This is a genomic window from Sphingosinicella sp. (assembly GCF_013911755.1).
In the GTDB taxonomy this organism is placed as follows: Bacteria; Pseudomonadota; Alphaproteobacteria; order Sphingomonadales; family Sphingomonadaceae; genus Sphingosinicella.
In genome coordinates, this window is sequence record NZ_JACESP010000001.1 from 221,520 (window position 1) to 332,700 (window position 111,181).

The window sequence follows — 111,181 nt, forward strand, 5'->3', positions numbered from 1 at the left end:
GGCGAACACGCGGCGCACGATCGTGAAGGAGATTCGCGTCGCGCTGATCAACGGCGCGTCGATCGCGTTCCTCGTCGGCGTGGCGGCCGGGCTTTATTTCATGAACATCCACCTCGGCCTCGTCATCGCGACTGCCATGATCGGCAACATCCTCGTCGCGGGTATCGCCGGCGTCATGGTGCCGCTGACGCTCGACCGCATGGAGGTCGATCCCGCAGTCTCGTCGCCCGTCTTCGTCACGATGACGACGGACGTGATGGGCTTCCTGTTCTTCCTCGGCCTCGCCGCGGCGACCGGCCTCGCGGGCTAGGCCCGTGACCGAGGTCATCCTCGTCGACGACGAACGACTTGTCGCCAAACTCTATGGCCGCGCGGTGGAAGCAGCGGGCTATCAGGCGACGCTGTTCGGCGATGCGGAATCAGCGTTCAAGCACATTACGCAGCAGGCGCCGTCGCTGCTTATCACCGATCTCAACATGCCCGGCCTTTCGGGCTACGCGCTTGCCGAGCGCGTTATGGAGCGGGGCCTCAAGCATTTTCCCATCATCCTGATGAGCGCGGACGACACCGCCGAACTGATCAAGGCAGGGGTGGCCGCCGGCATCGACGATTTCCTCGTGAAGGGCGTGGGCTTCGACCGGTTTCGCGCACGGCTCGATCACTGGATGAAGGGGCCGTTCCACGGGCTGCCCGCGCACGTCCGCGTTGCGGCGCGCGAGAGTCTGGCACGGAGCGGGGCGCCGGAAACGCCGATCCTGCACCTCCACGGATCGCTCGACCGCATCACGGGGCGCGCGGCGGTGACGGTGGAGGATCTGCTGGATGCCGTGGGCGGCGAATACGGCCGTTCGGCGGCCGAGGCGCTGAGGCTTCTGGGCGTCATCGACGGCGTGCTCGCGCTTCTCGCCCGTTCGAACGGCCTCGCGCAGCTACGCCGTCTTGAAGCGATGGCGGGGGTCATCGACAGGCTCGGCGACCCGTGGCAGGGGCGTCTTCGTCCCTACATCGACCGCTTCGAAAGCGTCGCGCAGGACGCCACCTTCCGGCACGCCGCACAGTCGCTCCGACTGCGTTAGCGCAGCGTCACGCGCCGCAGCTGACCTTGCCGCTGCCGAGCGTCTTCACTTCGCACTGGGGCTTTCCGAGGATCTTGATGTCGCCGGAGCCCGCGATGCTGAGCTTCGCGTGCTTGACGACATCGGCCGTGATGTCACCCGATCCCGCGATCTTGCCGGTGAGCGTCTGGCACTTGAGACCGGGGGCGTCGATGTTGCCGGAGCCCGCGATGGAGATGGTGGCCGCGCCGCACGTGCCGGTCATTGCCATGTCGCCCGACCCGGCGAGCGACACATCCATGCGGTCTGCCGTCACCACGCCGACATTGAGATCGCCCGAACCCGCGAGCGAGAGCTTGACGTCCTGACCCTTCATGCGATCGACGGCGACATCGCCCGACCCGGCGAGGCGGGCGCTATCGAGCGTATGCGTGGTGACGTAGATGGTCAGCATCTCGCCCTCCTTCCACGAAAACCACGTATCCGATTTCTTTTCGCGAATGCGCAGCGTGCCGCTTGCCACCTCGACCTCCAGACGGTCGATCGATTTCTGATCACCGACGGCGCGGACGCTCGGCGCCTTGCCGGTGGACACGATCACCTTGTGCGGCACGGAAACGGAAAGGGCTTCAAAGCCTGTGACCGTGTATTTCTGTTCGGCGGCATGGGCGGGGGCCGCAAGCGCAACGAGGGGAAGGGCAACGAGAAGAGCGCGTTTCATGGGGGACGATCTCCAAACTGTGTTGCTATAGCAATACAGCGAGTCCGCGTGTCTGTCGACCCTCAATAAAGGAACATCGGCATACCCTCGACGCTCTTCAGCCGCGCGCGGTACTGTTCGCGGTCGTAGAGTCGGTCCACATCAACATGTTTCGCGCCCTGGAGCACGCTGTTTGCCGGGACATGGCAATAGTTGCCGCTGGAGAGCGTCACCATTCGGCCGGTCTCGCGCCGTTCGATGAGTTGCACGGCGAGCGCGCCGAAGGCGAGGCCCACCATGCGGTCGAGTGCGTCGGGTTCGCCCGCGCGCATCAGGTAGGCAAGCTCCTGCAGCACGGTGCCGCCGCCGCCCGCCGTCTCTATGGCGCGCGCGATGCGGTGGCCGATGCCCACGTCATCGCGCGCCGTGGCGGAACCGGACATGTCCCGCTCCGCGCCGCCGACGAGACTTGCACCCTCGGAGACCACCAGAACCGCGTAGTTCGCCGGATTGGTCGCCTTGTCGCGGGCGAGCAACGGCAGCAGGACATCGAGATCGGCAGGCACTTCGGCGATCACAGTGCGGTCCACCTGCGCGAGAAAGCCGGCGAGGAGCGCGGTCTCGCCGGAGCGGCGGCCGAACAGTTCGACGACGGCGATGCGTTCGTGGCTTTCGGTCGTGGTGCGCAACGCGTTGATCGCCGCGACGGAGCGGGTCACGGCGGTCGAGAAACCGATGCAATAGTCGGTGCCGTTCACGTCGTTGTCCATCGTTTTGGGGATGGAGATGACCGGAACGCCGAGGCTGTCGAGATGGGCGGAAAAACGCAGCGTACCGTCCCCGCCGAGCGTGATCATCACGTCGATCCCGAGGCGTTCGAGCACGCGCATCACGTGCGGGGTGCGGTCGCCGCCCTTCGCGGTGCGGGGATCGCAGCGGGAGGTGTGGAGAATCGTGCCGCCCAGACGATCGAGCCCCCGCACGCGTTCGCGGCCGAGCGCGATGGTGTTCGCCGCGATCGAGGCGGGATCGTCGGGGTCGATGTCGAGCAGCCCCTGCCAGCCTCGCCGGAAGCCCACGACTTCCCAGCCACGATCGTCCGCCGACAAAGCGACGGCGCGGATGCAGGGGTTGAGGCCGGGAACGTCCCCGCCGCCCGTCAAAATACCGAGGCGCATCATCTTCTCCTGCTTTGCCGGAAACTATGCCGCCCGCTGGCTGAGGCGTCGAGGGTGCGGGTCGCACTGTCGCGATTTTTTACACTGCCGCATGGCGACAGCGCCCGCCATGCGAAATTCCCAGAAAATCGAATGACTTAGTGGTTAACGTCGTTTCGAGCCCGTGCCTTTTCCCCGATCGAGGCGACGATGTGTGCTGCAAGAGCGTTGGCTATTCTTACGTTTACGTGTCGCATGCCAGGGCTTTCAGCACTTTTTCTTAGAAATATTGTTTATTTTCAATAATTTGAAGAAATTTTGGGGTTCTGGCACAAGGCTTGCTGATAGGTCGGCGAACAGATTTTGTCAGGAGTAAATAGAGTGAAGTCAGCGTTTCTTACCAAGGCCCTGCCGGCCGCTGCGCTCGTCGCCGCCACCGCTTTTGCCACCTCCGCCCACGCCGCCGTGGTGAATGAATGGAGCTATGATGTCTCTGCGTCCTTCTCGTCGGCGACGCCCGATCTCGGAACGCCGGGCGGCTTCATCTCGGGTCCGCTCCAGATTTCGTGGGGCCGCCCCACCGGCACGATTGCGCCCGGCGGTGGCCGCAGCGCACTGACGATCGGCGGTACGCCGGCGCTCGGCAGCGTGTTCACGAACGGCGCCGACGCCGCAGCGAACAGCCTGACCCACTCGAACAACGTCATCAACGATCGTTCGGGCGAAAACTGGCAGCGTCTCGATGCCGCTTCGCTGAAGATCGACGTTGCCTTGACCTCGGTCGATCCGGTGCTCGGTGCGGTCGACCCGTTCTCGCTCTCGTTCGTGATCGATTTCCTCGAGACGCCGAACAACCCGGAAATGCCCGGACCCGATTACTGCGCCGATGGCGCGGTCCAAGGCTCGCAGGGCCCCGGCTGCCGCGACATCTTCGTCATCTCGGCGGGCAGCCTGACGCAGTATTTCGAGCTCGACGGCGAAACCTACAAGTTCTCGTTCTTCGACCTTGGCGGTGCGATCGGCACGCTTTCGGACAACGCGTGCGCGGCTGTCGGTCAGGGCCCGGGGTGCGTTGGGTTCCTGACCCGCGAGGAGCTGGAAAACGTCGTGAACTTCGGGTTCAACATCACCCATGTGCCGGAGCCGGCCGCGCTTGCGCTCTTCGGCCTTGGTCTTGCCGGCCTTGGCGTGGCGCGCCGCCGCCGCAAGGCCTGAACGCAAAGCCCGAACGGGAAGGCGCTGGCGGGAAACCGCCGGCGCTTTTTTCTTTTGAGTCGGGTCGCTGATTCAGATCAGCGCAGCGATGTTCGGCTCTCCCGCCGCAACGCGCAGCCGGTGACCAATCACCGGGGATTCCATCAACGGTTCGAGTCCGCTGTGCATCTGGGCGAGGAAGCGTTCGCCACTGTCGAGGCGGCCGATGACGATCGCGAACATCGGCTCGCCTTTGTCATGCACCACGGTGAAGGTCTCCAGCCGCCCTTCGCCTTCCGGCGTTTCGGTGAACGGCGGTGAGGGGATGGCGTCGATCGCGGCTTGATATGAGGCGGGGTCGGTGCGTGCCTTGTACCCCGGACGGGTCGAGTAGACGCCGAAGCTGTGCTTCGTGAGAAAGCCGCCATTGGCGAACACGAATCCCCACGCGCCGGCGTCGTCCCGGCAATGCTGGACGACCTCCGCGATCGCATGCAGCGAATAGGCGTTGCCGGGGCCGCCGAAATACGGAAGGCCGCCTGTGAGCGTCAGCTGCGCGGGGTCTTCGGTCGGCAGGCCGATCATCGCGGCGGCAATTTCCACCGCCACCGGGAAACAGCTGTAAAGGTCGATGTAGCTGAGTTCGTCGGGCGCGACATCGGCTTCGGCCAAGGCATGGGCGGCGCCGATGTGAATTGCCGGAGATGTCGCGTAGTCGACACGTTCGCTCACCAGAATCTTCTCGTGCGTATCTGCCGACCCGTGCAGGTAGACGCGGCGGTCGGCGGGGACGCCGAGCCGGTCGGCAGCCTCCGTCGACATCATCAGAACCGCCGCCGCCTGATCGACAAACATGTTTGCAACCAGATGCTTGGTGTAGGGATAGGCGATGATGCGGTTTTCCCCGGTGGGCTGCACCAGCGCCGCGGCGTCATACGCGCGGCGAATCTGCGCAAAGGGATTGTCGGCGGCGACGGCGCTGAAGGGCGCCATCAGCTTGCCGATTTCAGCGCGGTGCTGGAGCGGAGACCAGCCCATCGCCGCCCCGAACGCGTTCTCGAACAGCGGGTAGACATTCGTGGGCAAGGCGATGCCATGGCGTATCTCGTGCGCGTTCGCATAGCGCGTTTCCTCGCCGCAGGACGCCGGTTCGGACGGAGCATCCTCGTTCCAGTCGAACTTCAGGCCTGCCTTTTCCGCGCGCGCCTGTGTCCGCATGGCCTCGCCTCCGACGATCAGCGCGACATCGCTTTCCCCGGTCGCGATGCGTTCGGCGATGACGTTCACCAACATCTGCGGCGTGTTGCCGCCGACGGGCCCGTAGATGAGATCGCGAGGATCGGCACCAATCCGCCGGGCAACCGCGTGCGGCAGATTCCGGTATTTCCCGAACGGCGACGGGAAGGCGCCGCCGGAATCGGCGAACAGCCGGACGGCGACGAGCGTATCGATCGCGCTCGCGGCCTCCGCCCCGCTGTCCGCGATCGCCCCGCGCGCCGCCTCGGCGAGCATGTCCGCCGGCGACAGGCCCTTGGCCGGGTCGTCTTCCCGCCCGACGTACTGGGCGACACCGACGAGAACGGGCGTACGCGGATCTGAGGACATCAACGGATACCCGGCACTTCGGTGCTCGGCGCCTCGTTGCCCGCGCTGTTGCCCGCGTATTTCTTGTATTCCATCAGCGCGATGGTGCGGTTGTGGACCTCGTCCGGCCCATCGGCGAGGCGCAGCGTGCGGATGCCCGCGTAAGAACTCGCAAGCCCGAAATCCTGGCTGACGCCGCCGCCGCCGTGTGCCTGGATCGCGTCGTCGATGATCTTCAGCGCCATGCGCGGCGCGGCGACCTTGATCATCGCGATCTCGAGCCGAGCCGCCTTGTTGCCCACGCGGTCCATCATGTCCGCGGCCTTGAGGCAGAGAAGGCGCGTCATCTCGATATCAGTGCGCGCTTCGGCGATGCGCTGTTCCCAGATGCTGTGCTCGGAAATGCGCTTGCCGAACGCTTCGCGCGTCAAAAGCCGGCGGGCCATTCGCTCCAGCGCGCGCTCGGCGGCGCCGATCGTGCGCATACAGTGGTGGATGCGGCCCGGCCCGAGGCGGCCCTGCGCGATCTCGAAGCCCCGGCCCTCGCCGAGCAGGATGCTGTCAGCCGGCACGCGCACGTCGTCGAGCAGGACTTCGGCGTGGCCGTGCGGCGCGTCGTCGTAGCCGAAGACGTTCAGCATCCGCTCGACCTTGATGCCCGGCGCATCCATCGGCACGAGGATCTGCGACTGCTGCAGGTGCTTTGGCGCCGACGGGTCCGTCTTGCCCATCACGATCGCGACCTTGCAGCGCGGATCGCCGACGCCCGACGACCACCATTTGCGGCCGCTGACGATATAGTGGTCGCCGTCGCGGCGGATGCGTGTCTCGATGTTCGTTGCGTCGGATGAGGCCACGGCAGGCTCGGTCATCAGGAAGGCGGAGCGAATTTCGCCGTTCATCAGCGGCCGCAGCCATTTTTCCTGCTGGTCCCGCGTGCCGTAGCGCATCAGCACTTCCATGTTGCCGGTATCGGGCGCGGAGCAGTTGAACACCTCTGCTGACCAGATTGCGCGGCCCATCTCTTCGGCGAGCGGCGCGTATTCGAGGTTGGTGAGCGTCGTGCCCTCGAAGGCGAACTCGCTGACCGGCTTGCCGCCGTGGCTGGGCGGCATGAACATGTTCCACAGGCCCGCCTCGCGCGCCTTCGGTTTCAGCTCCTCGATCACGGGGAGCACCTTCCAGCGTTCGCCGGAGGCGACCTCTTCGGCATAGCGCTTCTCGTTGGGGTAAATGTGCTCGTCCATGAACGCCCGGACGCGCCCGATCATCTCCCGGGTCTTTGCGGAATATTCGAAGTTCATGGGCGCGTTCCTTTGTCTGTCATGTCCAGCCTATCCATAAGCCTGAAGCGCGCACTGTCACTTCCGAAGGATGATAGGCGAGACGTGCGTAAATGGGGATCACTCGACACACGCGACCGCCTGCACTACCTATAAGGGCGTAGTCGCGCGTGGAGGGGCCGCCCGGCAAACTGAAGACAAGGATACAATGAATCGAGTACGCCTGGGCCTAACCGGCCTTGCTTTGGTGTTTTTGCTGGTCATGGCGGCAGCGATCCTGCTGCGCCCGCCGGCTGAACCCGAGCCGAAAGCGAAAGAAGATCCGCTCGCGACGCTGGGTGTAGCGCCGGGCGCCGACAAGAACGCCGAGCCGGCGCCAGAGCCGCCGCCCGCGGTGCTTGATACGCCCCCGCTCGATACGCCGGAGCCGCTGACCGATCCTCTCATCATCGACGAGAGCAAGGATCTGACCGAAATCTGACGGCGACTCACCGCCGTATTTCACACACCGACTTATCCACAGGCCTGTGCGCACCCGCGCGCGGGCCTGCTTGCTATTGTTTCACCTCCGTAAACCCACGCGATTCAGCGAAAAACCACGCGAAAAACATCAAATCCCATAAATTCCCATTGAAACCCATGAAATACCCATGATACTCCGTTTTCCACAGGGGAGCGGGGATTCAGCCCTCGGTACTGGCCTAACGCGTTAACCTTTCGGGTTGCGCGGCCGGGGATTGCATTGCCCGCTGATTGGAAGCCGCGCGTGAAACGGGATTTGTTCAAGGGATTCGCGATCAACGCAGTCGACGCCAAAGGGCGACTGTCGATCCCTGCCGGCTACCGTTCCACGATCGAAGCGCGCTCCGCCGTGAAGGAAGTCACCCTGTCCCTGCGGTTCGAACCGAACCACATCCGCGCCTACGACGCCTACTACAATGACTTCATCTATCAGCAGATCGAGCGCCGGTTCACGCCGGAGCAGGAGGGCGAACGCGCCGCCGCCCTGCAGCGCGAATTCAGCTTCGTCGAACCGCTTCCCTACGATGCCAACGGGCGGATCGTGCTCCCCGCCGCCACCCGTGAGGCCGCCGGCATCGATCGGCTCGCCTGCTTCCTTGCGTTCGCCGACTATTTCGAGATCTGGGACCCGAAAGCGCTGCTCGCCTCCGACCGTGCCGACCCCGCCACGGTTTTTCATGTCCGCAATCTCTTGAAAGAGCGCGGAGAGACGATATGACGGCGGCCCCTCATATCCCCGTTCTTCTCGAAGCTGTGCTCGCCGGTATTTCTCCCATCTCTGGTGCAAGCGTCGTCGACGGCACATTCGGTGCCGGCGGCTACGCGAATGCGGTGCTCGCAGCGGGCGCCGGGCATGTGTATGCGTTCGACCGCGATCCAACGGCCATCGCGGCCGGTGAGGCGCTGGCGGGTGCGAACCCGGACCGGCTGACATTGATCCACGAGCGCTTCTCGCTGATGGACCGCGCGCTCGAAGCCCGCGGCGTTTCGACCGTGGACGCGATCATGCTCGATATCGGCGTGTCCTCGATGCAGATCGATCAGGCGGCGCGCGGTTTTTCGTTTCAGGCCGACGGTCCGCTCGACATGCGCATGTCGAGCGAGGGTCCGAGTGCCGCGGATCTCGTGAACACGCTGGACGAGACGGCGCTTGCCGATCTCCTTTACCAATATGGCGAGGAGCCGCGCTCGCGCCGCGTCGCGAGCCACATCGTGGCGGCGCGGCCGATTGCGCGCACCGGTGAACTCGCCGCGATTGTCCGCAAGGCGCTTGGCCACCGGCCGGGCGCACCCAAGGATCCGGCGACGCGCACGTTTCAGGCGCTGCGCATCGCGGTGAACGACGAACTCGGCGAACTCGATGCCGGCCTCCGCGCGGCTGAACGCCTGCTGCGTCCCGGCGGGCGGCTCGCCGTGGTGAGTTTCCACAGTCTTGAGGACAGGGCGGTGAAGCGCTTCCTGCGTACGCGCAGCGGGGGTGACCCGCAGGGCTCGCGCCACCTGCCCGAGGCGCGGATCGGGGGGTCCGCGCCGACATTTCAGGCGGCGAAAGCCGTTCGCCCCGATGCAGCGGAAATCGCCGCGAACCCGCGCGCCCGCTCGGCAACACTTCGTATCGGCACGCGCACCGATGCCCCCGCATGGAAGGATGACGCATGATCCGCTCGCTTGGCTCCGCAGGTCTTGCCCTCGTGACGCTGGGAGCGGGCCTCGGCCTCTATCTCGTCAGCTACAGCGTGGGTGCCGAGCGCAGTGGCATCTCGAAGCTTGAGCGGCAGATCGCCGCCGACCGCCGCGACATCCGCGCGCTGGAGGCCGAGCTCCGCGTCCGCTCCAACCTGCCGCAGCTTGAGCGCTGGAACGCGTCGGCGCTGGCGCTCGGCGCGCCGAAGTCGGGACAGATTCTGGAAAGCGAAGTGCAACTCGCCAGCCTCGTGCGTCCGCACCGGCCGGATGCGATGCCGGCGGACGTGCGCCTTGCCAGCGTTGAGCTGCCGGCGCCTGCCGAGCGTGAGATGCGCGTGGCCTCGGTGGCCCCGGTGCCCCGGGCCAAGCTCCCCGTGCTGCGCGAACGCGCCGAACCGGGCCTGTTCTCCGCGGGCTTCGTGGCCGAGATCGACGCCGCCGCGGACGATGAGCGCGCGTCGCTGACGCGCGTGTCGCTGCGGTGAGCCCGGCCGCACAGCGCCAGCTTCGAATCCAGCTTGCCGGAAAGCGGCAGGCGCAGCTTGCGCGGTCGCGGCAACGGCTCATGATCGGCATCATGCTGTTCACCGCGCTGGTGGGCATCATCGGGCTCCGCCTCGGCGAGCTTTCCCTGACCGGGTCGAGCGCGGTTGCAGCGACGCGGCAGATCGCGTTCGCGCCGCCGCGCGCGGACATCGTCGACCGCAACGGCGGCGACCTTGCCACCACGTTCGATGCCTTCGCGCTCGCCGTGCGCCCCCAGGCGCTGGTCGGCGATCCGGAGATACTGGCGCGCCGGATCGCGAACATCCTCGGGCGCCCGAGCGCGCTGCCGATCTACAAGGAACTCACCCACCACGGGAAATATCGCTATATCCAGCGGCGCATCCTTCCGGCGGAAGCGAAGGCGATCAACGCCATCGGCGAGCCGGGGCTGGTGCTGGAGCGCGAGCAGGAGCGCATTTACCCCAACCAGTTTCTTGCCGCGCACGTCATCGGCTACACCAATGTCGACGGTGTCGGGCAGGCGGGCATGGAGCGCGCCTATCAGGAGCGGCTCACCGATCCCGAGCTGCGCGACAAGCCGCTCGAACTCGCCATCGACGCGCGCGTGCAGCACGCTGTCGAAAGCGAACTGCAGACGGCAATGACCAAGCACAGCGCGATCGGCGCTTCGGGCATCGTGCTCGACGTCCACACAGGCGAGGTGCTTGCGCTCGCCTCGCTGCCGGAACTCAATCCGAACAAGGCGGGCGCCGTCAGCCCCGACGCGATCTTCAATCGCGCCACGCTCGGCGTTTATGAACTCGGGTCGACCTTCAAGGCGCTGACGATGGGCATGGCGCTCGATACCGGCGTCGTCACGTCGATGTCGCAGCAGTATGACGCGACGCATCCGCTGCAGATGGGCCGGTTTCGCATTCGCGACGACCATCCCAAGGCGCGCTGGCTGACGATCCCCGAGATCTTCATGTATTCCTCGAACATCGGCACGGCGCAGATCGCGCAAGAGATCGGCTCCGCGCGGCAGCAGAAGTTCCTGAAGGAACTCGGCTTCATGGAGCCCGCCGAGATCGAACTGAAGGAGCGTGGGCGCACGCTCTATCCGGCTCAATGGGGTGAACTTGCCACGATGACCGTGAGCTACGGCCACGGCATCGCGGTCACGCCCCTCCATCTTGCCAGTGCCTATGCGGCACTCGTCAACGGCGGCGTCTGGAGGCCCGCCACGCTTCTGAAGGTTCAAGGCGGAGGGGTCGGGAAGGGCCGCCGTGTCTTCAGCGAGGAAGCGTCGCGGACAATGCGGGCAATGCTGCGTCTCGTGGTGACGCATGGCACTGGCAAGCAGGCAGAAGCGCAGGGGTATCGCGTCGGCGGCAAGACCGGAACGGCGGAAAAGCCCGATGGCGGCCGCTATAACCGGAACGCCATGGTCACGACGTTCGCCGGGGCGTTTCCGATGGACGACCCCAAATACGTGGTCATCGCGATGCTCGACGAGCCCAAGGGCACCAAGGAAACCTATGGCTTCCGCGGCGCAGGCTGGAACGCGGCGCCCGTCGTTTCCAAGGTTATCAGCCGCATCGCGCCGGTGCTCGGGGTTGCGCCGAGCGACGTTCGCGACGTCGATCTCAACCCCCTCCTGGCCTACGTCCAGGGCAAGCAGCCGACCGGATAAGGAATGCGCCTCAAGGACCTCGTGGAAAACGGCAGCGATGCGACGATTACCGGCTTTGCGATCGATCACCGAAAGGTCGCGCCCGGAACGATCTTCGGCGCCTTCCGCGGCACGCGCTTCAACGGCGAGGATTTCATTGCAGACGCGGTGAAGGCTGGCGCGGTGGCGATCGTGGCGAGTCCGGACGCGAAGGTCGAAGGCGCGCTCCACATCGCGGATGCCGAGCCACGCCGTCGTTTCGCGGCGCTGGCGGCGAAGTTCTTCGCGCCGTTCCCGGCCACGACGGTTGCAGTGACGGGCACGAACGGAAAGACCTCTACGGCGGAACTGACGCGGCAATTGTGGCGCATGGCGGGGCACGTTTCGGCGTCGATCGGCACGCTCGGCGTCACCACCGCCGACGAACAGATTTCCACCGGCCTGACCACGCCCGATGTCGTGACATTCCTTTCGAACATGGCGGGACTGGCGCGCGAGGGCGTGACGCACGCGAGCTTCGAGGCGTCGAGCCACGGGCTTGCGCAATATCGCACCGAGGGGCTGCCGGTGCGGGCCGGAGCGTTCACCAATCTCAGCCGCGATCATCTCGATTATCACGAGACGATGGAGGCCTATCTCGAGGCCAAGCTGCGGCTGTTTACCGAGGTCACGGACAGCGACGGCACGGCCGTGATCTGGGCCGATGATCCGGTTTCGGAGCGGGTGATCGGAGTCGCGAAGGCGCGGGGCCTGAAGGTGCTTACCGTCGGGACAAAGGGCCAGGCGCTGCGACTCGTCTCGCGGACGCCGAACCAGCTTGGCCAGACGCTGATGATCGCGGCGGGCGGCACCGAGAAGAAAGTCGAGCTGCCGCTGATCGGGGCGTATCAGGCGGCGAATGCGCTGGTCGCGGCGGGGCTGGTGATCGCGACCGGGGGCGATATCGCGACGACGCTCGGGCATCTTTCGCGGCTGGTCCCTGTGCGGGGACGCCTGGAGCGCGCGGCGCTGACGCGCGCGGGCGCGCCGATCTATGTGGATTACGCGCACACGCCCGACGCGATCCGCGCGGCGATCGAGGCGCTGCGGCCGCACGCGAAAGACCGGCTGCACATCGTGCTGGGCGCGGGCGGCGACCGCGACAAGGGCAAGCGGCCCGAGATGGGCAAGGTCGCGACAGAGCTTGCCGATGTTGTTTATGTGACCGACGACAATCCGCGCTCTGAAGATCCGGCGACGATCCGCGCCGAGATCATGGCCGCGGCACCGGGCGCGACCGAGATCGGCGACAGGCGCAGCGCCATCGCGGCGGCGATCGCGGCGGCAGGCGCGGACGACATCGTGCTGATCGCGGGCAAGGGGCACGAGCAGGGGCAGATCGTGGGCGATCGCATCCTGCCGTTCGATGATGTGGCGGTCGCGCGCGAGTGCGCGGCATGAGCCTTTGGACGGCGGCCGAAATCGCGGACGCCACCGGCGGAACCCCGAGCGGCGACTTCGTTGCCGAGGGGGTGACGTTCGATTCGCGCGAAATCATCGGCGGCGAGCTGTTCATCGCGATGAAGGGCGAGGCGACGGACGGGCATCGTTTCATCGAAGGCGCGCATGAAAGGGGCGCGGCGGGTTTCCTCGTCAGCGAGGACTGCGCGTATCCGCACGTACGCGTCGCGGACAGTTTCGAGGGGCTGCAGGCGCTTGGGCGCGCGGGGCGCGAACGGGCGGGTGCGTGCGTGGTGGGCGTTACCGGCAGCGTCGGCAAGACGAGCGTGAAGGAGGCCCTTCGCCACGCGTTTCAGGAAATCGAGCCCGAACACACGCATTGGTCGGTGAAGAGTTACAACAATCACACCGGCGTGCCGCTCAGCCTTTCGCGGATGCCGAGGGACACGCGGCTTGCGGTGTTCGAAATGGGCATGAACCACGCGGGCGAGCTCGCCGTGCTCACGCGGCTCGTGCGCCCGCACGTCGCCGTGGTGACGTGGGTGACGTCCGCGCACCTTGCGTTCTTCGATGGCGAAGAAGCGATCGCCGACGCGAAGGGCGAGATCTTCGAAGGGCTGGAGCTCGGCGGAGTCGCCGTGCTGCCGTTCGACAGCCCGCACTACGCCCGCCTGCGCGCGAAGGCGGAGCAGCACGCCGCGCGCATCATCAGCTTCGGCAGCGGAGCGGGGGCCGACGTGCGCGCTGTCCAGTCCGCGAGCGATGCGGGCGGATCTACCGTGATCGCGGACGTCGAGGGCAGCCGCGTCGCGTACCGAATTCCGCTGCCCGGCGCGCATTGGATCGCAAACAGCCTCGCCGTGCTCGCCGCGGCGCACGCGGCGGGTGTCGATCTTGCCGCCGCGGCGCTCGGGCTTTCGCAGATGCAGGGCCTCGAAGGGCGCGGCGCGCAGTACCGGATCGCTGCGAAGGACGGCGAGGCGCTGCTGATCGACGAGAGCTACAACGCCAATCCCGCATCGATGGCGGCGTCGCTCGCGGTGCTCGGCGCCGCGAAGGCGACGCGCCGCATCGCCGTGCTGGGGCCGATGCGGGAACTCGGTGACGCGAGCGAGCGCCTGCATGCCGATCTCGCACCGCATGTGAGCGCGGCGAAGGTCGATGTGGCGGTGCTCGTGGGCGACGAGACGCTTCCGCTTGAGGGTGCTCTCCCTCGCGAAATCGCGGTGGTTCGCGTAAGCGACGCCGCTGGTGCCCGTGCGGCGCTTTCGGACATCATCGCCGCAGGCGACGCCATCCTGCTCAAGGCATCGAACAGTGTCGGGCTCGGTCGGGTCGCCGGCGCGCTGCGGGGGATCAACTGACATGCTTTACATTCTCGCCGAAGCGCTCGACTTCCCCGGCATCCTCAATCTGTTCCGCTACATCACGTTCCGGTCCGGCGCGGCGGTCATCACCGCGCTCGCCATCGGGCTCATCATCGGCCCGCGCATGATCGACTGGCTGCGCGTGAAACAGGGCAAGGGCCAGCCGATCCGCGAGGACGGACCTGCGAGCCACCTGCTGACCAAGCGCGGCACGCCGACGATGGGTGGGCTGATGATTCTGATTTCGCTCTCCATCTCGACCCTGCTGTGGATGAACCTTGAAAACCCCTACGTCTGGGCATGTCTGTTCGTAACTCTGGGTTTCGGCGCGATCGGCTTTTCGGACGATTATTCGAAGGTTTCGAAAGGCAGCCACAAAGGCGTTTCCGGGCGCACACGGCTGCTGCTGGAATTCATCATCGCGGGCATCGCCTGCTGGGCGATCACCGATGTGACCGACACGCGGCTGTTCTTCCCGTTCACGAACTTCGGCCTCGATCTCGGGCCGTTCTATATATTGTTCGCGGCATTCATCGTTACAGGATTCGGCAATGCGGTGAACCTGACGGATGGGCTCGACGGGCTTGCGACCATGCCGGTCATCATCGCAGCGCTGACCTTCGCACTCATCGCCTATCTGGTGGGGAACATCCGCTTTTCGGATTACCTTGGCATCCTGTTCGTGAACGGCGCGGGCGATCTCACCGTATTTCTCGGCGCGCTGATCGGCGCGTGCCTCGCCTTCCTATGGTACAACGCGCCGCCCGCCGCCGTGTTCATGGGCGACACCGGTAGTCTCGCGCTCGGCGGGGCCCTGGGGTCGGTCGCGGTCGTCACGAATCACGAAATCGTGTTGCTTCTCGTCGGCGGTCTTTTCGTGCTGGAAACCGTCTCGGTGATCGTGCAGGTGGCGAGCTTCAAGCTCACCGGCAAACGCGTTTTCAAGATGGCTCCCATCCACCACCATTTCGAACAGCTCGGCTGGCCCGAATCGACCGTGGTCATCCGCTTCTGGATCGTTTCCATCGTGCTGGCGCTCGCCGGCCTTGCGACGCTGAAACTCAGATGATTACCGCGCGCGCCTTCGCCACCCGGCACTACGCCGTCTTCGGCCTCGCCCGCACCGGGCTCAGCGTCGTCGCGGCCTTGCGGGCGGCGGGCGCGACGGTGACGGTGTGGGACGACGACGCGAAGAAACGCGCGGCGATCGAGGACGTGCAGGTGCATGTCGCCGATCTGAATTCGGCGGATCTTTCTGCCTTCGACGGCATCATCGTGTCGCCGGGCGTGCCGCTCAACACGCATCCGCTCGCCGCGCGCGCGGCGGCGGCGGGCGTGCCGGTGCTCGGCGACATCGAGCTGTTCGCGCAGGCGCGCGCCGAACTGCCGCCGCACAAGGTTGTCGGCATCACCGGCACCAACGGCAAATCGACGACGACCGCGCTCATCCATCATATTCTCGCGCACGCGGACGTTCCCGCGACGATGGGCGGCAACATCGGCCTGCCGATTCTGTCGCAGGACGCCTTGCCGGAAGGCGGGGTTTACGTGCTGGAGCTTTCATCATTCCAGATCGACCTGACGCAGGGTCTTGCCTGCGACGTGGCGATCCTGACCAACATCACGCCCGACCATCTCGACCGTTATGACGGCATGGCGGGATACGCCGCATCGAAGGAACGCCTGTTCGACATGCAGGCGGAGGACGCAGCGGCGATCTTCATGTCGGACGATGACTACACGGCCGCGATCGCCAAGGGGCGGGGCGGCGTTCCGGTCTCGTTCGATGACGTGCTGGGCGAAGGCGTGTCGCTGGTGAATGGCGCGGCATATGTTGACGGCGAACTGCTCGGCTACCAGGCGGATTGGCCCTCGCTCGCCGGACCGCACAATGCGCAGAACGCGGTTGCGGCGATCGCTGCGACGCGTGTGCTCGGCCTCGGCGCAGCGGCGATCAAGGCGGGTCTTGAAACCTATCCGGGCCTTGCGCACCGCATGGAGCGCGTCGCGGAAATCAATGGCGTGCTTTACGTCAACGACAGCAAGGCGACGAACCCGACCTCGACCGCGCCCGCGCTCGCCGCTTACCCCGCAATCCACTGGATCGTCGGCGGCAAGCGCAAGACCGATGAGCTCGATGCGTGCCTGCCGTATCTCGGCCACGTGCGCGCCGCCTATGTGATCGGCGAGGCGGAAACCGTCTACGCGCATCTGCTTGGTACGCACATTCCGGTGATCCGCGCGGGCACGGTGGAGCGTGCGACGCAGCTTGCCGCGGGCGCCGCGAAGCCGGGGGAGGTCGTGCTGCTGTCTCCCGCGTGCGCGTCTTACGATCAGTTCCGCGATTTCGAACAGCGCGGCGACGTCTTCAAGGGCGCGGTGCAGGAGCTTGGCAAGGCATGAGCACACCCCTCGGACGCGCGGACAAGACGCTTCTCGGCCGCTGGTTCTGGACCATCGATCGGCCGCTGCTCGCGCTCGTGCTTGTGCTGATCGGTATCGGGCTCATCGCTGTCGCGGCGGCGTCTCCCGCTGCGGCGCACCGCTATTCGGGCGGCAGCGTGAAGCTCGACGACATGTACTATTTCAAGCGGCAGCTGTTCTGGATCCTGCTCGGCGTGCCGCTGATGCTCGGCGTTTCGATGCTGACGGTTCCGTGGGCGAAGCGGCTTTCGCTGATCGGCACGCTGGTGTTCATCGTCGGACTGGCCGCGGTGCCGTTTTTCGGCGTCGAAGCGAACGGCGCGGTGCGCTGGCTGAGCCTCGGGGGCTTCCAGCTACAACCATCGGAATTCCTGAAGCCGCTGTTCGCGGTGACGAGCGCCTGGGTGCTGGCCTCGCGGTTCGATGACGGTGACGTCCCGGCGTTCAGCGTGTCGTGTGGGCTGCTCGTGCTCGTGGTCGCGATGCTGGTGATGCAGCCCGACATCGGACAGTCGGCATTGTTCGTCGGCGTCTGGCTTGTGCAGGCGGTGCTTGCGGGCATGAGCTTCGCAATCCTCGGGATCGTGCTTGCCGCGGGTGTCGCGGCGCTTGTCGTGGCGTATCTGTTCGTGCCGCACGTCACGAGCCGTATCGACCGCTTCCTCACCGGCGACGGCGACACCTACCAGATCGACAAGGCGCTCGACGGATTCCGCGCAGGCGGACTGTTCGGCGCGGGGCCGGGTGAGGGGCAGAACAAGTTCTCGCTGCCCGAGCCGCACACCGATTACATCTTCTCCGTGATCGGCGAGGAATTCGGCGCGATCGCGTGCACCGCCATCGCCATATTGTTTCTCGCCATGATTGTGCGCGTGCTGCTGCAGCTTCTGGAGGAGGAAGACCCGTTCGTGTTCCTGGGCGCGGCGGGGCTCATCACGCAGATCGGCGGGCAGGCGATGATCAACATCGGCGTGAACCTGAACCTCTTGCCTTCCAAAGGCATGACGCTGCCGTTCATCAGCCACGGCGGATCGTCGTTCCTGGCGCTCTCGATGGGCATGGGGCTTCTGCTCGCGCTGACGCGGCGCAACCGCTTCCTCAAGTCCTCGCCCTATGTGCCGCGGGGTCGCACGGCATGAGCGGGCGGCACTTCTACGTCGCGGCAGGCGGCACCGGCGGGCACATGATGCCCGCGCACGCGCTTGCCGAAGAACTGATCGCGCGCGGCCATACCGTGTCGCTGATCACCGACGAACGCGGCGCGCGACTGGAGGGAATTCTCACCAAGGGGCCGCGCCACGTGATCGAGGCGTCGACGCTGGGCAAGAATCCGCTGAAGTGGCTCGGCGCGTGGCTGAAGATCCGTGCGGGGCGCAAGGCGGTTTCGCGGCTGATCGCGGAAGATTCGCCCGCCGTGGTGATCGGCTTCGGCGGCTATCCCGTGCTCCCAGCGATGCTCGCCGCGCAAAAGGCGGGCGTGCCGACGATCATCCACGAACAGAATGCCGTGCTCGGCCGCGTGAACCGGCTCGTCGCGCGCAAGGCGGATGTGATCGCGACGTCATTTCCCGATACCGCGCGCGTGAAGCCGGAGCTTGCCGACAAGGTCGCGCTCGTCGGCAACCCCGTGCGCGAGGCGATCGCGGAGATCGGCAAGGCGGCGTATCCGGCGCTGGAGACGGACGGCATCTTCCATGTGCTGGTGACAGGCGGCAGCCTTGGCGCAAGCATCTTCGGCGAGGTGGTGCCGCCGGGGCTGGGGCAACTTGATGCGAGCCTGCGGCACCGGCTGCAGGTGATGCAGCAGTGCCGCGCCGAGGACATCGAGCAGGTGCGAAGCGAATACCGGCGGCTCGAAATCCCCGCCGATCTTTCCACCTTCATCGACGACATGCCCTCCGCGATGGCGTGGGCGCATCTCGTGATCGCGCGCGCGGGCGCTTCCACGGTGAGCGAACTGTGCGCGGCGGGACGCCCTGCGATCCTTGTGCCGCTGCCGATCGCGACCGACGATCACCAGGCCGCGAACACGCGCGAAGTCGTCGCGGCGGGCGGCGCGCGCATGATGCGGCAGAAGGGCTTCAAGCCCGCCGAACTCGCGCGGCAGATCGAGGCGATGGCGCTTCAACCGGGCGCGCTTGCCAACGCGGCGCGGCGTGCCCTTGCCGTCGGGCGGCCGAACGCATCGCGGGCACTCGCCGACCTTGCCCTGCGGCTGGCCGGTGTGCCATTGGCCCTCGAAACCCCTGAGATCGGAGCCAGCGCATGACGGGCATCGCCCGCGACATCGGAACGATTCACTTCGTCGGCATCGGCGGCATCGGCATGTCCGGTATCGCCGAGCTGATGCACAACCTCGGCTACAAGGTGCAAGGCAGCGACATCGCCGAATCCTATGTGATCGAAGGGCTGCGCAAGAAAGGCATCGACGTCCACATCGGGCACAAGGCGGAAAACCTTGGCGATTCGGCCGTGGTGGTGACGTCCACGGCGATTCGTCGCGGCAATCCCGAGGTCGATCTTGCGCTCGAAAAGCGAATCCCCGTGGTGCGGCGCGCGGAGATGCTTGCCGAATTGATGCGACTGAAGTCCACGGTGGCGGTGGCGGGCACGCACGGCAAGACGACGACGACCTCGATGGTCGCGGCGCTGCTCGACGCGGGCGGGCTCGACCCCACGGTCGTGAACGGCGGCATCATCAACAGCTACGGATCGAACGCGCGGCTCGGCACCAGCGACTGGATGGTCGTGGAGGCTGACGAGAGCGACGGCAGCTTCCTGCGCCTGCCGCCGACATTCGCGATCGTCACCAACATCGATCCCGAACACCTCGATCACTACGGCAGCTTCGACCAGATCAAGCAGGCGTTCGTCGATTTCGTTGAGCACGTGCCGTTTTACGGCGCGGCGATCCTGTGCATCGATCACCCCGAGGTGCAGGCGATTCTGCCGCGCGTGCGCGACCGGCGCGTCGTCTCCTACGGCTTTTCCGCACAGGCCGATGTGCGCGGCGAGAACGTGACGCCGGTGCCGGGCGGCAACCGCTTCGACGTGCTCATCACCGACCGCGACGGCAACCAGCGCCGCATCGACGGGCTCGAACTGCCGATGCCGGGGCGGCACAACGTGCAGAACGCGCTTTCCGCCGTTGCCGTGGCGCTTGAGCTTCAGATTTCGGGCGAGGACATTCGCAGTGGCTTTGCCAAGTTCGGCGGGGTGAAGCGGCGCTTCACCAAGGTCGGCGAGGTGGACGGCGCGTCGATCATCGACGACTACGGACACCATCCCGTCGAGATCAAGGCGGTGCTTGCCGCTGCGCGCGAAGGCGTGAAGGGGCGGGTGATCGCGGTTGTGCAGCCGCATCGTTTCACGCGCCTGCGCGATCTGATGCCGGAGTTCCAGACGGCGTTCAACGATGCCGACACCGTGTACGTCGCGCCTGTCTACGCGGCGGGCGAGACGCCGATCGATGGCGTGGATGCCGCGCATCTGCTTGCCGGGCTCAAGCGATCGGGACACCGCGATGCCTATACGGTGGAAGGACCCGAAGACCTCGCACAGAAGCTCGCCGCGACGATCCGCGAAGGCGACATGGTCGTGTGTCTCGGCGCGGGCGACATCACCAAATGGGCGGCAGGACTTGCGGACGCGATCCGCCGCGAACGGGGAGCGGCGTGACGGCGGCTGCGGCCGTACGCACGATCCCTGCCGCCGCGGGGCGGCTGACTCCGGACGCGCCGCTGGCGCCGCTCGTATGGTTCAAGTCGGGCGGCAATGCCGAATGGCTGTTCGAGCCAAAGGATGCGGATGACCTTGCCGCATTCCTTGCGGGACTTGAACCCGACGTGCCGGTGATGGCGCTGGGGCTTGGGTCCAACCTCATCGTGCGCGACGGCGGCGTCCCGGGTGTCGTCGTGCGGCTCGGCAAGGCGTTTGCGGCGGTGGAACGGCTCGATGAGGTGACGCTGCGCTGCGGTGGGGGGGCGTCTGGCATTCTTGTCTCCTCGACAGCACGCGACGCGGGGATCGGGGGACTCGAATTCCTGCGCTCGATTCCCGGCACCGTCGGCGGATTCGTGCGCATGAACGGCGGCGCATACGGCCGCGAGACGGCGGACATTCTCGTGGACTGCGAGGTGGTGCTGCGTTCGGGTGAGCGTAAAACCCTGAGCCGCGACGATCTCGCCTATACCTATCGGCACAGCGCGCTTCCCGAAGGCGCGGTGGTGACTGCTGCCACATTTCGCGGCATCCCGAATGACCCCGCAGCAATCAGCGCCGAGATGGACCGGATCGCGGAGGCGCGCGAGGCCTCGCAGCCGCTGCGCACCAAGACAGGTGGCTCGACATTCAAGAATCCGCCAGGCGACAAGGCGTGGCGGCTGGTCGATGCGGCGGGATGCCGAGGCCTGATGCGCGGCGGCGCACAGGTCAGCGAAAAGCACTGCAATTTCCTGATCAACACGGGCGATGCCACCAGCGGCGATATCGAAGCGCTCGGCGAGGATGTGCGCCGCCGCGTGAAGGAGACGCAGGGCGTTGAGCTTGAATGGGAAATCCAGCGCGTGGGAGTGGCGAAATGAAGGTTGCGGTGCTGATGGGCGGCTGGTCGAACGAGCGCGAGGTGTCCCTCACCAGCGGCAAGGGAATCGCCGACGCGCTAAAGCGTTTGGGCCATGATGTTTACGCTGTTGACATGGGCCGCGACGTTGCCGCAAAGCTGAGTGAAATCAAGCCTGACGTCGTGTTCAATGCCCTGCATGGAACACCCGGGGAAGACGGCACGGTTCAAGGAATGCTCGACGTGTTGGGGGTGAAATATACGCATTCGGGTCTGGCGACGTCGGTCATCGCGATCGACAAGGAACTGACGAAGCGTATTCTCGTGCCCGCCGGTATCCGCATGCCCGAAGGGGTCGTCGTTGACTCCGCCAGCGTGCACACCCGCGATCCGCTGCCGCGCCCTTATGTGTTGAAGCCGGTCAATGAAGGTTCCTCCGTGGGCGTCGCGATCGTGACCGACGAGAGCAACTACGGCACACCCATTGCCGTTGACGCGCCCGGCCCGTGGACGCAGTTCGAAAAACTGCTCGCCGAGCCATTCATCCCGGGCCGCGAACTCACCGTCGCGGTGATGGGCGACGAACCGCTCGCCGTGACCGAACTGATCCCGACGCGCGGCTTCTACGATTACGACGCCAAATACACGGACGGTCTCACCGTGCATCAATGCCCGGCGGAGATTCCCGAGGAGGTTGCCGCCGAAGCGATGGCGATGGCGCTGAAGGCGCACCGCGTACTCGGCTGCAAGGGCGTCAGCCGGTCCGATTTCCGCTACGATGAGAGCCGGGGCCTCGCCGGGCTTTATCTGCTGGAGGTGAACACCCAGCCCGGCATGACGCCGCTCAGCCTTGTGCCGGAGCAAGCGAAGTATCGCGGCATCGATTACGACACGCTCGTTGCGCGCATTCTGGAAGACGCGGAATGATGGGGCGCACGAGGCTGGCCTGCGATGAGTGAGCGCATCACCCTGAAGCGGGGGAAGCGCCCGCCGCCGCAAAGGGCCAAGTCGCCTGCGCCGCGCGCGCGGGCGGCAGGTCCGAAATCGGGTCGGCTGATGGCGCCGGCGGTGTCTCTGGGCGCTGCCGGCATCGCGCTGTTTGCGGCCTGGCTCTACCAGCTTCCTGACAAGCTCTGGATGGCGGCCGCCGTGGGCGTCGCCGACGCGGGTTTCGAGGTGAAGAACGTCGAGGTGACCGGCCTCAAGACGATGAGCCGCCTGCCGGTTTACACCGCGGCGCTCGACGGGGCTTCGGATTCGATGCTGCTCGTCGATCTCGACGACGTGCGCGACCGGCTGCTGATGTTGCCGTGGGTGAAGGATGCGAGTGTCGGCCGCCGCCTTCCCGACACGCTCGCGATCGACATCACCGAGCGGAGACCCTACGCGATCTGGCAATATCGTGGCGAGCATCGGCTTGTGGATACCGAAGGCGCGGTGCTGCCTTCCGAGAACATCGCGCGCTATGCGAAGCTGCCGATCGTGGTCGGCAAGGGCGCGAACACCGAGGCGGCGAACCTGATCGCGCTGCTCCATGATTACCCGGCGGCGGCGAAGCACGTTGCGGGCGCGGTGTGGATCGGCGAGCGGCGCTGGGACCTGAAGCTGAAATCGGGCGAGACGCTCGCGCTGCCCGACGATTATGCCGAGGCGCGCGCCGCGCTTGGAAATTTCGTGCGGATCGACCGGGATTCGGGGCTTGTCGACAAGGGCTTCAGCCGTTTCGACATGCGCCTCGCGGACCGGCTGACCGTGCGCATCTCGCAAAACGACAAGAAGCCCACGGTCGCACAGCCAGCCACGCAACCAGCAACAGGCGGAACAGAAATATGAGGGTTGGGCCGCTATGAGAGTCCGGAACACCGGCAGCCGGGGCGAACGCACGATTGCGGCGCTCGATATCGGCTCCTCGAAGGTGGCGGCGCTTATCGCCGTCAGCGACGGGGAGAGCCCGCCGCGCGTGATCGGCACCGGCCAGCGCGCCTGCACGGGTCTGCGGCAGGGCCTCGTCGCCGATCTGGAGCGCACTGAAAGCGCGATCCGCGCCGCGATGGAGCAGGCGGAACGCAATGCGGGCGTGACGGTCGAGAACGTTGTCGTCAGCGTTTCGGCGGGCGGGCTCGATAGCGAGATCGTGTCGGTCGAGGTCGATATCGGCGGCCAGCGCATCGAGCGCGGCGACATCGATCATGTGCTTTCCGAAGGCCGCGCGCAGCTCGACGCGGGCGGGCGCACGATCCTGCACGCGCAGCCCGCGCTCTACACGCTCGACGAGACGACGCGCGTGATGAACCCGCTCGGCCTCCATGCCGATCGGCTGGGCGTCGATATTCACATCATCACGGCGGACACGCCGCCTGTGCGCAACCTTGACCAGTGCGTGCGCACGGCGGACCTTGGCGTGCAGACGATCGTCGCGTCGCCGATCGCGGCGGGCCTTGCCTGCCTCGCGCCTGAAGAGCGCGAACTCGGCGTCGCGCTCGTCGAGATCGGCGCGGGCGTCACCAACGTTGCGGTTCACGTGCGCGGGATGCTCGTCGGCCTTTCGGTGATCCCGATGGGTTCCGAAGACATCACCGCCGACATCGCTTCCACCTTCTCCACCCGGCGCATCCACGCCGAGCGGCTGAAGACGCTGTATGGTTCGGCGACGACGAGCCCCCGCGACAATCACGACATGATCGAGATCCTGCCGATTTCCGAGGACGACGACGTCGAGCCGACGCGCGTGCCGCGCGCGCAGATCGTCGCGGTGATTCGCGACCGGCTCGACATGCTGTTCTCCGACGTGGGGGAACGTCTCAACGAAATGGGCTTCAAGGGACCGCGCGGACGCCAGATGGTGCTGACGGGCGGCGGCGCAGAGCTCAAGTGCATCGCGGACTTCGCGCAGGGGTTGCTCGGGCGGCACTGCCGGGTCGGCCGTCCCCGTGGTCTCGTGGGGCTTCCCGAGGCGCAGGTGGGCAGCGCTTTTTCGACGCTCGCGGGGCTCGCGCTCTACGGCGCGGAGGATCGCGAAGACCTATGGGCGGGCAGCGTCCGCGACGGCGGACAGATGCGCATGTCGCGCTCGCCGTGGGGCCGGATGATCGAAGTGCTGAGGTCCAACCTGTGATGACATACCAGATGTTGATTTTTTTTCGTCTTGGGGATTCACGCGGAATCGATCCTGTCGTAGTGTTTAACAAATGCGCTCTTGTGGGGGGCGCCGGCGCCAAAGGAGAGCATCATGAGTCTTGAGTTGCAACGCCCCGAGCTTACCGAACTGAAGCCGCGGATCACGGTAATCGGCGTCGGCGGCGCGGGCGGCAACGCAGTCGCGAACATGATCTCCTCGGGCCTCGAAGGCGTCGATTTCGTGGTGGCGAACACCGATGCGCAGGCGCTTTCGGCGGCAACGGCGGAAACCCGGCTCCAGCTCGGGCTCAAGATCACGCAGGGCCTCGGCGCCGGTTCGCGTCCCGAAATCGGCCGCGCGGCCGCTGAGGAAACGCTCTCCGAGATCGAAGGCGCGCTGGACGGTTCCCACATGTGCTTCATTACCGCCGGCATGGGCGGCGGCACCGGCACCGGCGCGGCGCCTGTCGTCGCCAAGGCGGCACGTGAGCGCGGCATCCTCACAGTGGGCGTCGTCACCAAGCCGTTCGCTTTCGAAGGCGCGCGCCGGATGCGTTCGGCCGAAGAGGGTATCGCCGAGCTTCAGAAGCACGTCGACACGCTGATCATCATTCCCAACCAGAACCTGTTCCTGATCGCCAACGCGAACACGACGTTCAAGGACGCGTTCGCGATGGCCGACCAGGTGCTGCACCAGGGCGTGCGCGGCATCACCGATCTGATGATCATGCCCGGCCTCATCAACCTCGACTTCGCCGACATCCGCACGGTGATGAGCGAGATGGGCAAGGCGATGATGGGCACCGGCGAGGCCGAGGGTGAGAACCGCGCCATCGAAGCGGCGGAAAAGGCGATCGCCAATCCACTGCTCGACGAAGTTTCGATGCGCGGCGCCAAGGGCGTCATCATCAACATCACCGGCGGCGAAGACCTCCGCCTGATGGAAGTCGATGAAGCCGCGAACCACATCCGCGAGATGGTGGACCCCGACGCCAACATCATCGTCGGCTCGGCGTTCAACGCGAACCTTGAGGGCCGGATGCGCGTGTCGGTTGTTGCGACCGGTATCGACGCCACCGCCAAGGTCGCCGAACCCGCGCGGCCTTCGACGACTGTCAGCGGTTTCGGTTCGGTCGCGGGCAGCTTCGCCCCGGCGGCGCCGATCCGCCCCGCTGCGGCCGCTGCACCGGCGCCCGAAGAGCGGCAGATCACGCTAGAACCGCCGGTGGTGGCCGAGGAACCGAGCCTCGTCGCCGAGGCCGAGCCGGTTCAGGAGGCCCAGCCGGGCTTTTCGGACAATGTGATGCCGCTGCGTATGCCCGAGCCCGTGCGCGAAGCCGCGCCCGAGCCGGTGGCCGCCGAGGCACCGCCCGCGCCGATCAACGAGCCGGTGGAGCGTCCCTATGTGGCGCCCCGCGCCGCGCGCGAGGAACCGCGCCCGGGTCCGACGCTGTTCGAGCGCATGATGAACCTCAGCCGGGGTGCTGACAAGGCGCGCGCCGAAGAGCCGCAGCCCGTTGCCGAGGAACCGGCCGGGCAGGATCCGCTGGAAATCCCGCGGTTCTTCCGCCGTCAGGTCAACGACTGATCCCAGGATCAGATGGAACATGGAGGGCCGGGCGACAGACCCGGCCCTCTCTGTTTCATGACCTTGCGGACGCGCGGCGCTTGACCGCAACGACGCTGCGTCGCAAATCGATGGCAAGAAGGGGAGAGGGATGGCGGGACCGCTTTCGGGCGTGCGTATCATCGAAATGGCGGGCCTCGGACCGGGGCCTTTCGCGGGCATGATGCTTGCCGATCACGGCGCGGAGGTGATCCGTATCGATCGGCCGGGCGGAATGCCGGAAACCGTGCTTGGCCGCTCGCGCCGCTCGATCGTCGTCGACCTGAAATCGCCCGAGGGCATCGCGGTGATGCGCAAGCTGGTGAAGACCGCCGACGGGTTGATCGAGGGGCTGCGCCCGGGCGTGATGGAGCGGCTGGGGCTTGGCCCCGACGTGCTGCTTGGCGACAACCCGCGGCTTGTCTACGGCCGCATGACGGGTTGGGGACAAACAGGTCCGCTCGCCCATGCCGCAGGCCACGACATCAACTATATCGCGCTTTCGGGCGCGCTGCACGCCTATGGCCGCGCAGGCGAGAAGCCGACGCCGCCGATCAACATGGTCGGCGATTTCGGCGGCGGCGGCATGATGCTCGCATTCGGTATGGCCGCTGCGCTGCTTTCGGTGCAGAAAACGGGAAAGGGCCAAGTGCTCGACGTGGCGATGACCGATGGCTCCGCCGTGCTGATGGGCATGATCTGGGGCTTCTTCGGGCAGGGCGCGTGGAAGGACGAACGCGGCGTCAACATGCTCGATACGGGAACGCACTTCTACGACACCTACGAATGCAAGGATGGCGGCCATATTTCGATCGGTTCGATCGAGCCGCAGTTCTACGCCGCGCTGCGCCGCATCGCGGGGCTTGAGAACGACGCCGAATTCGACGCGCAGATGGACCCGTCGCGCTGGGGACCGCTCAAGGCCAGGCTGACGGCGCTGTTCCTCACGAAGACGCGCGCGGAATGGTGCGCGCTGATGGAAGGCACGGACGTGTGTTTCGCGCCGGTGCTGTCACTCACCGAGGCGCCGTCGCACCCGCACAATGCGGCGCGCGGCACGTTCATCGAGGTGGGCGGGATGACGCAGCCTGCGCCCGCGCCGCGCTATTCGGAGACGGTGACGGATAGGCCGACCCCGACGCCGCGCACGGGGGCGGATACGGCGGCGATCCTAGGCGAACTCGGCTACTCGGATGCAGAGATCGTGGCGCTGGCGGGCGCGCGGGCCCTCGCGACATGATGCGCGCAGCCACCGCCCTGCTGCTGCTCGCGGCGACGGCCGACCCATCGCTCGCGCAGACGCGCAAGGAGAAGGACGACGGAGCGGTCGCGGCGCTGAGCAATCCGGCGCGGCTTGTCACCATCGGCGATCATGGCCGCAATTCCGGCGATTTCATGCTCGCGCTGAGCTTCTACGAACGTGCTCTCGGGATCGATCCCGGCTTCGTCCCCGCGCTCCGGGCCTCGACCGAAGTCGCGCTCGCGATGCGGATGCCGCAGGCGCTGTCGTATGCGGAGCGCTGGGTGCGGGCGACGCCGAAGGACGGGCTTGCGCACCTCGCGGTGGGCGCGGCGCTCGTGCAGCAGAACCGGCCCACGGAAGCGCAGAAGTCGTTCGCGCTCGCCGAGGCGGCGGGAGGTCCACCCGCGGCGATCGCCATGCAGCGCGGCCTTGCCTTCGATCTGCTCGGGCAGAGTCGTAACGCGCAGATCGCCTATGCGGATGCGATGCAGCGCGTGCCGGGCGACCGATCGATCGTCGAGCATCTGGCGCTCAGCCTCGCGATCGGCGGCGACAATGAAGCGGCGATGCAGCTCTTGCAGCCGGAGGCGGAAAAAGCATCCGGCCAGCCGAGTTTCGAACGCACGCTGGTGCTCGTCCACGCGCTCGGCGGGCGGCGCGATCTCGCGCGGCGCATCGCGACGGCCAACCTCAGCCCGCAGGCGGCCGCCGGGGCCGGGGACGTGCTCGAACGGATCGCCAGCCTGCCGACCCCGGCCGCGAAAGCGGCTGCCGTGCATCTCGGCATCCTGCCCGATGCAGGGCGACCCGCGCAGGCGCCGGCAGTCGTAGCACAGGCGCCAACATCTCCGCCGCCCGCGCCCGAACCCGAGCCCGAGCCGGCGGCGCCGGTGATCGAAAGTCCGCCGCCGCGCGCGCCGGAGATCGCGGCCGAAAAACCTGCGCCTGCCAAGCCTGCCGCAGCCAAACCCGCGCCGAAGCCGGAACCGCTGCCCGCCGGGTTGCCGAAGCTTTCAGCGTCGCAGCTCAAGGCGGCGCATGTGTGGCTGCAGCTTTCGAGCAGCCCGGACCGCGCGCTGATGACGTTCGACTTCGCACGCTTCAAGCGCAAGGCGAGCGTGATCGGCAACTATAACGCCTATGTGCAGAATGCCGACGGCACGCACCGCCTGCTGATCGGGCCGTTCCGATCCGCCGGAGATGCGCAGAAAGTCTCGCGCCGGTTGAAAGCGGCGGGGGTCGACTCCTACATCAACCGCGCGCCGGCCGGCTCCGCCATCGCGCCGCTCTGATGCTGGCGCCGTACGCTTCGAACCCCGCCGCGTCGCGGGGGCGGCTTCATTCCGAAAGCCCGAGCGCGCGCCGCGACGCGTTTCAGCGGGACCGCGACCGCATCATCCATTCGACCGCCTTCCGCCGCCTGAAGCACAAGACGCAGGTGTTCGTATCGCCGGACGGCGACCATTTCCGCACGCGGCTGACGCACAGCCTCGAAGTCGCGCAGATCGGCCGCGCCATCGCGCGCACGCTGCAGTTCAATGAAGACCTGACCGAAGCGCTCTGCCTTGCGCACGACCTCGGGCATCCGCCGTTCGGCCATGTCGGCGAGGACGTGCTCGCCGCGCGCATGGCGCCGTGGGGCGGCTTCGACCACAACGGCCACACGATCCGGATGCTGACCACGCTCGAGGTCCGCTACGCCGATTTCGACGGGCTCAACCTTTCGTGGGAAACGCTGGAGGGCCTCGCCAAGCACAACGGGCCGGTGACGGCGTCGGGCTGGGCGCTCGGCGACTACAACGCGCGCCACGATCTCGATCTCGCGACGCACGCGGGGCCGGAGGCGCAGCTCGCCGCGCTCGCGGATGACATCGCCTACGACAACCACGATCTCGACGATGGCCTCCGCGCCGGGCTGTTCACGCTCGGCGAGGTCGCGGCGGCGGTGCCGCTCGTCAGCGAGTGTCTGGACGCCGTGCGCGCGCGTCATCCGGGCGCGCCCGACGACCGGCTGGCGGCCGAACTCGTGCGGTTCCAGATCGGGCGCATGGCCGATGATCTGATCGAGGAAACCGCCCGGCGTCTTGCCGCGCTTGCGCCCGCCGATGTGGAGGCCATCCGCCGGGCCGGGGCGCCCGTTGTTCGCTTTTCGGAAGCGATGCAGGCGGCCGAGCGCGACCTCAAGCGCTTTCTCTACGCGAACATGTATTTCCACGCGCGCAACCTCGCGATGCGCGAACCCGCCGCCGCGGTGACGGGCGAACTGTTCGACATGCTCCACGACGATCCTTCGAAGCTGCCCGCCGATTGGCGCGAGCGCCTGCCCGAAACCGAACCGGCGCGCGCGCGCCACATCGCGGATTTCATCGCGGGCATGACTGATCGCTATGCCCTGAAGACCTTCGAAGCGCTGGGCGGGCAAATCGCCTTCCCACCGGGCGCGATCATCTGATCAGCCGGTGACCGCCTGCGCGCTGCGGTCGCTTCCCCGAAAGATTACCTGGTTCCGACCATTTGCCTTCGCCTTGTAGAGCTCCTGATCGGCCCAGCCGTAGAGGCGCTGGAAGCTGAGCGCGCGGTCTGCCGAGGCGACTCCGATGCTGACCGTGACGGCATGGCCGGTGCGCAGTTCGGGATGATGCAGATCGGCGATGCCGCGTCGCACGCTTTCGGCGAACTGGCGGAGGCCGATGGGGGTGAGCCCGGTGACGGCGAGCACGAATTCTTCCCCGCCGATGCGCCCCGCGACGCATAGCGGCCCTTCCCAGCGTTCGAGTCGGCGCGCGATCCGGCACAGCACGGCGTCGCCGGCCTCGTGGCCATAGGTGTCGTTGACACGCTTGAAATGGTCGACATCGATCAGCAGCAGGCCGAAGGGCTCGCCCGGCGCGGCGCGGCCCTCGATCATGAACTCGGCGCGATCCACGAAGCCCCGCCGATTGAGCAGGCCTGTGAGTGCATCGCGGCTGGCAAGCTCGCTCATGCGTGCCTCCGCCGCGCGCGCCTTGTCGCGCTCGTCGCGGAGGTGCGCGATCCGCAGCGTAACGGCGATCGAGAGCCAGATGGTCTGCAATGCCGCCGCGACGAGCATCACGACCTGCGAGCCGCCGCCATAGACCCAGTCATTCACGTCGATAACCTGTACCAGCGCAAGCGTCGCCATCGGCAGCCCCCACGCCCACGCGAGCGCCTTCGCATCCGCGTTTCCTGCGCGGCAGGCGTTGACGAGGCTGAGCGTGACAAGCGCGAGGACGGACAGGGTGAGCGCGCCGAGAACGGCAACCTGCCAACCGAGCGCCGGCCCCGTTTCCAGCGAGACGAGAATGCCGAAAGGCATGATGAAAAGACCGAGCGCGAGCGTGCCGATGCGGAGCGCGCGCGGTCCCATGTCTTTCCCCAGCGCCATAACGCCACTGATGGTTGCCAGCGTGACGGCGAGGCAGGCAAGAAAGGTGCAGATCTGCGATGACCAGCCGGCGATGCCGGGCGCGACGATGAGTGCGAGCTGAGACCAGAGCAGACCCCACGCGACCATCGTGACTGCCCAGAGCCCGTGCCACAGCAGGTAGATGCGGCGCAGCGCCATGCCCACCAACAGCGTGTAAAGCGCGCCGAGCGCGAGCAGCGTGATCGCGCTGCCGACGACCACAGGCAGCACGGCGGCCTGGGCATTGGCTTCATCGGCGTCGGGCAGACGGATTCTGAGCAGTTCGTGGCTCGCGAGTCCGTCGAAACGCAGAAGAACGGTCTTGACCGGCGCGGCGAGCATCGGGGGTTCGAACGCGATCTGCCCGCCGATCCGCCAGTGCGCGCCATAATTGCCCCGGCGCACGGTTTGCGAGGCGGTTCGGCCGTCCGCGTAAAGGAAAACCGCCGTCAGTCGCTCGAAGCGCGTTTGATGAACATAGACGATCCGCGAATCGGCGGGCGCATCGATCTTCAGCCACAGGCTGCGCTGCCGATAGTCGGCGGGCTCCCCCGAACACTCGAACGCGTCCGGTTCGGCTGCCGAAAGGTCCGTCACCGCATGGCAGAAGCGGGCTTCCGCGCGCGCCTCATCGCCCGCTGCAGCGGCGATAAGCGATAGAAATGCAAAGGCAATTACGCGGTACATAGGAACGGCGCACGCATACTCGTCGAAGGGGGCTCTTGTCAGCCCACCTTGCGCGAAGGGCTATAAGAAACCGTTACGGATGTTTTTCGAATTGGAAACGAGCACGCGACGCGCTCTGCCGTGCGGACGGTGACGGATGCTTGGCGCCCACGGGGAAAGCGGTGTAAGGCCCCGGGCAAATCTCATTTTTGCAGATAGCAGGCCTGGTCGTGAGCACTGTTTTTGAAACCTATACGGCGGCGGTCCACGCCGCGCTCGACGCGCTGGAGGCGGCGGGGGCGATTCCGGCCGGGCTCGACCGCAAGGCCGTGGCGCTCGAACCGCCGCGCGATCCCTCGCACGGCGACCTTGCCACCAACGCCGCGATGGTGCTGGCGAAGCCCGCAGGCAAGCCGCCGCGCGCGATCGCCGAGCCGCTTGCCGTTGAGCTTGCCAAGGCGTCGGGCGTCGCATCCGTGGAGGTGGCGGGGCCGGGCTTCATCAACATCCGCCTCGATCCTGCCGTCTGGATCAGCGAGCTGAACGCCATTCTCGCGGCGGGCAGCGATTATGGGCGCACGGGCATGGGCACGGGCGTGCACGTCAATGTCGAATATGTCTCGGCGAACCCGACGGGGCCGATGCACATGGGCCACTGCCGGGGTGCCGTCGTTGGCGATGCGCTCGCCGCGCTGCTCGAATTCGCGGGCTACGAGGTGACGCGCGAATATTATGTGAACGACGCGGGCGGACAGGTGGACGTGCTCGCACGCTCTGCGCACCTGCGCTATCGCGAGGCGCTGGGCGAGGATATCGGCGAGATTCCCGAAGGGCTCTATCCGGGCGATTATCTGAAGCCGGTGGGTGAAGCGCTGGCGGCGGAGTTCGGCGATGCCCATGTGGGCAAGCCGGAGAGCGAATGGCTGGCGCTGTTCCGCACGCGCGCCGTCGATGCGATGCTCGCGCTCATCAAGGCCGATCTCGCGCTGCTCGGCATCCACCACGACCTGTTTTCATCCGAAGCCGAGGTTCAGGCGGCAGGCGAGGCTGACCGCGCCGAGGCTGAACTGCGCGCGAAGGGTTATGTCTACGAAGGCGTGCTCGAACCGCCGAAGGGCGAACTGCCCGATGACTGGGAGCCGGTGGAACTGACGCTGTTCCGATCGACCGCATTCGGCGACGACGTCGACCGGCCGCTCAAAAAGTCGGACGGGTCATGGACGTATTTCGGCGCCGACATGGCGTATCACAAGCGCAAGGCCGAGCGCGCCGACCAGCTGATCGACATCTGGGGCGCCGACCATGCCGGCACGGTGAAACGGATTCAGGCGGCGGTCGCGGCGCTGACGGACGGCAAGCCGTTCGACGTGAAGCTCGTGCAGATGGTGCGCCTGTTCCGCGCCGGTGAGCCGGTGAAGATGTCGAAGCGATCGGGTTCGTTCGTGACGCTGGCGGACGTGGTGCGCGAGGTCGGCAAGGACGTCGTGCGCTTCATGATGCTGACGCGGCGGGCCGATGCACCGCTCGATTTCGACTTCGCCAAGGTCGTCGAGCAGTCGAAGGACAACCCGGTCTTCTATGTGCAGTACGCGCACGCGCGGATTTACTCGCTGGCGCGCCGCGCGGCTGAGGCGGGCTTCACCGTCGCCGCGCCCTCGGCGGCTGATCTTGCCCGGCTCGACGAGACCGAACTCGATCTCGTGCGGTTTGCCGCGCAGTGGCCGCGCATCGTCGAGGCGGCGGCGAACGCGCACGAGCCGCACCGCATCGCCTTCTACCTCGGCGATCTCGCCGCGGCGTTCCACGCCAACTGGAACCGGGGCAACGACGATCCTTCGAAGCGCTACCTGATCGCGGACGATCCCGGCATCACCAACGCGAGGCTGGCGCTGGCGCGTGGGCTGGGGCAGGTTATCGCGAACGGCCTTCATGTGATGGGTGTGACCCCGGTCGAGGAGATGCACTGAGATGGCGCGTGGCTACCGGGACGACGAGGACGACGATGCCCTGCCGTGGCTTGAACCCGCGGAGCCGGAGGATGAGGACGAGGCGCGGGCTTTTCCGTATCGCGGCCTCATTATCGCGGGCGCCATCATCGTGGCGACCGTCGCGGTGCTGTGGTTTGTGGTCGAGTGGATTGGCGGAGGCCGCGGCACAGATACGGTCGCGGCAACGGACGAGGTGCCGCTCATCCAGGCGCCGGAGGGGGCTTACAAGGTCCGCCCCGACGACCCCGGCGGACTCGATGTCGACGCCGACAGCCTGACGCACTCGGTCGCCGAGGGGCAGGATCCCGGGGGCGAGCTTGCGCTCGACGTGATCCCCGAAGAGCCCGTGCCCGTCATTCCGGCAGCGCCCGTTCAGAATGCGCCTGTGCCCGAACCCGGCACGGCGGCGCGCGCGACCGTGCCGCCGCCCGCACAGAAGGCGCTTCCCCCCGAGAAAGCCTTGCCGAAGCCAGTGGAAAAGTCTGTCGCGAAGCCGCCGGTCAAGGAAACGACGAAGCCGGCGCAGAAGGTTGAGACGCCAAAGTCGGCACCGAAGCCGGAGCCTGCGAAGCCTGCGCCGGCGAAGGTTGCAGCCGCGAAACCCGAGCCTGCAAAGGCGACGGGCAGCGTTACCGTACAACTCGGCGCCTTCAACAGCACGGCGAGCGCCGATCAGGTGTGGTCGAAGCTTTCGGGGCGCGTCGGCGCGCTCGGCGGACTGCGCAAATCGGTGCAGCCGGTCGAAAGCGGCGGCAAGACGCTTTATCGCCTGCGCGCGGGCGGCATCGCCTCCGAAGCACAGGCGACGAGTGTCTGCTCTGCCGTGCAGGCGGCGGGCGAGCAGTGCGTGATCGTGCGCTGAGCCGCGCGTGACGCCGCTGCTGCTCGGCCTTTCAGGGCTTGCAATCACCCACGATGAACGCGCGCTGTTCAAGGCGGCGGACCCGGCGGGCTACATTCTCTTCGCGCGCAATATCGACACGCCGGATCAGGTGCGTGCGCTGACCGCCGATCTGCGCGCGCTTTCGGGGCGTGATGATCTGCCGATCCTGATCGATCAGGAAGGCGGGCGCGTCGCGCGGCTCGGGCCGCCGCACTGGCCGCTGTTTCCGCCTGCGCGGCGTTTCGGCGAAGTGTTCGGCATAGCGCCGGTCACGGCCATCGAGGCGGCGCGGCTGAATGCCAAGGCGATCGCGCTGACGCTCGCGGACCTAGGTATCAGCGTCGATTGCCTGCCGGTGCTCGACGTGCCGGTGCCGGGCGCGCACGACATCATCGGCGACCGCGCTTATGCGCTGGAGCCCGGCGCGGTCGCCTCGCTCGGCGACGCGACGCTGCGCGGGCTGCGTGCGGGCGGTGTCGTCGGGGTCATCAAGCATATTCCGGGGCACGGGCGCGCCGCGGCGGACAGCCACCTCGAACTGCCTGTGGTAACGGCGGATCGCGCCGCGCTCGAAGCCGATTTCGCGCCGTTTCGCGCGCTCGCCGCCGCGCCGATGGCGATGACCGCGCATGTGCTCTATCAGGCGCTCGACCCGGATGCCTGCGCCTCACAATCGAAGATCGTGATCGAACAGACGATTCGCGGCACCATCGGCTTCGACGGCCTGCTGATGGCGGACGACCTCGGCATGAGCGCGCTTGGTGGCACGCTTCCCGAGCGGCTCGCAGGCGTGCTTGCGGCGGGCTGCGACCTCGCGCTCCACTGCAGCGGCGACTTTGCCGAGAATGCGATGCTTTGCGAAACGGCGCCCGCGTTGACGGCGGAGGCGCTCGACCGGCTGGTGCGCGCGATGGCTTGGCGCCGCGCCGAGGGCGAAACCGATGTCGCGGCGCTTGTCGCGAGGCGGGACGCGCTGTTAGTCTCCGCCGCATGACCGAGATCGTTTCGATCGACTTCAACGGCAACGAAAGCGAACGCCTGAACCTCGATATCGAGGGTTGGGAAGGGCCGCTTGACGTGCTCTTGCACCTCGCGCGGGCGCAGAAGGTCGATCTGGCGCGAATCTCGATCCTCGAACTCGTCGAGCAGTATCTCGTCTTCATCGCGGACGCGAAGACGCTGCGGCTGGAATTGGCCGCCGACTATCTGGTGATGGCGGCGTGGCTCGCGTACCTCAAGTCCTGCCTGCTGCTGCCGAAGGAGGAGCAGGAGGAGCCGAGCGCCGAGGAACTGGCGCTCCGCCTGCAACTTCGGCTGCAACGCCTCGACGCTATGCGTGAAGCGGGCGCGCGGCTGATGGCGCGCGACCAGATCGGGCGGGACGCCTTCATGCGCGGCGCGCCCGAAGGCGTCCGTGTGGTGAAGACCGCGACGTGGGACTGTGAGCTTTACGACCTCCTGAAGGCCTATGGCGCGATCAAGAGCCGGCACGGCCCCCGCGAGTATGCGGTGCGCCGCCGCCCGGTGTTCTCGCTCGAAGAGGCGCTGGACCGGCTGGAATCGATGCTCGGCACCGCGCTCGACTGGACCGTGCTGTCGAGCTTCTTGCCGGACGGCATCACCGATGAGGACTTCCGCCGGTCAAGCGTCGCGAGCAGCTTCGTCGCCGCGCTTGAACTGACGCGGCTCGGCAAGACCGAGCTGTCGCAGGCGGACAGCTTCGCCCCCCTCTTTCTCAGAAAGCGCCAATGAGCGACGCGATTGACGACGATCTCCGGTTCCAGCGCATCATCGAGGCGACGCTGTTCGCTGCCGACAAGCCGCTGACGCGCGAGCAGATCGCCGAGTTTCTGCCAGAAGGCACGCCGGTGCAGCCGCTGCTCGATGCGCTTGCGGAAAGCTATGCGCCGCGCGGCATCAACCTCGTGCAGCGCGGCGGCAAGTGGCATTTCCAGACGGCGGGAGACCTCGGCGATATCCTGCGGCGCGACGAGGATCAGACGCGCAAGCTTTCGCGCGCAGCGCTCGAAACGCTGGCGATCATCGCTTATCACGAGCCGGTGACGCGCGCGCAGATCGAGGAAATCCGCGGCGTTTCCATCTCGAAGGGCACGATCGACGTGCTGATGGAGGCGGGATGGGTGCGTCCGGCGGGCCGCCGCGAGGTGCCGGGGCGCCCGCTGCTGTATGCGACGACGCAGGGCTTCCTTGTTCACTTCGGCCTCTCCACGCGCCGTGACCTGCCGGGCCTTGCCGAACTGAAGGCCGCGGGCCTGCTGGAGCCTATCGATGCCGCGATGAACCAGCTCCAGTTCGAAAAGCCGCCCGAAACTCCGGATGTCGACGAGACCGACGCGGAGGAAGAAATGGACGACGAGGCGCTCTAGGATTCGCATTTTTACATGCGGGGGACTAGACAGGGGCGAAGGCGCTGCCGATATCGCGGGCGGCGGAAACGGAGTACGGACCATGGGTGGTTTCAGCATCTGGCATTGGCTGATTGTCGGCATCGTCGTCATCCTGCTGTTCGGCAAAGGCCGAATTTCGGACGTGATGGGAGACCTCGCCAAGGGCATCAAGAGCTTCAAGAAGGGGCTTTCCGAGGACGAAACGCCAGCCCCGCCCCGCCAGATCGGCCCGGCTTCACCCGATCAGACGATCCGCAGCGAAACGCCGCAGGAAACGCCGCGTAGCTGATAATCCTCCATCCGGACGGATAAATGTTCGACGTCGGCGCGCCCGAACTCCTGCTCATCGCGATCGTCGCGCTCCTCGTCGTGGGGCCGAAGGATTTGCCGCGCCTGCTGCGCACCGTCGGCAACTGGATCGGCAAGGCGCGCGCGACCGCGCGGCACTTTCGCACGGGTGTCGACGCCATGATCCGCGAGGCGGAGATGGAAGATATGCAGAAGCAGTGGGAAGCGCAGAACGCCGCGATCATGAAAGCGCATCCCGCGACACCCGAACCCCAGACACCGGCTCCGGACGGCCCCGTCGAAGGCGTGCCGCCCGCTGAAACGGCGCCCGATACCGGCAAGCCGCAGGCATGAGGGACATCGACGACAGCAAGGCACCGCTCCTCGATCACCTGATCGAGCTGCGCCAGCGCCTGCTTTATTGTGTCATCGCCCTCATCGTCGCGTTCGGCATCTGCTTCGCGTTCGCGAGCGATATTTTCGCCTTTCTCGTGCAGCCGCTGGTGAAGGCGAAGGCGTCGCAGCTGATCTACACGAAGCTCTACGAAGCCTTTTTCGTGGAGATCAAGGTGGCGCTGTTCGCGGCATTCCTGATCGCGTTTCCGATCATCGCGAACCAGCTCTGGCTGTTCATCGCGCCGGGCCTCTACCGATCCGAGAAGCGGGCGTTTCTGCCGTTCCTGATCGCGACGCCGGTGTTGTTCACCATGGGCGCGGCGCTTGCCTATTACGTGGTGATGCCGACGGTCTTCACCTTCCTGCTCGGCTTCCAGACGACGGACGCAGGCATTCCGCAGCAGGCGCTGCCGGCAATGGATGATTATCTGTCGTTCGTGATGGGGCTGATCTTCGCGTTCGGCTTCTGTTTTTTGCTGCCGGTGCTGCTGATGCTGCTGGCACGTGCGGGGATCGTTGACGTCGCGCAACTGCGCGCGTTCCGCCGCTATGCGATCGTCGGGGCCTTCGTGGTCGCGGCCGTGCTGACACCGCCGGACGTCATCTCCCAGCTGCTGCTCGCGATCCCGCTGATGGTTCTCTATGAGGCGGGCATTATCGGAATCGTTCTCACCGATCGCCGCGCGGCGCGTATGAAATCTGCCGAGGAAGCGGGGGACGCCGCCGAGTAGCCGCGTCCCCGTTTTCCCGATTCTTACGCTTAATTGGCCGTGTCTTCGACCGCTTCGCCGGCCGACTGGACGTCCTTGCCGACACCTTCGACCGTGTTGCAGGCCGCAGCGGCCAGCAGCGCAATGATAACAGCGAACTTTGCACCCATTTTATTGCGCATGTTCATTCTCCCATAAACTGCCCGGAGAAAACGGTTGTCGCCTCAATAGGTTTCATCGGACCGTTCCGGCGGCAGCACAAAAAGAAAAGAGCCCGATGCCGGCGGGGGGAGCAGGCAACCGGGCTCTGGTGGGACAGCGAGAGCGGGGGGCAAAGTTCGCTGTCCGTGCGGCATCAACGGCGAATCACCGGCATGGTTCCCTCGCGGGCGATAATTTTATTCCGCCATTTTCAGGGGGAATTCGACAATGTAGCAGGGCACGCCGGCGTCGAAGGTCAGGCGACCGCGAAGCTGGCGAACCATGCCGCTGACGATGCGTGCCGCAGCGCGGGTTTCCGTGGGTGCCAGCGGATCATCCTCCCCAAACGCATCAGAACAAATGGTCAATTTCCCGCCGCCTTCGGTGCGGCGGACATGGATATCGATCACCAGCTTGGCCCGCCCTTCCGCTGCCGCGAGGCGCGCCGCGAAAGCAATGACCTCGGTGATCAGGAAGGCGAGCGGCACGGCTGAGTCCTGGCTGATGTGCAGGCGCTCCAGATGCGTATTGATGCGGGGCTCGACAAGTTTCGCCGTGGGAATGATCTGCTGAAGGCTGGCGCAGAGATCGTGGGTGAGCGCCGTGAAGTCCACGCCTTGCGTGTCGCTTTCCTCATACAGCCAGCGGTGAACGATAGACAGAGCGCCGACACGCATCTGGATGCTCGCGTATGCGCGCCCCACGGAGCCGCCCTCGGCTTCGCGGGCCTGGATGCTGATAAGACTGGCAATGATCTGCAGATTGTTCTTCACGCGGTGGTGGACCTCGCGCGTCAGGCGGCGCTGTTCGGTGAGTGCGGCATCCACCTCGTGCCGCGCCTCCGCCATGTTCCTCGCCATCGCATCGAACGTCTCGGCGAATGCCTGCATCTCATCGGTCCGCCCGGCGCGCCCGGACAGGCGCACCCGGTCGTCGCCAGCGCCATAGGCGCGAACGCCTGTCGCCATGTTCTGCAGCGGGCGCACGACAAAGCGCCGCACGACCATCCAGCCGATGAGCAGCGCTGCGATCCACATCAGCGCCGGGGCAGCGATCGCAAGCACTTCGGATGTGGCAAGGCGCTCTGCGGGCACAACGGTGGTGAGTGCGAACGGCGCAATCGAGAGCGGGCCTGCCGCAACCACCTGATCGCGTCCGCCTGCTTCCGTGATACGGCGCACCGTCAGCAGGCCGCCTGGGGCCTTAATATCGGGCGGGGGAACACCGACGATCGGCCTTTCTCCCAGCCAGACCATCACGGCACCCTCCATCGCTGCGACCTCGCGCAGCCGGGTCTTCAGGCGGGAAACAGATGCCGTCGCGACAATGAGACCGGGTCCTTCCGCATCCGACGTCTCGCGAACCGCGAAAAATACGTGGTCTCCGCCCGGCCAGATCAGGTTTTCACGCTCTCCTTCTGCCGCAAGGCGCGTAAGCTCCGCAGCCGACGGCTTCGTTCCGCCGCGGCTTTGGCAGATCGGGCGGCCGAGCTTGTCCGTCCAGATGATGGCGTCAAATGTTTCCGCGTCGTCGAGCGCGTTTGCGGCTCCCGTGTTGCATGTCTGGCCGTCGTGGAGGCCGCTTCCGTTACGAAGTAGGGCGCGTAGAACCAGAAAATCGACGTTCAGCAGGTCGTCGACGATACGTGCGGTCGCGCGGAACTGGTTCTCGGCACGGATCAGCTCGGCTTCGCGCGTGCCGCGGATTCCATCCGCAGCAAGCACCGCGGCGAGAATACCGATCGGCAGCAATGCCAGCGTGAGCGCGACGGCAAGCTGGAAAGACAGCGAACGTCTTGGCCCCGAACCCTTGGTTTCTGTCTTTTCCGGCATCTTCCCAAACGAACTTAAGTATGGGGCGAAACAAAAGAAAGCCTCGACCGTTCCACCGCTGGGCGTCACTTTCAAAGGGGACCGGTCACCGTTCGGGCGTGATCCGGGTTTCAAGGAGGCAGAAGACAACATGACATTGGCTGCGAAACTCGCGCCGCATCTCCCGCTGCTCCGTCGCTATGCGCGGGCGCTCACGGGAACGCAGCGGGACGGGGACACGTATGTACGTGCGGCGCTGGAGGCGATCGTCAGCGCGCCGCAGGATTTTCCGCGCGATGTGGATGAGCGACTGGCGCTCTACCGCACGTTCCACGTCATCTGGTCGTCGTCGAACATCGATGTCGATTCCGACGAGCCGGCAGCATCCGATTTCGAGCGTGCCGCCCACCAGCGTCTCGCCGCGATCACGCCGCTGTCGCGCCAGGCGCTGTTGCTCACCGCGATGGAGGGTTTTTCGCACGAGGATGTCGGCTACCTCATCGATCTTGATCCGGACAGCGTCTCGGGCCTCGTGAAGGAGGCCATGGATGAAATCAGCCGGCAAACGCGTACGCGCGTGCTCATCATCGAAGATGAACCGATTATCGGCATGGACCTCGACAGCATCGTCCGCGACCTAGGCCACGACGTGACCGGCATCGCGGTCACCCGTGACGAAGCCGTGGCACTGGCGATCGAAACCGAACCCGGGCTCGTGCTTGCGGATATCCAGCTGGCCGACGACAGCTCCGGGATCGACGCGGTGAAGGACATTCTCGGGCGATTCTCGGTCCCGGTTATATTCATCACGGCCTTTCCCGAGCGTCTGCTCACCGGGGAGCGCCCGGAGCCGACGTTTCTCATCACCAAACCGTTCCAGCGCTCGACCGTTTCGGCGGCGATTGCCCAGGCGCTTTTCTTCAACAGCACGGCGGCGATGCGATGACGGTCCTTCCCGCGGCCTTGTGGGCATGCGGGAAGGGGCATAGCCTTCACACAACAGGAGCCAATGGCCATGGAACAGGACCACGAAACGGTGAGGACGAACGAGGCGAGGGCGGGAGAAACGCCGCATATCACTCGGTATATCCTTATGTTCTCGGTTGTGCTGGTGGTCGCGATCTTCGCGGCGATGCTGTTCTTCTGGTCACGCTGAAGCTTGGATCTAGGGGCATAGAATGATCGAACAGACGACCGCGCAGCGCGCCGGTGCCAGCCCGTTGGGCGCAGACGAGATCGGCGGGTTCCTGCGCTCTGCCTATGCGGAGGCGGCGACGCAGCCGCTCCCGCAGGTGTTCCTCGACCTGTTGGCGCGGCTGGAGACGAGCCCCGACGACACGAAGCAGGGGCAGCTTTCCGACAAGGCGTTCAAGGACGAGCTTTCGGCCGTGATCCCGCAGCTCCGTGCCTTCGGACGATCGCTTTCGGGCAATCGCGACATGGCGGACGATCTCGTGCAGGAAACGCTGCTGAAGGCGTGGGCGGCGCGGGATCGCTTCCAGGCCGGGACGAACATCCGTGCTTGGACCTTCATCATCCTCCGGAACCTGTTCCTCAGCCAGATGCGCCGGTCGCGCTTCAAGGGCGAGTGGGACGAGCTTGTCGCCGACCGGCTGCTTTCCGCACCGGCTGGACAGGACAAGCAGATCGAACTCGCCGATCTTCAGCGCGCGCTCCTCGAACTGCCGTCTGCGCAGCGCGAGGCACTGATCCTCGTCGGTGCTGGCGGCTTTGCCTATGAAGAGGCGGCGACGATCTGCGATTGCGCGGTCGGTACCATCAAGAGCCGAGTCGCACGTGGCCGCGCAGCGCTCGAGCTGGTGATCGCCGAGGGCAGGCTCCCGTCGCGGCGGGGTTCGAGCGCATCGGGCACGACGGCGCTTGACGAGATCATGGGACAGGTGGATCAGCTGGCGCGCGAATAACGAAAGGGCTCTCCTTGGCGGAGACAACGCCAGCGCTACCGGCCGAACTTGTACGTTTCCTTGCTGATGCGGATATCAATGCCGCACCGGAGGATCTGGACGCCTGCGCCCGCGCGTGGGCGCATTCACCGTATCTGCGCGCGCTCATGCGTCGCGAGGATGAAGTCCTCGTGCGCTACCTCGCGGAGGGACCCGAGTCGCTGATGGAATCGGCGCTCGCCCTGCTCGCTACCCCGGATGCGGACGGCGGCATGATGCGCGAAGCAAAGCGGATCGCGGCCATCGCCATCGCGCTTGCCGACATTTCCGGCCGCTGGCCGCTTGAGAAAGTGACGGCCGCGCTTTCGGACCTTGCAGACCGCGCCATCGACCGTGCGATCCGCATCGCGGTTGACGAGCGCATTCCTGGCGCCGGGCCGGACGGCTTCACCGCCATCGCGCTCGGCAAGCTCGGCAGCCGCGAACTCAATTATTCGAGCGATGTCGACCTGATCCTGCTCTACGACCGCGACCGGCTCGCCGTGCGCGAAGGTGACGATCCGGACAACACCGCTGTCCGTATTGCCCGCCGCATGGTCGAGTTGATGCAGACGCGCGATGCGGGCGGCTACGTGTTCCGTGTCGATCTGCGCCTGCGTCCCGCGTCGGAAGTAACACCGATCGCGATGCCGATCCGGGGCGCGGAGACCTATTACCAGTCCGAAGCGCTGGCGTGGGAGCGCGCGGCGTTCATCCGCGCGCGCGCGGTGGGCGGCGACGTGAAGATGGGCGTGGATTTCCTTGCCGCGATCGAGCCGTTCGTCTGGCGCCGCTCGCTCGACTACACGGCGGTGCGCGACATTCAGGACATGTCGCTGATGATCCGCGACCACTACGACGAACGGCAGGAGGTCGGCCCCGGCTACTGCCTGAAGCGCGGGCGCGGCGGTATTCGCGAGGTCGAGTTTTTCGCGCAGATCCACCAGCTGATCTTCGGCGGCCGCGACTGGACGCTCCGCCAACCCGCGACGCTTGATGCGCTCGCGGCGCTGGTCGCCGCCGAGCGCATCAAGCCCGATGAGGCGGAAACGCTAGCCGCCGCCTACCGCGTGCTGCGCACCGCCGAGCATCGCCTACAGATGCTGGAGGACGCGCAGACGCACCAGATCCCGACCCGCGCGCCGGAACGCAAGGGCCTCGCGCTGCTTTCGGGTTACCGCGACTGGGCGGCGATGGAGCGTGAGATCAAGCGCCATGCGACCGCCGTTGGCCGCATTTACGACGCGCTGATCGCAGAGGCCGAAGTGGACCGGTTGCCGCGCCAGCCGGCGCAGCTCAAGGCGGCGCTCAAGAAGGCCGGGATCGGCCCGCACGCCGACCTTGCCGACCTCATCGTCCGCTGGCGCGACCGCAGCTACCGCGCGCTGCGCAGCGATGCGGCGCAGCGTGAACTCGAAAGCGCGCTCCCCGGGCTCGTGAAGGCTTTTGCGGCAGCAGGCACCGGCCGCGAGGCGCTGCTGCGCTTCGACGATTTTCTCGGCGCGCTGCCCTCCTCGATTCAGTTCTTCGCGCTCATCGAGGCGAACCCGCGCGTCGCTCTGCTCCTCGCGCGCGTTCTGGAGCTGGCGCCGGTGCTCGCGGGCAAGCTCGCGCGGCGGCCGGAAATCGTCGACATCATGCTGTCGAATGAGGCGTTCGCGCCGCTGCCCTGCACCGACGACCTCACCGACATGCTGCGCGCGCGCCTGCGCCGCCACGATGCGCTCGAACTGAAGCTCGACGAGGTGCGGCGCTTTGTGGCGGAGCGGCGCTTCCAACTCGGCGTGCAGATCATCGAGGGCGCGGCGGACCCGATCCGCGTCGGCCGGGATCACGCCAAGCTTGCAGACGCCGCGATCACCGTGCTTGCGGACGCGGTGCAGGCGGAGTTTGCCGAAACGCACGGGCGCGTGCCTGGAGGGCGGCTGCTGGTGCTGGGCTTCGGGCGCTACGGCGGCGCGATCCTCACCGAGAAGTCCGATCTCGATCTCGTGTTTCTGTTCAGCGGCCACCACGAAGCGATGTCGGACGGGACGAAGCCGCTGCCCGCAACGACGTGGTTCAACCGGCTCGGCCAGCGGCTGACGGGCGCTCTCACCGTCAGCACGGCGGCGGGGCCGCTGTTCGAGGTGGACACGCGCCTGCGCCCTTCGGGTCAACAGGGGCTGCTTGCGGTCAATATCGATACGTTCGCGCGCTATCAGCAGGAGGACGCCTGGAGCTGGGAGCACCTGGCGCTCACCCGCGCGCGCGTCGTCTACGGCGCGGAGGAAGACCGCGCGGCGGTCTCGGCGGGAATCGCCGCAGCGCTAACAAAGCCCCGCGACACCGAGCGCTTCAAGGCCGAGGTGCTGGAAATGCGCGGCGACATGGTGAAGGCCCGCCGCGATGGCGGCCTGTGGGACGTGAAGCACGCGCCGGGCGGGCTCATCGATCTCGAATTCATCGTGCACTTCCTCCAGCTTTCGCGTCGTGAGGGCTTCGATCCCGATCTCGGCGCGGCGACGGCGCACTTCGTGAAGACGGGCGTGCTGCCTGAAGACGTGCTCGGCGCCCATGACCTGATGACGCGGCTGCTCGTGGTGTTGCGGCTCATTGAGGGCGATGAACCCTCCAAACAGCCTGCGGCCGCGAAGGCGATGATGGCGGCTGCAACCGGCATGGCGGATTTCGATGCATTGAAAGCCGCGCTGGAGGACGCCAAAAGGGCCGTCCTCGCCGCCTGGGAGGCGGTGTTCGCGGTCAAACGAAAGGCACGATGATGACGAAGCCCGGTTCGAAGGCCCCCGCCTTCACGCTCGACAGCGAAGACGGCCCGCTGTCCCTGAAGGATTTCGCGGGCAAGAAGCTCGTGCTCTATTTCTATCCCAAGGACGACACGACCGGCTGCACGCGCGAAGCGATCGACTTCACGGGGCTTCTGCCGCAATTCGATAAGGCGGATACCGCCGTGCTCGGCGTTTCGAAGGACACGGTCGCGAAACACGGGAAGTTCCGCGCGAAGCATAATCTTGGCGTCAAACTCGGCTCCGATCCCGACGCGAAGACCATCGAGGCCTACGGTGTCTGGGTCGAAAAGACGCTCTATGGCCGCAAATACATGGGCATCGAACGCGCCACGTTCCTGATCGGCCGCGACGGCAAGATCGCCGAGGTGTGGCACAATGTGAAGGTACCGGGCCACGCCGAAGCCGTGCTGAAGGCGGTGCAGACGCTTGGCTGACACAATCGGCGCGGCGGCCGCCGAGGTTCTGCTGACGGCCGATCCGGTGGAGAAGTCGGGGCTTTCACGGCACCACGCCGCGCGCTGGCGCGCGGGTGAACTTGGAGCCCTCTATGACGTGCCGATGCCGGACCGGCCCGCCCGGCCTCCGCGCCCCGAATTGCTGCCGCCGTCACGGATGCCGAAGCGGGGCAGGGCAGGATCCGAGCGCAGCCGGATCGCGCTGCTCCACGCGCTCGCACACATCGAGTTCAACGCCATCGACCTCGCGTGGGATGCGGCGGGGCGTTTCGGCGGTGCCATGCCGCAGGCGTTCACCGACGACTGGGTGGCTGTGGCCGATGACGAGGCGCGGCACTTCATGCTGCTTGCCGATCGCCTTGCAGAACTGGGCGCGGCCTACGGTGATCTCCCCGCGCACGACGGTCTGTGGGAAGCCGCGATGTCGACTGCCGATGACCTGCTCGCTCGGCTCGCCGTGGTTCCGCAGGTGCTCGAAGCGCGCGGGCTCGATGTCACTCCCGCGACCGAATCACGGCTTCGCGCGGCTGGCGATAAGCTCAGCGCCGATGTTCTGAACACAATCTACCGCGATGAAATCGTTCATGTTTCGATAGGGAATCGCTGGTTTCGACACCTTTGCGACGAACTGCGAATCGAAGCCGCCCCAACGTTCCAGCGCCTTGTCGGTTCCCGATTCAAAGGTGCGTTGAAACGCCCCTTCAACGACTCGGCGCGAATCGAGGCCGGTCTGACGCCGGCATTTTATGATTCACTTGCAAGCCCTTAGGCGGCTTGTCACCTAACGCTCCGGGCTCGGAGGGCATGGGGTCCAAACACGAGTTAGACGAATCTATTGCGCCAACATCGCGTTTGCGCAGTGCGGGGGTCTTATTTGGTGCTGGATATAATGAAGGTCGCATCCGGGTTTCGGGACAAGGTCGCAAAGCGGCTGCCCGAGCGGGAATTTCTCCATTACAAGCGCGATGTCGGCATGCAGGTGTACCGCCTGACGACGCGTGCGCAGGTCATCGGCCTCACCGGCCTTGCCGCGCTGCTCACCTACACGGCGGTGGCGACGGGCGCGATGATCGGCAGCAGCACGGTCGAAGCATCTGCGGAAAACGAAGTTACTGCCATGCGCGCCGAACTGGCAGCGCTGCGCCAGGGCGTCGCAAAAACCACGGCGCGCGTCGAGCAGCGCCAGCAATTCCTCGCCCAGCTCGTTTCGGGCAAGGCAGACCCGGCGCAGCTTGCTGCGTTGATGCCCGCGCTTGCGCCTGCCGCAGGCGTCGGCGGTTCGGCTGTCCTGAAACCGCTCGCCGAGCTCGACCGCGCGCAGCTTGCGCTCGCTGATCACGCCCGCACGGCTGCCGAGGCCCGCTTCGAGACATCGAGCGCGCTCATTCGCCGTCTGGGTCTTCAGCCGGCGCGCTTTCTAAAACAGTCGACTTTCGGCATGGGCGGCCCGGAAGAGACGGCGGATTCGCCGCTGGCGGGCGCAGAGCCGCAGTTCAAGGCGCTGTTCGTCAGCTGGCAGAAGCTTGACCTGCTCGAAAAGGGCATGAGCGCCATTCCGTCGCTGAAGCCGGTGAAGGCCTACACCTACACCTCGGGTTACGGCGTCCGCTATGATCCGTTCACGGGCGACACCGCGATGCACAAGGGCGTCGACCTTGCCGGCCCGGTCGGCGAACCGATCCACGCGGCTGCGGACGGCGTTGTCGTCGATGCGCGCTATCATCCGGGCGGTTACGGCAAATATGTCGAGATCGACCACGGCGCCGGCATCGTCACGCGCTATGGCCACATGTCGCGTCTCGACGTGAAAAAGGGCGACCGCATCGCTCGCGGCGAACTGATCGGCGGCATGGGCTCGACGGGCCGTTCCACGGGCAGCCACCTTCACTACGAGGTGCTGATCGATGGGCGCCAGGTCAACCCGATGCCGTTCCTCGAAGCCGGCGACCGGGTGCTCGCCGCGCAGCAGAGCGCGGGAGCCATCGCGGTCGGCGGTCCGGCCGAGCCGACCGGGAACTGAACACCTAACCGACGTCGGTATCCACACCCGTCATTGAACTGCTCACAGCAAACCCCTATCTCTGCGGCATGAGCGCACCTCATCTCACCGAAGCAGCCGCGGCGCGCGTTGCCGCCATCGCCACCCGGCAGGGCGGCGTGCCCGCGATCCTGCGGCTCTCCGTGGAAGGTGGCGGCTGTGCGGGATTCCAGTATCGCTTCGGCCTCGAAACCGAGATCGCGTCCGACGACCTCACCACCGAAACCGCGGGCGTGAAGCTCGTCGTCGATCCGGTAAGCCTCGATCTTCTGGAAGGTTCCGAGGTGGATTTCGTCGAAAGCCTCGGCGGCGCGTCCTTTCAGGTGCGCAACCCGAACGCCGCATCAGGATGCGGCTGCGGTACGTCCTTCTCGGTTTGACCGGGCGCCTGCGGGACGTTAGCCCTGCGCCATGCGTATCGCCACCTTCAACGTCAACGGAATCGCCGCGCGCCTGCCGCGCCTTCTTGAATGGCTGGAAAGCCGAAAGCCGGACGTCGCCTGCCTGCAGGAAGTTAAGTGCATCGACGAGCGCTTCCCGGCGGCGGATATAGAGGCGCTCGGCTATCACGTTCTCGTGCACGGTCAGAAGAGCTTCAACGGCGTTGCGATCCTCAGCCGCGAGCCTGCGACCGAAGTGCAGCGTGGGCTTCCGGGTGACGATACCGATGAGCAGGCGCGCTACCTCGAAGCCGATGTAAACGGTGTTCGCATCGCTTCGATCTACCTGCCCAACGGCAATCCGCAGCCGGGGCCGAAGTTCGATTACAAGCTCGGCTGGATGAAGCGACTGGAAGCGCGCGCCGCGCTGCTGCTTGCCTCCGAAACGCCCGCGGTGCTTGCCGGCGACTACAATGTCGCGCCGGAAGATCGCGACGTGTTCAGTATGCAGGTGATGGCGAACGATGCGCTCGTGCAGCCCGAATCCCGCGCCGCGCTGCGCCGGATCATCCATCAGGGCTGGACGGAGGCGCTGCGTGCCGTGCATCCGGCGGACGATCATCTCTATACGTTTTGGGACTATCAGGCGGGCTGCTGGCCGCGGAATGCGGGCCTGCGCATCGACCACTTCCTGCTTTGCCCGCGCGTTGCGGACCGGCTGACGAATGCGACCGTGGACCGCGAGGCGCGGGGGGCGGAGAAGGCCTCCGACCACGCACCGGTCTGGATCGATATCGTCTAGAGCGCCTTTTCGTAGACCCGGTAGGTTTTCGTGATCTTTGATTCGATGATTTCGGCGATCGACTTCATCGGGCCGTTGTCATCGAGCACCCAGCCAAGTTCGCCCTGCGTCGCGCCGTAAACGCCGACGGCCGCGCGGCGGATATGCTCGACCATCATCAGCGCCATGAAGCTGGCGAGGCGGCTGCCCTGCATCGATTTGCGCACCCCCATCAGCGGCACGCGCATACGGCGGACCTTCGGCGCGCGCAGCCGCCAGAGCAGCTTCGCCCAGCCGAATGGCAGCAGCTTGCCGTCGAGGTCGGCGGTCATCTCGTTGACGTCGGGCAGCGTAATCATGAACGCGACCGGCTCGCCGTCCACCTCGCAGATGCGGATCAGGTCTTCAAAGACGATCGGCTTCAGCTTCTTGCCGACATACGCCACTTCCGAAGGCGTAAGCGGGATGAATCCCCAGTTATCGGACCACGCGTCGTTCAGAATATCGAGGATCAGCGCGGCTTCGGAATCGAAACGCGACTTGTCGACATTGCGCATATGGATGCGGCTGGATTTCTCGGCGGCTGCAACGATCCGGTTGAACGCAGGCGGGAAACCGGTCGCGATCGGCAGTTCGTAGGTGTGCAGATCCTTGATGCCGGCATAGCCGCGCCCTTCGATCAGCGCTTCGTAATAGGGCAGATGGTGGCCCATCATCACGGTGGGCGGCAGTTCGAAGCCGCTGACGAGAAGGCCGGGCTCGTCCCAGATCGAAAGGCTGAACGGTCCGAGCGACCGTGTCATACCCTTGGCCTTCAGCCAGGCCTCTGCTGTGTCCAGAAGCGCCATGGCAACCGCCGGATCGTCGACGCATTCGAACATGCCGAATTGGCCCGTGCCCGCGCCCATGTGCTGAAGCACCAGCTGGTCGACCTGCGCGGAGATGCGCCCGACGGGCTTTCCGTCCCGCCATGCCAGCCAGAAGGCGGCCTCGGCGTGTTCGAACCAGGGGTTGCTCTTCGCGCCGCCGATCAGCCCGGCGACTTCCGATTTCAGCGGCGGCACCCAAGCCGGATCGCGCGCGTAGAGCGCCCACGGCAGGTCGATGAACGTTTTGCGGTCGGCCGCGCCCGCGACCGGCCGGATCTCGATGCCGCCCCCCATGCCGAGAATCAGGCCGCTTTTTTCATGCGCTGGCGGGGATGGCCTTCAGCGACGCCGCCGGACATCGAGGCTACCCACGGCCATTTCTCTGCGGCCTCTGGCGTGTAGCCGAGGTTGAACACCGTCTCGCTCTTCTCCGGGCGTTCGGCGCGCTGGTAGTAAGTGCCAAGCAGCTTGTCCCACATGAAGCTGGTGATGCCGAAATTGCCATCCTCGTCATGGAAGTGGTGTTCCATGTGACGCGTCTTCATCTCGACCAGCCACGGCGACTTCGGCTTGTAGGAGAGATGCTGGATGCAGTGGCAGAATTCGTAGAAGCAGGTGGTGAGCAGGCCCGCGCCGAAGCCCCAGGCCGCGCCGCCGATGCCGCCGATCGCGTAGCCGACCGGGATGGTGACGATCGCGATGGTCGGCAGCGTCGTGTAGAGCGCGCCGAACAGCACCTCGAGGTGGTTCGGGTCCTGGTGGTGATCGTAATGAATGCGCTTCCACGTCCGCGCCGTCAGCGGTGACTTGAACATCCAGCGGCTGTGGAGGACGTAGCGGTGCAGCAGGAACCACGCCAGCGGATAGGCCGCGACGGCGATGGCGACGGAGGCCGCGCCGCGCAGCAGCGTCGTGGGATAGGCATAAGCGACATAGGCGCAAGCCACCGTCAGCAGCAGATACGCCTGAATGGCGTAATACTGGAAATAGGCGACGACGAGCTCGCGGAACGTCATCTTCGACAGGTTGTGGCTCTTGCTCCACATGCCGAGCCGATAGCCCTTGAGCATCTGCATGGTACGGACCTCTGAGATTCGGGCGGCATTGCCGCAAACTACGGGGATCTTAATCCCGCCCCAATGCGGCAACTTTACGACGACGGCGTGGCGGGAGCCAGACCGATGCGCGCGCCGAGGCTGCCGAGCGCGCCGCGATCGGAGCGGGCGAGCCCGAAACGCAGGCCGAGCCAGATGACGCCCAGCATCAGCGCGAACATCGCGGGCAGCTCGATATAGAAGCGTGCGTGGGCGAGCCCGAGATCGGCGACCATGAGGATCGCCGCGCCCGCAAGCCCGAGGCCGACGCAGAGCAGGAAACGCCAGCCGAACGGCCGGAAACCGTGCGCGATGGTAAGCTCGGCGAGCGGCAGAAAGGCGTTGGAAACGCTTGCCGCCGCGACCGCCCACGCCATGCCGACGGCGCCGTCGATGGGTACGCGCCACCACGTAACTGCGGCCCACACGCCGATGGTAAGCACGCCGTTCAGCGTCGGCAGCAGGCGGTGGCCGATCATCTCGATCACCGGACGGGCCGGGCCGATCGCGGTTTCGATGGCGCGCCCCAGAACGAGCACGACAAGCACCGGCAGCGCGGCGACAGCGTCCGGCGTGAACAGCCACAGGATGCGGTCGCCGATCAGGCACAGGAACGCGGCCATCGGCAGCACGACCACGGTCGAAAGCCGCGTCGCGAAGGCGTAGAGCGGCTCGATGGCGAGGCGGTTGACGGCGGCCTGCGCGGCGGTAAGCGGCGCCAGCACATACTGGAACACCTGCTGGAGCAGCTGCGGGATCGTCGCCACCTTGCGCGCGATGCCGTAAAGGCCCGAGGCGACGGCGCCCGCGTTGCCCGGAATGAGCGCGTTGATGACGAGCGGCGGCAGGTCGATCAGCACGCGGTAGACGACGTTGATCGGCAGCAAGCTGATGCCGGTGACGAAGACATGCCGCGAAATTCGCCTGTCGAACGGTGTGTGCCACATGGCGCGGACATCGTAGTAGCGGGCGAGCAGGCGCACGGCGAGGATCGCAGTGACGAACAGCGACGCTGTGTGCGCGGTGACGAGCGCGAGCGTGTCCCACCCCGCGAGGAACAGGCCGAAGGCGAGCACGAGGCGCACGCACTGCTCCCAGAATAGCCGCAGCCGCACCTCGGGGCCGAACGCGCGCCGCGCGCGGGCCGCTGCCGTCACCAGCTCGATGAACGACCACAAAGGCAAGCCGGGCGCGAAGATCAGGATGGCAAGGCGCATGTCCGCCGCTTCGCGCGGGCCGGCGTTGACGAGGGCCGCCAGATCGCCCGCGAAGACCATCACGAGCGCGGCGACGATGATGCTCGGCACGACGCCGAGCAGAAGTGCCGCCTTCAGCGCGGCGAGCACGTCGCGCTCGCTCCGCGACTGCGGGATCACGCGCTGCAGCGCGCGCGTGATGGCAAGGTCTGCGACGTTGGAAACGGTGTTCACCGCCGCCCAGAGCACGGTGTAGACACCGTACACCGCGATGCCGAACATCCAGACGTAGGCGGGCTGCGACACCACCTCGACAAGCGCGCCGAGACGCGACAACGCTACGACGCCCGCGCCCTTGGCGACGTCAGACTTTCCAACGGCGGTGTTCATTCCTCGGTCCGGAACAGCACCGCTTCGCCGACGAGGAAGAACAGCAGGAACGGCGCCCAGCCCGCTGCCAAGGGCGGAACGGAGCCGAACTCGCCCATCGCCACCATGAAGTTGTCGGCCACGAAATAGGCAAAGCCCAGCACCATGCCGACGACCGCGCGTGCGAACAGCCTCCCTGAGCGGGCGAGTCCGAAGGCGGTCACCGCGCCGAGCAACGGCATCAGCACGGCGGAAAGCGGCAGCGAGACCTTGTGGTAGAGCGCGACGCGCAGCGAATCCGTACTGCGCCCGACGGATTCGAGCAGGCGCGTCTGTTTCCAGAGGTCGACGATATTCGTTCGGTCGGGGTCGGGCGCACGCATCGTGAAGCGGTCGGGCTCGATACCCGCCCCGAGCCGCATCTGCGGCGCGTGCGAAAGCGCGCCCGTGCGCACGGTGAAGATACGGACGTTCTCGAGCTGCCAGGCGTTGCGGTCCGGGCGGGCGCTTGCGGCGTTGATGATCTGGCGCAGGCGGCTACCGTCGCGGCGGTCGACGCGCACGCCATGAAGCACGGTCGACGCGCCGCTTCCGGTCACGCTGTCGGCATGGATGATCTCGCGCCCCTCGCGCACCCACACGTCGGTGAGCGGATTGGTGTCGATTTTTGCGTCGCGCCGGTATTCGGCCTTTTCCCACGCGATGAGTTCCGCATTCGTGCGCACCAGCACCATCTCGTTGAACGCGAAGTGAAACAGCGAGACGCTGAGCGCCGCCGCCATCATCGGGTAGAGGATTTGATGCGCGGAAAGTCCTGCCGCGCGGAAGATCGTCACCTCGCTGTTCTGGCTTAGCGTCGCCATCGTCACGAGCGCGCCGAGCAGCACGGAGAAGGGCAGGAACTGCGAGATGAGCTGCGGAACGCGAAGCTGCACGTAGCGCAGCAGCTCGGCGTTGCCGTTGCCGTCGATGGCAAGGATCTTGTTCGATTCCGTCAGCAGGTCGAGCGTCTGCAATATGGCGACGAGGCCGATCGCGAAGGCGAGCGTTCGCAGCATGAACATGCGCGCCGTGTAAGTCGCGATGGTGCGAGAGGGCCAGAATGTCAGCGCGCTGCTCATGCTGTGCGCACCCTTCCCAAGCGGCGCCGCAGCAGGCGCCACAGGCTGACGATCCACTTGGTGACGATGCCCGCGCCGCGCTCGATCATCGCGATCGGCTGGCCTCCCGGTACGTTCGCCAGCACGTGGAAGAACCACGCGCAGAGCAGGCTGAACGCGATGAAGCTGCCCCACTGGCTGAGCACGATGTCGGCCTTGCCCGCAGCGCCGGAGCGCTCGGCGGCTTCTGAAATCTCGTTATAGACGATGAGGATGGTGAGCGCGGCGAACACGCCAACCGCCGAGGTCGAGCGCTTCGGCGGCACCGCGAGCGCCACGGCGAGCAGCGGAATCACCATCACGGCGAACACCTGCACGAGCCGCCGATGCAGGTTCGCGCGCACGGCGTGCCGGTTTTCCTCGGTGGTGGTGCCCTGACCGAGATAGCCGACGCGGTAGAGTTCGGGGAGGGTCAGTTCATTGTCGTCAGCTTCGGCGCCCCGAATGCGGAACAGCTCGATCTGCGGCAGATCGATCGGCAGGTCGTGCATCCGGAAGCTCAGGACGCGCGGTTGCCTGTAGCCAGGCGCGTCGTGCACGAGCGTACCATCGGTGAGCCGCAGCAGGATCACGTCGGGATCGTCGGTGGCAAGAAAGGTGCCTCGCGCGGCGGTGACAGAGACGGTCTTGCCGTCCGCGCTCTGGCCGCTGACGAAGATGCCGCGCAGGTCGCGGCCATGATTGCGGCTTTCCTCGACGCGGAGCGTGGTGTTGCGCGCCACCTGCACGAACTCGCCCACGTCGATCGTCGCGCCGAGCGCGCCCGAACGCAGCTCGAATTCCAAGCCCTCATACGCATAGCGGCTGATCGGCTGGATGAAACCGACGATGAGCAGCGTGAGAAGCCCGAGGAGCAGCGCATACATGTAGGGGACGCGCAGCATCCGCATGTAGCTGATGCCGACGGCGCGCATCGCATCGAGTTCGCTCGAAAGCGCCAGATTCCGGAAAGCGAGCAATATGCCAAGGAGAAGGCCAACGGGAATTCCCAGGCCCAGATACTGCGGAATGAGGTTGCCGAGCATACGCCAGACGACTGAGGCCGGTCCGCCTTCGTTCACCACGAAGTCGAACAATTTCAGCATCTTCTCCAGCAATAGCAGCATGGCCGCGATCATCAGTGTCGCGAACAACGGCACCGCGATCAGCCGCGCCATGTACCTGTCGAACCGGGCCAGCATCTCTTGGTTTTGTCGATCCTTGGTCAAATTTTGGCCGCAAGCGGACCCGATACCACGGTGAGACAGGGATGCATCAACAATTTGGTGATTCGCGAAGGGGGAAGGTCGAGGAGGTTCATGGTGCTGAAGCGTTCAAATGCGGTTATCCGGGGGCTGGTCCGTTCGCTTGTCGCGTCAACGGTGGTTCTTGGTGCATTTTCAACGCCCGCCGTGGCTCAGACGATCATCGGCCCCGATGCCGCCGCCTGTGCGCCGGGCGCGCGCGGTCCGGCCGCGCTCGTGCGCGTGTATGGCTTCAAGGACCGCGAAGGGAACCTCCGTGTTCAGGTCTACAGCGACAAGCCCGACGAGTTTCTGGAAAAGGGCAAGTATCTGAAGCGCATCCAGCTGCCCATGACAGCGTCCGGCGACATGAACGTCTGCATGGCCCTGCCGCGTTTCGGCGAATTCTCGATGGTCGTGCTTCACGACCGCGACGTGAACGGCAAGCTCTCCGTCTCGAAGGACGGCGTCGGCTTTTCGGGCAATCCGAAACTTGGCCTGTCCAAGCCCGATTATGACGACGCGATGTTCGTCGCGCGCGACGGGGTGACGGTCGTCGATGTGATCCTGAATTACCGGCAGGGGCTGTTTTCCGTGAAGCCCCTTGTGGCAAGGCGCGACTGAATGGCCTGCGTCGCGCTCCTCTCCAATCCGCGCTCGACCGGCAACAAGGCCGCGTTGCCGCGCATCCGGGAGTTCGTGGCGCAGCACCCGAACATCTTCCACTACGAAGTGGGCGATATCTCCGAAGTGCCCGACGCGCTCGCCATGATCGCGCGCGTGAAGCCGGCTGTGCTCGTCATCAACGGCGGTGACGGCACGGTGCAGGCCGCGCTCACCGAGATTTACAACGGCCACCACTTCAAGGGCGCGGTGCCGCCGCTCGCGGTGCTGCCGAACGGCAAGACCAACCTTATCGCGCTCGATCTCGGCGCCGGTGCCAATCCGGTCGAGGCGCTTGGTAACATCCTCAAGATCGTGGAGACGGGTGTTGATCCGCACGTCGTCGCGCGGCAACTGATTGCGCTCAGCGACGGCATCGCGGCACGCCCGGTGTTCGGCATGTTCCTTGGCGGCGCTGGTCTTGCAGAGGCGATCCTGTTCTGCCGCAACAAGATTTACCCGCTCGGCTTGCCGAACTGGGTGAGCCATCTCATGGCGATCTTCGTGGTGCTCGCAAGCGTGCTCGTCGGCGTGGGTGCGCGCTGGAATCCCGTCAAGCCGAGCCCGATGCGCGTCTCGCTGCACCGTGGCGGCAAGCCTGTCGAGGGAAGCTTCTTCGTGCTGATGGTGACGACGCTCGAACGGTTGCTGCTGAATTTCGCGACGCCGTTCAACGATCACGGCGGATCGCTGAAGCTGATGGCGATCGAGCAGCGCCGGGGCACGATCTTCAAGGCGCTGCTTTCGGCGCTCGCCGGGCGGCTCGGCAGCGCGCGCTTCAACGGCCTTCACCTGCGCCGCGGCGACGAGATCCGCATTGAGGGCAAGCGCGCCAGCGTCATCCTCGACGGTGAGCTTTACGAAGCGGGCGAAGGGCATTCGATCGTGCTGACGCCCACCGCGCCGGTGTCCTTCCTCAGCCTCGCGGCATGACGGCGCTCGTGCCGCTCGTTGCGGCCGAGCTGGAAACGCCTGCCGCGCCCGAAGTCGCCGATTTCGCCAAGGCGATCGCCGGTCGTTGCGGTGGCGCCGCGCAGGCGGTGCTGTTCTACGGCTCGTGCCTTAGAAGCGAAGACCTCGGCGATTCGCTTCTCGATTTCTATCTGCTCGTCGATTCCTACAACCGCGCCTACACGCGCCGCTGGATGGCGACGGCGAACCGGCTGATCCCGCCCAACGTCTTTTACGCGGAGCATGAAGGCCTGCGCGCCAAGTTCGCGGTGATGTCCCTCGAAGATTTCGCGCATGCGTGCTCCCCGGATTGCGACAACGTTTCGGTCTGGGCGCGGTTCGCGCAGCCCTCGCGGCTCGTCTGGGTGCGCGGCGATGCGGCGCGTGCGCGCGTCATCCGTGCGGTTGCGACGGCCGCGCCGACATTGCTCAAGACCGCGCGGCCGATGCTGGACGATGATCTCAGCATCGAAGCGCTGTGGACCGGCGCCTTCGCGCTCACCTACGCTTCCGAACTCAGGTCCGAACGTGCCGGGCGTGGCCAGTCGATCTTCGAAACCGATCCCGCGCGCTATACCGCGTTTACCGCGCCCGCCATCGCGGACAGCGATCTCGCGGCGGAGGTGCGCGGCGGCATTGTGCATTTCCGCGCGCATACCGATCGCAAAGCCGGCGAACGCGCGTGGGCGAGACTCCGCCGCCGGGGCAAGCTGCTTTCGGTGCTGCGGCTCGCGAAGGCGAGTTTCACCTTCAAGGGCGGCGTGGATTACATCGCGTGGAAGGTGAACCGCCACGCGGGCGCGGGCATCATCGTGAAGCCCTGGCACCGCCGCTTCCCGATCCTCGCCGGGCTCGTGTTGTTGCCGAGGCTCATTCGCAAGGGGGCGGTGCGGTAGCGGCGATCGAAAATCGCGCGGCTGGAAACCGAAACTCGACTTCTGTGACGGCTTGGTCAAAAAGACGGAAACATCCGTTCGGGTGACCTTTCGAGGGGGAGGACCGTATCCAAACGCGAACCACCGAGATTGCTCCGGGCATCCACCGCGTGTCGACACATGTCGCTGATATTGCGCCGCCCGCGGGTTTCACATTCAATCAGTTCCTGATCGTTGCGGATGAACCCTTGCTCTTTCATTGCGGACCCCGCTCGCTCTTCGCATCGGTCTCGTCAGCCGTCGCAGCCATCCTGCCGCTTGATCGCCTCCGCTGGATCAGTTTCGGGCATATCGAGGCCGATGAATGCGGTGCGATGAACCTGTGGCTTGAAGCCGCGCCCCAAGCGCAGGTCGTCTACAGCCCGCTTGGATGCAATATCTCGGTCAATGATCTCGCGGACCGTGCGCCTCGGGCTCTGGGCGAAGACGAGGTGATGGATCTTGGCGGCAAGAGCGTTCGGCTTGTTCCCACGCCGCATGTCCCGCACGGCTGGGAAGCGCAGATGCTTTACGAGGAAACGACCGCCACACTCTTTTGCGGGGATGTGTTTACGCAGGTCGGGGACGGCGAGGCTGTAACGGCAAGCGACATTGTTCCGGCAGCCATGGCCGCAGAAGACATGTTCCAGGCAACCAGTCTCACGCCCGATACCGCACCAACGCTGCGCCGATTGGCGGATTTGGCGCCCAGCCTGCTCGCCGTCATGCACGGCTCATCCTTCCGGGGAGACGGGGCGGAGGCGCTTCGCAGGCTGGCCGACGAATACGAGCGACGCCTGAACGTCGCGGCTACGCGTTGAGCGAAATCCCCGCGATCTCCGCCGCCTGCACGAAGCGATCGATGATGATGTCCACCTGTTCGGCGCGATGCTCCGCGCAGAGCGAGCAGCGCAGCAGGAACATGCCAGCGGGCGTCGCGGGCGGACGCGCCATGTTGACGTAGACGCCAAGCTCGATGAGCGCGCTCCACATGCGCGCGCACGCTTCCTGGCCCGGCATCAGCACAGCGATGATGGCGCTTTCTGCGGTCTCGGTGGCGATCGTGAAGCCCTTGGCCTTGAGCCCCGAATGCAGCTTGCGACTGTTTTCCCACAGATGCTGGCGCTTGTTATGCGCGTGCTTCAGCTTGCGGATGGATGTCGCTGCCGTGGCGACGACGCTCGGCGGCAGCGAGGCAGTGAACACGTAAGGCCGGCAGACGAGGCGCAGCACCTCGAACTTCGGGTGGTTGGAAACGACGAAGCCGCCGACGGTGCCCACCGATTTCGAGAAGGTGCCAACGACGAAATCGACGTCCGCCTCGACGCCTGCGGCCTCATAAACGCCGCGTCCGTTCGGGCCGAAGAAGCCCATGCCGTGCGCTTCGTCGACGACGACCATGGCGCCGTATTTCTTGGCGACCGCGACCATTTCTTTGAGTGGCGCGATGTCGCCCAGCATCGAATAGACGCCTTCGAGGACGACGAGCTTGCCTGCCTCCGCCGGAAGGCGACCGAGACGCTTGTCGAGGTCTTCCACGCTGTTGTGACGGAAGCGCACGATGTCGGCGTTGCCCATCGCGCAGCCGTCGTAGATGGAGGCGTGGCTGTCGGCGTCGAGGATGATGTATTCGCCCCGTGCCGCCATCGTTGCCATCAGGCCGAGGTTCGCCTGGTAGCCGGTGGAGAAGACCATGGCGTGGCTGGTGCCGTAGAAATCCTTCAGCGCTTCCTCGACCTCGCGGTGGCCCTGATAGGTGCCGTTCAGCACGCGGCTGCCGGTGGTCCCTGCGCCGAATTCGTCGAGCGCCTGCTTGCCCGCCGCGATCACGTCGGGGTCGAAGGTCATGCCCATGTAATTATAGGTGCCGACGAGAATGGTCTCGCGCCCGTTCACCGTCGCTTCGGTCGGTGAATGGACCTTCTCCATCACGAGGTTGAACGGGTCGTTGACACCCGTCGCCAGCAGCGCGGCCTTTTCGGCGATGATCGGGTCGAATTTATCGAAAAGATCGCCCATCGTCTCGCCTCAGCCGTTCACGATCTTGGCGACGGCATCGGCAAGCTGGCCGATCGTCTCCAGCTCGGGGAGCAGGTTCATCGGCAGGATGATGTCGTATTCGTCCTCGATGTTGGCGACGAGGTCCATCACGGTGAGCGAGTCCAGCTCAAGATCGCTCGCGAAGCTGGTGTCCTCGGAGAGCGCGATCCCCTTGCGGTTCAGCGGCTCGATCAGTTCCAGCAGCTTTGGGAGGATGGTGTCGCGTGTGTGCGCCATGCGTATGTCCTGAAATGTCGTTGGGGCTCGATGCCAACAGATTGTGGCAGGGGATAGGCAGACAGGCGGTCTAAATCCAGCCTGCGTTCCGGTACCATGCCGCCGTTCGTGCGATGCCCTCTGCCGCGGGAACCTCAGGCGTCCAGATGCCGAGCGCGCGCAGGGGCGCGCTGTCCGCCACCCAGTCCGGATGCGCGAGATAGCGCGCACGGTCGAAGCTGAGCGCGGGCAAGCGCCCGGCGAGCTTCGCGCCGAGCGTGTCGATCGCGGCGCCGAGCCTCAGCGCCGCTGGGGGCAACGGAATGTAGGTCGGCGTCTTGTCGAGCGCTGCGGCGATATGCGCGGCCATCTCGCGGTGGCTGAGCCCGCCGGGCGTTCCATCGTCGATCTCGAAGGTGCCGCTTGGCGCCGGGTTTTCCGTGAGTGCGAGCAGCGCCCGCGCAAGGTCGGACACCTCGACGATCGAAAAGCGTCCACCACCCGGCAGCAGCGCCCAGCCGCGCGCGACGAGCTTGTAGACGTTCGCCGTCTCACGGTCGCCGGGTCCGTAGACAGCAGGCGGACGCACGATCGCTGCATCGGGGCGGGCGGTTTCGACGAGCGCGTCGGCGGCCGCCTTGGTGTTGCCGTAGATGGAAAGCGCCGGCTCGCGCGCTGCGAGCGAGGAGACGTGAACGAAACGCGGAACGTCCCGGCTCGCCTCCAGCATCGCGCGCGTGCCCTCCACATTGCCAGCAGCAAATTCCAGCGGCGTGCGGGCGTTGATGATGCCCGCGACATGGATCACCGCGTCCGCGCCCTCTGTCAGACGGGCGAGTGCATCGCGATTGCCGAGATCCCCCGCGATCCATTCGACGCCATGCCGTTCCGGTTGCGTGCGGCGCGCAAGCGCGCGAACAGCTTGGCCCTTTTCAAGCGCAAGATCGATCAGCTTCGACCCGACGAAGCCGGTTCCGCCGGTGATGGCGAGTGTCGTCATGCGCCGGGCGGCGTCAGGCCGCGATGTCGAGCGGCTGGATCTGGCCGGAGAGGTAGAGCGCGCGGGCCTTGGAGCGGCTGAGCTTGCCCGAGCTGGTGCGCGGCAGCGTGCGCGGCGGGACCAGTTCTACGATACAGTTCATGCCGGTGATGGCGCGCACCTTGGTCTTGATCGTTTCGCGCAGGTCGGCGCGTTCGGCGGCATCGCTGGTGCGGCACTGGACGAGCACGGCGGGCGCTTCCTCGCCGCCTTCCGTGGTGATCGAGAACGCGGCGATGTCGCCCGCCTTGAAGCCCGGAAGCTGCTCGATTGCCCACTCGATGTCCTGCGGCCAGTGGTTCTTGCCGTTGATGATGATCATGTCCTTGGCGCGGCCGACGATGTAGAGCGCGCCGTCCAGCATGTAGCCCATGTCACCGGTATCGAGCCAGCGGCCCTGCAGCGCTGCGCGGGTAGAGATTTCGTCGCGGAAATAGCCGGTCATGATGCTGGGGCCCGCCACGAACACTTTGCCGATCTGGCGGTCGCCAAGGCGGCGTCCGGCCTCGTCGCGGATTTCGATTTCCATGCCCGGCAGGGCGACACCGCAGTTCACGATCGCGCGCATCCGGCCCGTACCGGCACCAGTATCCTCGCGCTCGCCCGAAAGCAGACGCTCATCGACGAGATCGGTGACGATGCCCGTGCCCACCGGAGAAATGGTAACGGCAAGCGTCGCTTCTGCGAGGCCGTAGCTCGGCAGGAACGCACCGCCCGAAAATCCTGCGGGCGCGAACGCTTCCACGAAGGCGTTCATGACGTCCGGGCGGATCATGTCGGCGCCGTTGCCTGCCACGCGCCAGCGCGACAGGTCGAACCGCTCGGCGATATCGGTCTGGCTGGAAACGCGGCGCGCGCAGATGTCGTAGCCGAAGGTCGGCGAGTAAGAGAGGCTGTGGCCCTCATTGCGCGTGATGAGCGCGAGCCATGAGAGGGGACGGCGCGCGAAATCCTCAGTGGCGAGGTAATCGGCGGAAACCTGGTTCGCGATCGGCGCCATCAGGCAGCCGACGAGGCCCATGTCGTGATAATAAGGCAGCCAGGAGATGACGCGGTCGTCGCGGCGAAGCTGCACGCCGACGGCATGGCCGTTGAGGTTCGCGAGCAGCGCCTCGTGCGTGATTTCCACACCGTGCGGGAAGCGCGTCGAGCCGCTCGAATACTGGAGGTAGGCAATGTCGGCCTTGCGCGCCGACGGCAGCGCAGCGGGCTTCGCGTCGCGCGCCATGAAGTTCAGCCAGTCATGCGCGGTGCGGCAGCGCAGGCCGTGTGCGGCTTCCGCCACGATCGCAGCAAGGCCGGACGGCGCAAACACGATCTCGGGGTCGCAGGAGGTGAGCTGGCTGCGGATCTGCTCCACATAACCTTCGCGTCCGCCGAACGAGGTCGGCAGCGGCAGCGGCACGGGCAGCGCACCGGCGTATATGGCGCCGAAGAACAGGCTTACGAAATCCGCGCTCGTCTCGGCGATCAGTGCCACGCGGTCACCCGGCTTGATGCCGGCGGCGATCAGCCGGTAGGCGTTGGCGGTCGCATCGACCTTGAGGTCCGAAAACGTCAGGACGCGCGCGAGCCGCGCCCGCGCATCGAAGAAGTTGAGGCCGCGCTTGCCCTGCGCCGCATAATCCAATGCTTCGCCAAGCGTGTTGAAGTCCGCCAGACGGCGCGGCAAATCGTCGAGCGTCGGCGTTGGCGCCAGCGCCGTTTCATCGGCGCCGGACAGCGCAAGCGCGCTCGAATCCGAAGTGCGATTCAGCAAGTCCCCGAACCTCCTCAGCTCTTCTCGGCGCAGCGGCGGCTTTTCCTGCCGCTCATAAACCTCGCCAAATACACGACTCCTTGGCCACTTGCAAAACAGGCCAGCGTCAGCCTTTGCCGGAATGTGACGTTCAAAATTGGGTCCGACTATGGCAGGAACATGGCGTGCGTACCGAAAAAAGCCGAAAACCGCCCCCGCCGCTCGATGAGGAAGCCCTTCGCGCGCTCGCGCTTCGGTATGTGGAACGCTACGCGACCTCTGAAGGCAAGCTGGCATCCTACCTTACCCGGAAGCTGCGCGAGCGCGGCTGGGCCGGGGAACGCCCCGCCGACGTGGCGGCTATCGTCGTGCGTTTCGCGGAGTTGCGTTATGTCGATGATCGCACGTTTGGGGAGGCGCGGGCGCGGGGACTCGAGCGGCGCGGCTACGGCGCGCGGCGAATCGGGCAGGACCTGCGTGCGGCGGGCCTGGCCGAAGACCTGCGCGGAGAGATCACGGGCGCGGTCGACGCACGCGGGGCTGCAATAGCCTACGCGCGCCGCAAGCGCTTCGGACCGTTCGCGCGGGAAGCGCCCGATCGCGCAGCGCGGCAGAAGCAGTTCGCCGCGATGCTGCGTGCGGGCCACGATGTGCGCATGGCCGCCGAGATTCTCGACATGCGGGACGTGGACCCCGATTACGAGTAGCGCGCCCTCGCCGCCGCGAGGGCTTCGGGCGTATCGACATCCATGAAGATCGCGTCGCTCTCCACCGGCACTTCGACAATATCGTCTGCGAACTCGGCGAGCAGCGCCTTTCCGCCCACGTCGCCTTCAAGACCGCGCAGCCGCGCGAAATAGCGCCGGCCCCAGGCCACCGGATTCCCGCGCTTGCCCTTGTGCGCGGGCACCGCGATGCGGTTCGCGTCCGCAGCAGCAGCGAGGCTTGCGATATGCCCGGCGCTTACCTCCGGCATGTCGCCCAGCAGCACCAGGGCTGCCGACCAGTCTTCGGGCACGGCGGCTATGCCCGTTGCGAGCGATTGGCTCAGCCCCTCCGCGTAGCGCGCAGCGTGGACGCTCGGAAAACCGTAGTGCCCCGCCAAGGCCGCGATTTCCGCTTCGGCGTTGCCCGTGACGACGATCGCGGAAAGTCCGGCTTCTTTCACTGCGTCGAGCACGTGCGCGAGCACCGGCCTGCCGCCGAGGTCGGCGAGCAGCTTGTTCGCACCCATGCGCACCGAGCGTCCGGCCGCGAGCACTACAGCGCCAATGCTGCCGCCCACCGCCGGTTTCGGGCGGGGTTCGGGGCGGGGGACGTCGGCGAGAAGCCCGCCAGCGCCCATACGCGCGATGTCGCCGCCGCTGACGTCGAGCCCCGCCCAAAGGCGTTCGAGGACCCAGTCAAAGCCGTTACGGCGCGGGCTCCGCGCACAGCCGGGTAGTCCGATCACGGGGCGCGTGCCGATGCGGGCGAGGCACAGGAGATTGCCGGGGTCGACCGGCATTCCGAGCCGCAGCACCTCGCCGCCGGCCTGTTCGATCGCGGCGGGAATGACGTCGCGCCGGTCGCTGATCGCTGAGGCGCCGCTCACAAGGACGATGTCGGCATCTGCGGTCTCGGCGAGCACGGCGGCGAGTGCCTCTTCCGTGTGCGCGCAACGCATTTCGCGCCATGCGGCGAGGCCTAGCGCGGCGCAGCGCGCCTGCGTCACCTCGGCGGTTTTCGCGAGCAGCTTCGCCGATGTGCCGGGAAGTGTCGTCTGGATGAAGGCGACGCGGAGCGTCCCGAACGGCGCCAGTCGCAGGACGCCTTTCGCGCTGGCTGACGCGCTTCGAACCAAGGCTTCGGGCGCGGCGAAGGGAATGATCTTCACGGTCGCGACGATTTCGCTCTTGGCGGCGGGCGCGAACGGGGCGAGCGTGCCGAGCGTCACGGCCTCATCGTGGGCGTTCACGATGTCGACTGCGGCCGTTTCCACGAGCAGCAACCCGGCGGCATCGGCCACGATGTTGGCGCGGCCGTGCACGGGCGGATGGGCGGAGAGGCCGGGCCCGGCAGCAGCGGACGCCAGCAGGGCGGCAGCGGCGTCTTCGTGCAGATCACCGCTTTCAAGGGTGGCCACGACGAGTTCGTCGAGCCCTGCCGCGCGGGCGTCAGCGATGTCCGCCGCATCGAGGCGTTTTCCCTTGGCGATTCGCCGCCCGCCGACATGCGCGGCGTGGGCGAGATACGCACCTTCCGCAAGGTCCAGAGGGACACGTCCGAACTTCACGCGCCGCGCCGTACCGCGATCATCTGGGCGGCGATCGAAAGCGCGATCTCGGCGGGGTTCGCCGCGCCGATGGCGAGGCCCGCGGGGCCATGAACGCGCGCCAGCGCAGCCTCGTCGAAGCCCGCAGCGGCGAGCCGTTCGCGGCGGAGCGCCTGATTCTTCCGCGACCCAAGCGCGGCAATATAAAACGCAGGCGAGCGCAGCGCCGCGATAAGCGCAGGGTCGTCGAGCTTGGGATCGTGCGTCAGCGCGACGATCGCGCTCGCGCTGTCGGGCTTCCAGTCAGCGAGCGCCTCATCGGGCCAGCGCGGATCGACCGCGATGTGCTGGAAGCGCTCGGCGGCGGCGAAGCTCCCGCGCGGATCGACGACGAGCGGCACGTAGCCGAGCAGTTCCGCCATCGGCACGAGCGCCTGCGCGATGTGAACCGCACCGACGATCATCAGACGCCCTGCGGGCTCGTAAAGGCGCGCGAAACCTTCGCCTTCGCCTTCATGGGAAACACCATCGGCATCGGTGGTGACGCGAATGCTCTCACCGTTCGCGAACGCTTTGCCAAGGCGTTCGGCGAGGTCAGGGGCGAAGCCCGCATCGGACACCGGCTGCACCAGAACCGCGATGCGCCCGCCGCAGGCAAGGCCCACCTCCCACGCGCGGGCATCGGCAACGCCGTATTCGAGGCGTCTCGGCGCGTTGTCGGCGATCACGTCCGCCGCTACCGCGATCACGTCACCCTCCACGCAGCCGCCGCTCACCGAGCCTTCGAAGAGCCCATCGTCGCGAATGATAAGGTGCGCGCCCGCGCGGCGTGGCGCGGAACCCCATGTTTCAATCACCGTGGCGATCGCGGCCTTGTGCCCGGCGGCGATCCAGCCGCGGAGCGTCGCGATCAGCGCGGCGGTGTCGTCTCCGTTCACAGCACCAGCCAGAGCACCAGCGCGGCGACGAGCGCGATCACGATGCTGCCCCACACGGTTGGGGAAAGCCCGGGCATCTCCTCAGCGCCCTCGGAGAGATCGGTTTCGGGAAGCACCACGGGTGCAGGCTCTGGCGCGCCCTCACTTTCCACGCGCGCTTTGAAGGCTGCGAAGAAGGATTCGGCATAAGCCTTTGCGGTGCCTTCGATCAGCCGTGCGCCAAGCTGCGCGAGCTTGCCGCCGACGGTGGAACTCGCCTGCCAGGCGAGTCGCGTGCCGCCCGGGGCGTCTTCGAGCTTCACCGAAGCCTTGCCCTTCGCAAACCCCGCGACGCCGCCTTTGCCCTCACCGGAAATCACATAGGCGTTCGGCGCATCGATTTCGGAGAGCTCGACGGCGCCGGTAAACTTCGCGCGTACCGGCCCGACCTTGGCGTTCATCGTGCCCTCGAAGCGGTTTTCCCCTGCACGCTCAAGCCGTTCCACGCCATCGATGCACGCGGCCAAAACTTCGGGGTCGTTGAGCGCCGCCCAGACCCTTTCGCGCGGTGCCGCGATCAGGGTCTCACCGTTCAGTTCCATCGGCGCAAATCCTTTGTCTTGTCGCTTTGAAAATTAACTATATAGTTCGTTGTTACGGGGTTTTGTGGTAGCGTTCTTTCTCGGAAAATTAAATGTGCGTCGGAGGGGGTAATGGCCGAGCACGCGTTGCTGCCAGAGGGTGAGCACGTGTCCGACCTTGCCGAAGTCGCCGAAGAATGCCGCGTCGATGGCACGGTAAAGTGGTTCGATGCGGTACGGGGATATGGCTTCATCGTTCCCAGTGATGGGAGCGGCGATGTGTTGGTACACTTTTCCACGTTGCGCGAGGTTGGTCGCCGCACGCTGCCTGAAGGCGCGACAGTCGTCTGCATGGCGGTTGCGCGGGAACGCGGTCGGCAGGCGCGGCGTATCATTGAACTCGATTTGACGACGGCGATCGGGCCTGATCCCGAACTCGTCGTGCAGCGGGCTGCTGCGCGCGTCGATCCGATGCAGCTCATCGACGATGCGGGCGATTACGAGCGGCTTGAAGTCAAGTGGTTCAACCGCCTGAAAGGCTATGGTTTTCTCACGCGCGGGGAAGGTTCGCATGACATTTTCGTGCACATGGAAACCGTGCGTCGTGCCGGGCTTATCGAACTGATACCGGGCCAGTACGTGATGGCGCGCATCGCGGAGGGCGACAAGGGCCCGCTCGCCGTTGCCATCGCGGTCGGAGAGGCATAGAGCCCTTTTCATGAATTCCGTTCGTCATCGGCCGCTTCTTGCGGCCTTCCTGCTCGCGGCCATCGTGTCGGGCTGTGGCAGCAAGCCGTCCGCCGCCACGCAGGAACCTGCGGCCGAAACCGCTGGAGAGCCTGCGGTCCGGCGGCTTCGCACCGTCCCGCTCACCATCGTCACCAACGACGGCAAGCGGCATGTTTACACGGTCGAAGTCGCGCGCACGGCGGACGAGCAGGCGCAGGGGCTGATGTATCGCCGCGCGATGCCGAAGGATGCGGGCATGATCTTCCCGTTCCCGGCACCGCGCCCCGCGACGTTCTGGATGCGCAACACATATATCCCGCTCGATATGGTGTTCCTGCTTGCTGACGGGCGCATCGAGAGCATCCTTGCCGACGTTCCGCCGCTGAATGATGCGCAGCGCAGCTCGCTCGGCCCCGTCGCCGCCGTGCTCGAACTGAGTGCCGGAGAGGCCGCGCGGATCGGTGCGACGCCCGGCGATCTCGTCGAATACGACCTTCGGGACTTGCAAGGCGGCACGGAATAAGGCTCTAAGGCGCCAACTGAAGTCAGCGGAGCCGGCAATGGGTCTGTTCAAGTCGATTTTCACCTGGTGGGACGGTCCGACGTGGGGCACGCGCTACATGACGCGTTTCCACGGCGAGGAAGTCGGCCAGGACGCGGAAGGCAACCGCTATTTCCGCAAGCCCGGCAAGCGCGAGCGCCGCTGGGTAATCTATAACGGCTTCAACGAGGCGAGCCGTGTGCCCCCCGAGTGGCACGGCTGGCTGCACAAATCCACCGACGTGCTGCCGAGCGACTCGAAGCTGCCGCGCAAGGTGTGGGAAAAGCCGCATCACGCGAACCTCACCGGCACTGCCGCGGCATGGCAGCGTCCCGGCACGCTCGCGAGCGAGGCGCCGCGCGCCCGCGCGACCGGCGACTATGAAGCGTGGAGCCCCGAAGAGGCATGACCGCACTGTTCCGGCAGAACCTGATCGAGGCGATCGTCGGCGCGCTTGTCGTGGGCATCGCGGTCGTGTTCGTGCTGTTCTCGTATCAGCGGACGTCAGGCAATGTTGGCGCGGATCGCTACCGCGTCTCGGCGCTGTTCCCGAACGCCACGGGTGTCGCTGTCGGTACCGATGTGCGCGTCTCGGGCATCAAGGTGGGGTCGGTCGTCGATCAGTCGCTCGACCCGGATACGTTCCAGGCTCGGCTCGGCCTTTCGATCGACCAGCGAATCAAGCTGCCGCTCGACAGCAGTGCGGCGATCACCTCCGAAGGGATTCTCGGCGGCAGCTACATCTCGCTGACGCCGGGCGGCGACCCCGAGACGATGCGCGAGGGCGACGAGATCATCGATACGCAAGGTTCGGTCGATCTGATGACGCTGATCGGGGGCTTCATCAACCAGAGCGGCAAGTCTGAAAACAAGGCCGGCGAGCCTGCGCCAGCGGAGCCCGCCGCACCGTGATCCGTACGGCGGCCCGCGCCGCGTTTGGCATGGTGCTGCTCGCCGCGCCGGCGGTCGCGCAGCCCGCGCCTGCTGCCGAACCGGTGCCGGCTCCAACGCCTGCGGCGCCCAAAGCTGCGCCCGTGAAGCTCCCCACACCGAACGCGGAGCGCGTGCTCGTGATCGGCGTGCTCGACAAGGTGAGCAGCGAAACGCGTAACCTCACGTTGAAGCCGGGCGAGACCGTGCGCTTCGGCAAGCTGCGCATCGCGGCGCGCACCTGCGAGGCTTCGCCGCCGTGGCAGCGTCCGCACACAGGCGCCTTTCTTCAGATCGACGGGCCGGTGCGCGACAACACGATGAAGCGCCTGTTTTCCGGCTGGCTCTTCGCCGAAAGTCCTTCGCTCAACAGCTTCGATAATGAGCGCTACGATGTCTGGGTCAGAAGCTGCGCGATGCGCTTCCCGGACACGGGGCCGCGCACGATCGTGGTCGGCAAATCGTCAGGCAGCGCATCGAGCGCGCCGAAATCCGCATCCGAAACCCCGGTCGCGCCGCCGAGCAACTGAAGATAGGCTTCGCGCTTGATCTCCACTGCGCCGAGGCTGGCGAGGTGACCGGTCATGAATTGGCAATCGAGGAGCCGGAAGCCGCCGACGCGCAGACGCGCAACGAGATGCGCGAGCGCAGTCTTCGACGCGTCCGTGCGGCGGCTGAACATGCTTTCGCCGAAGAACGCGCCGCCGATCCTGACCCCGTAGAGACCTCCCACGAGCGCATCGCCTTCCCAGCACTCGACGCTGTGCGCGTGGCCGATGCGGTGCAGGAATGTGTAGGCCTCGCGGATCTGCCGGTTGATCCATGTGTCGGCGCGATCCGGTGCCGGCTCGGCGCAGGCGTCGATCACCGCGTCGAAGGCGCGGTCCACACTGTGCGCGAAGCGCTCCTGCTTCAGCGTTTTGGCGAGGCTGCGCGAGAGGTGGAAACCTTCGAGTGGCAGGATGGCGCGCTCCCGCGGCTCTACCCAGAACACGTCCTCGGCATCGCGGCTTTCCGCCATCGGGAAGATGCCGATCGAATAAGCGCGGAGCAGCAGCTCCGGGTCGAGCGCCGCGCCGCGCTGCTGCCGCGAGCTCATGCGAGCGCGACGCGCGCGCCCGCGTGACGCACCAGCCGCCCGGCAAGTTCGAGTTCGAGAAGCACGGTCTGCACCACCGCTGGCGGTTCGCCCGACAGGCGCACGAGTTCATCGATGGCAACGGGCGTGAGGCTGAGCAGCGCTGTCACGGCGTCGCGGGCGCTGTCGTCGGCGTCTGTGAGGGGAGGGGCTGAGAAGCGACTGCCGCCCGCGGCGAGTCGCGCGGCCCCGAAAGGCGCGATCGTCTCGGCGATGTCGGCGGCGGACTGCACGAGCGTCGCGCCGTCGCGAATCAGCTGGTTGCAGCCCTGCGCGCGCGGATCGAGCGGGAAGCCCGGCACCGCCATCACCTCGCGGCCCTGCTCGCCGGCGAACCGCGCGGTGATGAGCGAGCCCGAACGCGGCGCGGCCTCGACGACGACAATGCCTGCGGAAAGCCCGGAGATCAGCCGGTTGCGGCGCGGAAAGTGGCGCGCCTGCGGCTCGGTGCCGAAGGGCTGCTCGGCGATCACGAGGCCGCGTTCGTAAAGCGCAGCATAAAGCTCGGCGTTTTCGGGCGGGTAGATATTGTCGATACCGCCCGCGATCACGCCGATCGTGCCGCCCGAAAGCGCGCCTGCGTGCGCCGCAGCGTCGATGCCGCGCGCGAGTCCCGAGACGACGACGATGTCTGCGGCAGCAAGATCGGTCGCAAGCCCGCGCGCGAACCGGATTGCCGCTGCCGACGCGTTGCGCGCGCCGACGATCCCGATGGTGCGGCGGTGCGCGAGCGCGGGATCGCCGCGCATGGCAAGCGCGGGCGGCGCGTCCTCGATCTCGGCGAGCAGCGGCGGATAATTGGCCTCGCCAAGAAAGACGAAGCGGGCGCCGGCTGCCTCCACCGCTTCCATCTCGCGCTGGACTGCCACGAGGTTCGCAATCCGGAAGTTGCGGCGTCCGCCACGCTCTGCCAGCTCGGGAAGCGCTTCAAGCGCCGCCGATGCACTGCCATAGCGCGCGGTGAGATGCCGGTAGCTTACCGGCCCAACGTTTTCACTGCGAAGCAGCCGCAGCTTTGCGATGCGTTCGACGTCGCTGCCCGGACGGTCAGCCATTCGGATCGGGCGTGCCCCTGCGCCCGCCGATCTTGCCTTCGGTGCCCGCGCGCAGCCGCGCGATATTCTCGTCGTGCTTCGCGATCACGAGCACGGCCATCCCTGCGAACAGCAGCGCGGCATCCCAGCGTCCGGCGAGCGCGGGCGCCAGCGGAGTGAGAGTCACCGCCATCAGCCCGGCAAGCGAGGAATAGCGTGTAACCCCGGCCACCAGCAGCCAGACCGCCGCGAAGACGAGGCCCGCTGGCGGATGGATGGCGAGCGCGATGCCAAGCATCGTGGCGACGCCCTTGCCGCCGCGGAACAGCAGCCAAACCGGGAAAAGGTGGCCGATGAACGCGCCCATGCCGCCGAGGATGTCACCACCGTGAGCGAAGGTCTGCCCCAGCCAGACGGCAAGCGCGCCCTTGCCCGCATCGAGCAGCAGGGTAAGCGCGGCAAGGCTCTTTCCGCCGGTGCGCAGCACGTTGGTCGTGCCGATATTCCCCGATCCCAGGCGGCGGATATCGCCCATCCCGGCGAGGCGGGTGACGATCAGGCCGAAGGGAATCGCGCCCAGCAGATAGCCCACGACGAACCAGGTCCATGGATTGGCCAGAAGGGGTGTGTCGTCGAACATCGGCGCGGAACCTAAACGGAAGCCGTCGCGTTCGAAAGCCCCCTTTGCAAGACCGCGCGAAGGCATCGCCAAAGCCGTTTCGACAGCCTAGAAGACCCGCCATGACTGACCGTCTCCTGATCGCTTTCGCGCAGCTCAACCAGACCATGGGCGATCTTCGCGGCAACGCCGACGCCATGCTCACGGCGCGCGCGAAACAGCCGCAAGCGGACCTCATCGTCACCTGCGAACTCTCGCTCATCGGTTATCCGCCCGAAGATCTCGTGCTGAAACCTTCGCTCGTGCGCGCTGCGGAGGCTGAGCTTGAACGCATGGCACAGGCCACGGCGGACGGCGGCCCGGCCATTCTCGTCGGCAGCGTGCTCCTTGAAGACGGCAAGCTCTACAATGCGATGGCGCTGCTCGACGGCGGCGAGATCGCGGCGTGGACACGCAAGCACGAACTGCCGAACTACGGCGTCTTCGATGAGAAGCGTGTGTTCGCGGCCGGCCCGTTGCCGGGTCCGCTTCCCTTCCGCGGCGTCCGTCTCGGCGTGCCGATCTGCGAGGACATCTGGTTCCCGAACGTCTGCGAATGCCTCGCCGAAACCGGCGCCGAGATCCTGATCGTGCCGAACGGCAGCCCGTATGAGCTCGACAAGGACGACAAGCGACTATCACTCGCCGCGATGCGCGTCGCCGAAACCGGCCTGCCGCTTGCGTACCTCAACCGCGTCGGCGGGCAGGACGAAATCGTCTTCGACGGGGCGAGCTTCGTGATGAACGCGGACCGCCGCATCGCCGTGCAGTTCCCGGATTGGGAAGAGCGGACCACGCTCACCACCTGGTTCCGCTCGTCGAAGGGCTGGATCTGCGAGGAAGGCCACAAGCACCGCCTCGATCCGTACCCGGAGGATATCTATCACGCGATGCAGATCGGCCTTGCCGATTATGTGAACCGCAACCGCTTCCCCGGCGTCGTGCTCGGCCTGTCGGGCGGCATCGATTCGGCGCTGTCGGCAGCGGTGGCGGTCGATGCGCTCGGCGCCGACCGGGTCTGGTGCGTGATGATGCCGTCACGCTTCACGTCGCAGGATAGTCTCGACGATGCGGCAGAATGCGCGGCGATGCTCGGTTGCCGGCTCGACACCATCCCGATCACGCCTGCCATGGAGGCCTTCGACGCGATGCTCGCGCACGCGTTCGAGGGCAAGGCGCGCGACATCACCGAAGAGAACATCCAGTCGCGCATTCGCGGGATGACCTTGATGGCGCTTTCGAACAAGTTCGGTCACATGCTGCTCACCACCGGCAACAAGTCCGAGATGTCAGTCGGGTACGCCACGATCTACGGCGACATGGCGGGCGGCTATTCGGTGCTGAAGGACGCCTACAAGACCACCGTGTTCGCGCTCTCGCGCTGGCGGAATGCGAACCGACCGAAGCTCGCGCTTGGCCCTGGTGGGCCGGTAATGCCCGAGCGCGTCATCACCAAACCGCCCACGGCGGAGCTGCGCGAAAACCAGAAGGACCAGGATTCGCTGCCGCCCTACGACATCCTCGATCCCATCCTGCACGGCCTTGTCGAAGAGGAGCTTTCGGTCGCCGATATCGTCGCGCGCGGCTTCGAACGCGATACCGTGGCCCGCATTGAGCGCCTGCTCTACGTCGCCGAATACAAGCGCCGACAGTCGCCGCCGGGCGTCAAGATCGGCGTCCGCAACTTCGGGCGCGACCGCCGCTACCCGATCACCAACGCCTTCCGGACATCATGACCGTAACCACCCGCTTCGCCCCGTCGCCGACGGGATATCTGCACGTCGGCAATGTCCGCACCGCGCTTCACAACTGGCTGTTCGCGAAGAAGCACGGCGGCCGCTTTCTGCTGCGCCTCGACGACACCGACGTTGAACGCTCCCGCGCGGAGTATGCGGACGCCATTCGCGACGATCTCGCATGGCTCGGCCTCGTACCTGACGCCGAATATCGTCAGTCGGACCGGCTCGCCCGCTACGACGAGCAGTTCGAAACGCTGGTCGCGGCCGGGCGGATTTACGCCTGCTTCGAAACCGCGGAGGAACTGGACGTCCGCCGCAAGATCCAGCTCGCGCGCGGCCTGCCGCCCGTCTACGACCGCGCCGCGCTGAAGCTCACACCGCAAGAGATCGCTGCGAAGCAGGCAACGGGCGAACGGCCGCACTGGCGTTTCCGCCTCGATACGAGCGCGCATGTTCACTGGGAGGATTTGATCCGCGGCGATTCCCATATCGATCCCGCCTCGCTCAGCGATCCGGTCGTGCGCCGTGCCGACGGCTCCTACCTCTACATGCTGCCTTCGGTGATCGACGACATCGACATGGCCGTTACCCACGTCATCCGGGGCGAAGACCACGTCACCAACTCGGGCGTCCAGATCCAGATGTTCGAAGCGCTGGGCGCCAAACCGCCCGCCTTCGCGCACGAGGCACTGATCACGGGCACCGAAGGCGCGCTCTCGAAGCGGCTCGGCTCGGCAGGCATGGCGCATTTTCGGGAAGTGGGCATTGAGCCGATTGCCATCGCCGCGCTGCTCGCACGTCTCGGCACGTCCGATTCGGTGGAGCCGGTCACGCGCCTCGACCCGCTCGTTGATCATTTCGATTTTGCACACTTCGGCCGCTCGGCCGCGCGCTTCGACGAGGCGGAGCTGCGCCAGCTCAATGCGCGAATCCTGCATCAGCTCGATTACGATGCCGTCGCGGAGCGTCTGCCGCCGGGCATGGATGAAGAGGCGTGGACGGTGCTGCGCCCGAACATCGAAACCCTCGCGGATGCCGCGGACTGGTGGCGGGTCGTCGAAGGTCCGGTCGTTTCGACTGCCGACGATGCTGATTATCTGGCTCTTGCCGCCCACACGCTCGAATCGCTGCCGTGGGAATCCGGCATCTGGTCATCGCTCATCGGCGCGCTCAAGGCGGCGACCGGGCGCAAGGGCAAGGATCTTTTCCTCCCGCTCCGCCGCGCGCTCACGGGACGCGATCACGGGCCGGAAATGGCGGGGCTGCTGCTGCTGATCGGTCGAGACCGCGCCCTGGAACGGTTACGCCGCCGTACCAACTGAGCGTGGCGCGAATGATCTGCTCGGCAGAGGTGAGGGTGTTATAGTATAACACACGGGCCGGCATGTTGCCGGCGGTGGAGCGGCGCTGCCGTTCGGCAACGCATGGGGCGCCCCTCCCTTGGGATGGAGTCGTTCGATGAAGTCAGCGTTCCCGACCCCCCGTGCCCTGCGAGACAGCAGCGGCATTCTCATCACTGCAGCCGTTCATCTCGTCCTCGGCTATGTGGCGCTCACTGCCACGGGTATCGTCAAGGTTCCGAACATCATCCGTCCGCAGGCGCCGGTCTGGATCGAGGAAGTCGAGCCAGCCCGGCCCGAAACGCCGCCGCTGCCAGCCATGAAAGACGACGTGGACATAACGGTCGTCGAGCCCGTCCTCGTCGTCGACACGCCGCAGCAGGCACCGATCGTCCGCGATGAACAGACGCCGATTCTGCCGCGTGTTCCGGATGTCACCGGGCCGGTTGGGCCAGCACAGGTCGCGGAGCCTGTCTTCGTCGCGCCAAGCCTCGATCCGCGCTATCGTGATCGCTTCCAGCCCGCCTATCCGCCGGCATCGCGCCGTGCGGGCGAGGCGGGGAGCGTCGTGGTCAGCGTGCTCGTGGATGTGGACGGGCGCGTCGCCGATGCCGGAGTGGCGCGGTCCAGCGGCTATGAACGGCTCGATAGCGCGGCGATCCGGCAGGCCCTTTCCGCCTGGCGCTTCCGGCCCGCCACGCGCGACGGCGTCGCGGTACAGAGCCGTCACCAGATTACGGTGACATTCGTGCTGAACCCGTAAAGGCGTAACGCAGGCACTGGCGCGGGTGCGTTCGAAACCCTATCTGTGGCCCCACATGAGCACCGCCACAATTTTCGGGCGCATCCGCGCGCGCATCGCCGCTGTCGAACGACGTCAGTGGGTCATCGGCAGCCTTTCGGTGCTGATGACCTTCATCATCATGTTCACGTTCCTGATCGAGAACCGCTTCGGCTACCTCCCGCCCGATCCGATCATCGCCTACTTCAAGAACTGGGAAGACGGCCGCTCGCGCGCTGATGCGCTCGCCGAGCAGGAGGAAGAGGAGCGGCTGATGCAGGAACAGGCGGACGCGATCGCCGCGCAGCTCGATATCAACGCGGAGAAGGCGGCGCCCGAGCCTGCCGCCCCCCCCGAAACCAAAGAGCCCGCAAGCGAATGAACGAGGCGGCGCGGCTGATGGATGCCGCTATCCGCTTGTCGCTCCGCGGTCTCGGCCGGACCGCACCCAATCCCAATGTCGGCTGCCTCGTCGTGAAGAACGGCGTGGTGATCGCGCGCGGCTGGACGCAGCCGGGCGGGCGCCCCCATGCCGAAGCCGTGGCGCTGGAGGCCGCGGGTGCGGGGGCCGAGGGCGCCGAACTTTATGTCAGCCTCGAACCTTGCGCGCATGTCAGCGTGCGGGGCCCGGCCTGTGCCGATCTCGTTGCCGCGTCAGGTGTTGCCAGCGTTCACGTCGCCGTGCTCGATCCCGATCCGCGCACGGCCGGGCAGGGGGTCGCGCGTCTCCAGGCCGCGGGAATTTCCGTCACGGTCGGCACCGGCGAGGCGGCGGCGCGCGCGGCGATGGCGGGATTTTTCTCCCGGATGGAGCGTGGCCGTCCCCGGATCACGCTCAAACTCGCCATGTCGATCGACGGGCGCGTGTCGATGCCCGGCGGCGAGAGCCAGTGGATCACGGGCCCCGAGGCGCGCGCCCATGTTCATCTCGAGCGCGCGCTTGCGGACGTGATCGTCGTCGGGCGCGGTACGCTCGAAGCCGACGATCCTTCGCTCGATGTGCGCTTGCCGCGGCTGGAGGATCGCAGCCCGCGCCCCGCGGTGCTCAGTGCGACGCTCGATGCCATTCCGGCATCGGCAAGGCTCGCAGCGCGTGATGCGCTGCTGCTGGCGTCGACCGACGATCTTTGCGGGCTCGCCGTCAACGACGTGTTCGTGGAGGGCGGCCCAGCAACCGCGAGCACGCTGCTCGCCGCCGATCTCGTCGACCGGATGCTCGTCTACCGCGCCCCCATCGTGATCGGCGACGGCGCGCCCGGCGCAGGGCGAATCGCGCTCGAACGGCTGGCCGATGCGCACGGCCGTTGGCGGCTCACCGAAACGCGCACGTTCGGCAACGACCGACTCGAAGTCTACGCGCGGACGCGCTAAAGGGGCGCCATGTTCACCGGGATCATCACCGACATCGGCACCGTCACCCGCGTTGAAGCGCGCGGCGACACGCGGCTTACGATTGCTTGCGGCTACGACATGGCGGGCGTCGATATGGGCGCCTCCATCGCCTGTGCGGGCGTCTGCCTTACCGTGGTGGACAAGGGGGCAGACTGGTTCGCGGTCGACGTGTCTGCTGAAACCCTGTCGAAAACCGCCGCGTCGCGCTGGCAACAGGGCGCCAGGCTCAACCTTGAGCGTGCGCTGAAGGTTGGCGACGAGCTCGGCGGCCATATCGTCACCGGCCATGTCGATGCGGTCGGCCGCGTCGAATCGGTGGAAGCGGTGGGCGACAGCCACGCGTTCCGCATCTCTGCGCCCAAAAGTGTCGCCCCGTTCATCGCGCCGAAGGGCTCGGTGGCGCTCGATGGCGTCTCGCTCACCGTGAACACGGTGGAAGACAGGGCCGGCGGGGTCATCCTGTCGTTCAACCTCATCCCGCACAGCGCGGCGCACACCACGTTCGGCGATGCCGGCGCGGGAGACGCGGTGAACATCGAGATTGATGTGCTCGCGCGCTATATCGGCCGGATGCGCGACGTCGCGGCCTGACACGACCCTGTGACAAATATGGATTGCGATCACATCGTAGTGTGATACGCTGCCATCCTATGAGCCAGATCCTGATCGAAACGATTCGCGGCCTCGTCTCCAAGGGTGACGTGTCCCGCTCCGGCCTCGCCCGCGCGGCGGGGCTTCACGCCAACACGCTCCGCGACATCGATTCGCCCGAGTGGAATCCGACGGCTGAAACGCTCCGCAAGCTGGAGCTGTACATGGCCTCGAACAGCGACCGCCCTGCGCTTGTTCCGATCGAGGAGATCATCGAGGAGGCGCGCAACGGCCGCATGTTCATCCTCGTCGACGACGAGGACCGCGAGAATGAGGGCGACCTCATCATCCCCGCGCAGATGGCGACGCCCGACGCGATCAACTTCATGGCGACGCACGGCCGCGGCCTGATCTGCCTTGCGATGACGAAAGCGCGCGTCGATCAGCTCGGCCTCGGCCTGATGAGCCGCCAGAACGGCACGCGGCACGAAACCGCCTTCACCGTATCGATCGAGGCGCGGCAGGGCGTCACCACCGGGATTTCCGCTGCGGATCGCGCGAGAACGGTCGCGGTCGCCATCGATTCCGCGCGCGGTTCCGACGATATCGTGACGCCGGGCCACGTCTTCCCGCTCGTTGCGCGCGACGGCGGCGTGCTCGTGCGCACCGGCCATACCGAAGCGGCCGTGGATGTCGCCCGCCTCGCCGGGCTCAATCCCTCGGGCGTGATCTGCGAGATCATGAAAGACGATGGCACAATGGCGCGCATGGACGATCTCGTCCCGTTCGCGCGCCTGCACGGCCTCAAGATGGGGACGATCCGCGATCTCATCGCCTATCGCCGCCGCCACGATCATCTCGTCGAGTGCGTCGCGCAGGCGCCGTTCACGTCGGATTACGGCGGGGATTGGCGGGTGCTGTCCTATCGAAACAAGATCGACGGATCGGTCAATGTCGTGCTCCAGAAGGGCAAGGTCAGCGCCGACGAGGCGACCCTCGTGCGTATGCACGGGCTTTCCATCTTTTCGGACGTGCTCGGTCAGCCCGGTCCGCGCAAGCGGATCCTGCAGCGCTCGATGGAGGAGATCGGACGTCTCGGCTCAGGGGTCATCGTGTTGCTCACGGGCTCGGGTACGGACGGTCTGACGCGCGAAATTGCGGGTGAACGCGGCGAGGACATGGATTTGCGTTCCTACGGCATCGGCGCGCAGATTCTCGCCGATCTCGGGATTCACGACATGATCCTGCTCACCAATTCGCATCGCAACATCGTTGCGATCGAGGGTTACGGCATCAATGTCGTCGGCGAACGGCCCATTCCCACCAACTGAGATTACGGAAAGGCCGTTCATGGCACGCGTCCTCATCGTCGAAGCCCGTTTCTATGCGCACCTCAACGACATGCTGCTCGCCGGCGCACGCGCCGCGCTTGAGGATGCGGGGCACAGCCACGAGACGATCACCGTCCCCGGCGCGCTCGAAATCCCGGGCGCCATCGCGCTTGCGGCGGAATCCGGCCGCTATGACGCGTTCGTCGGCATCGGCGTCGTCATTCGCGGCGAGACCTATCATTTCGAGATCGTGGCGGGCGAAAGCGCGCGCGGGCTGATGGCGCTGACGATGGATGGCCTTGCTGTCGGCAACGGCATCCTCACGGTGGAAGATGAAGCGCAGGCGCTTGTGCGCGCCGATCCGAAACAAAAAGACAAGGGGGGCGAAGCGGCGAAGGCGGCACTTGCTCTCCTCGATCTCAAGAGCCGTTTCGCCTGACGCGTCTTTGGCGCTTGGGTTTCGAGGGCGGCGGCTCTACATAGCCGCCATGTCCTCCAAGACCTCATCCCCCAAGACGAAAACACAACGACCATCGCGCGCGACTGCGCGTCTCGCCGCCGTTCAGGCGCTCTATCAGCGCGAGATGTCGGGCGATCCGATCCCGAAGCTGCTGCGCGAATTCCATGAACACCGCCTCGGCCGCACCCTCGAGGATACAGCCTTCGCGCCTGCGGACGCGGACTTCTTCGACGATCTCGTTTCCGGCGTGGCCGCGCGCGAGGCGGAGATCGACGAACGCATTGCCGGCGCACTCGCCGAAGGCTGGACGCTTGATCGCCTCGACCGGCCGATGCGACAGATTCTGCGCTGCGGCGTCTATGAACTCGTCGCCCGTCTCGACGTGCCGCGGGCGGCGGCAATCAGCGAATATGTCGATGTCGCGAAAGCGTTTTACGAAGCGCGCGAGGCGGGTTTCGTTAACGGCCTGCTCGATCGTATCGCGAAGGACGTGCGCGAGTAGAGAGTTTGTGCGTCCCTCGACTTCGCTTGGGATGAAAAACCTTTCTACTCCACGATCATCATCCCGAGCGAAGTCGAGGGACGCACAAGAAGCTGGAGCAGTGATGCGCGAAGGCGAGATCATCGAGCGGCTGCTGCGTCCGATTGCGACGCACTCCGCAGCACGCGGCCTTGCGGACGACGCGGCGGTGTGGTCGCCCCCGATGGGCCGCGAACTCGTGCTCACGCACGACGTGATCGCCGAAGGCGTCCACTATCTCGGCACCGACGACCCTTCCGACATTGCGTGGAAGCTCGTCGCGGTGAATCTTTCCGATCTCGCCGCGAAAGGTGCGGAGCCCGCAGGCGTGCTCATCGGCCTTGGCCTTGCGCAGCCTGACGATGCCTGGCTCGAACGCTTCGCATCGGGCCTCGCCCGTGTGCTTGCCGAACACAGAACCGCGCTCTTCGGAGGCGACACGACGACCGGCGCCGCATCCGCCGTTCTCGGCTGCACAGCGATCGGACATGTGCCGCGCGGGCAATCGCTGTCGCGAACGGGCGCGCGGCCGGGCGACGACCTTTATGTCACCGGCACGATTGGCGACGCCGGACTCGGTCTTGCCATCGCGCGCGGCGAAGCGGCACCCGATCCTGCGTTACTCCGTCGCTACCGCTTGCCCGCCCCACGTCTTGCGATGGGGCAGGGCCTCGCGGCCGCGGGCGCGCACGCGGCGATGGATGTGTCGGACGGTCTCCTCATCGATGCCTCGCGTATGGCGAAGGCGTCGGGCGTGCGTGTCGAGATCACGCTTACCGACGTCCCCCTCTCGGAAGCCGCCGCCGCGCGCCTTGCTCCGGGCGATACGGGACGCCTCGCTGCGGCGACCGCAGGCGACGATTACGAACTCCTGATCGCCGCGCCGCCGGAAAGTCGCGCCGCGCTCTTAACGCTTTCAGAAGCCGCACGGCTTAGGCTCACGCGCGTCGGCCGCGTTTCGGCCGGCGAGGGGTTTTCGGTGATCGGCGAGGGCGGCGCGCCCGTGCCGGTTCCGCGTTTGGGGTACGAGCATGGGGCATGAAGCGCGGCAGGGAAGGCGGACGCTGCATGCGGGTCTCGCCGGCGTACTGCTCGGCGTGCTCGTCACCGCGAGCGTGCTTAGCGGTGAGACCTTTCGCCGGCAAACGGCGGACGCCTCCGATATCGCCTATGTCCCCGTCGAACGCATGACTCTGCCGGTTATGGGCGCATCCGGCCCGCAGAGCTACGTCGTTGTCGCCTTCACGCTGGAGGTGCCGCGCACCCGCCGCGCGTGGGTTCGCAAGCGGGTGCCTGCGGTGCGCCACGCGGTGAATGAGGCGGCGTGGCAGTCCAGTCTCGTCGCCGAAAGTGCCGACCGGCTCGACATTGAAGCGATGCGCGCGGCGCTGCTCGTGGCGGCCCGCTCAGCGCTCGGCCCGTCCAATGTCCGACAGGTCCGCATTCTGACGGCGGTTCCTGTCTGAAATCCGTAGCTTGCCTGTTGCCATTCCATTTGCAATGCTCCGCCCCGACATAAAGTCAAACTTGGGGAAACGCGCCTGCCTGCCCGGCAAGGGCGGGTAAGGCGAGCAGCAGGGGTTCGTTCATGGACGTTGTTGTTGTCGCCATATTGTGCGGCCTCGCGGCCGTGCTCTACGGCATTGTCACCACGAAGAGCGTAACAAGCGCCTCACCGGGCAATGCCAAGATGCAGGAAATCGCGGGCGCCATTCAGGAAGGCGCGGCCGCCTATCTCGGCCGCCAGTATCGCACCATCGCCGTCGTCGGCGTCGTCGTTGCGGCGCTCGTCGGTTATTTCCTGGGAGTCACGTCGGCCATCGGCTTCGTGCTCGGCGCCGTGCTTTCGGGGCTCACCGGGTTCATCGGCATGAACATCTCCGTCCGCGCCAACGTGCGCACGGCGGAGGCTGCGCGCGCCGGGCTCCAGCAGGGTCTCACGATGGCGTTCCGCGCCGGTGCGGTGACGGGTCTGCTCGTGGCGGGCCTCGCGCTCCTCGCGATCGCCGGCTTCTTCTACTATCTCGTCAACATGGCGGGGAATGCGCCCGATAGCCGCCTCGTCATCGATGCGCTCGTCGCGCTCGCATTCGGCGCCTCGCTGATCTCGATCTTCGCGCGTCTCGGCGGCGGCATCTTCACCAAGGCTGCCGACGTCGGCGCCGACCTCGTCGGCAAGGTCGAAGCGGGCATCCCCGAGGACGACCCCCGCAACCCCGCGGTCATCGCGGACAACGTCGGTGACAACGTCGGCGATTGCGCCGGCATGGCGGCCGACCTTTTCGAAACCTATGTCGTCACTGTCGGCGCCACGATGGTGCTGACTGCGCTTCTGGTCGGAACGGCTGCTGGCGATGCGCTCTACGGCCTCATGGGTCTGCCGCTCATCATCGGCGGCGTGTGCATCATCACCTCGATCATCGGCACGTTCTTCGTTCGCCTCGGTAAATCGCAGAACATCATGGGTGCGATGTACAAAGGCTTCGCGGTGTCGGCGATTCTTGCGATCCCGGCGCTCTGGTACGTCACCGGCATGGCGCTCGGCGGCATGGAGACGGAGATCGGCGGCCTCACCGGCCGTGCGCTCTTCTACTGCATGTTGATCGGCCTTGCCGTCACCGGCCTCATCGTCTGGATCACCGAGTATTATACGGGCACGAACTACCGCCCGGTGCGCTCGATCGCGAAGGCGTCGGAAACCGGTCACGGCACGAACGTCATCCAGGGTCTCGCCATCAGCCTTGAAGCGACCGCGCTGCCCACGCTCGTCATCTGCGCGGGTATGCTCGGCAGCTTCGCGCTCGCTGGTTACATCGGCATCGCCTTTGCGGCGACGGCGATGCTGGCGCTCGCGGGTATGGTTGTGGCGCTCGACGCTTACGGTCCTGTCACGGACAATGCGGGCGGCATCGCCGAAATGGCCGGCCTCGACAAGGACGTGCGCCAGCGCACGGACGCGCTCGACGCCGTCGGCAACACCACCAAGGCAGTCACCAAGGGCTACGCGATCGGTTCGGCAGGCCTTGCCGCGTTGGTGCTGTTCGGTGCCTACACGGCCGACCTCAACACCTTCTTCGGGGACGTTCAGGTCGATTTCGCTCTGTCCAACCCTTATGTTGTGGTCGGCCTCCTGCTCGGCGCGCTGCTCCCGTATCTCTTCGGTGCGATGGGCATGACCGCCGTGGGCCGCGCGGCGGGCGACGTGGTGAAGGACGTGCGCGACCAGTTCGCCACCAACAAGGGCATTATGGAGGGCACCAGCCGTCCGGATTATGCCCGCACGGTGGACCTGGTCACCAAGGCGGCGATCAAGGAGATGATCATCCCCTCGCTGCTGCCGGTGCTGGCGCCGATCGTCGTGTATTTCGTGATTACCGCCATCGCGGGTCAGGCGCAGGGCTTCGCCGCCCTCGGCGCGTTGCTCCTCGGCGTCATCGTCTCGGGTCTCTTCGTGGCGCTCTCAATGACTTCCGGCGGCGGCGCGTGGGATAACGCCAAGAAGTATATTGAAGACGGCAATCACGGCGGCAAGGGCTCCGAGGCTCACAAGGCCGCGGTCACCGGCGACACTGTGGGCGACCCGTACAAGGATACGGCGGGCCCGGCGGTGAACCCGATGATCAAGATCACCAACATCGTGGCGCTGCTCCTCCTCGCGAGCCTCGCCGCGCACTGATCTGCGCATCTGCGCGAAAAAAGCCCCGCCGGAGCGATCCGGCGGGGCTCTTTTTTTGCCCCTGGACGGGAAGGGTGGTTTATTGATCCCGGCTCGGGCCGGGGGCTACGGCGCCGACGGCACCGATGTTGCCGAAGATGTCCTCGAAGAAACCCGAGTCGCGGCCGTAAACCGGCGTCTTGTCGCCCGACGGTATCACTTGAACGATCTGGTCGAGCGTCTGGTCGCGGCTGACGCCGGTCACATTGCCCGCGCTGTCGAAGGTGATCTTCAGCATGTCCTGCGACGTCGGCTTCGACGGGAGGAAGGCCAGCTGGCTCGTCGTGCGGGCGAGATAGTACCAGCTGTTCTCGTCCCACTTGGAAACGAAGGTCGGCCGGCCCAGTGTCTTTTCAACAGAGGCGCGGTTGTCCACGCCCGGCGAGATCGCGGCGATCAGCTCCTGATCGGCAAGGAAGCCCTGCCGGTCGGTGATCCGCGTGCACGCGCCCAGCGCGACGACGATCGCAAGCGTTCCGACAACCCGTTTCACCGACATGGACACTCCTGACCCTGGCCTGATCCTGGCGCGCTCCGCGCATTGACCTCGCGGCCTCGCCACTCAATATGCATGTTGCCGCGGCCCCGCAAGCTGGAGCCGTGCCTCTTCGTTAGCGCTTACAGGATGAAACGGGACTGAACCATGTTGAAATGGCTGCAAAGGCGGAGTGCCGGGGCGGACGGAGAGGTGCGCGCGGCGGAGCTTTACGACGAGATCGTCGCCGTTGCGCGCCGACCGGACTGGTATGTATCGGGCGGCGTGCCCGACACCGTCGACGGCCGTTTCGACATGGTCGTGCTGGCGCTGTCGTTGCTGCTCGTCCGGCTCGAACGCGATGCGGACGATGCGCGCGCGCGTGCGCTTTCCAGCCTGCTCATCGAGCGTTTCGTGGCGGATATGGACGGCAGCTTCCGTGAGATCGGCATCGGCGACATGGTGATCGGCAAGCACATGGGCCGCGCCATGCAGGCGCTCGGCGGCCGGCTCGGCAGCTACCGCGATGCCCTTGCCGCGGATGCGGATTCCGCGCTGCTGCGCACGGCGCTCACCCGCAACGTGCTGCGCGGCGAGGATGTCGCAGCCGACCGGCTGGACTGGCTGGAGCTGAATGTGCGCGAGGAATGGGCGCGCTTCTCCGCGCGGCCGCTTTCGGAGTTTCTGGGATGAGCGAATTCGTGCGCATACTGGCGCTGGACGAGATCGGCGCGGGTGTCGAACGCCGTATCACGGCAAATCCGCAGGAGCGTGCCGCGCTTGCCGCGCGCTTCGATCTGCGGTCGCTGGACCGGCTGGATGCCGTGCTGACAGCCACGCCTGCGCCCGGCGGCGTCCGCCTGACCGGTCGTATCGAGGCCGAAGCGGTGCAGGCCTGCGTTACTTCCGGCGAGGATGTTCCGGCGCACATAGACGAACCTGTGGCACTGCTGTTCCTGCACGATCTCGGGCCGGCCGGCGATGAGGTCGAGCTTCACGAGGCGGACTGCGACGTGCTGCCCATCGAAGGGCGGAGCATCGACCTCGGAGAAGCTGCCGCGCAGACCTTTGGTCTTGCGCTCGACCCCTATCCGCGCGCGTCTGCCGAGGTGCTCGCTGCGGCGCGCAAGCGGCTTTTGAGCGAGGAAGAGGCAGCGGCGCGCGAGGCTGCCGAAAAGGCAAACGCAAGCCCGTTCGCGGTCTTGAAGCGCAACAGCTGAAAAGGAGTGCAAGACCGGGAAGCGTGGCTCCCCGGTCTTGCGTGAGATCAGAGACATGGGACTCTGGTATGGGCGAGAGCCGTTGCCCACGCGGCATCCTCTGCAAGCCCTGTGCCAGCGGCGAATGCAGAGACCGTCTCTGAACGCGGCCAACCCCTTGAATGGTTAATAAAAAGGGCGCCCGAACGGACGCCCCTTCAAACTGTAAATCGTGCCGACAGACTCAGAACGGCACGTCGTCGTCGAGATCGTCGTCGAAGCTCGGCCGGCTGCCCTGGCGCGATCCGCCGCCGCTTGCGCCGCCGAAGCCGCCGCCCGATCCGCCACTCGGCCCACCGCCGCCGTAGTTGCCGCCGCCACCGCCTTCACCGCGGCCATCGAGCAGGGTCAGCTCGCCGCGGAAACGCTGCAGTACTACCTCTGTGGTGTAGCGGTCCTGACCGGACTGGTCCTGCCACTTGCGGGTCTGCAACTGGCCCTCGACATAGACCTTGCTGCCCTTCTTCAGGTACTGCTCGGCAACGCGCGCTAGGTTCTCGTTGAAGATCACGACGTTGTGCCACTCGGTCTTCTCGCGGCGTTCGCCGCTCGCCTTGTCGGTCCAGTTTTCGGATGTGGCGATGCGCATGTTCACGACCTTGCCGCCGCTGCCCATCGTGCGCACTTCCGGGTCCGCGCCGAGATTGCCGATCAATATGACCTTGTTGACGCTGCCCGCCATGCCTTGTCCTTGTTCGCTTGGGGATCAGCCGATGAGTGCCCGGCTGATCCAGTACGTGAGTCCGGCCATGACATAGGCAAGAGCGAACAGGTACGCAAACATGAACAGCGGCCACTTCCACCCGTTGGTCTCGCGCTTCACCACGGCGAGCGTCGAGATGCACTGCGGGGCGAACACAACCCACGCGAGGAAGGCAAGCGCGGTGGGCAGGGGCCACGCCGTGCGCAGCCGTTCGACAAGGCCTTGCTGCAAGGCTTCGTCGTCGTCGGCCTGCAGGCTGTAGATCGTGCCGAGCGCCGCCACGGAGACTTCGCGCGCGGCGAGCGTGGGCAGCATGGTCATGCTGATCTCGTGATTGAAGCCGATGGGAGAGAACACCACTTCGAGCGCGCTGCCGATGCGCCCCGCGATCGAATATTCGATCGGGGATTCGTCGGAGCCTTCGGGGGGCACCGGATAGCTTGCGAACGCCCACAGCAGGATCGTCGAGGCGAGGATGATGCCGCCGGCGCGCTTCATGAAGACGACGCCGCGCTGCCAAAGGCCAATGATAAGGTCGCGAAGGACCGGCCACTGGTATTTCGGCATCTCCATCATGAAGCCGCTGCCGGCGCCGCGCGTTACCGTGCGTCGCAGCACCAGCGCCGCCACCATCGCGCCAACGATGCCGAAGAGATAGAGGCCGAACAGTACGAGGCCCTGCAGGTTCGCGAAGCCCACCTGCCGATCGGGGATGAACGCGGCGATCATTACGGCGTAGACCGGAAGCCGCGCCGAGCACGTCATCAGCGGCGCGATCAGAATGGTGGTCAACCGGTCCTTCGGGTCGTCGATGCTGCGCGTCGCCATGATGCCGGGAATCGCGCAGGCGAAGGAGGAGAGGAGGGGGATGAACGCGCGCCCGTTGAGGCCCACATAGGCCATCAGCCGGTCCATCAGGAACGCCGCGCGCGTCATGTAGCCCGATTGTTCGAGCACGAGGATGAACGCGAACAGGATCAGGATCTGCGGCAGGAACACCACCACGCCGCCGACGCCGGCGAGCACGCCGTCCACGATCATCGATTCCACCCAGCCTTCGGGGATCACGCTGGCCGCGATGGCCTGAAGCGCGGCGATTCCGTCCTCGATCCACGCCATCGGCGCTTCGGCCCAGGCGAACACCGCCTGGAACATGATGAACAGCAGCACGGCTAGGATCACGGGTCCAAACACGGGATGGAGAGCGACATTGTCGATGCGGCGTGTCGCGGCTCCCGCGCCGCCGGAAAGCGTGGTCACCGCGTCGGCGATGCGCTGCGCCTCGTGCTGCAGCGCGCGAATGTCAGCGCCCGGTCCCGCGGGCACGGCCTCGCGCATCAGCATCGTCGCCGTTTCCTGCCCCAGATCGGCAAGACCACGCCGTCGCACGGCAACGGTCGGCACCACGGGAAGCCCGAGAAGCTGGGAGAGCCTCGCCGTGTCGACCTTCGTGCCGTCGCGGTCGGCAAGGTCGATCATGTTGAGCGCGACAACCATCGGCCGCCCGAGCCGCGCGAGTTCGAGCACGAATCGCAGGTGGTTGCGCAGGTTGGTGGCATCCACCACGCAGATGATGGCGTCCGGCGCCCGCTCGATGCCGTGCTCGCCCATCAGAACGTCGCGCGTCACCTGCTCGTCGGGGGAATGCGGGCTGAGGCTGTAGGTGCCGGGCAAGTCGACGATCTCGACGTTCGAACCGTCGGGCAGCTGCATGGCACCGACCTTGCGCTCCACGGTGACGCCCGGATAGTTGCCGACCTTCTGCCGCGCGCCGGTCAGTGCGTTGAACAAGGATGTCTTGCCGGCATTGGGGTTGCCGACCAACGCCACCATCGGCACGGTGGTCACGGCATTCATTCGGCGGCCTCGGCCTGTACCCCGGCAGGTATAACGTTGACCTCGATCAGCCGCGATGCGGCCTTGCGCAATGCGATGACATTGCTGCCCACGCGCAACGCGATCGGGCAACCGCCGATAAGGCCGCGGTGCAGCAGCTCGATCTCGATGCCCTCGTCGAATCCCATTTCACGCAGACGCAGCGCCTCGGCGGCGTGCGTACCGGTTTCCCTGATCTTCACGATGCTGGCGGTTTGCCCGACCTTGAGATCCTCGATCTGCATGAACACTCTGATCTGCCCGTACTGTTGCGAGCGATTATCATGTTCAATGAGGCTTGACTAGGGCAGGCGCGACCTACGCGGCAGGATAACGCAGGCGGCCGAGGAAGCGGGAGAGGCGCGGGCGGTTGCCCGCCTGTTCGCGGAACCGCATCTTGGCCTTTTCCACCTGCATGATCGTGTCGATGCGGCGGCCGAGGAACGCGAACGTTTCCGCGTCGTCCTCGCTTTCGTCCTGCAGCCAATAGAGCAGTGTCGCGGCGTAGACGCCGCCAAGCGACAGGCGCTTGGTATAATGGTTGAAGTCGGTCGCCGTGTCGCCCGCGGCGCGCCACATGGCGTCGGCGCTGCGCCACAGCGTGCGTGCCGAAAGCGCGGCGTTCTGGGGCTGTGCGAGCACGGCGAACGCGCGGCGCACGGCTTCCTTGTGCGGCCGCGCCTGTTCGATGCGGATTCGGATCGCTGTGGTGATACGTTCGCGAATCTTCATGGCGGCGGTTCCGCGCCTCTCCATCTCGGCGGCCATGTCGCGGTCTGTCTTCAGAATCCAGGCATCGATCATCTCGGCCGCGCCGCTGGGGAACACCAGCCGCGCCCGATCCGCCGGTATGCCGACGGCCGCTGCGGCCGCATCGAGCGCCGCCGCGCTCCAGCCGTCGAACGCCACATTGGGTAACAGCGCTTCGATCAAGATCGGACGAAGCTCGTCGAGCGTCATGTCTGCGGGCGTGATGGCGTCGGTCATGGTCATGTGATACACGAGGCGCGTCGGCGCGTCAGCCCTTGCTGCACGCACGCGAATCTGCTAGATCGCGCCCTCTTTCCGCCGAGGCTTGCCTCCGGCGGCTCATTTTATTGTGCCGGGCAAACGGCAAAACTGGATTGGAGTAGACGGCCGCAATGCAAATCATCGTTCGCGACAACAACGTCGATCAGGCCCTTCGTGCGCTCAAGAAGAAGCTGCAGCGTGAAGGCGTCTACCGCGAGATGAAGCTGCGCCGTCACTACGAAAAGCCCTCTGAAAAGCGTGCTCGCGAGAAGGCCGCCGCCGTTCGCCGCGCCCGCAAGCTGGAACGCAAGCGCGCCGAGCGCGACGGCGTTCGTTAAGCCGGTTTCCGGCTCGAAAGGGGCCGGGTCTCGTTCAGGTTTCAGGTCTGGAGTGTGCGCTGATGGCGACTGTTGCGACGCGCGGTAGCGGCCTTGGCCGTTGGGTTCTGCTCATCGCGGTTCTTCTCGTCGGCATGGGCGCACTCGCATGGGCCGGAACACAGAAATTTGCGGTACCCAGCAATATGCAGACGACAGCCTCAGGCTTGATGTACGAAGTGGTCCGCGAAGCCGCCGGCCAGAAGCCGACCGCCGAGGACGTGGTGCTGGTCCACTATGAAGGTCGCCTGCTCGACGGTACCAAGTTCGATTCGAGCTACGATCGCGGCCAGCCCGCTGCCTTCCCGGTGAACGCCGTGATTCCCGGCTGGCAGGAAGGCATCCAGCTGATGTCGAAGGGCTCCAAATACCGCTTCCGCATCCCGCCGCAGCTCGCCTATGGCGCGGAAGGCGCAGGCGGCGTCATCCCGCCGAACGCGACGCTGGAGTTTGATGTCGAGCTCCTCGAAATCGCACCGCGCGAGGCTCTCGAACAGGGTGTGCTGGGTCAGTAAGACGGCTAGTCGCAGTCGGTGAGGGTGGCTGCAGCGCCGATCGTTTCCATCACCCCATCCAGATTTTCCACGATCTCCGCGTTCCAGAACCGCAGCACGCGATAGCCTTCGCCCTCCAGAAACCGGGTTCGCACCGCATCCGCTTCGATCTGGAACGCATGTCCGTCGCCATCGAGTTCGACAATCAGCCGCGCCCGATGACTCGCAAAATCGGCGATGTAAGGTCCGAACGGCACCTGCCTGCGAAACCTCAATCCCGGCAGCCGTTCACGAAGCGCGGACCAAAGTATCCGTTCGAACACGGTCGCGTCTCGCCGTAGTCGCCGTGCGCGGGGGATTGCTCCCGTCATTGGATAGCTTTTCATCCGGCCACCCTCACCCTCCCACCGCTTCGCGGCGGGCCCCTCCCTCTCCCATCAAGGGAGAGGGGATACAGACCAACCTCTCCCTTGATGGGAGAGGTTACGAAGCCTTGGCCGCAGGCCATAGGCGAAGTTGGTGAGGGTGGCTGTGCCGCCGTTACTCTTCCCCGTCCCGCAGCGAAATCCACGCCCGGTCCCCGCGCAGCGCGGTGAACCAGCTCACCGGGTTCCAGAATCGCTGGCTGCCGTCGAGCGAGAAGGTCGTGAACTCGGCGCGGCCGATCACATTCTCGATCGGCAGCAGGCCGAGCCCGCCCTCTTCGGGTGAGAAGCGGCTGTCGGCGGAACGGTCGCGGTTGTCGCCCATCAGGAACACATGGCCCTGCGGCACGAGCACGGGCGGTGTATCGTCGGCGTAGCTGAACAGCAGGTCGAGTACGGCATAGCTGCGCCCGCCGGGCAGCGTTTCGATGAAGCGCGGATAGCGGCAGAAGCGTGTTCCATCGGCCTCGGTCACGCGGAACTCCGGCCGCGCGCAGGGCATGTTCTCGGTTTCCAGAATCATCGTCGGCGATGCCGCCCGCTTCGGCACGGCGGTGTTGTTGAGGAAGAGCACGCCGCCCTGCATCTGTACGGTGTCGCCGGGCAGGCCGATCACGCGCTTGATCCAGTCCTTGTGGTCGCTCGGCGACTTCACGACCACGATGTCGCCGCGTTCTGGGAGCTTGCCGAACGCGCGGCCCTCCATCTTCGGCAGCACGGGCAGGAAGGGCGAGAGGTAGGAAAAGCCGTAGGGATATTTGCTGACGACGAGACGGTCGCCCACCAGAAGCGTCGGCACCATCGATTCCGAAGGGATGAAGAAGGGCTTGGCGACGAAGGACCAGATGCCCATCACCGCGATGCCGAGGAGCGCCGCGTAGCGCAGCTCCTTCTTCCAGTCGATGCCCGGTTTCCTGCCGCTCACAGTGCCCGCGCCGTGATGAGCACCATCGCCTGCGCCCACGGGTGGTCGTCGGTCAGTGTCAGGTGGATGTCGAGCGTGTGTCCCTCGGGCGTGATCTCAGCAAGCCGTAGCGCCGCGCCGCCGGTCAGTGCCAGCGTCGGCTGGCCCGAGGGGAGGTTGATGACGCCCATGTCGCGCAGGAACACGCCGCGCCGGAAGCCGGTGCCGAGCGCCTTCGAGCAGGCCTCCTTCGCCGCGAAGCGCTTGGCGTAGGAGGCGGCGCGCGTCAGCACGCGGCGTTCTGAGCGGGCGATCTCGATCTCGGTGAACACGCGGTTGATGAAGCGCACGCCGAACCGGTCGAGGCTCGACTGGATTCGCTCGATGTTGCAGAGGTCAGAGCCGAGGCCGACGACGTGTGGCAGGATCAGGCTCCCGGGGCGGTGGATGCGGCGCGGGCTTCGTCCATCAGCCGCCGCATTTCGCGGATCGCGGCGTCGAGACCGATGAACACAGCCTCCCCGACAAGGAAATGCCCGATATTGAGCTCGACGACTTCGGGAATCGCCGCGATCGGGGCCACGTTGTCGAAGCGCAGGCCGTGCCCGGCGTGCACCTCGAGGCCGCGCTTCGCCGCCAGCGTGGCGCCTGCGATCAGGCGCTCCAGCTCTTCGTCGCGTGACATACCTTCGGTCAGCGCATAGCGGCCGGTGTGCAGCTCGACGACCGCGGCACCCATTGCGGCGGATGCCTCGATCTGCTCGGGGTCGGGCTCGATGAACAGGCTCACGCGGCAGCCGCGCCCGGAGAGGCGTTCTACGAAGGTTCGCAGATTGGGCTGGTTGCCGACAACGTCGAGACCGCCCTCGGTCGTGCGCTCCTCGCGTCGCTCGGGCACGATGCAGACAGCATGCGGCGCATGGCGGAGCGCGATGTCCAGCATCTCCTCGGTCGCCGCCATTTCGAGGTTGAGCGGCAGGTCGATCTCGGCGGCGAGGCGGGCGATGTCGTCGTCGCTGATGTGCCGCCGGTCTTCGCGCAGGTGCGCGGTGATGCCGTCCGCACCCGCTGCCGCCGCGATCAGCGCTGCTTTCACGGGATCGGGATGCACGCCCCCGCGCGCGTTGCGGATCGTGGCGACGTGATCGATGTTGACGCCGAGGCGCAGCGGGCTCACGCGGCCGCCCTCGACCCGGGCTTCACTGCGGGCAGTGCGGCGAGGTCCTGCGGCAGCCGGTCGGCGGCGTATGTCGGGACATCAAGACGGATCAGCGAATAGAGCGGCACGCCGATGTCGGCGGCGCCGTTCGAGCGATCGACGAGGCAGCCGCCCGCGATCACCTTGCCGCCCGCCGCTTCGATGGCCGCGATGGCCTCGCGCGAGGAGAGCCCGGTCGTCACCACGTCTTCCATCATCAGTACCTTCGTGCCCGGTTCCAGCCGGAAACCGCGCCTCAGCTCGAATGTTCCCTGGGGCCGCTCGACGAACATCGAATCGACGCCGAGCGCGCGCGCCACTTCGTAACCGATGATGAGCCCGCCCATCGCGGGCGCCACCACCGCTTCGATCTGCCCGCGCAGGTCCGCCGGAATTTTCGCTGCGAGCGCCTTTGCCAGCCGTTCGGCGCGCGCCGGGTCCATCAGCACGCGCGCGCACTGCAGGTACTTCGGCGAGCGCAGGCCGGAGGACAGAATGAAATGCCCCTCAAGCAGCGCTTCGGCGGCGCGGAATTCCCCAAGAACCTCTTCGTCTGTCATGCCTTCATGCGCTCCACGGATGTCACGGCGTCGGTCGCCCTTAACGCACCGATGATATTCGTGAGATGCGCCAGATTGTCCACCTCGACATCGACCACGAAGGTGTGGAAATCGCGGTCGCGGTGGTGCGTGCGCATGTTCACGATGTTGGCGCCCTGCTTTGCAAGCACGCCCGTCATCGTGGCGAGGCTGCCTGTTTCGTTGCGAAGCACCGCGGAAAGCCGCACGACCGCGCCGTCATTGTCGTCGCCCCAACCAAGATCGAGCCATTCGCGCCCGTCCGCGTCGGCGAGCGTTGAGCAGTCGATCGTGTGCACGTCGATGCTGCCGCTCTGGCGCCGGATGCCGATGATGCGGTCGCCGGGGATCGGGCTGCAGCACTGAGCGAGATGCACTGAAACGCCGGGCGTGAGACCCTTGATCGAAAGCTTCGCCTTGGGGTTGCGCTTCGCCCGCCGCTTGGCGCGCGCGTTTAGGATGCGCCCCGGCAGCAGCGCGTCGATCACGGCGTCGTCCTCGATCCGGTGCGCGGCAAGCCCCATTACAAGGTCGTCGCGATCCTGCAGGCCGAGGCGGCCGAGCGCATCCGTGATCGCGGTGTCGTTCAGCTTCACGTCGAGCCGCTTGATGATATCGGCAAGCAGGCGTTCGCCGAGAGCGGCCTGTTCCTCGTGCTCCTTGTGGCGAATGAAGCGGCGGATCGCGGCGCGCGCCTTTGCCGTCACCACGAAGCTCTCCCACGTCGCGTCGGGCTGCTGGCGGGCGGAGCGCAGGATTTCCACCTGGTCGCCGTTCGCAAGCGTCGTGCGCAGCGGCACGACGCGCCCGTTCACCTTGGCGCCCACGGTTGTTTCGCCGATCTTCGAATGCACTGCATAGGCGAAATCCACCGGCGTCGCGCCGCGGGGCAACTGGATCAGTTCGCCCTTGGGGGTGAAGCAGAACACCTGGTCCTGATAGAGGCCGAGCTTGGCGTTCTCCATCAGCTCTTCGGGGCTTCCCGCCTGATCCAGGATTTCGAGAAGGTCGGAAAGCCAAGGGTAACGCTCGGAAGCGCGCGCGTTTTCGTCCTGCTTGTAGGCCCAGTGGGCGGCAAGGCCCATTTCGGCCTGTTCGTGCATCCCGCGCGTGCGGATCTGGATTTCCACGCGCATCTGTTCGCCGTGGATGATCGTGGTGTGCAGCGAGCGGTAACCATTGCGCTTGGGCGTCGAGATGAAATCCTTGAACCGCCCCGGTACCATCGGCCAGCGCTGGTGGATGACACCGAGCGCACGGTAGCAGTCGTCCGGCCGGTTCACGATCACGCGGAACGCAATCACGTCCGAAAGCTGCTCGAACGGGATGTGCCGTTCCTGCATCTTGCGCCAGATCGAAAACGGCCGCTTCTCGCGTCCTGCCACATCGGCATCGACACCGTGGCTGCCGAGCACGTCCTTGATCTCCGTGCTGATCCGCGTCAGCTGGTCGCCACCCGCGGCGCGCAGGCGTTCGAGCCGGGTGGTGATGGACTGGTAGGCTTCCGGTTCCAGCTCCCGGAACGAGACCTGCTTCATCTCGTCCATGAACTCGTACATGCCGATCCGCTCGGCGAGCGGCGCGTAAATGTCCATGGTTTCGCGGGCGATGCGTTTGCGCTTCTCCGGGTCCTTGATGAAGTGCAGCGTGCGCATGTTGTGCAGCCGGTCGGCGAGCTTCACCAGCAGCACGCGAATGTCGTCGGACATCGCGAGCAGGAACTTGCGGAAATTCTCGGCGGCGCGCTCGCTTTCGGTCTGCGCCTCGATGCGGGAGAGCTTGGTCACGCCGTCCACGAGCCGCGCGACGTTTTTGCCAAAGAGCGCCTCGACCTCTTCCGGTGTCGCGACCGTATCTTCCAGCGTGTCGTGCAGAATGGCGGTGGCGATCGTCTCGTCGTCGAGCTTCAGGTCGGTCAGGATGCCCGCCACCTCGATGGGGTGCGAGAAATAGGGGTCGCCACTCGCGCGAAGCTGGCTGCCGTGCGCCTTCACGGAAAACACATAGGCGCGGTTCAGCAAATCCTCGTCCGCGCTGGGATCGTAGGCCTTTACCTTCTCGACAAGTTCGAACTGCCTGAGCACACGCGCCTTTCTTTCATCCTCCCGTCACTATTTGGGGGCATGGGGCGGTGCGGGGCAAGGGGAGAGTTGATCGTTTTATGCGGCAGACGCTTTCATCGGCAAGTGCGTGTTGCGCAGGACGTTTCTGACTTTCAGCTCTTGAGTTCGCAGCGTCCTCTGTCGTTTTGTGTGAAACAGTGTTGTTCGGGGGAAAACAGAGAAATGCAATTTCATTTCTCAAAAGTAACGCTGGCGATTTTCCTGTCTTTACTCGCGGCACGGTTCGCCGTCGCGGCTCCGCCACCCGTCGAGATCTATGGGCAATTGCCCGGCTTCGAGATGGCTGCGATTTCCGGTTCCGGTGAACGCATCGCAGTTGTCGGCGTTGCCGCCGACGCGCGCAGGCTGATGGTTGTCGACAGGAACAACCAGCTCCTGCTCGCGGTGCCCCTGGGCGATAACAAGCTGCGCGATGTGTACTGGGCCGGGGAAGACCGGCTCCTGCTCGAAACGAGCCACACGGTTGATCTGGGGCCGAATTTTACGGCGGCACAGGCCGAACTCTCCTCAATCACCGTCGTGCCGCTGAATGGCGGCGCGGTCTGGAACATTTTCGACAAAACCAGGGAGATCACCGGCGGCGTTCGCGGATATTACGGGGCGATCGAAAAGCAGGGGCGCTGGTACGGCTATTTCGGCGGTATAACGCTCGCCGGCAATTCGCGGGATGGGCTTCACCTCGGAAACACATCGCCCGAGCTCTACGAAGTCGATCTGGAGACTGGCAGGCCCAGCCGGGTTGCGCGCCGTACCAACGGCCCGGAAACGTACCGGCGCTGGCTGCTCGATGAAAACGGCGCGGTGGCGGCGACGCTGGATTTCTCATCGCGGCAAGGCGACTGGCAGATCAAAACACCCGACAATCGCACGATCGTTTCTGGCAGGGCGCCTTTCGGAGATGTCGGCCTCGTGGGTCTCGGCAGTACGGCCGGCACGCTGGTTTACCGGATCGTCGACGAGGAAACAGGCGATCCGCGCTGGATCGAGCAGCCCTTGGCGGGCGGGCAGGGCAAGGAAATCACGTTTGGCGAGCAGGCGCGATGGCGGCTCACCGACAGGCGTACGCGCAGGATTATCGGGCATGTCGTCGAAGGCGACGTGCCGGTGGTGCGCTTCCACGACGCCCAGCGCGAAAAGGCGATGGAAGCGACGCGGAAGGCCTTTTCCGGCAAGCGCGTCGATCTCATCGACTGGAACGACGCCTTCGACCGCCTGATCGTGCGCACCGAGGCAACGGGCGAACCGCCGACATGGTGGATCGTCGACATCAAGGGCCGCTCAGCGAAGGTGCTCGGCGTTTCCTACACGGTCAAACCCGCGGATGTCGGACCCGTGCGAATGGTGTCCTACAAGGCGGGAGACGGGCTCGAGATGGCGGGTGTTCTCACGCTGCCGCCGCACCGCGAGGCGAAGGCCCTGCCGGTGGTCGTGCTCCCACATGGCGGCCCCGCCTCACGCGACTACCCGGTGTTCGACTGGTGGGCGCAGGCGTTCGCTTCACGCGGATACGCCGTGTTCCAACCGAATTTCCGCGGCTCGACCGGCCTTGGAACGGACTTTGAGCGGGCAGGGTACGGCGAATGGGGCCGCAAGATGCAGACCGACATTTCGGATGGGCTAGCCGAACTCGTGCGGCAGGGGCTCGTCGATCCGAAACGCGCGTGCATCATGGGCGCAAGTTACGGCGGCTATGCGGCGCTCGCGGGTGTCACGCTCCAGCAGGGGCTCTATCGCTGTGCCGTCTCCGTCGCAGGCGTCAGCGACGTGAAGCGCCTGTATACGACCGAGGCGCGGGAAAGCGGGTTCAACAAGACCCTGATCCGCTCGCTTAAGGCAGAGATCGGCTTTGGGCGGGATCTCGATGTCGTTTCGCCGCTTCGCCTTGCGGAGCAAGCGGACGCGCCGGTCCTGCTCGTGCACGGCAAGGACGACACGGTGGTTCTCCACGAGCAGAGTGCGGCGATGCACCGCGCGCTGCAGAGAGCCAAAAGGCCCGTAGAGTTCGTCACGCTGAAAGGCGAGGATCACTGGCTTTCCAAAAGCGAAACGCGGCTTGCCATGCTGAAGGCTGCGCTTGCTTTCGTCGAGAAACACAACCCTCCGACGCCCTGAAATGGGCTGCTGCGCTTGAAGGACGTTAGGAGAAACGAAAGCCAGAGATCGCGGTTTCGAGAACCTGCTCCCGATAATCGCTCCGGCCCGGCCTATCCGATGCGCCGGCCGCGACCATAAGCGGGATCAGGTGCTCCTCGCGCGGGTGGCTGGCGCGGGCCGCGGGGGCGTCTTCCCAGCGGGTAAGCTCTGCGGCGCGGATATCTGCATCCGCTTCCACGGCCCTGGTCAGCCAGGCGTCGAATGCATCCGAAGGCGCGGTGAAGCGCGGGTCGCCGTAGCCGCGCATATTGTGGAAGCTCATGCCCGAGCCAATGATGAGCACGCCCTCATCGCGCAAAGGGGCGAGCGCGGGGCCCGCTGCGAGGTGAAGCGCGGGATCGAGGCCGCGATCGATCGACATTTCGACGACCGGTATCGCTGCGTCCGGGAAGGCCACCTTCAGCGGAATGAAGACGCCGTGATCGAGCCCGCGCGCTGCATCGATGCTCGCCGGCAGACGGGCGTCGCGAAACAGCGCCGTAGCGCGCGCCGCGAGCGTGGGGTCGCCCGGCGCGTCGTAGCGTAGTTCATAGGTGTGCGGCGGGAAGTTGTAATAGTCGTACACCAGCGCCGGATGTTCAGCCCCCGTGAAGGCGAATCCTTCTGTCTCCCAATGGCCGGAAACGACGAGAATGGCACGGGGCCTTGCGGGCAGGGTTGCCGCGATGCCCCGGAGATACGCCTCCATACCGCGCCAGATGCCGCGCGGGTCGTCCATGAAGAAGCACGGGCCGCCGCCGTGCGGAATGAACAATGCGGGCTGTTTACTGTCGTGCATGAACGCGATGTGGGGCGCGGGCACGGCTTTGCAAAGCGCCGATTTCGCAAACCGGGGTTGCGCGGCCGGTAACGCTGCGCCTGAAACGAAAACGGCGGGGAAGACCCCCGCCGTTTCAGTTCATTGTTTGCGCCCGATCAGTCGTAGTCGGGAACGATCGGCGTCGGCTTGGGCGGCGCGGCGGCGGTGAGGCGGAGCGCTTCGGCGCTCTCGGCGAGGCTGCCGATCTCGTCCACCGTGTCTTCGTCGTCCATGATTACGCGCTGCATGCCCGAAACCAGCGCTTCGTTCAGCTGCACCGGCTTCACGGTTTCCTCGGCGATCTCGCGCAGCGCGACGACCGGATTCTTGTCGCGGTCGCGATCGATGGTCAGTTCCGCGCCGCTCGAAATCTGGCGCGCGCGCTGGCCTGCGAGCAGCACGAGTTCGAAACGGTTGGGAACCTTGTCTACGCAATCTTCGACGGTGACGCGCGCCATCGGGCAAACTCCAGCAAAAATCGGGAAATTCGTAAGGGCCGCGATGTAGGCGCGCGCGCAACAGGAGTCAAGGAAAAGCCCCGATCCCGATGTTTCGGTACATTGCACGGCCCGCCCCGGATGCTATGCGAAAGGCGGATGTCGACCCTCGAAATCATCGCTGCCCTGCTCGGCCTTGCCAATGTCGCGCTCGTCGTCCGGCGCAGCGTGTGGAACTATCCGTTCGGCATTGCGATGGTCAGCCTCTATGCGGTCGTGTTCTACGAGGCGCAGCTCTACAGCGACGCGCTGCTGCAGATTTTCTTCCTTGTTCTCAATGTCTACGGCTGGGTCAGCTGGCGGCGCGTGCAGCAGCGCGATACCGTTCCTGTGCGCTGGATGGGGTTTCGCGGCAACGCCGTGGTGATTGCCGTCACGGCGGTGCTCTGGTTCCTGTGGTCGAGCGTGATGCACCGTTTCACGGATGCCGCAGCGCCCTATGTCGACGGCGCCGTCGCTTGTCTCAGCGTGGCCGGACAGATCCTCATGGTGCGGCGCTTCGTCGAGAACTGGATTTACTGGATCGTGGTCAACATGCTCGCGATCGGGCTGTTCTGGTGGCGCGATCTTCCAGTCACGTCGGCGCTTTACACCGTGTTCCTGGGCCTCGCCTTCGCCGGGCTTTTCCAGTGGCGCCGCGCCGCGGCGGTGGCGGCATGAAGCGGCCCGCGAACGTCGTTCTGCACGGCCCCGAAAGCACGGGGAAGTCCACGCTCGGTGCCCGGCTCGCGGCGCACTACGACACGCGGCTGGTGCCCGAATACGGGCGGCTTTACTGCGAGGTGCGTGGCAGCGAAACCGATGCCGACGATCTCGTTTCCATCATGCACGGCCACGTCGCGCTCACGGAGGCGGCGCGGGAGCAGGCGGCGGAGCGCGGCGCGCGCCTCATCATCTCCGATACCGATCCGCTGATGACGGCGGCGTGGGCCCTGATGGGGCTTGGGCAGCGGCTTCCCGCGCTCGATGACTTCACTGATGTCGGCGATCTTTACCTGCTGATGGCGGACGATATCTCGTGGGTCGATGATGGCATCCGCCTGCACCGCACGCCGGAGGCACGCGCGCATTTCATGGCGCTGTCGCGGGCGGAACTGGAGCGCCGCGCGGTGCCGTGGGTGCTCGTTTCCGGTGATGCCGAGCAGCGGTTCGCCGCGGCGGTCGCGGCGATCGCGTCCGCCGGGATCGCATGACGGCGCTGCCCGTCCTCCACATCGATGCGCACATGCTGGTGATCGACAAGCCGGCCGGGCTTGCCGTGCATCCGGGGCCGAAGACGCCCCGCAGTCTGGAGGAACGCCTCGGCGAACTCACCTTCGGGTTTCATCGCCTGCCGCAGCCCGCGCACCGGCTCGACCGCGACACCTCGGGTTGCCTCGTGCTCGCGCGGCACCCCAAGGCCGCGAAGCGCCTTGGTCAATTGTTCGCGGACGGGCGGATCGCCAAGACCTATCTCGCGCTTCTCGAAGGTGTGCCGGAGGGCGAAGGCCGCATCGACGCGCCGCTCGCCAAGGTTTCGAGCGCGGAGGCGGGTTGGCGCATGGTTGTCGATCCGGCCGGCAAGCCTGCCGCCACACGCTGGCGCCTGCTCACCGCGCACGAAGGGCAGGCGCTTGTCGCTTTCTTCCCCGAAACCGGCCGCACGCACCAGATCCGCGTCCACGCTGCCCACGCGCTCGCGCCGATCGCGGGTGATCCGGTCTATGGCGATGGCGATGGCCCGATGCGGTTGCATTCGGCGGGCCTCGTCATTCCCTACCGCGACGAAGCACCCGTCTCCGTCAGCGCGCCGCTTCCCGAAGACTGGCCGTTCTGGGCGCGCGAGGCCGCAAATGAGAAGGGGCCGCCCTTTCGGGCGACCCCTTCCGCGTGACGAGACTGTAAGTCTTAGGCCTTGCGGCGACGACGGGCTGCCCCCAGCCCGAGGACACCGAGACCGAACAGCGCCAGCGCAGCCGGTTCCGGCACTTCGTCGATCGGCGGCAGGCCGAGACCGGCGAAGCCGTAGCCATACACGGTCTGGCGATCGCTCGCCGTCGTGTAGGAATAGGCTTCGACATCAACGTCGCCGAACGCTGCCAGCAGCGTGCGAACAGAGAACGCAGCGCCGATGTACGTGGTGAATTCAGCCGATTCACCAACTTCGAGATCGCCGAAGCCGAAGATGAAGTAGCTGCCCTTGTCACCGATCGAGTCGGAGATGTTGGTGTTGGCCTCCTGCGAACGCGTCACCATCGGGTTCGGCACGTCGAACGGGTTCGACGACGTGTGCAGGATATTTCCTTCCGGCGCGACGCCCGGAACGTAGATCGACGTGTAGTTGCTGCCGAAATAGCCCGGAGCAACGTCCCAATCGAGCGTGCGGGCATAACGCACGTCGGTTGCCGCGGCTGCGCCCGTGTTGGTGATCACCACATCGATCTTGAACAGCGTACCGCCATCCACAGCGGAATAGTTGTGAACGATGGTGAGGCCGTTGGACGTCACGACCGTGGACTTGGCGCTGCTCGCCGTCACGTCCGACATTGCCGCCGACGTGAAACCGGTCGAGCTGCCACCATAAACGTAATGGTTGCCATCGCCGTTGGCAGCCGCACCCCAGCCTTCGCAGAGGCAGCCGCGGTAAATCGCGTCGCCGCCGGTGTCGCCCGCACCAGCGAGGCGGAAGCCAACGCCGCCCGAACCGAGGCCGCCGTTGTCGAACAGGCCCATGCTGAGGTCGCCGTTGGTGATGGTGGTCGCCTGGGCGGTGCCCGCAATCGCGAGCGAGGCGCAGGCCGCCAGAATTGAGGTTGTGTAACGCATGATCTTATCCCCTCTGTGTTTGTACGCACGTCGGCGGAACGCTGCCAAACGGACACAATCGTCAAAACATGGGGAAAGCATAACGCGTGCCAAATCGGCGCGTGCGCGTACAAGTCACGGATTTGGGCCCCGTTTTTCCATTTCGAAAGCGGGGCGATCCTTTTGCGTACCTCAGCTGTGTAAAAAACGTCGACAGTGCGCGGCCCCGCGCTTGCCGAAAACCGCGCGCGCCCGTAATTGGCCTCTCCCATGACCGATCTCGCGCACATCCGTAATTTCTCGATCATCGCCCACATCGACCACGGCAAGTCGACGCTGGCCGATCGCCTTATCCAGCGGACGGGCGGGCTCACCGACCGCGAGATGTCGGAGCAGGTGCTCGACAACATGGATATCGAGCGCGAGCGCGGCATCACCATCAAGGCGCAGACCGTCCGGCTCGAATACATGGCGAAGAACGGCGAGACATACACGCTGAACCTCATGGATACGCCGGGCCATGTCGATTTCGCCTACGAAGTCTCGCGCAGTCTCGCCGCGTGCGAAGGCGCGCTGCTCGTGGTCGATGCCGCGCAGGGCGTCGAGGCGCAGACGCTCGCGAACGTCTACCAGTCGATCGAGCACGATCACGAGATCGTCCCCGTCATCAACAAGATCGATCTGCCCGCCGCCGACCCGGAGAAGGTGAAGGCGGAGATCGAGGACATCATCGGCCTCGATGCGTCGGAAGCCGTGCTCGCCAGCGCCAAGTCCGGCATCGGTATCGATGATGTGCTCGAAGCCGTGGTGAACAAGATCCCGCCGCCCAAGGGCGACCGCGACGCCCCGCTCGAAGCGATGCTGGTGGACAGCTGGTACGATCCCTACCTCGGCGTCGTCATCCTCGTGCGCGTCGTCAACGGCGTGATCCGCAAGGGGCTCAACATCAAGTTCATGGCCGGCGGCACCGAGCACCTGATCGACCGCGTCGGCTGCATGCGTCCGAAGATCGAAACGCTCGACGAGATCGCGGCGGGCGAGATCGGCTTCATCACCGCGCAGATCAAGGACATTTCCGAAACCCGCGTCGGCGACACCATCACCACCGTGAAGAATCCCGCGAAGGTGCCGCTGCCCGGCTTCAAGGAAGTGCAGCCCGTCGTGTTCTGCGGCCTGTTCCCAGTGGACGCGGCGGATTTCGAAAAGCTGCGCGACAGCATTTCGAAGCTGCGTCTCAACGACGCCTCGTTCAGCTTCGAGATGGAAACGTCCGCTGCGCTCGGCTTCGGCTTCCGCTGCGGCTTCCTCGGTCTTCTCCATCTGGAGATCATTCAGGAGCGGCTGACACGCGAGTATGATCTCGATCTCATCACCACCGCGCCCTCGGTCGTCTACCGGATGCACATGACGGATGGGACCGTGCAGGAACTCCACAATCCCGCCGATTACCCCGACGTCGTGAAGATCGATTTCGTCGAGGAGCCGTGGATCGAGGCGGTGATCTACGTGCCGGACGAATATTTGGGCTCGCTCCTGAAGCTCTGTCAGGATCGGCGCGGCATTCAGAAGAACCTCACCTATGTGGGCGGCCGCGCGCAGATCACCTACGAGCTGCCCTTGAACGAGGTGGTGTTCGATTTCTACGACCGGCTGAAGTCGATCAGCCGCGGTTACGCGAGCTTCGATTATCACCAGATCGGCTACCGCGAGGGCGACCTCGTCAAGATGTCGATCCTCGTCAACAACGAGCCAGTCGATGCGCTCAGCATGATCGTCCACCGCGTCGCCGCCGAGGCGCGCGGCCGCCATATGTGCGAGCGGCTGAAGGACCTCATCCCCCGCCACCTCTTCAAGATCCCGATCCAGGCGGCGATCGGCGGCAAGGTGATCGCGCGCGAGACGATCGCGGCGCTCCGCAAGGACGTCACCGCCAAGTGCTACGGCGGCGACATCAGCCGCAAGCGCAAGCTCCTCGACAAGCAGAAGGAAGGCAAGAAGCGGATGCGCGAGTACGGCTCGGTCAGCATCCCGCAGGAAGCCTTCATCGCCGCGCTCCGCATGGGCGACGAGGGGTAGAGGTTCAATTTAGGACGGTTGACAAGTATCTCCTCCGGGGCAGAGTATCCTTCTCTCTGGAGGTCGACCCGTGATGTGGAGAAACCGTTCGCGTCTTCTGGCGCTCGCATTCGCGGCGCTCTCGTCCTCCGTCTCCGCGATGCCGCATCAATCGCAGCAGACGCTCACCCCCCAAACCTACCGCCAGCGCTGCCTGTTCTGCCACAAGAGTGCCGCCCCCGAAGGCGTCGCTCCCGAGATCCTCATCGGCCTCAATCCCCCGCCAGGCGTAAGGCCTGCCGACGTAATGCCTAACATCAAATGCTGGCGCCGCTGCGAGAAGTGCTGGCCGCAACGGAAATAGCGTCCCGTTCCGGGACAGGGCGTTCAGCCCAGCAGCAGCGCTGACAGCACCAGCACCACCCCCGCCAGCGAGGCGAGCCACACCAACGTCCGCAGCTTCGGGACGCCCGCAGCATAGAGCGGCAGGTAAATGAGCCGCGCCCAGAAATAGAGGTGCGCGCCAAGCTCCGTCTTCCAGCCGAGCCGGTCCGCCGCGACCGCTGCCAGCAACACCGCTGCGAACAGCGGGAAGGTCTCGAAGAAGTTCGCCTGCGCCCGCGCCAGCCGTCCGGCGAGCGGCTTCAAGGGCGGCATCTCGCCGTCGCGCGCGCCCATGTTCCATTCGATGCCGTACTGCGCGGTCTTCACGTTCACGGCCCACAGGATGTGGACAAGGCCCAGCACCACGGCAGCGCCCAGCAGATAGAGTTCGATCGGCATGGTCATCTCTCCCCCTCGGAAGGGGCAGACGATCCCCTATTCCGCGCGGCTTCGCAAGCGGGGAGCAGGAACTTAGGCGGCGGCCTGATTGCGGGCGGCGTGATCGACCTCGGTCTTGATGCACTCGGCGAGCAGGAATGCGAGTTCGAGGCTCTGTCCGGCGTTGAGGCGCGGATCGCAGTGCGTGTGATAGCGGTCGGCGAGCGCCTCGTCGGTGATCGCCATCGCGCCGCCGGTGCATTCGGTGACGTTCTGGCCGGTCATCTCGGCGTGGATGCCGCCCGCGTGCGTGCCTTCGGCGCGGTGCACCGCGAAGAAGCCGCGCACCTCGGCGAGAATGCGGTCGAATGGCCGGGTCTTGTAGCCGCTGCCCGACTTGATGGTGTTGCCGTGCATCGGGTCGCACGACCAGACGACGTGGCGCCCCTCCTGCTTCACCGCGCGAACGAGCGGCGGCAGGCCGGCTTCTACCTTGTCGTGGCCGAAGCGGCTGATGATGGTTATGCGGCCGGGCACGTTTTCCGGGTTCAGCGTGTCGATCAGGCGGATGAGCGTGTCCGGCTGCAGGCTGGGGCCGGCCTTCAGGCCGAGCGGGTTGCCGACGCCGCGCAGGAACTCGATGTGCGCCGAGCCTTCGAAGCGCGTGCGGTCGCCCACCCACAGCATGTGCGCGCTGGTGTCGTACCAGCGGCCGGTCAGCGAATCCTGCCGCGTCATCGCCTGCTCGTAGCCGAGCAGCAGCGCCTCGTGGCTCGTGTAGAAGTCGGTGCCCTTCAGCTGTGGAACCGTCTCCGGGCTGATACCGCAGGCTTCCATGAAGGCGAGCGCGTCGCCGATCCGGTCCGCGACGTCCTTGTACTTCTCGGCCCACGGCGAGCGGCCCACGAAGTCGAGGTTCCACTTGTGGACCTGATGCAGGTTCGCAAAGCCGCCCTGCGCGAAGGCGCGCAGCAGGTTGAGCGTCGCGGCGGACTGCATGTACGCGCGCAGCATACGCTGCGGGTTCGGTTCGCGTGCGGCGCTCTCGAAATTGATGTCGTTGACGATATCGCCGCGATAGCTCGGCAGCGAGACACCGTTCAGCTCTTCCATGTCCGCCGAGCGGGGCTTGGCGAACTGGCCGGCGAGGCGGCCCACCTTTACCACCGGCATCCGGCTGGCGAAGGTCAGCACCACCGCCATCTGCAGGAGCACGCGGAACGTGTCGCGGATATGGTTCGGGTGGAACTCGGCGAAGCTTTCCGCGCAGTCGCCGCCCTGGAGCAGGAAAGCCTTGCCCGCAGCAACATCGGCAAGCTGGGCTTCAAGCGCGCGTGCCTCACCCGCGAAGACGAGCGGTGGATAGCTCGAAAGCTCGCTTTCCACGGCCGCAAGGGCAGCCGTGTCCGGATAAGTGGGAAGCTGCCGCGCTTCGGAATTGCGCCAGCTGGCCGGGGCCCAGGATCGCTCGGACGTCTTCATCGGGCGCCTTTTGGCGTGTCACTTGCACGAGCGCAAGCAATGCTTTTTTGGGCCACGGGGCGCTCCAAAGACGTGTTTTTTGCGACGTGGTTAATGCTCTTGTAACACTTCGTCGCAAAAAGAAGGGCTAAGGCAATGAATGCACTTGATATTAACTATTGATGCGTACATTGTTCACATGTTCCGGGGAGGCGAGGGGGAACTCCGATGCTGAAACAGTCGCCGGTTTTTGAACGCAAGGCACCAAGCAGCTACCATCACGGCAACCTTCAGGAGGCCCTTCTGAACGCCGGTCTGGAGCTTCTGGAACGGCGCGGCTGTGCAGAGCTTGCGCTCCGCGAAGTCGCTCGAGAGGTGGGGGTGAGCCCCGCAGCCGTCTATCGCCATTATGTTTCTAAAGAAGCGCTCCTTACCGCGATGGCCATCGAGGGGTTCAAACGCCTCACCGCCGTTCAGATCGAGCCGGTCTCGAACGCCGTGGTAACGCCGGTGCGTTTCGCAGAGATGGGCCGTGCCTATGTGCGCTTCGCGGTCCGCAATCCCGCGCTTTTCCGGCTGATGTTCAGCGACCAGATCGATTCCAGCCGCGATGCCGCGCTGATGTTCGCGATCGAACCGCTGACCGGCAACATCGAGGATGCCGTCGCCCGTCTCGCGGGTCCGCGCTTCTCGTCCGCGATGCGGCGCAAGGCGGCACTCCGCGCCTGGTCACTGGTGCACGGCCTGTCGATGCTGCTCATCGACGGCCAGCTGCGCATCGCGCACAGCGAGGTCGATCGCATGATCGAGGCCGTCGTCGACCCCAATCACGCGCTCGCCATTTAGACAGGCTCTAACGCATCAAGACAAGTTCTTCCGCCATCGTCGGGTGAATGGCGACGGTTTCATCGAGCTGTGCCTTGGTCAGCCCTGCCTTCACGGCAATCGCGAGCGGTTGCATGATCTCGGCCGCCTCAGGCCCGATCATGTGCGCGCCAAGGATGCGGCCCGACGCTTCATCGACGACCAGTTTGTAAAGCGACCGCTCGCTCCGGCCCGCCAGCACGTTCTTCATCGGCCGGAAGTCCGAGGCGTAGACCCGCACCGAACCATAGGCGTTGCGCGCCTGCGATTCAGTGAGGCCGACGGCGGCGATCGGCGGATGGCTGAACACGGCGGACGGGATGCAGCTATGATCGACACGCCACGGCTTACCGCCAAACACGGTGTCGGCGAACGCGTGGCCCTCGCGGATCGCGACCGGGGTCAGCTGGACACGGTCGGTCACGTCGCCCACGGCATAAATGTTCTCGACAGTGGAGCGGCTGTCCGCATCGACCTTGATCGCACCGTTTTCGGCCAGTTCGACGCCAATCGCCTCAAGACCCAGCCCGGCGCTGTTGGGCGGCCGGCCGATTGCGTAGACGAGGAGATCGGTCTCGATCGGTGTATCCTTCCCGGCATGGACGAGAAGGCTTCCGTCAGCCTGCTTCTCGACCTTGCGGAACGGTGCGTTGAAGCGGAAGTCGATGCCCTTCGCGGTGCTGATCGCCTGCAGGCGCTCGGCGAGCTGCTGGTCGTATTCGCGCAGCAGCCGGTCGCCGCGTAGCAGCAGCGTCACCTTCACGCCCAAAGCATTGAAGATGCCCGCGAATTCGTTGGCGATATAGCCGCCGCCAGCGATCACGACGCGTTTCGGCAGTGCTTCCAGATGGAACACCTCGTTGGAGGTGATGCCGTGCTCAGCGCCCTCGCAGTCGGGCAGGCCTGGGCGCGCGCCAGTAGCGATCAGGATCTTGTCGGCGGTGACGGTCTTGTCACCGATCCGCACCGTGTGCGCGTCCTCCAGCACGGCGCGGCCGAGAAGAATCTTCACCTTCTGGCTTTCGAGCGTTGAGATATAGGCCTTGTTGAGCCGATCGACCTCCGACAGCACGTTGTCGCGCAATGTTACCCAGTCGAAGCGCTTCGCTTCCACCGTCCAGCCGAAGTTGCGCGCATCTTCAAGGTCTTCGGCGAAGTGCGCGCCGTAAACGAGCAGCTTCTTCGGTACGCAGCCGCGAATCACGCACGTGCCGCCGACACGATACTCCTCGGCAATGGCCACGCGCGCGCCGTGGCCCGCGGAAATCCGCGCCGCGCGTACGCCGCCCGACCCGGCGCCGATGACGAAAAGATCGTAGTCGTGTGCGTTCATATTTGCGGTCCGGCCCTTTGTGGCAGTAGATTACGGCTGTGTAGCGTTCGGCTGACATGGCGGCCGACGCGGAGAAGGTAAGGTGAGATGACAACGGTCGCAACGGCGCCCCAGGACATATCTGCCCGGCGCAAGGTTCTACTGGTGGAAGATTCACCGCTTGTCGCCATGTCGCTCGAAACACTGTTCGAGGATATGGACTGGGACATGGAAGGCCCGGCCACCCGGCTTGCGGAGGCACTCGCACTTGCCGAAACGACGGATGCGGATATCGCGCTCCTTGATGTAAACCTCGACGGCGAGATGAGCTGGGCGGTCGCGGATGTGCTCAAGAGCCGCGGCGTGCCGTTCGTGTTCGCCACGGGATACGACGGTGCGTCGATGCTGCCGGAAACGCACGGCGATGCGCGGCTCGTAAGCAAGCCGTTCCAGATCACGGAGCTTGAAGTCCTGCTTCGCGAGATCGTCGGCGAAGCGCTTTAGCCGAGACGTTCCCGGGCGGCTTCCCAGTTACGGCCGTCGAAGGCCTCGATGGCGAAGCTCAGCGATGCATAATCATCAAGGCAGCGCGCGTTGACGCTGTACCCGTCTGGGTGCGAGCGCGGCACGTAGAAGCTCTTGATGCCGCAGGTCTTGCAGAAGAGGTGGCGGGCGATCCCTTCACCAAAACGGTACTCGCCGAGATTGTCGCTGCCCGACAGCAGACGGAATGCGTTCTGCGTGGCGATCAGATGCAGAAAACCCGTCGCCGAGCACATCGAGCAGTTGCAGTCGAGCAGCGGGATGACGCCTTCGTATACGTCCACCTCGAAACGCACCGCCTTGCAATGGCAGCCGCCTGAGAGCGTCTTCATTCGACGGTGACGGACTTGGCAAGGTTGCGCGGCTGGTCGACGTCCGTGCCTTTCGCGACTGCGACGTGGTAGGCGAGGAGCTGCACGGGCACGGCGTAGACGAGCGGCTGGATGAGGGGATGGCAGTCCGGCATCTCGATCGTCGCGATTGCGCCGTCCCCGGCCTTGGCGATGCCCGCCGCGTCCGAGATCAGCACGATGCGGCCGCCGCGCGCGGCAACCTCCTGCATGTTGCTCACGGTCTTCTCAAAGAGCGGTCCCGAGGGCGCGATGACGATGACGGGAACGCTGTCGTCGATGAGCGCAATGGGGCCATGCTTCATCTCGCCTGCCGCATAACCTTCGGCATGGATGTAGCTGATTTCCTTGAGTTTCAGTGCGCCTTCGAGCGCCATCGGATAGTCCGGGCCGCGGCCTAGGTAGAGCACGTCGCGCGCTGCCGCGACGAGGGGCGCCATCTTCTCGATCTCCTCGTCATGCGCGAGCGCGGCGTTGAGCGCGGCGGGCGCTTCGGCGAGGTGCTTCACGATCTCGCGCTCCTCCTCGGCGGTCATCTTGCCCTTGGCGCGCGCGAGGTTGGCGGCAAACGCCGCGAGCACGGCAAGCTGGCATGTGAACGCCTTCGTCGAGGCGACGCCGATCTCCGGGCCTGCATTGGTCGGCAGCAGCAGGTCTGCCTCGCGTGCCATCGAGCTGGTCGGCACGTTGACGACGACCGCGATCTTCTGGCCTTCCGCGCGGCAGTGGCGGAGCGCGGCGAGCGTATCCGCCGTCTCGCCTGATTGGCTGATGAAGAGCGCGAGCCCGCCCGGGTCCAGCACCGGTTCGCGGTAGCGGAATTCGGATGCGACATCGATGTCCACGGGCACGCGCGCGAACTTTTCGAACCAGTATTTGGCAACGAGGCCGGCGTAGTAGCTGGTGCCGCAGGCGACGATCGTCACGCGCTTCACTTCGGCGAGGTCGAACTCGGGGATGGGGAGGGCCACCTTGCCGTCGAGCGGCTTCAGGTAGGCCTGCAGTGTTTGCGCCACGACGACCGGCTGCTCGAAGATCTCCTTCTGCATGAAGTGGCGGTGGTTGCCCTTGTCGATCATCGCCCCGGAAACGCCCGAAAGCGTCACTTCACGCGTCACGGGAGTATTGTCGCGATCGAAGATCTCGATCTTCTCACGGCTGAGCACGGCCCAGTCGCCCTCTTCGAGATAGGCGATCTTCTGCGTCATCGGCGCGAGCGCGAGCGCGTCGGATCCCAGGTAGTTCTCGCCCTCCCCGATCCCGACGACGAGCGGCGCGCCAAGGCGGGCACCGACGAGCAGGTTGTCCCGGCCCTTGAACATCATCGCAAGCGCGAAGGCGCCGTGGAGGCGCGGCAGCACAGCCTGCACCGCCTCGATCGGCGTCTTGCCATGCTCAAGTTCGCGCGCGACGAGGTGGGCGACGACCTCGGTGTCGGTCTGACTGGCGAAGGTGCGGCCCTCGGCGGAGAGTTCGTCGCGCAGTTCCTTGAAGTTCTCGATGATCCCGTTGTGGACGAGCGTTACGTCGCCGACGATGTGCGGGTGCGCGTTGTCCTCCGTCGGCGCGCCGTGCGTCGCCCAGCGCGTGTGCGCGATGCCGATGTGGCCGGGCAGGGGGTCGAGCGCGAGCTTCTTCGCGAGGTTGTCGAGCTTGCCTTCGGCACGGCGGCGCTCGAAGTGGCCATCCACGATCGTGCAGACGCCCGCCGAATCATAGCCGCGATATTCGAGCCGCCGGAGGCCCGCGACCAGCTGGTCGGTGACGTCGCCTTTACCGAGAATGCCGATGATGCCGCACATTACTTCGCCGCTTTCTTTTTGGCCGTCATCGCCTCGCGGAATCGCGCGGCCCAGCCGGGTTTGCTGTCCTGAACACCGCGCGCCACTGCGAGCGCGTCGGCTTCCACATCCTTCGTCATCACCGAGCCCGCGCCGACGATGGCGCCGTCACCGATCTTCACCGGCGCGACGAGCGCGCTGTTGGAGCCGATGAAGGCACCCGCGCCGATCTCCGTCTTGTACTTGAAGAAACCGTCATAGTTGCAGGTGATCGTGCCTGCGCCGATGTTCGCCTTTGCGCCTACCGTGGCATCGCCGACGTAGGAGAGGTGGTTCGCCTTCGCGCCCTCGGCGAAGACAGCCTTCTTCGTCTCGACGAAGTTGCCGATCTTGACGCCCATCGCGAGGTCGGTGCCCGGGCGGAGGCGGGCATAGGGTCCGATTTCCGCCTTTTCGCCGATCTTCGCGCCTTCGATATGCGAAAAGGCATGGATACGCGTGCCTGCGCCCACGGAAACGCCGGGGCCGAAGACAACGCTCGGCGCGATGCTCACGTCGGCCGCGATTTTGGTGTCGAAGGCAAAGAACACGCTGCCCGGATCGGTGAGCGTGACGCCTTCCTTCATGAAATGGGCTCGGCGCTCACTTTGAAAGCGTGCCTCGGCGACCGCGAGTTCGGCGCGGCTGTTGATGCCCATCACTTCAGCCTCTGCGGTTTCGACGACGCGCGATACGCGCCCGTCCGCCTTCGCAAGCATGATGATGTCGGGCAGGTAGTATTCGCCTGCCGCATTGTCGTTGCCGACACGTTCGAGGAGGGGCCAGAGGTCGGCGGAACGAACGGCGAGAAGCCCCGAATTGCATAGGTCGATGGCACGCTCTGCAGCTGAGGCGTCCTTGAACTCCACCATCTTGCGGATCACGCCGTTGTCTGCATCGATGCGGCCGTAGGCGCCGGGATCGGCGGCGCGGAAGCCGAGAACGACGGCGGCAGGCGTATCCTTCTCATTGTTCAGCTTCGAAAGCATTAGCCGCATGGTGGCGCTCTCGATGAAGGGCACATCGCCGTAGAGCACGAGCACATCGCCGTCGAAGCCCGCGAGCGCCTCTTTTGCCTGAAGGACGGCATGGGCAGTGCCGAGCTGCGGTTCCTGCGTCACGACCACCGCGGCCGTATGCGCGACGGCCGCTTCCACCTGCTCGCGCCGCGCGCCGACCACAACGACCGTGCGCTCCGGCACGATCTCGTCGACGCTCGCCATCAAATGCAGCAGCATTGGCCGTCCCCCGATGGGGTGCAGCACCTTGTGCGTTTCGGATTTCATCCGCGTGCCCATTCCGGCGGCGAGGATGATGGCGGCGACAGGCCGGCGGCTCATAAAACTCTCACAGACTCAATCGATTCCCTGGGGCGATTCCTCGCGCCGCTGTGCCATATCGGGATTGCCATTTCCATAACGCCGGGCAAAAGGCTTGCATGAATCCGACACCTCCCTCCATCGTTTTCGACCTCGACGGCACGCTCGTCGATACTGCCCCGGACCTTGCGGCGGCGATGAACCACGTTCTGGCGCATTTCGGACGCCCGGCGGTGGATCCAGAAGCCGTGCGTCACATGGTCGGTCACGGCGCGCGCCGCACGATCGAGCGCGGTCTCGCACTCACCGGGGGCGGTGATGAGGCGATGCTGGATGTGGGCGTGCCGGTATTCCTTGAATATTATGGCGCCAATGTCTGCGTCGGCTCGCGGCCGTGGGAGGGTGTCGCGGCTTCGCTTGCTGCGCTTTCCGATGCCGGTGGCCGCCTCGCGATCTGCACCAACAAACCCGAACGGCTTGCTATCGACCTCATCAACGCGCTCGGCTGGGGCGATCTGTTCGATGCGATCCTCGGCGGCGACAGCCTGCCGGTCCGGAAACCCCACCCGGCGCACGTCCTCGAAACGCTGACGCGGATGGGCGGCGATCCGGCGCGTGCCGCGTTCGTGGGCGATTCGCGGCCCGACGTAGAAGC

Annotated in this window: 116 protein-coding genes and 1 pseudogene (2 of these 117 only partly in view); 75 read left to right on the forward strand and 42 right to left on the reverse strand. The window is 65.9% G+C overall.

The annotated features are described in order from the left end of the window. Positions 1–310, forward strand: the final stretch of a protein-coding gene (mgtE, locus tag H2052_RS01175) for a magnesium transporter (RefSeq protein WP_293776923.1). Its footprint begins 1,097 nt before the window's first position; the window shows 310 of its 1,407 coding nt (coding positions 1,098–1,407); its start codon lies beyond the left edge, outside the window; it ends in the stop codon at positions 308–310. A gap of 4 nt (positions 311–314) precedes the next feature. Then, complete coding sequence (locus H2052_RS01180; protein ID WP_293776925.1) at positions 315–1,076, forward strand: response regulator; 762 nt, start codon at positions 315–317, stop codon at positions 1,074–1,076. Between the two features lie 7 nt (positions 1,077–1,083). On the opposite strand, the gene H2052_RS01185 is transcribed toward H2052_RS01180, so the two are convergent. Together H2052_RS01185 and H2052_RS01190 are read right to left on the reverse strand one after the other, a co-directional pair. Further along, complete coding sequence (locus H2052_RS01185; protein ID WP_293776927.1) at positions 1,084–1,776, reverse strand: head GIN domain-containing protein; 693 nt, start codon at positions 1,774–1,776, stop codon at positions 1,084–1,086. Positions 1,777–1,838: 62 nt separating this feature from the next. Next, positions 1,839–2,933: an ATP-dependent 6-phosphofructokinase gene (locus H2052_RS01190; RefSeq protein WP_293776929.1), complete on the reverse strand. Its 1,095-nt coding sequence runs from the start codon at positions 2,931–2,933 to the stop codon at positions 1,839–1,841. 360 nt (positions 2,934–3,293) lie between these two features. Here H2052_RS01190 and H2052_RS01195 point away from each other — a divergent pair, with 360 nt between their 5' ends. Then, positions 3,294–4,127 carry a THxN family PEP-CTERM protein gene (locus tag H2052_RS01195; RefSeq protein WP_293776931.1) on the forward strand — a complete coding sequence of 278 codons (834 nt, stop codon included), beginning with the start codon at positions 3,294–3,296 and terminating at the stop codon, positions 4,125–4,127. 72 nt (positions 4,128–4,199) lie between these two features. On the opposite strand, the gene H2052_RS01200 is transcribed toward H2052_RS01195, so the two are convergent. Then, positions 4,200–5,711 carry an acetyl-CoA acetyltransferase gene (locus H2052_RS01200; RefSeq protein WP_293776933.1) on the reverse strand — a complete coding sequence of 504 codons (1,512 nt, stop codon included), beginning with the start codon at positions 5,709–5,711 and terminating at the stop codon, positions 4,200–4,202. After that, a complete protein-coding gene (locus H2052_RS01205) occupies positions 5,711–6,994 on the reverse strand; it encodes an acyl-CoA dehydrogenase family protein (protein WP_293776935.1) in 1,284 nt (427 codons plus the stop codon). The genes H2052_RS01200 and H2052_RS01205 overlap by 1 nt, the downstream gene beginning before the upstream one ends. Before the next feature lie 187 nt (positions 6,995–7,181). Here H2052_RS01205 and H2052_RS01210 point away from each other — a divergent pair, with 187 nt between their 5' ends. From H2052_RS01210 to H2052_RS01305, 20 genes are all read left to right on the forward strand, one after another. Then, complete coding sequence (locus H2052_RS01210; RefSeq protein ID WP_293776937.1) at positions 7,182–7,454, forward strand: hypothetical protein; 273 nt, start codon at positions 7,182–7,184, stop codon at positions 7,452–7,454. A gap of 285 nt (positions 7,455–7,739) precedes the next feature. Further along, positions 7,740–8,213 carry a hypothetical protein gene (locus tag H2052_RS01215; protein ID WP_293776939.1) on the forward strand — a complete coding sequence of 158 codons (474 nt, stop codon included), beginning with the start codon at positions 7,740–7,742 and terminating at the stop codon, positions 8,211–8,213. Continuing rightward, positions 8,210–9,154 carry a 16S rRNA (cytosine(1402)-N(4))-methyltransferase RsmH gene (gene rsmH, locus H2052_RS01220; RefSeq protein WP_293776941.1) on the forward strand — a complete coding sequence of 315 codons (945 nt, stop codon included), beginning with the start codon at positions 8,210–8,212 and terminating at the stop codon, positions 9,152–9,154. The genes H2052_RS01215 and rsmH overlap by 4 nt, the downstream gene beginning before the upstream one ends. Next, positions 9,151–9,666 (forward strand): hypothetical protein, encoded by a 516-nt coding sequence (locus tag H2052_RS01225; RefSeq protein ID WP_293776943.1) that lies wholly within the window; start codon positions 9,151–9,153, stop codon positions 9,664–9,666. The genes rsmH and H2052_RS01225 overlap by 4 nt, the downstream gene beginning before the upstream one ends. A gap of 80 nt (positions 9,667–9,746) precedes the next feature. Continuing rightward, on the forward strand, positions 9,747–11,360 hold the full coding sequence (locus tag H2052_RS01230; protein WP_293777223.1) for a penicillin-binding protein 2: 1,614 nt from the start codon (positions 9,747–9,749) through the stop codon (positions 11,358–11,360). Between the two features lie 3 nt (positions 11,361–11,363). Then, positions 11,364–12,779 carry a UDP-N-acetylmuramoyl-L-alanyl-D-glutamate--2,6-diaminopimelate ligase gene (locus tag H2052_RS01235; protein WP_293776946.1) on the forward strand — a complete coding sequence of 472 codons (1,416 nt, stop codon included), beginning with the start codon at positions 11,364–11,366 and terminating at the stop codon, positions 12,777–12,779. Next, positions 12,776–14,143 (forward strand): UDP-N-acetylmuramoyl-tripeptide--D-alanyl-D-alanine ligase, encoded by a 1,368-nt coding sequence (gene murF / locus H2052_RS01240; protein ID WP_293776948.1) that lies wholly within the window; start codon positions 12,776–12,778, stop codon positions 14,141–14,143. Before H2052_RS01235 ends, murF begins: the two co-directional genes overlap by 4 nt. A 1-nt stretch (position 14,144) precedes the next feature. After that, positions 14,145–15,215: a phospho-N-acetylmuramoyl-pentapeptide-transferase gene (mraY, locus tag H2052_RS01245; protein WP_293776950.1), complete on the forward strand. Its 1,071-nt coding sequence runs from the start codon at positions 14,145–14,147 to the stop codon at positions 15,213–15,215. After that, positions 15,212–16,549 carry a UDP-N-acetylmuramoyl-L-alanine--D-glutamate ligase gene (murD, locus tag H2052_RS01250; RefSeq protein ID WP_293776952.1) on the forward strand — a complete coding sequence of 446 codons (1,338 nt, stop codon included), beginning with the start codon at positions 15,212–15,214 and terminating at the stop codon, positions 16,547–16,549. The genes mraY and murD overlap by 4 nt, the downstream gene beginning before the upstream one ends. Beyond that, complete coding sequence (locus H2052_RS01255; protein ID WP_293776954.1) at positions 16,546–17,709, forward strand: putative peptidoglycan glycosyltransferase FtsW; 1,164 nt, start codon at positions 16,546–16,548, stop codon at positions 17,707–17,709. Before murD ends, H2052_RS01255 begins: the two co-directional genes overlap by 4 nt. Then, entirely contained in the window at positions 17,706–18,839 is a 1,134-nt protein-coding gene (gene murG / locus H2052_RS01260; RefSeq protein WP_293776956.1) for an undecaprenyldiphospho-muramoylpentapeptide beta-N-acetylglucosaminyltransferase, read from the forward strand. Before H2052_RS01255 ends, murG begins: the two co-directional genes overlap by 4 nt. Next, entirely contained in the window at positions 18,836–20,248 is a 1,413-nt protein-coding gene (gene murC, locus H2052_RS01265; RefSeq protein ID WP_293776958.1) for a UDP-N-acetylmuramate--L-alanine ligase, read from the forward strand. Before murG ends, murC begins: the two co-directional genes overlap by 4 nt. Next, positions 20,197–21,153, forward strand: a complete 957-nt coding sequence (murB, locus tag H2052_RS01270) for a UDP-N-acetylmuramate dehydrogenase (protein ID WP_293776960.1) — start codon at positions 20,197–20,199, stop codon at positions 21,151–21,153. The genes murC and murB overlap by 52 nt, the downstream gene beginning before the upstream one ends. Then, positions 21,150–22,058, forward strand: coding sequence for a D-alanine--D-alanine ligase (locus tag H2052_RS01275; protein ID WP_293776962.1), 909 nt, complete (start codon positions 21,150–21,152; stop codon positions 22,056–22,058). Before murB ends, H2052_RS01275 begins: the two co-directional genes overlap by 4 nt. A gap of 24 nt (positions 22,059–22,082) precedes the next feature. After that, entirely contained in the window at positions 22,083–22,964 is an 882-nt protein-coding gene (locus H2052_RS01280) for an FtsQ-type POTRA domain-containing protein (RefSeq protein WP_293776965.1), read from the forward strand. Positions 22,965–22,977: 13 nt separating this feature from the next. Then, positions 22,978–24,246, forward strand: a complete 1,269-nt coding sequence (ftsA, locus tag H2052_RS01285) for a cell division protein FtsA (RefSeq protein ID WP_293776968.1) — start codon at positions 22,978–22,980, stop codon at positions 24,244–24,246. 114 nt (positions 24,247–24,360) lie between these two features. Next, positions 24,361–25,836 (forward strand): cell division protein FtsZ, encoded by a 1,476-nt coding sequence (gene ftsZ / locus H2052_RS01290; RefSeq protein ID WP_293776969.1) that lies wholly within the window; start codon positions 24,361–24,363, stop codon positions 25,834–25,836. A 130-nt stretch (positions 25,837–25,966) separates the two neighbouring features. Further along, the gene (locus H2052_RS01295; RefSeq protein ID WP_293776970.1) at positions 25,967–27,094 is read left to right on the forward strand and encodes a CaiB/BaiF CoA-transferase family protein; all 1,128 of its coding nucleotides are present in this window, start codon (positions 25,967–25,969) and stop codon (positions 27,092–27,094) included. After that, positions 27,091–28,389 (forward strand): SPOR domain-containing protein, encoded by a 1,299-nt coding sequence (locus tag H2052_RS01300; RefSeq protein WP_293776972.1) that lies wholly within the window; start codon positions 27,091–27,093, stop codon positions 28,387–28,389. The genes H2052_RS01295 and H2052_RS01300 overlap by 4 nt, the downstream gene beginning before the upstream one ends. Beyond that, complete coding sequence (locus H2052_RS01305; RefSeq protein ID WP_293776973.1) at positions 28,389–29,549, forward strand: deoxyguanosinetriphosphate triphosphohydrolase; 1,161 nt, start codon at positions 28,389–28,391, stop codon at positions 29,547–29,549. Before H2052_RS01300 ends, H2052_RS01305 begins: the two co-directional genes overlap by 1 nt. On the opposite strand, the gene H2052_RS01310 is transcribed toward H2052_RS01305, so the two are convergent. Next, positions 29,550–31,211 (reverse strand): diguanylate cyclase, encoded by a 1,662-nt coding sequence (locus tag H2052_RS01310; protein WP_293776974.1) that lies wholly within the window; start codon positions 31,209–31,211, stop codon positions 29,550–29,552. 209 nt (positions 31,212–31,420) lie between these two features. Here H2052_RS01310 and argS point away from each other — a divergent pair, with 209 nt between their 5' ends. The 8 genes from argS to tatC all read left to right on the forward strand — a co-directional run bounded on the left by argS (position 31,421) and on the right by tatC (position 37,884). Continuing rightward, on the forward strand, positions 31,421–33,157 hold the full coding sequence (argS, locus tag H2052_RS01315; protein ID WP_293776976.1) for an arginine--tRNA ligase: 1,737 nt from the start codon (positions 31,421–31,423) through the stop codon (positions 33,155–33,157). 1 nt (position 33,158) lies between these two features. Next, the gene (locus H2052_RS01320; RefSeq protein WP_293776977.1) at positions 33,159–34,040 is read left to right on the forward strand and encodes an SPOR domain-containing protein; all 882 of its coding nucleotides are present in this window, start codon (positions 33,159–33,161) and stop codon (positions 34,038–34,040) included. Positions 34,041–34,047: 7 nt separating this feature from the next. Continuing rightward, entirely contained in the window at positions 34,048–35,055 is a 1,008-nt protein-coding gene (gene nagZ / locus H2052_RS01325; RefSeq protein WP_293776979.1) for a beta-N-acetylhexosaminidase, read from the forward strand. Beyond that, on the forward strand, positions 35,052–35,813 hold the full coding sequence (locus H2052_RS01330) for a ScpA family protein (RefSeq protein WP_293776980.1): 762 nt from the start codon (positions 35,052–35,054) through the stop codon (positions 35,811–35,813). The genes nagZ and H2052_RS01330 overlap by 4 nt, the downstream gene beginning before the upstream one ends. Then, positions 35,810–36,448: an SMC-Scp complex subunit ScpB gene (gene scpB, locus H2052_RS01335; RefSeq protein ID WP_293776982.1), complete on the forward strand. Its 639-nt coding sequence runs from the start codon at positions 35,810–35,812 to the stop codon at positions 36,446–36,448. The genes H2052_RS01330 and scpB overlap by 4 nt, the downstream gene beginning before the upstream one ends. A gap of 82 nt (positions 36,449–36,530) precedes the next feature. Beyond that, positions 36,531–36,758: a twin-arginine translocase TatA/TatE family subunit gene (locus tag H2052_RS01340; RefSeq protein WP_293776983.1), complete on the forward strand. Its 228-nt coding sequence runs from the start codon at positions 36,531–36,533 to the stop codon at positions 36,756–36,758. Positions 36,759–36,781: 23 nt separating this feature from the next. Continuing rightward, the gene (tatB, locus tag H2052_RS01345) at positions 36,782–37,111 is read left to right on the forward strand and encodes a Sec-independent protein translocase protein TatB (RefSeq protein WP_293776984.1); all 330 of its coding nucleotides are present in this window, start codon (positions 36,782–36,784) and stop codon (positions 37,109–37,111) included. Next, entirely contained in the window at positions 37,108–37,884 is a 777-nt protein-coding gene (tatC, locus tag H2052_RS01350; RefSeq protein WP_293776986.1) for a twin-arginine translocase subunit TatC, read from the forward strand. The genes tatB and tatC overlap by 4 nt, the downstream gene beginning before the upstream one ends. A gap of 29 nt (positions 37,885–37,913) precedes the next feature. Here tatC and H2052_RS01355 read toward each other — a convergent pair whose 3' ends face one another. Together H2052_RS01355 and H2052_RS01360 are read right to left on the reverse strand one after the other, a co-directional pair. Then, the gene (locus H2052_RS01355) at positions 37,914–38,045 is read right to left on the reverse strand and encodes an entericidin A/B family lipoprotein (protein ID WP_293776988.1); all 132 of its coding nucleotides are present in this window, start codon (positions 38,043–38,045) and stop codon (positions 37,914–37,916) included. Positions 38,046–38,261: 216 nt separating this feature from the next. Beyond that, positions 38,262–39,896, reverse strand: a complete 1,635-nt coding sequence (locus tag H2052_RS01360) for a histidine kinase dimerization/phosphoacceptor domain -containing protein (RefSeq protein WP_293776989.1) — start codon at positions 39,894–39,896, stop codon at positions 38,262–38,264. Positions 39,897–40,026: 130 nt separating this feature from the next. Here H2052_RS01360 and H2052_RS01365 point away from each other — a divergent pair, with 130 nt between their 5' ends. The 9 genes from H2052_RS01365 to xth all read left to right on the forward strand — a co-directional run bounded on the left by H2052_RS01365 (position 40,027) and on the right by xth (position 48,282). After that, positions 40,027–40,821 carry a response regulator gene (locus tag H2052_RS01365; protein WP_293776991.1) on the forward strand — a complete coding sequence of 265 codons (795 nt, stop codon included), beginning with the start codon at positions 40,027–40,029 and terminating at the stop codon, positions 40,819–40,821. Between the two features lie 69 nt (positions 40,822–40,890). Then, complete coding sequence (locus H2052_RS01370) at positions 40,891–41,031, forward strand: hypothetical protein (protein ID WP_293776992.1); 141 nt, start codon at positions 40,891–40,893, stop codon at positions 41,029–41,031. Between the two features lie 22 nt (positions 41,032–41,053). Then, complete coding sequence (locus H2052_RS01375; protein ID WP_293776994.1) at positions 41,054–41,800, forward strand: NepR family anti-sigma factor; 747 nt, start codon at positions 41,054–41,056, stop codon at positions 41,798–41,800. A gap of 14 nt (positions 41,801–41,814) precedes the next feature. After that, a complete protein-coding gene (locus H2052_RS01380; protein ID WP_293776995.1) occupies positions 41,815–44,580 on the forward strand; it encodes a bifunctional [glutamine synthetase] adenylyltransferase/[glutamine synthetase]-adenylyl-L-tyrosine phosphorylase in 2,766 nt (921 codons plus the stop codon). After that, positions 44,580–45,041 (forward strand): peroxiredoxin, encoded by a 462-nt coding sequence (locus H2052_RS01385; protein WP_293777226.1) that lies wholly within the window; start codon positions 44,580–44,582, stop codon positions 45,039–45,041. The genes H2052_RS01380 and H2052_RS01385 overlap by 1 nt, the downstream gene beginning before the upstream one ends. Continuing rightward, entirely contained in the window at positions 45,034–45,831 is a 798-nt protein-coding gene (locus tag H2052_RS01390) for a ferritin-like domain-containing protein (protein WP_293776996.1), read from the forward strand. Before H2052_RS01385 ends, H2052_RS01390 begins: the two co-directional genes overlap by 8 nt. A gap of 108 nt (positions 45,832–45,939) precedes the next feature. After that, entirely contained in the window at positions 45,940–47,082 is a 1,143-nt protein-coding gene (locus tag H2052_RS01395) for a M23 family metallopeptidase (protein WP_293776997.1), read from the forward strand. A gap of 68 nt (positions 47,083–47,150) precedes the next feature. Further along, a complete protein-coding gene (gene erpA / locus H2052_RS01400) occupies positions 47,151–47,480 on the forward strand; it encodes an iron-sulfur cluster insertion protein ErpA (RefSeq protein WP_293776998.1) in 330 nt (109 codons plus the stop codon). A 31-nt stretch (positions 47,481–47,511) separates the two neighbouring features. Continuing rightward, positions 47,512–48,282 carry an exodeoxyribonuclease III gene (gene xth / locus H2052_RS01405; protein WP_293776999.1) on the forward strand — a complete coding sequence of 257 codons (771 nt, stop codon included), beginning with the start codon at positions 47,512–47,514 and terminating at the stop codon, positions 48,280–48,282. On the opposite strand, the gene H2052_RS01410 is transcribed toward xth, so the two are convergent. The 5 genes from H2052_RS01410 to H2052_RS01430 form a co-directional block, all read right to left on the reverse strand. Further along, positions 48,279–49,424 (reverse strand): N-acetyltransferase, encoded by a 1,146-nt coding sequence (locus tag H2052_RS01410; RefSeq protein WP_293777002.1) that lies wholly within the window; start codon positions 49,422–49,424, stop codon positions 48,279–48,281. The two genes, xth and H2052_RS01410, sit on opposite strands and share 4 nt — an antisense overlap. An 8-nt stretch (positions 49,425–49,432) precedes the next feature. Beyond that, entirely contained in the window at positions 49,433–50,206 is a 774-nt protein-coding gene (locus H2052_RS01415) for a sterol desaturase family protein (protein WP_293777005.1), read from the reverse strand. 74 nt (positions 50,207–50,280) lie between these two features. Further along, positions 50,281–51,810 carry a polysaccharide biosynthesis protein gene (locus H2052_RS01420; protein ID WP_293777008.1) on the reverse strand — a complete coding sequence of 510 codons (1,530 nt, stop codon included), beginning with the start codon at positions 51,808–51,810 and terminating at the stop codon, positions 50,281–50,283. Then, entirely contained in the window at positions 51,807–52,910 is a 1,104-nt protein-coding gene (lptG, locus tag H2052_RS01425; RefSeq protein WP_293777010.1) for an LPS export ABC transporter permease LptG, read from the reverse strand. Before lptG ends, H2052_RS01420 begins: the two co-directional genes overlap by 4 nt. Further along, positions 52,907–54,130 (reverse strand): LptF/LptG family permease, encoded by a 1,224-nt coding sequence (locus H2052_RS01430; RefSeq protein WP_293777013.1) that lies wholly within the window; start codon positions 54,128–54,130, stop codon positions 52,907–52,909. The genes lptG and H2052_RS01430 overlap by 4 nt, the downstream gene beginning before the upstream one ends. Before the next feature lie 120 nt (positions 54,131–54,250). Between H2052_RS01430 and H2052_RS01435 the strand changes: the two genes are divergently transcribed. The 4 genes from H2052_RS01435 (at position 54,251) to H2052_RS01450 (ending at position 57,521) form a co-directional block, all read left to right on the forward strand. Then, positions 54,251–54,796 carry a DUF2141 domain-containing protein gene (locus H2052_RS01435; protein ID WP_293777015.1) on the forward strand — a complete coding sequence of 182 codons (546 nt, stop codon included), beginning with the start codon at positions 54,251–54,253 and terminating at the stop codon, positions 54,794–54,796. Further along, complete coding sequence (locus H2052_RS01440) at positions 54,797–55,768, forward strand: diacylglycerol kinase family protein (protein WP_293777017.1); 972 nt, start codon at positions 54,797–54,799, stop codon at positions 55,766–55,768. After that, a complete protein-coding gene (locus H2052_RS01445) occupies positions 55,765–56,682 on the forward strand; it encodes a hypothetical protein (protein ID WP_293777019.1) in 918 nt (305 codons plus the stop codon). The genes H2052_RS01440 and H2052_RS01445 overlap by 4 nt, the downstream gene beginning before the upstream one ends. Before the next feature lie 149 nt (positions 56,683–56,831). Next, positions 56,832–57,521, forward strand: a complete 690-nt coding sequence (locus H2052_RS01450) for an MBL fold metallo-hydrolase (protein WP_293777021.1) — start codon at positions 56,832–56,834, stop codon at positions 57,519–57,521. On the opposite strand, the gene H2052_RS01455 is transcribed toward H2052_RS01450, so the two are convergent. From H2052_RS01455 to H2052_RS01470, 4 genes are all read right to left on the reverse strand, one after another. Next, on the reverse strand, positions 57,511–58,719 hold the full coding sequence (locus tag H2052_RS01455) for an aminotransferase class I/II-fold pyridoxal phosphate-dependent enzyme (protein WP_293777023.1): 1,209 nt from the start codon (positions 58,717–58,719) through the stop codon (positions 57,511–57,513). The two genes, H2052_RS01450 and H2052_RS01455, sit on opposite strands and share 11 nt — an antisense overlap. A 9-nt stretch (positions 58,720–58,728) precedes the next feature. Further along, on the reverse strand, positions 58,729–58,977 hold the full coding sequence (locus H2052_RS01460; RefSeq protein WP_293777025.1) for an acyl carrier protein: 249 nt from the start codon (positions 58,975–58,977) through the stop codon (positions 58,729–58,731). 70 nt (positions 58,978–59,047) lie between these two features. After that, entirely contained in the window at positions 59,048–59,956 is a 909-nt protein-coding gene (locus H2052_RS01465; RefSeq protein ID WP_293777028.1) for an NAD-dependent epimerase/dehydratase family protein, read from the reverse strand. Between the two features lie 13 nt (positions 59,957–59,969). Then, positions 59,970–61,754, reverse strand: a complete 1,785-nt coding sequence (locus H2052_RS01470) for a fatty acyl-AMP ligase (RefSeq protein ID WP_293777030.1) — start codon at positions 61,752–61,754, stop codon at positions 59,970–59,972. Positions 61,755–61,918: 164 nt separating this feature from the next. On the opposite strand from H2052_RS01470, the gene H2052_RS01475 reads away from it, so the two are divergent. Continuing rightward, on the forward strand, positions 61,919–62,440 hold the full coding sequence (locus H2052_RS01475; protein ID WP_293777033.1) for a RecX family transcriptional regulator: 522 nt from the start codon (positions 61,919–61,921) through the stop codon (positions 62,438–62,440). Here the strand turns inward: H2052_RS01475 and H2052_RS01480 are convergent. From H2052_RS01480 to H2052_RS01490, 3 genes are read right to left on the reverse strand one after another with little or no spacing between them, the layout of a single operon-like run. After that, the gene (locus tag H2052_RS01480) at positions 62,431–64,008 is read right to left on the reverse strand and encodes a molybdopterin-binding/glycosyltransferase family 2 protein (protein ID WP_293777036.1); all 1,578 of its coding nucleotides are present in this window, start codon (positions 64,006–64,008) and stop codon (positions 62,431–62,433) included. The genes H2052_RS01475 and H2052_RS01480 overlap by 10 nt on opposite strands. Further along, positions 64,005–64,925 carry an XdhC family protein gene (locus tag H2052_RS01485; protein ID WP_293777039.1) on the reverse strand — a complete coding sequence of 307 codons (921 nt, stop codon included), beginning with the start codon at positions 64,923–64,925 and terminating at the stop codon, positions 64,005–64,007. The genes H2052_RS01480 and H2052_RS01485 overlap by 4 nt, the downstream gene beginning before the upstream one ends. Then, positions 64,922–65,506 (reverse strand): carbon monoxide dehydrogenase subunit G, encoded by a 585-nt coding sequence (locus H2052_RS01490; protein WP_293777042.1) that lies wholly within the window; start codon positions 65,504–65,506, stop codon positions 64,922–64,924. Before H2052_RS01490 ends, H2052_RS01485 begins: the two co-directional genes overlap by 4 nt. 111 nt (positions 65,507–65,617) lie before the next feature. On the opposite strand from H2052_RS01490, the gene H2052_RS01495 reads away from it, so the two are divergent. The 5 genes and pseudogenes from H2052_RS01495 to H2052_RS01515 form a co-directional block, all read left to right on the forward strand. Further along, positions 65,618–66,193, forward strand: a complete 576-nt coding sequence (locus H2052_RS01495) for a cold-shock protein (protein WP_293777045.1) — start codon at positions 65,618–65,620, stop codon at positions 66,191–66,193. Positions 66,194–66,203: 10 nt separating this feature from the next. Then, positions 66,204–66,737, forward strand: a complete 534-nt coding sequence (locus tag H2052_RS01500; RefSeq protein WP_293777048.1) for a DUF192 domain-containing protein — start codon at positions 66,204–66,206, stop codon at positions 66,735–66,737. A 37-nt stretch (positions 66,738–66,774) separates the two neighbouring features. Continuing rightward, positions 66,775–67,164 (forward strand): NADH:ubiquinone oxidoreductase subunit NDUFA12, encoded by a 390-nt coding sequence (locus H2052_RS01505; RefSeq protein WP_293777050.1) that lies wholly within the window; start codon positions 66,775–66,777, stop codon positions 67,162–67,164. Further along, positions 67,161–67,667, forward strand: a complete 507-nt coding sequence (mlaD, locus tag H2052_RS01510) for an outer membrane lipid asymmetry maintenance protein MlaD (protein WP_293777052.1) — start codon at positions 67,161–67,163, stop codon at positions 67,665–67,667. Before H2052_RS01505 ends, mlaD begins: the two co-directional genes overlap by 4 nt. 29 nt (positions 67,668–67,696) lie before the next feature. Then, positions 67,697–68,038 (forward strand): annotated as a pseudogene (locus H2052_RS01515) (DUF2155 domain-containing protein); the annotation flags it as partial. Between the two features lie 35 nt (positions 68,039–68,073). Here H2052_RS01515 and aat read toward each other — a convergent pair. Genes aat through plsY form a run of 3 tightly spaced genes read right to left on the reverse strand, consistent with a single transcriptional unit; the run spans position 68,074 to position 70,497 of the window. Then, a complete protein-coding gene (gene aat / locus H2052_RS01520; RefSeq protein ID WP_293777054.1) occupies positions 68,074–68,784 on the reverse strand; it encodes a leucyl/phenylalanyl-tRNA--protein transferase in 711 nt (236 codons plus the stop codon). Further along, on the reverse strand, positions 68,781–69,878 hold the full coding sequence (gene dprA / locus H2052_RS01525) for a DNA-processing protein DprA (RefSeq protein WP_293777056.1): 1,098 nt from the start codon (positions 69,876–69,878) through the stop codon (positions 68,781–68,783). The genes aat and dprA overlap by 4 nt, the downstream gene beginning before the upstream one ends. Then, a complete protein-coding gene (plsY, locus tag H2052_RS01530) occupies positions 69,871–70,497 on the reverse strand; it encodes a glycerol-3-phosphate 1-O-acyltransferase PlsY (RefSeq protein WP_293777058.1) in 627 nt (208 codons plus the stop codon). Before plsY ends, dprA begins: the two co-directional genes overlap by 8 nt. Before the next feature lie 101 nt (positions 70,498–70,598). On the opposite strand from plsY, the gene H2052_RS01535 reads away from it, so the two are divergent. The 12 genes from H2052_RS01535 (at position 70,599) to H2052_RS01590 (ending at position 82,345) form a co-directional block, all read left to right on the forward strand. Next, complete coding sequence (locus tag H2052_RS01535; RefSeq protein ID WP_293777061.1) at positions 70,599–72,251, forward strand: NAD+ synthase; 1,653 nt, start codon at positions 70,599–70,601, stop codon at positions 72,249–72,251. Next, positions 72,248–73,576 carry a glutamate--tRNA ligase gene (gltX, locus tag H2052_RS01540; RefSeq protein WP_293777064.1) on the forward strand — a complete coding sequence of 443 codons (1,329 nt, stop codon included), beginning with the start codon at positions 72,248–72,250 and terminating at the stop codon, positions 73,574–73,576. The genes H2052_RS01535 and gltX overlap by 4 nt, the downstream gene beginning before the upstream one ends. 136 nt (positions 73,577–73,712) lie before the next feature. Further along, a complete protein-coding gene (locus H2052_RS01545; protein WP_293777066.1) occupies positions 73,713–74,357 on the forward strand; it encodes an energy transducer TonB in 645 nt (214 codons plus the stop codon). Positions 74,358–74,412: 55 nt separating this feature from the next. Beyond that, entirely contained in the window at positions 74,413–74,757 is a 345-nt protein-coding gene (locus tag H2052_RS01550) for a hypothetical protein (RefSeq protein ID WP_293777067.1), read from the forward strand. After that, positions 74,754–75,746, forward strand: coding sequence for a bifunctional diaminohydroxyphosphoribosylaminopyrimidine deaminase/5-amino-6-(5-phosphoribosylamino)uracil reductase RibD (gene ribD, locus H2052_RS01555; protein ID WP_293777069.1), 993 nt, complete (start codon positions 74,754–74,756; stop codon positions 75,744–75,746). Before H2052_RS01550 ends, ribD begins: the two co-directional genes overlap by 4 nt. Before the next feature lie 9 nt (positions 75,747–75,755). Beyond that, complete coding sequence (locus tag H2052_RS01560; RefSeq protein ID WP_293777071.1) at positions 75,756–76,358, forward strand: riboflavin synthase; 603 nt, start codon at positions 75,756–75,758, stop codon at positions 76,356–76,358. Between the two features lie 59 nt (positions 76,359–76,417). Beyond that, positions 76,418–77,689 carry a 3,4-dihydroxy-2-butanone-4-phosphate synthase gene (gene ribB / locus H2052_RS01565; RefSeq protein WP_293777074.1) on the forward strand — a complete coding sequence of 424 codons (1,272 nt, stop codon included), beginning with the start codon at positions 76,418–76,420 and terminating at the stop codon, positions 77,687–77,689. Positions 77,690–77,708: 19 nt separating this feature from the next. Next, positions 77,709–78,128, forward strand: coding sequence for a 6,7-dimethyl-8-ribityllumazine synthase (gene ribH / locus H2052_RS01570; RefSeq protein WP_293777076.1), 420 nt, complete (start codon positions 77,709–77,711; stop codon positions 78,126–78,128). A gap of 49 nt (positions 78,129–78,177) precedes the next feature. Continuing rightward, a complete protein-coding gene (nusB, locus tag H2052_RS01575) occupies positions 78,178–78,651 on the forward strand; it encodes a transcription antitermination factor NusB (RefSeq protein WP_293777079.1) in 474 nt (157 codons plus the stop codon). Positions 78,652–78,754: 103 nt separating this feature from the next. Next, positions 78,755–79,711, forward strand: a complete 957-nt coding sequence (thiL, locus tag H2052_RS01580; protein WP_293777229.1) for a thiamine-phosphate kinase — start codon at positions 78,755–78,757, stop codon at positions 79,709–79,711. Beyond that, positions 79,701–80,135: a hypothetical protein gene (locus tag H2052_RS01585; protein WP_293777082.1), complete on the forward strand. Its 435-nt coding sequence runs from the start codon at positions 79,701–79,703 to the stop codon at positions 80,133–80,135. Before thiL ends, H2052_RS01585 begins: the two co-directional genes overlap by 11 nt. A 122-nt stretch (positions 80,136–80,257) precedes the next feature. Continuing rightward, on the forward strand, positions 80,258–82,345 hold the full coding sequence (locus tag H2052_RS01590) for a sodium-translocating pyrophosphatase (RefSeq protein WP_293777084.1): 2,088 nt from the start codon (positions 80,258–80,260) through the stop codon (positions 82,343–82,345). A 79-nt stretch (positions 82,346–82,424) separates the two neighbouring features. Here the strand turns inward: H2052_RS01590 and bamE are convergent, their stop codons facing one another. Next, positions 82,425–82,883, reverse strand: a complete 459-nt coding sequence (gene bamE / locus H2052_RS01595) for an outer membrane protein assembly factor BamE (protein ID WP_293777087.1) — start codon at positions 82,881–82,883, stop codon at positions 82,425–82,427. 144 nt (positions 82,884–83,027) lie between these two features. Between bamE and H2052_RS01600 the strand changes: the two genes are divergently transcribed. Continuing rightward, complete coding sequence (locus H2052_RS01600) at positions 83,028–83,552, forward strand: ubiquinol-cytochrome C chaperone family protein (RefSeq protein ID WP_293777090.1); 525 nt, start codon at positions 83,028–83,030, stop codon at positions 83,550–83,552. Then, positions 83,549–84,079, forward strand: a complete 531-nt coding sequence (locus tag H2052_RS01605; protein ID WP_293777092.1) for a DUF177 domain-containing protein — start codon at positions 83,549–83,551, stop codon at positions 84,077–84,079. The genes H2052_RS01600 and H2052_RS01605 overlap by 4 nt, the downstream gene beginning before the upstream one ends. A gap of 223 nt (positions 84,080–84,302) precedes the next feature. Here the strand turns inward: H2052_RS01605 and ssb are convergent, their stop codons facing one another. The 4 genes from ssb to H2052_RS01625 form a co-directional block, all read right to left on the reverse strand. Further along, positions 84,303–84,800, reverse strand: a complete 498-nt coding sequence (gene ssb, locus H2052_RS01610; protein ID WP_293777095.1) for a single-stranded DNA-binding protein — start codon at positions 84,798–84,800, stop codon at positions 84,303–84,305. 24 nt (positions 84,801–84,824) lie between these two features. Beyond that, positions 84,825–86,678, reverse strand: coding sequence for a ferrous iron transporter B (locus tag H2052_RS01615; protein ID WP_293777098.1), 1,854 nt, complete (start codon positions 86,676–86,678; stop codon positions 84,825–84,827). Further along, a complete protein-coding gene (locus tag H2052_RS01620) occupies positions 86,675–86,941 on the reverse strand; it encodes a FeoA family protein (protein WP_293777231.1) in 267 nt (88 codons plus the stop codon). Before H2052_RS01620 ends, H2052_RS01615 begins: the two co-directional genes overlap by 4 nt. Positions 86,942–87,014: 73 nt before the next feature. After that, positions 87,015–87,734 (reverse strand): COQ9 family protein, encoded by a 720-nt coding sequence (locus tag H2052_RS01625; RefSeq protein ID WP_366484162.1) that lies wholly within the window; start codon positions 87,732–87,734, stop codon positions 87,015–87,017. A gap of 104 nt (positions 87,735–87,838) precedes the next feature. Between H2052_RS01625 and rpsU the strand changes: the two genes are divergently transcribed. Both rpsU and H2052_RS01635 read left to right on the forward strand, forming a co-directional pair. Next, on the forward strand, positions 87,839–88,045 hold the full coding sequence (gene rpsU / locus H2052_RS01630; protein ID WP_004208618.1) for a 30S ribosomal protein S21: 207 nt from the start codon (positions 87,839–87,841) through the stop codon (positions 88,043–88,045). Positions 88,046–88,107: 62 nt separating this feature from the next. After that, a complete protein-coding gene (locus H2052_RS01635) occupies positions 88,108–88,599 on the forward strand; it encodes an FKBP-type peptidyl-prolyl cis-trans isomerase (protein WP_293777147.1) in 492 nt (163 codons plus the stop codon). 5 nt (positions 88,600–88,604) lie between these two features. Here the strand turns inward: H2052_RS01635 and H2052_RS01640 are convergent, their stop codons facing one another. The 6 genes from H2052_RS01640 to H2052_RS01665 form a co-directional block, all read right to left on the reverse strand. Further along, positions 88,605–88,949, reverse strand: a complete 345-nt coding sequence (locus tag H2052_RS01640; protein WP_293777149.1) for a DUF559 domain-containing protein — start codon at positions 88,947–88,949, stop codon at positions 88,605–88,607. Between the two features lie 169 nt (positions 88,950–89,118). Beyond that, on the reverse strand, positions 89,119–89,928 hold the full coding sequence (gene lepB / locus H2052_RS01645; RefSeq protein WP_293777151.1) for a signal peptidase I: 810 nt from the start codon (positions 89,926–89,928) through the stop codon (positions 89,119–89,121). Then, positions 89,925–90,332, reverse strand: a complete 408-nt coding sequence (gene acpS / locus H2052_RS01650; RefSeq protein ID WP_293777237.1) for a holo-ACP synthase — start codon at positions 90,330–90,332, stop codon at positions 89,925–89,927. Before acpS ends, lepB begins: the two co-directional genes overlap by 4 nt. Positions 90,333–90,334: 2 nt before the next feature. After that, positions 90,335–91,084, reverse strand: a complete 750-nt coding sequence (locus H2052_RS01655) for a pyridoxine 5'-phosphate synthase (protein ID WP_293777154.1) — start codon at positions 91,082–91,084, stop codon at positions 90,335–90,337. Next, positions 91,081–91,665, reverse strand: coding sequence for an orotate phosphoribosyltransferase (gene pyrE, locus H2052_RS01660; RefSeq protein WP_293777156.1), 585 nt, complete (start codon positions 91,663–91,665; stop codon positions 91,081–91,083). The genes H2052_RS01655 and pyrE overlap by 4 nt, the downstream gene beginning before the upstream one ends. Then, positions 91,662–93,767, reverse strand: coding sequence for a bifunctional (p)ppGpp synthetase/guanosine-3',5'-bis(diphosphate) 3'-pyrophosphohydrolase (locus H2052_RS01665; protein ID WP_293777158.1), 2,106 nt, complete (start codon positions 93,765–93,767; stop codon positions 91,662–91,664). Before H2052_RS01665 ends, pyrE begins: the two co-directional genes overlap by 4 nt. Positions 93,768–93,968: 201 nt before the next feature. On the opposite strand from H2052_RS01665, the gene H2052_RS01670 reads away from it, so the two are divergent. Further along, complete coding sequence (locus tag H2052_RS01670; protein WP_293777160.1) at positions 93,969–95,918, forward strand: S9 family peptidase; 1,950 nt, start codon at positions 93,969–93,971, stop codon at positions 95,916–95,918. A 25-nt stretch (positions 95,919–95,943) separates the two neighbouring features. Here H2052_RS01670 and H2052_RS01675 read toward each other — a convergent pair whose 3' ends face one another. Both H2052_RS01675 and rpoZ read right to left on the reverse strand, forming a co-directional pair. Next, a complete protein-coding gene (locus H2052_RS01675) occupies positions 95,944–96,738 on the reverse strand; it encodes a class III extradiol ring-cleavage dioxygenase (RefSeq protein ID WP_293777241.1) in 795 nt (264 codons plus the stop codon). Between the two features lie 137 nt (positions 96,739–96,875). Further along, positions 96,876–97,217 carry a DNA-directed RNA polymerase subunit omega gene (gene rpoZ, locus H2052_RS01680; RefSeq protein WP_293777162.1) on the reverse strand — a complete coding sequence of 114 codons (342 nt, stop codon included), beginning with the start codon at positions 97,215–97,217 and terminating at the stop codon, positions 96,876–96,878. A gap of 138 nt (positions 97,218–97,355) precedes the next feature. Here rpoZ and pnuC point away from each other — a divergent pair, with 138 nt between their 5' ends. From pnuC to H2052_RS01695, 3 genes are read left to right on the forward strand one after another with little or no spacing between them, the layout of a single operon-like run. Next, positions 97,356–97,916 carry a nicotinamide riboside transporter PnuC gene (gene pnuC, locus H2052_RS01685; RefSeq protein ID WP_293777165.1) on the forward strand — a complete coding sequence of 187 codons (561 nt, stop codon included), beginning with the start codon at positions 97,356–97,358 and terminating at the stop codon, positions 97,914–97,916. Beyond that, the gene (locus H2052_RS01690; protein ID WP_293777167.1) at positions 97,913–98,449 is read left to right on the forward strand and encodes an ATP-binding protein; all 537 of its coding nucleotides are present in this window, start codon (positions 97,913–97,915) and stop codon (positions 98,447–98,449) included. The genes pnuC and H2052_RS01690 overlap by 4 nt, the downstream gene beginning before the upstream one ends. After that, positions 98,446–99,129: an RluA family pseudouridine synthase gene (locus H2052_RS01695; protein WP_293777169.1), complete on the forward strand. Its 684-nt coding sequence runs from the start codon at positions 98,446–98,448 to the stop codon at positions 99,127–99,129. The genes H2052_RS01690 and H2052_RS01695 overlap by 4 nt, the downstream gene beginning before the upstream one ends. A 14-nt stretch (positions 99,130–99,143) precedes the next feature. On the opposite strand, the gene H2052_RS01700 is transcribed toward H2052_RS01695, so the two are convergent. After that, positions 99,144–100,061 (reverse strand): PEP-CTERM sorting domain-containing protein, encoded by a 918-nt coding sequence (locus H2052_RS01700; RefSeq protein WP_293777171.1) that lies wholly within the window; start codon positions 100,059–100,061, stop codon positions 99,144–99,146. 249 nt (positions 100,062–100,310) lie between these two features. Between H2052_RS01700 and lepA the strand changes: the two genes are divergently transcribed. Beyond that, positions 100,311–102,116 (forward strand): translation elongation factor 4, encoded by a 1,806-nt coding sequence (gene lepA / locus H2052_RS01705; protein ID WP_293777173.1) that lies wholly within the window; start codon positions 100,311–100,313, stop codon positions 102,114–102,116. Between the two features lie 73 nt (positions 102,117–102,189). After that, positions 102,190–102,459 (forward strand): hypothetical protein, encoded by a 270-nt coding sequence (locus H2052_RS01710; protein WP_293777243.1) that lies wholly within the window; start codon positions 102,190–102,192, stop codon positions 102,457–102,459. Positions 102,460–102,482: 23 nt separating this feature from the next. Here the strand turns inward: H2052_RS01710 and H2052_RS01715 are convergent, their stop codons facing one another. Then, a complete protein-coding gene (locus H2052_RS01715) occupies positions 102,483–102,884 on the reverse strand; it encodes an MAPEG family protein (RefSeq protein ID WP_293777175.1) in 402 nt (133 codons plus the stop codon). Between the two features lie 66 nt (positions 102,885–102,950). Continuing rightward, positions 102,951–104,339 carry a class II 3-deoxy-7-phosphoheptulonate synthase gene (locus H2052_RS01720; protein ID WP_293777177.1) on the reverse strand — a complete coding sequence of 463 codons (1,389 nt, stop codon included), beginning with the start codon at positions 104,337–104,339 and terminating at the stop codon, positions 102,951–102,953. Positions 104,340–104,546: 207 nt separating this feature from the next. Here H2052_RS01720 and H2052_RS01725 point away from each other — a divergent pair, with 207 nt between their 5' ends. Continuing rightward, positions 104,547–105,164, forward strand: coding sequence for a TetR/AcrR family transcriptional regulator (locus H2052_RS01725; protein WP_293777180.1), 618 nt, complete (start codon positions 104,547–104,549; stop codon positions 105,162–105,164). Positions 105,165–105,171: 7 nt separating this feature from the next. Here H2052_RS01725 and gor read toward each other — a convergent pair whose 3' ends face one another. Beyond that, the gene (gor, locus tag H2052_RS01730; protein ID WP_293777182.1) at positions 105,172–106,515 is read right to left on the reverse strand and encodes a glutathione-disulfide reductase; all 1,344 of its coding nucleotides are present in this window, start codon (positions 106,513–106,515) and stop codon (positions 105,172–105,174) included. A gap of 87 nt (positions 106,516–106,602) precedes the next feature. Between gor and H2052_RS01735 the strand changes: the two genes are divergently transcribed. Further along, positions 106,603–106,998, forward strand: a complete 396-nt coding sequence (locus H2052_RS01735; RefSeq protein ID WP_293777184.1) for a response regulator — start codon at positions 106,603–106,605, stop codon at positions 106,996–106,998. On the opposite strand, the gene H2052_RS01740 is transcribed toward H2052_RS01735, so the two are convergent. Genes H2052_RS01740 through glmU form a run of 3 tightly spaced genes read right to left on the reverse strand, consistent with a single transcriptional unit; the run spans position 106,995 to position 110,547 of the window. Next, positions 106,995–107,369 carry a GFA family protein gene (locus H2052_RS01740; RefSeq protein ID WP_293777186.1) on the reverse strand — a complete coding sequence of 125 codons (375 nt, stop codon included), beginning with the start codon at positions 107,367–107,369 and terminating at the stop codon, positions 106,995–106,997. The genes H2052_RS01735 and H2052_RS01740 overlap by 4 nt on opposite strands. Further along, a complete protein-coding gene (glmS, locus tag H2052_RS01745; protein ID WP_293777188.1) occupies positions 107,366–109,189 on the reverse strand; it encodes a glutamine--fructose-6-phosphate transaminase (isomerizing) in 1,824 nt (607 codons plus the stop codon). Before glmS ends, H2052_RS01740 begins: the two co-directional genes overlap by 4 nt. Further along, the gene (gene glmU, locus H2052_RS01750; protein WP_293777190.1) at positions 109,189–110,547 is read right to left on the reverse strand and encodes a bifunctional UDP-N-acetylglucosamine diphosphorylase/glucosamine-1-phosphate N-acetyltransferase GlmU; all 1,359 of its coding nucleotides are present in this window, start codon (positions 110,545–110,547) and stop codon (positions 109,189–109,191) included. Before glmU ends, glmS begins: the two co-directional genes overlap by 1 nt. Positions 110,548–110,645: 98 nt before the next feature. On the opposite strand from glmU, the gene gph reads away from it, so the two are divergent. Continuing rightward, positions 110,646–111,181: the 5' portion of a phosphoglycolate phosphatase gene (gene gph / locus H2052_RS01755; protein ID WP_293777192.1), read on the forward strand. 148 nt of this gene lie beyond the right edge of the window; the window shows 536 of its 684 coding nt (coding positions 1–536); it begins with the start codon at positions 110,646–110,648; the stop codon falls past the right edge of the window.

Coding starts and splice junctions, on each gene's coding strand:
- H2052_RS01185 (WP_293776927.1), bottom strand. CDS start 1,776: ATGAAACGCGCTCTTCTCGTTGCCCTTCCCCTCGTTGCGCTTGCGGCC.
- H2052_RS01190 (WP_293776929.1), bottom strand. CDS start 2,933: ATGCGCCTCGGTATTTTGACGGGCGGCGGGGACGTTCCCGGCCTCAAC.
- H2052_RS01200 (WP_293776933.1), bottom strand. CDS start 5,711: ATGTCCTCAGATCCGCGTACGCCCGTTCTCGTCGGTGTCGCCCAGTAC.
- H2052_RS01205 (WP_293776935.1), bottom strand. CDS start 6,994: ATGAACTTCGAATATTCCGCAAAGACCCGGGAGATGATCGGGCGCGTC.
- H2052_RS01210 (WP_293776937.1), top strand. CDS start 7,182: ATGAATCGAGTACGCCTGGGCCTAACCGGCCTTGCTTTGGTGTTTTTG.
- rsmH (WP_293776941.1), top strand. CDS start 8,210: ATGACGGCGGCCCCTCATATCCCCGTTCTTCTCGAAGCTGTGCTCGCC.
- H2052_RS01225 (WP_293776943.1), top strand. CDS start 9,151: ATGATCCGCTCGCTTGGCTCCGCAGGTCTTGCCCTCGTGACGCTGGGA.
- H2052_RS01230 (WP_293777223.1), top strand. CDS start 9,747: ATGATCGGCATCATGCTGTTCACCGCGCTGGTGGGCATCATCGGGCTC.
- H2052_RS01235 (WP_293776946.1), top strand. CDS start 11,364: ATGCGCCTCAAGGACCTCGTGGAAAACGGCAGCGATGCGACGATTACC.
- murF (WP_293776948.1), top strand. CDS start 12,776: ATGAGCCTTTGGACGGCGGCCGAAATCGCGGACGCCACCGGCGGAACC.
- mraY (WP_293776950.1), top strand. CDS start 14,145: ATGCTTTACATTCTCGCCGAAGCGCTCGACTTCCCCGGCATCCTCAAT.
- murD (WP_293776952.1), top strand. CDS start 15,212: ATGATTACCGCGCGCGCCTTCGCCACCCGGCACTACGCCGTCTTCGGC.
- H2052_RS01255 (WP_293776954.1), top strand. CDS start 16,546: ATGAGCACACCCCTCGGACGCGCGGACAAGACGCTTCTCGGCCGCTGG.
- murG (WP_293776956.1), top strand. CDS start 17,706: ATGAGCGGGCGGCACTTCTACGTCGCGGCAGGCGGCACCGGCGGGCAC.
- murC (WP_293776958.1), top strand. CDS start 18,836: ATGACGGGCATCGCCCGCGACATCGGAACGATTCACTTCGTCGGCATC.
- murB (WP_293776960.1), top strand. CDS start 20,197: ATGGGCGGCAGGACTTGCGGACGCGATCCGCCGCGAACGGGGAGCGGC.
- H2052_RS01275 (WP_293776962.1), top strand. CDS start 21,150: ATGAAGGTTGCGGTGCTGATGGGCGGCTGGTCGAACGAGCGCGAGGTG.
- H2052_RS01280 (WP_293776965.1), top strand. CDS start 22,083: ATGAGTGAGCGCATCACCCTGAAGCGGGGGAAGCGCCCGCCGCCGCAA.
- ftsA (WP_293776968.1), top strand. CDS start 22,978: ATGAGAGTCCGGAACACCGGCAGCCGGGGCGAACGCACGATTGCGGCG.
- ftsZ (WP_293776969.1), top strand. CDS start 24,361: ATGAGTCTTGAGTTGCAACGCCCCGAGCTTACCGAACTGAAGCCGCGG.
- H2052_RS01295 (WP_293776970.1), top strand. CDS start 25,967: ATGGCGGGACCGCTTTCGGGCGTGCGTATCATCGAAATGGCGGGCCTC.
- H2052_RS01300 (WP_293776972.1), top strand. CDS start 27,091: ATGATGCGCGCAGCCACCGCCCTGCTGCTGCTCGCGGCGACGGCCGAC.
- H2052_RS01305 (WP_293776973.1), top strand. CDS start 28,389: ATGCTGGCGCCGTACGCTTCGAACCCCGCCGCGTCGCGGGGGCGGCTT.
- H2052_RS01310 (WP_293776974.1), bottom strand. CDS start 31,211: ATGTACCGCGTAATTGCCTTTGCATTTCTATCGCTTATCGCCGCTGCA.
- H2052_RS01320 (WP_293776977.1), top strand. CDS start 33,159: ATGGCGCGTGGCTACCGGGACGACGAGGACGACGATGCCCTGCCGTGG.
- H2052_RS01330 (WP_293776980.1), top strand. CDS start 35,052: ATGACCGAGATCGTTTCGATCGACTTCAACGGCAACGAAAGCGAACGC.
- scpB (WP_293776982.1), top strand. CDS start 35,810: ATGAGCGACGCGATTGACGACGATCTCCGGTTCCAGCGCATCATCGAG.
- H2052_RS01340 (WP_293776983.1), top strand. CDS start 36,531: ATGGGTGGTTTCAGCATCTGGCATTGGCTGATTGTCGGCATCGTCGTC.
- tatB (WP_293776984.1), top strand. CDS start 36,782: ATGTTCGACGTCGGCGCGCCCGAACTCCTGCTCATCGCGATCGTCGCG.
- tatC (WP_293776986.1), top strand. CDS start 37,108: ATGAGGGACATCGACGACAGCAAGGCACCGCTCCTCGATCACCTGATC.
- H2052_RS01355 (WP_293776988.1), bottom strand. CDS start 38,045: ATGCGCAATAAAATGGGTGCAAAGTTCGCTGTTATCATTGCGCTGCTG.
- H2052_RS01360 (WP_293776989.1), bottom strand. CDS start 39,896: ATGCCGGAAAAGACAGAAACCAAGGGTTCGGGGCCAAGACGTTCGCTG.
- H2052_RS01365 (WP_293776991.1), top strand. CDS start 40,027: ATGACATTGGCTGCGAAACTCGCGCCGCATCTCCCGCTGCTCCGTCGC.
- H2052_RS01370 (WP_293776992.1), top strand. CDS start 40,891: ATGGAACAGGACCACGAAACGGTGAGGACGAACGAGGCGAGGGCGGGA.
- H2052_RS01375 (WP_293776994.1), top strand. CDS start 41,054: ATGATCGAACAGACGACCGCGCAGCGCGCCGGTGCCAGCCCGTTGGGC.
- H2052_RS01385 (WP_293777226.1), top strand. CDS start 44,580: ATGACGAAGCCCGGTTCGAAGGCCCCCGCCTTCACGCTCGACAGCGAA.
- erpA (WP_293776998.1), top strand. CDS start 47,151: ATGAGCGCACCTCATCTCACCGAAGCAGCCGCGGCGCGCGTTGCCGCC.
- xth (WP_293776999.1), top strand. CDS start 47,512: ATGCGTATCGCCACCTTCAACGTCAACGGAATCGCCGCGCGCCTGCCG.
- H2052_RS01410 (WP_293777002.1), bottom strand. CDS start 49,424: ATGGGGGGCGGCATCGAGATCCGGCCGGTCGCGGGCGCGGCCGACCGC.
- H2052_RS01415 (WP_293777005.1), bottom strand. CDS start 50,206: ATGCAGATGCTCAAGGGCTATCGGCTCGGCATGTGGAGCAAGAGCCAC.
- H2052_RS01420 (WP_293777008.1), bottom strand. CDS start 51,810: ATGAACACCGCCGTTGGAAAGTCTGACGTCGCCAAGGGCGCGGGCGTC.
- lptG (WP_293777010.1), bottom strand. CDS start 52,910: ATGAGCAGCGCGCTGACATTCTGGCCCTCTCGCACCATCGCGACTTAC.
- H2052_RS01430 (WP_293777013.1), bottom strand. CDS start 54,130: ATGCTGGCCCGGTTCGACAGGTACATGGCGCGGCTGATCGCGGTGCCG.
- H2052_RS01440 (WP_293777017.1), top strand. CDS start 54,797: ATGGCCTGCGTCGCGCTCCTCTCCAATCCGCGCTCGACCGGCAACAAG.
- H2052_RS01445 (WP_293777019.1), top strand. CDS start 55,765: ATGACGGCGCTCGTGCCGCTCGTTGCGGCCGAGCTGGAAACGCCTGCC.
- H2052_RS01455 (WP_293777023.1), bottom strand. CDS start 58,719: ATGGGCGATCTTTTCGATAAATTCGACCCGATCATCGCCGAAAAGGCC.
- H2052_RS01460 (WP_293777025.1), bottom strand. CDS start 58,977: ATGGCGCACACACGCGACACCATCCTCCCAAAGCTGCTGGAACTGATC.
- H2052_RS01465 (WP_293777028.1), bottom strand. CDS start 59,956: ATGACGACACTCGCCATCACCGGCGGAACCGGCTTCGTCGGGTCGAAG.
- H2052_RS01490 (WP_293777042.1), bottom strand. CDS start 65,506: ATGGAACTGAACGGTGAGACCCTGATCGCGGCACCGCGCGAAAGGGTC.
- H2052_RS01495 (WP_293777045.1), top strand. CDS start 65,618: ATGGCCGAGCACGCGTTGCTGCCAGAGGGTGAGCACGTGTCCGACCTT.
- H2052_RS01500 (WP_293777048.1), top strand. CDS start 66,204: ATGAATTCCGTTCGTCATCGGCCGCTTCTTGCGGCCTTCCTGCTCGCG.
- H2052_RS01505 (WP_293777050.1), top strand. CDS start 66,775: ATGGGTCTGTTCAAGTCGATTTTCACCTGGTGGGACGGTCCGACGTGG.
- mlaD (WP_293777052.1), top strand. CDS start 67,161: ATGACCGCACTGTTCCGGCAGAACCTGATCGAGGCGATCGTCGGCGCG.
- aat (WP_293777054.1), bottom strand. CDS start 68,784: ATGAGCTCGCGGCAGCAGCGCGGCGCGGCGCTCGACCCGGAGCTGCTG.
- dprA (WP_293777056.1), bottom strand. CDS start 69,878: ATGGCTGACCGTCCGGGCAGCGACGTCGAACGCATCGCAAAGCTGCGG.
- plsY (WP_293777058.1), bottom strand. CDS start 70,497: ATGTTCGACGACACACCCCTTCTGGCCAATCCATGGACCTGGTTCGTC.
- H2052_RS01535 (WP_293777061.1), top strand. CDS start 70,599: ATGACTGACCGTCTCCTGATCGCTTTCGCGCAGCTCAACCAGACCATG.
- gltX (WP_293777064.1), top strand. CDS start 72,248: ATGACCGTAACCACCCGCTTCGCCCCGTCGCCGACGGGATATCTGCAC.
- H2052_RS01545 (WP_293777066.1), top strand. CDS start 73,713: ATGAAGTCAGCGTTCCCGACCCCCCGTGCCCTGCGAGACAGCAGCGGC.
- H2052_RS01550 (WP_293777067.1), top strand. CDS start 74,413: ATGAGCACCGCCACAATTTTCGGGCGCATCCGCGCGCGCATCGCCGCT.
- ribD (WP_293777069.1), top strand. CDS start 74,754: ATGAACGAGGCGGCGCGGCTGATGGATGCCGCTATCCGCTTGTCGCTC.
- H2052_RS01560 (WP_293777071.1), top strand. CDS start 75,756: ATGTTCACCGGGATCATCACCGACATCGGCACCGTCACCCGCGTTGAA.
- ribB (WP_293777074.1), top strand. CDS start 76,418: ATGAGCCAGATCCTGATCGAAACGATTCGCGGCCTCGTCTCCAAGGGT.
- ribH (WP_293777076.1), top strand. CDS start 77,709: ATGGCACGCGTCCTCATCGTCGAAGCCCGTTTCTATGCGCACCTCAAC.
- nusB (WP_293777079.1), top strand. CDS start 78,178: ATGTCCTCCAAGACCTCATCCCCCAAGACGAAAACACAACGACCATCG.
- thiL (WP_293777229.1), top strand. CDS start 78,755: ATGCGCGAAGGCGAGATCATCGAGCGGCTGCTGCGTCCGATTGCGACG.
- H2052_RS01585 (WP_293777082.1), top strand. CDS start 79,701: ATGGGGCATGAAGCGCGGCAGGGAAGGCGGACGCTGCATGCGGGTCTC.
- H2052_RS01590 (WP_293777084.1), top strand. CDS start 80,258: ATGGACGTTGTTGTTGTCGCCATATTGTGCGGCCTCGCGGCCGTGCTC.
- bamE (WP_293777087.1), bottom strand. CDS start 82,883: ATGTCGGTGAAACGGGTTGTCGGAACGCTTGCGATCGTCGTCGCGCTG.
- H2052_RS01600 (WP_293777090.1), top strand. CDS start 83,028: ATGTTGAAATGGCTGCAAAGGCGGAGTGCCGGGGCGGACGGAGAGGTG.
- H2052_RS01605 (WP_293777092.1), top strand. CDS start 83,549: ATGAGCGAATTCGTGCGCATACTGGCGCTGGACGAGATCGGCGCGGGT.
- ssb (WP_293777095.1), bottom strand. CDS start 84,800: ATGGCGGGCAGCGTCAACAAGGTCATATTGATCGGCAATCTCGGCGCG.
- H2052_RS01615 (WP_293777098.1), bottom strand. CDS start 86,678: ATGAATGCCGTGACCACCGTGCCGATGGTGGCGTTGGTCGGCAACCCC.
- H2052_RS01620 (WP_293777231.1), bottom strand. CDS start 86,941: ATGCAGATCGAGGATCTCAAGGTCGGGCAAACCGCCAGCATCGTGAAG.
- rpsU (WP_004208618.1), top strand. CDS start 87,839: ATGCAAATCATCGTTCGCGACAACAACGTCGATCAGGCCCTTCGTGCG.
- H2052_RS01635 (WP_293777147.1), top strand. CDS start 88,108: ATGGCGACTGTTGCGACGCGCGGTAGCGGCCTTGGCCGTTGGGTTCTG.
- H2052_RS01640 (WP_293777149.1), bottom strand. CDS start 88,949: ATGACGGGAGCAATCCCCCGCGCACGGCGACTACGGCGAGACGCGACC.
- pyrE (WP_293777156.1), bottom strand. CDS start 91,665: ATGACAGACGAAGAGGTTCTTGGGGAATTCCGCGCCGCCGAAGCGCTG.
- H2052_RS01670 (WP_293777160.1), top strand. CDS start 93,969: ATGCAATTTCATTTCTCAAAAGTAACGCTGGCGATTTTCCTGTCTTTA.
- H2052_RS01675 (WP_293777241.1), bottom strand. CDS start 96,738: ATGCACGACAGTAAACAGCCCGCATTGTTCATTCCGCACGGCGGCGGC.
- rpoZ (WP_293777162.1), bottom strand. CDS start 97,217: ATGGCGCGCGTCACCGTCGAAGATTGCGTAGACAAGGTTCCCAACCGT.
- pnuC (WP_293777165.1), top strand. CDS start 97,356: ATGTCGACCCTCGAAATCATCGCTGCCCTGCTCGGCCTTGCCAATGTC.
- H2052_RS01690 (WP_293777167.1), top strand. CDS start 97,913: ATGAAGCGGCCCGCGAACGTCGTTCTGCACGGCCCCGAAAGCACGGGG.
- H2052_RS01695 (WP_293777169.1), top strand. CDS start 98,446: ATGACGGCGCTGCCCGTCCTCCACATCGATGCGCACATGCTGGTGATC.
- H2052_RS01700 (WP_293777171.1), bottom strand. CDS start 100,061: ATGCGTTACACAACCTCAATTCTGGCGGCCTGCGCCTCGCTCGCGATT.
- lepA (WP_293777173.1), top strand. CDS start 100,311: ATGACCGATCTCGCGCACATCCGTAATTTCTCGATCATCGCCCACATC.
- H2052_RS01710 (WP_293777243.1), top strand. CDS start 102,190: ATGTGGAGAAACCGTTCGCGTCTTCTGGCGCTCGCATTCGCGGCGCTC.
- H2052_RS01715 (WP_293777175.1), bottom strand. CDS start 102,884: ATGACCATGCCGATCGAACTCTATCTGCTGGGCGCTGCCGTGGTGCTG.
- H2052_RS01720 (WP_293777177.1), bottom strand. CDS start 104,339: ATGAAGACGTCCGAGCGATCCTGGGCCCCGGCCAGCTGGCGCAATTCC.
- H2052_RS01725 (WP_293777180.1), top strand. CDS start 104,547: ATGCTGAAACAGTCGCCGGTTTTTGAACGCAAGGCACCAAGCAGCTAC.
- gor (WP_293777182.1), bottom strand. CDS start 106,515: ATGAACGCACACGACTACGATCTTTTCGTCATCGGCGCCGGGTCGGGC.
- H2052_RS01735 (WP_293777184.1), top strand. CDS start 106,603: ATGACAACGGTCGCAACGGCGCCCCAGGACATATCTGCCCGGCGCAAG.
- H2052_RS01740 (WP_293777186.1), bottom strand. CDS start 107,369: ATGAAGACGCTCTCAGGCGGCTGCCATTGCAAGGCGGTGCGTTTCGAG.
- glmS (WP_293777188.1), bottom strand. CDS start 109,189: ATGTGCGGCATCATCGGCATTCTCGGTAAAGGCGACGTCACCGACCAG.
- glmU (WP_293777190.1), bottom strand. CDS start 110,547: ATGAGCCGCCGGCCTGTCGCCGCCATCATCCTCGCCGCCGGAATGGGC.